Origin of the sequence: Paenibacillus sp. 32352 (assembly GCF_002042965.1) — a bacterium.
GTDB classification, from domain to species: Bacteria; Bacillota; Bacilli; order Paenibacillales; family NBRC-103111; genus Paenibacillus_S; species Paenibacillus_S vulneris.
The window spans coordinates 288,358-387,998 of record NZ_MZNT01000007.1; the positions used below are offsets into that span (position 1 = coordinate 288,358).

Below are 99,641 nucleotides of genomic sequence, written 5' to 3' on the forward strand. Positions count from 1 at the left end.
AAACCAAAAACAGCTCACTCTGACCAGAATGAGCTGTTGGGAATGGTTGTCACGCCGATCCGGTCATACCGGTTGAGCCTCTGGATTGTCTAGGTGACGGTTGTTCCGTAAATAATCTGTAATATCTGCATACCCCGTAGAACACAAGGGTTGAAGCCGCAGCAATAATGGCTAACACGATAAATGATTGATGGAAGCCGTATTTAGCAGCGTACACGCCTCCAAGCATACCGCCAATGATTTTGCCTACGCTTAGCTGTATCACGGAATTCAGCATTTGCCCCGTTGCCTTCAACTCCTTGATTACATGCCTGTTCACATATTCGGCTAGGCACATATAGAACATAATGTACGTTCCGCCGTGAAGCACCCAGCTAAGCAAATACGTAAAAGGCGTTAAGGCAAAGGAATACAGGCACCATCGGATGACATGAATGAACCCGGAAAACAACAAGATATTCCGAATGCCGAACCGGTCATACAGCTTTTGAAAAAATATCATAAACGGAAATTGCGTGAAAGAACCGATTGCGAGACCGATTCCGATCACTTCCATGCTGATCCCCTGCTCCTTGCTGTAAATCGCTTGAAACGCCCACAGGAAGCCCATGGTTGTAGAAAGCACGAGAGTAAAGCCATACAGTACCATCAGCGGCTTGCTGCGAAAAATTTCCGACAGCTTGACCTTCTTTTTGCCGCTTTGATGACCGGCTACCTTGGGAATGCCAAGAGATAGCAAGAAGCAGCCCAGCATGATGAACGAGGTTACCATGAAGATCGTATCAATATGCCGCGCGAACAGCCATCCGGCCGCTATCGAGATTACAGCGTACCCTACAGATCCGAACGTACGAATCGTCGAGAATCTCACAACCCCCTTCGAAGACAGCTCAAGCGTGATGGCATCGCTCAAAGGGTTGATGGCAATCTGGAATAGGCTGAACATGGCCATGCCGAATAGCAAGGGCCAGAACATAGTTCCCGCCCAAGGGATCAGCCATACCGCCAATCCGGATAGCAAGGTGCAAAGAATTAAGATCCGATTTTTGGTTCGGGATCTGTCACCCGCCAAGCCCCATATGGGCTGCGCAAACAACCCGACAACCGCTCCGATAGATGTAAGAACCCCGATATCGGTATGTCCTATCCCTTGTTCCGTGAAATAAACCCCTATGTAGGAAGAGAACGATCCCGTGCTCATATAAATGAAAGCATAAAAGACCGCAAGAATAACGACGCTTTTGTTCTGTATCATAAGGCAGCTTCTTTCTGTCGTTCATTGATTTTCTATTTCATTATAAACTACATTTTCCATATAGAATATATGTGAAAAGGAAAAACCGCAGCAGACACGAAAGTTACATGTCATACTGCGGTTTAAGCAGAAGGTGTTGTACACATTAACCATGTATTCACCTATTCCCGCCATTTTATACACGGAGCCGGCGAATTATTGATTGTTTTCCTGCTCATGGTCTGTGAACTCCTCCTCAATCTCATCCATCATTTCCTCCACGGCATCGCTGATTAGATCTGTCGCAGCAATATCGGATTGATACAGCGGCTGATTGATGCCGACCGGCATCTCTTGACTGTTTTCCCGCTTGCTCTTGGCTTCACTCATTACTCATCGAACCTCCTCGGACAACCGTTTTTCATATCGTATGTAAAAATGGAATTTCTATACAAGCATCAGGAGATGATGCAGTCGAACCTCCAGCACGAAGCACTATCTTTTCTTACCCACTCTTCACACAAGCAAATCCTAATCATGAAGAGTCATTGATTTACCTGCCGGACAGCTTGGCGTCCGAGGGCAGCAGAATCGCCAGAAGCCCAAGAAGCGGTAAAAACGCGCTGACTTTGATAACAATATCCAGACCCGCCGAGTCCGCCAAATAGCCTAGAAGCGCTGAACCGATTCCACCAAGTCCAAAAGCAAGACCGAAGAACAAGCCCGCAATTGTGCCTACTTTACCAGGCAGCAGCTCCTGGGCATACACGACGATAACCGAAAAGCCGGACAGAAGGATAAGACCAATGCATATGCACAAAACCATGGACCATACCGGGCCGGCAAATGGCAAGAGGATGGAGAACGGAGCCGTACCCAGGATCGAGAACCAGATCGTGTTGCGCCTTCCGAAACGATCCGCCAGCGGTCCTCCGGCCAAAGTCCCGAGCATTCCGGCAATGAGCAGAGCGAACAAATAGTATTGAGCGTCCTGCACGGTCATATGAAACCGTTCCATCAGGAAAAAAGCGTAATAGCCGGTCATGCTCGCCATATAGACGAATTTGGAAAACAGCAAAGAAACAAGTACCGCTAACGCGACGGCAACGGTTCCTTTAGACAGCCTTGCACCACGTTCGTTTGGATGGACTGCCGCATTCACCCTGCTATTGTTTTGCAAATGAGTGCCGTACCATCTCGACACATAGAGCTGTATGATAATGGCGGCTCCCGCAGCGAGCGTAAACCACAGAATGCTTTGCTGACCCAGAGGGATAAAAATAAGTGCGGCCATCACCGGAGCGAGGGCCTGACCGGTATTCCCCCCTACCTGAAATATCGATTGTGCGAGCCCTTTGCGATTCCCTCCGGCAAGATGAGCTACCCTGGAGGATTCCGGGTGCAGCACGGCTGAGCCTATCCCGATGAGAATCACGAATAGCAAGAGCATGATGAATGACGGAGCATAAGCAAGGCCTATCACGCCCGTAAGTGAGAATATCATTCCTATCGGCAGCAAATACGGCTTCGGCCGAGAGTCCGTGTACAATCCTATTACAGGCTGAATCACAGAGGCTGTCATGTTAAGCGTAAAGCCGATCCAGCCTATTTGGGCAAAGCTCAGTTTCAAGGAATCCCGTAAAATTGGAAACATAGCCGGAATGACGGACTGGATGGCATCATTCAAAAAATGCACGAAGCTGATGGCGAATAACACGGAAAAGATGGTGGTTGAGGGTTGACGCAATACCGCTTGTTGATTCATAACTGTCTCTCACTCCTATTCCTTCAAGCTTAAATTCTATTCCCTCTTCATACAGCATATCATCAGATGTTTAATCCCAAACTAATACATCTTATCATCTGATGTTTGATCTTAAAAAAATTAGCTTTTGATATGCTCCTCCAGCTCTGTCCTCGTCCCATCCAAATGCTGCATGCTGTACAGCTCCGCTGCCTGCACATCTTTATCACGGATTGCCTCGTATATTTTCTCATGCTGCTCCGTGTAATATTGATTATATTGCGGATGGTTAACGAGATTTTCCAGAGAATGACGGAGCACTTCCGAGAAGATACGGTACATATCCGCCAAAACGGCATTTTTGGTAGCGGCAGCCACAGCGATATGATAGGCTATATCCGCATCCAGATATTCCTTCACCCGGCCTGAGTCTATGGCGGCTTGGCGTTGATCGAGCAGCTCGCGCATCACTCGCAAATCCTCATCATCCCGTCTGTCGGCGGCCAAACGGGCAGCCTCGATCTCCATCATGCGGCGTACCTCGTAGACCTCCAAAATCTCTGCCCGCCGCAGCCTGTAATCGAGCGGCTCCTGAATAGGCTTTTGCTGGCATACAAACGTTCCATGACCCTGCCTTTTGTCCAGAAGGCCGGCAGATACAAGTACACGGACGGCTTCGCGAATGGTCGACCGGCCTACGCCAAACTGCTCCATCAGCTCCGGTTCGGTAGGAATCTGCATACCTGGAGACAGCTCTCCAAGTGAAATTTTGCGTTGAAGCTGCTCCACCACATCATCGACGATCTGCTTGCGCTTCACAGTTTGAAAAGATAACGAACCTTTATTCATCTGATCATCTCCTGTCGTTATCTTATTATGAATTGGTAATTGTAGCAATAAGAATGTATGTTCGTCATATTATTAATCTGACATTATGCCCTGGACCCTCGCCAATAACGTTATTTGGGGAAGGACACGTCTCGTCGATCTTTTCCTTCCACAATTCTACTATCTTTGACTCTTAGCCGCAAAAATAAAATAACCCCACAAAGTGAGGCCATGGCTTTACAAGCGGATTCAGATGCTTTACGGAGAGCTCCTGTTATAATGATAAAAAGTGCAGGCTGCTTCCAGCTGCACTTAATGGCGGGGACCGAATTCTATTAGACTATACAATGATACTGTAAATACCGACAATCAAAACGACCATAGATATCGAACAGCAAATATACGTATGCATGCCCCGTTTGCGCTGCTTCCATGCCAGCATGAGCTGCCGCACGGCAAAATACATCCCGGCAACGTTAACGGCAAGAAGCGCTACTGTGAACAGAATGGTTTGTACCGACAATGGCTCCCCCGCGCCATGATGATGCTCGTGCATCTCCATGGCCCCAAGCAAAATTGGAGCCATTAACCAGTGAATGAGATGAAGGATAAACACAAGAAATACGGAAAATCCGGATAGGATCGCATAATTCATCTCCGTCCCCAGAGCTTTTACTTTATGCAGCACTCTCCTATTCACTCCTTCAAGCCTGACATTCGAATGTAACGTTCCTTCTTCTCTTCAACTGTATGTTGCTGCCCTTGTACTTTATGATGATACGTCTTATTTAGGATCGAGCTGAACGGTCGCCAGCTTCCCGCTGAGCTGAATCCCCGTCTTTTTAGTTCCAAATGGCTTAAGGTCCTTGATCAGTGATTCGAGCAGCTCCTTGGCTTGTGCACCTTCCTTGCCCTGGATCTTTATGGTAAATACGACCGCATCGCCGGATGTCAAAATTCTTTCTGCCTGCAGCCTTTTCGTATCATAATCATGCTCTTCAATCTGAGGCGTAAGCCGGATTTCTTTAAGCTTGGGTATTTTATTTTCTTTTCTCTTGGCCTGCTGGGCTTCTTGCTTGGCGGTACCTGCACCTTCCAGCTTACACGGAGGAGGGCTGCTCATCAGAGAAGTACAGATCAGATCTACCTTCAGCTTCTTGGCCATCGCCAAAGCCTCCGATGTGGGGACAACACCCAAATCCTCCCCGTTAATACCTGTCAGTTGAACCTCTGACGCTTTTATTTTTTCATTCATGATCATTGTGATTCCACCTGAACTTTCGTTATAATGAAACCTATATTACCGATGATAAGGAGATTTTTCAATGAGCCGCAAAGAAATGGAAGAACAAATAATAAAAAATTATCAGCAGGACGAGCAAATGATGATTCTTGTTTTCGCCCAATGGTGTATTAATAATGATCTGGACCCTGCAGCACTGTATCTCCGTGCATACCCGGATCAGTCGGCCAACACTCTTCTCCTGCAAGCTATTGATCTGACTGTATCAAAGGAAGAAGCAGGTGAACTCCCGGATGAAACGGTTCTTGGTGTGTTATCTTTGTATGGGAATGAGGATTTAGCTTTCGTTGTGACCGAAGAAATAGCCAAACGGCCCAAAGCTGTCTAAGAATTTTAAAAGGTGAAGAAGCCCTTAAAGGCAGGACTTCGGCTTCGAAGCTTGAAATCAGCTGCTTGGCGGTCGGATTCGAATGATGTTGAAAAAGGGTGAGGGCTCCTTAGGGAACCTTCACCCTTTCTCACGTTGTAGCAGGCTGTGAAGTTGCAATTATAATGTAAACTCAGGGGATGCCCCTCCCTGGTTTTGCAGCTTTTCAATTGCTTGACATATTTCATGCTGCCAGGCAGTGTCCTTGACCATAGATGCAGCAAGAGACAGATTGTACAATCCCGCAAGCTTCCTCGCATAAATCGCATTGTAATGGAGGCAAGCGTTCACTTCGGACTCTTCTTCCTCTGTCAGTCCCCTTTGTTTTTGCAGTGTCCAGAGCTCTGCCAATCTCCAATGAACCGATAGCAAGATTCATTCCCCCTGTCCGTGTCTGTAATATCAACGACGTTACTATTATGGACAACGGGAATCCCGTTTAGACGCCTAGGGCCTGTCCTTGATGAATCCCTTTTTGCAACTTATTGATGATTCGAGCCGTCTGATAGGGTGTAATAAAAGAGAGACCTAACTCAAGGGAGAATCCATATGCCTAAATCATCCAGACATCTTCTAATCATAACCTTATCGGCCACCATGTTAGCCGCTGCACTGACCGCTTGCAGCTCTACAGAGAAGCCCGCTGCAGCTTCGCAGGAACCTAGTACCCAATCACCGGCTCCAGCACCAACACCAACGCCGTCACCCGATCCTGGCTCAACAGCTCCCCAAACATCGGGACAGGACGTCAAGGGGGCCGCTTCAGGCTCAACGAATGTCCAAAGCAGCGGGAAGCCGCCGCAGGTTAACGGGACTCAAGCTTACGTGCTGCAAATCATGGAACAGGCAAAGAAAGGGAAGGTACCCGGCTTCGATTACGCAGCACATAAGAGCCTGATCGATCAGGTAGAGGAAGATTGGGGGAAGCCGGATCAGAAGGATACAGCGGGGTCAGGTATCTATTCAACCTACGGCAAGCATAAAGCCGCCTTCGGTTTTAATAAAGGAAGCCTTATTTTCGATGTTCGATCCTATGATTCGAAGCTTCATGAACTGGGCTTCTCTCAGATCAAATCCGCCTTAGGACAACCTGACGATACGATCGCTAATAAAACCGAAACGATATATGTTTACCAGGCAAACGATCAATTTCAATTGAAATTTATTATTCCCTCCTCTACTGGCAAGGTGGATCACATCTCTGTCTTTAGTCCGCAGGATGCCAAAAATTTAATGGCAGGATAAATGAAAACCAGGCGGCTCCGCTTCATAGGAAGTGGGCCGCCTTTCCGGTTATTTTTTGGCTTCAAGCCATGCAGCGATGGCCGTAATTTCTTCTTCCTTCAGCTTGCTCTTGAAGCCCGGCATGCCGCCCCCGCCGTTCGTAATTTGATTAACCAGCTGTTCTTGATTCATTTTTGAACCGATCTTTTGAAGATTTTTCTTCTCGCTTCCTTTGCCATCCAGCGTATCGCCATGACAGGCAATACAATTTTGTTTGACAAGCGATTCCGCGTTAATGGCTGTGGCGGATGACGACTTGCTATCGCCGCCTGCCGCTGGGGTCGGCGATGGACTTGCAGGAGCAGCTGAGCCTTGCGGCTGCGTCACCTGATTCGAGCTTGAGGCAGCCGGCGGCGCTTGTCCTTCCGTCGCGGATTTAGCGCTGCATCCGGATAAGGCTAATGCTGCAGTAACGAGGGCTGCTATCGTTGCCATTTGTACCTTCATCAAGCCAACCTCCACTAAGAAATGGTATACTATATTTATGTAAAAAATTATTACACTACGGATTGTAGTGTATGCAAAGGGGCATTGTCAAGTATTAGCAATAATTCCGTGCAAGAGTGGGCTCGAGATTTCCCGGTCCGAATCCGTATAAATATCCAAAATCAGGCCGAGCTTACTTCTTCCTCAGGTAAGATATTTGCCGCCGCTTGCCCAGACCTGTAATTCTAATTCTTGCTTTATGCCCATTTCCATTCTCGCTCTTAATTGCATATACTTTTCCATCAACGGATGATCGTATCCCAAGAAAGTGCTGATTCTGCCTGTCAACGTATCATCCGTATGCTCGTTACCCCATTGAAACAGCTCCTGGAAAAGATCAATGACAGACTCTTGATTGTGCGGGGAAAACCTTACAGGATGCGGAACATCAGCCAGCTTCAATTCCAACAGGTCGTGCAAAACATAAAGCCAGTGTTCCATCGTTTGTTCATCAGGGATGTGGTCTGCATGCTTCTGAACAACAGGTATCCGGGCTTTGATATCCGAGATGAGCTCACTGAACGTTAGCTCGACCATTTGCATGGACATATAGCCCCACCAATGGCTCCCCGTTCCAATGCTGTACATTTCCCAAAACGGTTCCATTAATATAGATTTTATTTGCTTTTTCTGCGTACTGCCAAACATGGAAATGCCGAGAACCAGCCCCGCATTACAATCCGTCGAAGCCTGCTCACCCCATGCAACCAGCCTTGGTACGATTTTTTCATTAGTGAATTTAAAGCTCAAAGCGGGTAAAAATTCAGGGAAAAGCGGCTGCCCATATACCTTTTCCAGCTCACTCTCCAGCCGCTCCCGATGCGATTCACAAGGAAGGTGCAATAGCCCGAGACAAGCATTTGTGCACAGATGCCAATCGTTAGTACCGATGCAATCGACCATATAGTCGATATATTTCTCATACCCCATATACCCCATCACATGAAGAATGTCACCAGGCATTTCTTCCTTAAGCTGTCCATGTTCAAAGCAAAAACGGGCGATCTCCTCCGCCATGGCGAAGTCTCCGCATCTCATAACAGGGTCAAGCAGCAGCGCGTACCTGTAATCGGAAGGATGCTCTGTGAACATATGAAACAAAGCCGCTGCATCTTCCCGGTTTCCGTACTTAGCGGTTATACGGCAATAGGATTCAAGAACGGTTGCATCTATCTTTTGGCCGGATCTCAACAGTTGTATAAGCTTTTCTGTGTTTGGAATCATTGTTACACTCCTGTTTATATGTAGTCAGCATTTTTCGAGCCCTGTTTCCCAAAAACCAATAACATATCAATTCTTATATGATTAAAAAACACAGGTCCTAGAACCTGTGCCTTCTTACCACTTATACCTTACTGAGCATATATTTTTAAGGTCCTATCACTTTTTTAATTTGTGCGGTCACTTCATCCATAGGCCTTAATCCATCTACCGTTCTTAACGTTCCTTCTGAGTTATAAAACTCGCATAAACGTAAAGTCAATTCCTTATTCACGTTGAGACGCTCCCTTACCGTATCCTCGGAATCATCCTCCCGCTGAATCAAAGGATGCCAGCATGTACTGCAGAGTCCAGGTTGGGCCGGAGGGTTATTTATGATATGGTACGTCTCCCCGCATTTACTGCATACCCGTCTCCCGGTTAGCCGCTCTACCAGAACGTCTTCATTCACTTCAACGTAAATGACATGATCAACGCTTGACGATTTATTAATTAAATACTCCCTTAAGGATATGGCCTGTGCAATATTTCTTGGAAATCCGTCTAATAAAAAGCCATGTTCGCAATCTGCTTGTTCCAATCGGTTCAGTGCAATCCCAATCGTCACATCATCAGGCACAAGTCCGCCTTTACTCATATACTCTTTGGCCAAAATTCCAAGCTTAGTCTGATCCTGATACGCTTGTCTGAACAGATCGCCGGTTGAAATATGCGGAATACGTTGACTCTCGGCAATGAACTTGGCCTGTGTTCCTTTACCCGCTCCAGGCAGCCCTAACATTATCACATTCATACTCTGCCTCCCCCTTCACTTATCAATTGAGAATAGAGCTCTTCATAGTCATTCACATACAGATCCGCCCCGGGAGCGTGATTCTGAAATAAGCAGGTTCGGAGCCCGATGTGCCTTCCCGGTAGAATATCAATCTCCCGATCTCCAATAACCAAATCGAGCTTATACTTGTCATGCAAATACTTGTACGACTCCGGATTAGGCTTACTTGGATAGCCATCACCGCCAGCCACTATCTCTGCAAAATAATGCATCCAACCGTAATACTCCAATATAGGCAGTACCTCTATCCGCGGTTTATGTGTCATAATGACATTTACCTCTGCCAATTTCAAAATGGCTTCTACGAAAGGAAATGGCTTCATGTGGCTAGGATGCAGATCACGTTCCTTTGTAAAAATCCGGTTCAACTGCTGTTCTCCTAAACCGAATTGCTTAATAGTATGAGAGAATGAGAGCTTCAAATGGTTTAAAATCTCCTCTTTCGAAACCCTTTCCTCCATAACTTCATACATAATCTCAGTATAAACAGGATACGTGTCGAACAAAGTTCCGTCAAAGTCCCATAAAATATGCAAAGGATCCCTCCTTAATATAAAGCCGTAAGGAATATATAGGTAAATATATCATACTTTCAGAGAAAGAATGCGGTACCGATATAGTGAATCGATCTCTTAGGGATGATTCTTTATTTATCCCGTGTTGTGAAGTCAATTCCCCATATCGTTCATGGGGATCGTATCTGCTTGAGCAGCCGATGGCTGCGGGAAATGCAGCGTGACTGCAGTACCCCATCCCTTCCTGCTGAGAATCTTGATTCCGCTGGTTTCTCCGTACTGCAGCATAATACGTTTATTGGTATTGCTCAGCCCGATATGACGGCCGGAATCCTCGTCAGAATCAAGCACTGAACGGATTTGCGCAAGCTGCTGCTTCCCTATCCCGCCTCCGTTGTCAATTATAGTTACCTTAAGCGTACCGTGCTGTACGCGGAACTTGAACTTGACCAGCAGGCGGGACGTATGCTCCATCCCGTATTGGATGCTATTTTCAAGCAGCGGCTGCATGCTTAGCTTCACTACTTCGCAATCGGAGAAAGGCCCGATATCGTCCCAAATGACCTGAAACCGGTCTTTATAGCGGATTTGCTGAATTTCAACATAGCTGACAGTGTGTGCGATCTCCTCCTCTAACCGGACGACCTTCGCTGAGGAATCGAGAGTATATTGCAGGATGGCTGTCAACAGCTCAATCATGCGGCTTGGGGCATTCGTAGAGCCTGTCAATTGAAAGGTCTTCCAGTATATCGAATTCAGCGTATTATACAGAAAATGAGGATTGATTTGGGATTGCAGCGCTTTAAATTCCAGTGCCTGCATCCGGTATAACCGCTCGGAAAGCTGGATCTTCAAATATTTTTGCTCAAGGAAGCTTTCCAGGATATGGGTGATGATGAATGCATAGATATCATGCCCTTGGTTCGGATTGGCCTCCATCGTGTCCGGTGTGTCGGGAGCGTCCGCTGATTCGAGCAAGTGCAGAATCCCGTAGACTTGACGGTAATTTTTGCCTGTCAGCCATAAGGCGGCAAGTGCACATAATGCCAAGGCCGCAACTGACAGCAGACAAGTGATGACGATCAAGGTAAACGATAAGCTGTACAATGACTTGCGCGGGACGACTGAAATCAAATTCCAGTTTAACCTCGGTGCTTTTTTGACCGTGAGATGATAAATTCCGTTATCCTGCTGAAGCGTATCGAATTGTCCGGGCAGGCGCAGAGACGATAGCATTTGGTCATATGCAGTGCCCCCGGATTGCATGATAACCCGGTTATGATCATCGGTGATATAAAAGCTCCGGTTCGGATATTCGCTTAAAGACGGGAATGATTTGATAAAATAGTCGGGGGACAGGTTCAGAACGATAACCCCCTTCTTGCTGACATTGTTCCTGTCATTAATCAATTTGTAAATACTTACAACATCGGTCGGGGTGCTCTCGAAAGCATAGTTGTGCAGACTGCGAACCTCTGTCGTGAATCCCGCCGTATCCGCAAGGTTCAAGTAACTGTCATACCAGCTTTTATCCAGATAAGATTGCAGATTGACCAGTCCTTCACGCGAGCTTAGAAAACGCTGCTGGTCATTCGGATAGTAGACGTAGATAGAGTGAACATAAGGTCTGGAGTTGGCCGACACATCGATAATATGCTTGAGATAAAATAACGATTCCGCATCCTCGTAGGAATAGTTGGATTTCGAAAGAATATTGTAAAGCTTATCCGCAATTTTAGGATTGGTATTAAAGGACAGGCTGAGAGAATCGATCTCCGATGCAACAACCTGAAATAGCTCATTATATTGATTTAACAGCTTCTCCTGATTCTGCTCGGCATCAACACGCGTGTACCGCTGGGAGATGACGATGGATAAAGAGCCCAGCAGCAGAAGAGGAATTAAACACAGGGCCAAAATATTCCTCAAGTTGTTGACAAAAAATTTGATTTTTAATGATCTTCCGATATGCGGCTTATTCAGATTAACGCCCATTTTTGAACTGCCCCGGGGTTATGCCGTGATATTGCTTAAAAGCTCGGATAAAGTTTTTAGGATTAGCGTAGCCCACAGCTTCACTGACTTCAAACGCTTTCATATGTCCGTGCTTTAACAGCTCCGCAGCTTTCTCCATTCTCACCTTCAGGACATATTCCGAGAAATGCATCCCCGTTTTTTTCTTGAAATATACGCTTACATAGCTTGTATTCATTTCAACCGTTTCGGATGCCTGCTGCAGGGTAATGGTGCGGTAATCCTGGTTCACGCTTTTCACGATGCTGGAAATAACGGGATCCGTAAAGCCAGACAGTGGTTCGCTGTTCCCCATTCCCCCTGCTTCAAAACCTGATTTCGCCTCATCAAGAACTGTCTTGAGCTGTGTAAACACGTTGACGATGTCATCGTATTTAGCCGGCTTTAGCATATAGTGGGAAACTCCATAGGTCATCGCTTCCCTGGCATACTCGAAATCGCGATATGCGCTGAGCAGCACGATGCGAACCCCCAGTCTCCGCTCGTGAATCTGCTTGCATAGCTCCAGCCCGGACATCACCGGCATTCGAATATCGCACAGAAGCGCATCAACGGGATTCGATTCCAAATACGACAGCGCCTCCAGCCCATTGCTGACTTGCTGTACAACCGTAAAGCCAACCGACTCCCAAGGAAAGCAGTTGCATAGCGTATCCCGGGTATCCTCTTCATCATCAGCAGCCAAAAGCTTGTACATCCGACTCACCTCCGGTACCATTATAGCAGAAATTCGACAGTGTCATATCCAAAATTATGATACTTTTCCCCAACGATACAAAAAAATGAAAACGTAATCAATAGGAGGAGACCTTTTTTTGTCTTTGTTTTCGATGCTATGATGAAAGCGTAACCAATACTAAAGATTTGGGGGAGAATAAAAATTGAAGAAAACGCTCAAGGGAATTACCAGTCTCGTTATGTGTTCTGTCATGGGGATTACTTTGGCCGCTTGTGGAGGTAATTCAGCCAATGATTCTGCACAGAAAGGAAGTGCGGATGGCACGAAGCCCATCACGTTAAGATTCAGCTGGTGGGGCAACGACACCCGCCACCAGGCGACGCTGAAGGCCATCGATGCTTATACCAAGCTGCATCCAAATGTCAAAATCGAAGCGGAATATACGGGCTTCGACGGCTTTTACAACAAATTATTGACCCAATTCGCCGGAAGCACCGCACCCGACTTATTCCAGTTCACCTATGAATGGGATAACGACATGTATGATTTTTTGCTGGATTTAAAGCAGTCCAAATCGCTTGATACCAGCGGTTACGATCCCTCTGTTCTCAGCAACTTTGCGACTTACAAGGACAAGATGATTATGGCTCCGGCAGGTGCCACCGCTACATCCTTATTCTATAATCAAGCTTTCTTCCAGAAGTACGGAATTCCGGAAACAACGGAATGGACCTGGGACAGCCTGCTGGAAACCGGCAAGAAGGTGCATGCCCAAGATCCAAACGCTTACCTGCTGTCGGCCGATATCGACGTCATTTATAAATTGATCCTGCAGCCTTATGTAGCCCAAATGACCGGAAAGAACTGGATCAATGACGATTATACTCCTGCGTTCGATAACGCTGCCTTGACGAAGGGGCTTTCGTATCTTTCCGAATTGTACAAGAACGGGGTTCTGGAGCCGTTCGGGGACAGCTCCGCCTTCGTCGGTAAGATGGAACAGAATCCAAAATGGATTAAAGGACAAGTGGGCATGTTGTTCGACTATATTTCCGCCTTCGATAAATATAAGCAATCCGTGCCTGACGGCAAGCTGGGTGTAGCGGCTTACCCTATGGCTCCGAATGCGCTGCAATCCGGCAATCCAATCGCAGCGGGAACCGGATTCGCGGTAAACAAAACATCTCCGAACGCGGAAGAAGCGGTGAAATTTATCAATTGGATGGTTAATGATAAAGATGCGGCGCTTATCCTTGGCGCACAGCGCGGTATACCGGCGACGAGCACGGCTAGAAAAGCTTTGGAGGATGCGAAGCAGCTTGATCCGAACATTACTAAAGGTCTTGATCTTGCCTCCAAACAGAAGACCATTGCTCCTAACGTAATCAGTATCAATGCCGATCTCGCGCAAATTGCGAAAGACACGTTGCAGAAGCTGATTTATCAGAAGGAGACGCCGGAGCAAGCCGCAGACGAAATCCTGAAAGCGTATGGCTCGAAGCTTACCGCGTTAAAGAAATAGAAGTTATGTAAAACAAATGGTTCACTTGGTGAGAGAAGCTGTCTGGTTGGACGGCTTTCTCTCTCCTATCAGCTGACCGGCATGTTTGAATACAGAAGGGAGTTCAGTATATTGAAGCAGTCAATGCGATTCACGAATGCCGCTTGGGGACTGTTGTTCATTTCTCCGTGGATCATCGGATTTGCAGGGTTTCAGCTCTATCCTCTGCTGTTGTCGTTGTACTATTCGTTCACCGATTACTCCATCGTGAAAGCGACGCATTTTGTCGGCTTGCAAAATTATATGACGATGTTCAAGGAGGACAAGGACTTCTTCCCGTCTTTGCGCGTAACCCTCCTGTATACCTTGATGGCAGTGCCGCTTAAGCTGGCATTCGCTTTACTTGTGGCGATCATTCTGAATTCCAAAGGGAGATTCATTAACGTATATAGAACCATCTATTACTTGCCTTCCATTCTTGGCGGAAGCGTCGCTATCTCGATCCTTTGGCGCTTCTTGTTTATGCGCGAAGGCATCGTTAACCAGGTGCTGGCCTTTCTTCATATCCCTTCGGTCGATTGGCTGGGCAGCCCGAATGTGGCATTATGGACCATCAGCTTTTTGGTCGTCTGGCAATTCGGTTCTTCTATGGTCCTGTTTCTCGCCGGTCTAAAACAAATCCCTTCCGACTTATATGAAGCCGGTATGGTAGACGGCGCAAGCAGAGTGAGGATGTTCGTCTCCATTACCGTACCGCTGCTGACTCCGATCATCTTATTTAATCTGGTCATGCAAACCATCGGCGCCTTGCAGGAATTTACCGCCGCTTTCGTCGTCACGAACGGCGGGCCCATGAAATCGACGTACCTGATCGGGATGAAAATATATGACGACGCCTTCAAGCTGCTGCATATGGGCTATGCTTCCGCTTTATCCTGGGTACTGTTTGCTATCATTCTGATCCTTACCTTGATCATTTTTCGTTCATCCAGATCATGGGTGCATTATGAAGACGGAGGGAAAAATTAATGATGCTGCAATACGGGAAACAGCCTACGCTCGCAGGCAGGCTGGTCAAAAATATAATTCTGCTGGCCTTTGGTCTGCTCATGATTTATCCGCTGATCTGGTTGTTCTTCGGTTCGTTCAAAACCAACAGCGATTTATTCGGTTCTTTGGCACTGCTTCCAAAAACCTTCGTTTGGGACTCTTATAGCAAAGGCTGGCAAGGTACGGGGCAATTTACCTACGGCACCTTCTTCTTGAATACATTGATGCTTGTAGTGCCGACTGTCTTTTTTACCGTCTTGTCCAGTGCGGTGGTGGCTTACGGCTTTGCCCGCTTCCAATTTCCGCTCAAGAACACGCTGTTCGCGCTTATGATCTCAACGCTGATGCTTCCGCATGCGGTTATTATTATTCCCAGATACTTGATATTCCGCAATCTGGGGTGGCTTGACGGGTATTTGCCCTTTATCGTACCGGCAATTTTTGCATGTTATCCGTTTTTTATCTTTATGCTGATTCAGTTTTTCCGCGGTCTTCCTCGAGAGCTAGATGAATCGGCGGTTATGGACGGCTGCAACCCGGCAGCTATTTTGTTTCGGATCCTGCTTCCGCTCTGTAAGCCGGCACTCTTCTCTGCGGCTATCTTTCAATTCATATGGACGTGGAACGATTTTTTCAATTCGCTCATTTTCATCAACAGTGTCAAAAAATATACCGTCTCCCTGGCGCTGCGCATGACTATTGATTCGACTGGAGGGACGGTAGCCTGGAACCAAATTATGTCGATGTCCGTGTTGGCGATCCTGCCTCCCCTGCTAATCTTTTTCCTGTTCCAGCGCTATTTTGTGGAAGGCATTGCCACGACAGGGATCAAAGGGTAAACTTTTGTTCAGAACGTAAGCAGGAAATAAGCATAAGGAAAAGGGGCTCCCAACCATGCCGCAAAGGAAGCAACAACCGAATGTCATTGTATTTTTTACAGATCAGCAGCGATGGGATACGACCGGACTGCACGGCAATCCCTTAGGGCTTACTCCCCATTTTGACCGATGGGCTCTGGAAGGAACTCATTTGTACAATACCTTCACTTGCCAGCCTGTCTGCGGACCGGCGAGATCCTGCCTGCAAACCGGACGTTATGCAACGGCGACCGGATGTTACCGCAACGGGATTCCGCTCCCGGAGAACTCTCGTACGCTGGCTCACGAATTTCGTGATGCCGGATACCATACCGGATATATCGGCAAATGGCATTTGGCATCAACCAGAACGGAGCCCGTTCCGGAAACGCTTCGCGGCGGATACGAGTATTGGCTCGCAGCCGATTCTCTCGAGCATACCTCCGACGCTTACGATACGGTGCTGTACAACAATGCCAATGAACGGGTCAAGCTTCCGGGTTACCGGGTCGATGCATTGACGGACGCCGCCATTCGCTATGTGAATGATCATCAGAACGATCCGTTCTTCCTGTTCCTCTCCTTCCTGGAGCCACATCATCAGAACCGAAGAGACGATTACCCTGCGCCGTCAGGGTATGAAGACTCTTACATATCGGCTTGGACGCCTCCCGATTTGGCGGAGCTCGGGGGCACATCCCAGCGTCATCTGCCCGGTTATTATGGGATGGTCAAACGTCTGGATGAAGCGTTAGGCCGCTTAATGGATGCGTTGATCAGCCTTGATCTGGCTGACTCTACCATCGTTCTCTTTACTTCCGATCACGGAAGTCATTTCAAAACGCGCAATGGAGAGTACAAACGCTCTTGCCATGACAGCTCCATACGTATTCCGGGGGCGATATGGGGACCCGGCTTTCAAGGAGGCGGACGGATTCGTGAGCTCGTCAGCTTGATCGATCTGCCGCCGACCTTGCTCGATGCAGCCGGGCTTAAGGTACCCAGCGAGATGCAGGGGCGTTCCGTCCTGCCGCTCGTCAAGCGTCAGGAGGTCGAATGGCCGAGCGAGGTGTTCGTTCAGATCAGCGAGTCGCAGGTCGGCCGTGCCGTCCGTACCAAGCGATGGAAATACAGCGTAAGCGCGCCCCAGCGGGATGCTATACGAGATAGCTACAGCGATCTGTACGTAGAAGAATTTTTGTACGATTTGCAGGCAGATCCTTGGGAATTTCATAATCTTATCGAAAGCGAGGCTCACCGGGAGGTGAAGCAGGTGATGAGAGAAAGACTTCTGCGCCGCATGGCGGAAGCTGGAGAAGCGCCTACCCAAATTGAGGCCGCTCAGGAGCGGGCCTTTGGTCAGTTGAAAGTGCTGGAAAGTGAATACGGGCAGTAAAGCGTCATTTTTGAAAGCGATGATCTTCTAGACAATTTATAATGTTATTATGAGAAAAAGACCCCGGCGGGGTCTTTTCTTTTTATTAATAATTATAATTACTATGGAAGCCACACATAATACTTCGCTGCTTTCCAGCCCGCTATAGCCATACCCGCCGTATCATCCGTTATTATACCGCCCCGATTTTTGGCCATTCCAGTTCAACCCCATTAGCGGTAAGCAGTTCCTGCAGCTCTTTAAGCTTTTCTGCGCTTGCACGCACCTCGCTCGGGGTCAACCCTCGTTCCAAGCAAAATGCCGCCGTATATCCCGCAGATTCCCCGATATTCCACTCTACCGGGTGAAGCCTGTAGCAGCCGTTCGTAATATGGGTGGTCCCTATATTTTTGCATGCGGCCAGCAGATTGGTAACCCTTCTGGGAATTAGACTCCCAAGCGGAATTTGAAAAGGCACCGAGGAGATGTCAAGGAAATTTCTCCCCCGCATGCTTGGGTGCAGGTCGATTCTATAGCAACCTATTCCTACGCTGTCGGGGAACTCTTCTGCCCCGCATTCTTCTCGAACGGCAGCACTCACATGCTGCTCCAGAACCGTAAATTCAGCTTTGATTCTGCGGGATTCCCGGATATACGGTGCTTGGGCCATTCCATCCTCCGTCCCCACCACATCAGGGCGCAGCCGAAGTCCCGGGTAACCTGCACCGCCATCTGGGCGAGGGGCTTCCGTCTGCAGCCAGTAGAGCAAGGATAGACTCAGCTGTTTGGCTTGGTGCAGATGCTTCTTGGCTTCTTGCTCAGGCACATCGTAGATATTGCCCAGGAAGTAATCGTTTTGAGCCCAATTGACTAACGAAATATCCGATTCATACGTCCCCGGCAAGAAGTTGGCCCGGTCCACTATTCGGCGATAGATGAACAATGGGTATTTGTCCGTACCCGGGAAGAGCGTCTCTTCCGTCGGTTCCAGCGTCTTGGGGTCAGGGGATACCCAATTCAATTGCGGATTAGGCCAGAAAGGCGCTTGAAAGGAACGCCAAAATGAGTAATCCTTAGGTCGGTCAATGACATGATGTTCACCCTCCAAATAATCCATGGCGAAGCAGCAGGTGAAGGCCTGGATATCCTGAGGGTCAGCAGGACCGTCCAGTGCATGGGGCTCATGAGTCTCCTGTTTCGACTCCGCTCCCGTAACATATTCGACATGGGCAAGCGGTAATAAGTCCCCGCATTCCGTCGCGTCGAGAAAATAGGGGGCTTCGATGATCCGTCGCTCTCCATCGTCCTTTTTTACGGTTACTGCCAGGATGCGGTCTCCTTGCGTATGTGCTTTTATGATTTTACAGCGAGTAAGGATGGTCAGCTTGCCGCTGTTTATAAATGGCGCAAGCATCTGCTGCAAAACGGCATGCATCACTCGGGGCTCGGCACAGAGACGGCTCACTCCCCCATTACCAGGGTTCAAATAGTACGCCGCACGCCCATACTCCGATAGCGGGTAGTGACTGCGATAGTAGCCTCTGACCTGATCGCGGAATTTGCGATAGCTTCGCGTACAGCCGAACTGTTCAATCCATTTATGCTCATCCGGAGGCACCGCCTGACTCGTCAGCTGTCCCCCGATCCAATCGAATTCCTCCGTCATACATACTCTTTTTCCTAGGCTGCAGGCCGCCAATGCTGCGGCACATCCTCCTACACCTCCGCCAATGATCGCAATATCTGCACGTAGACTTTGCTCCATGCTGCCCATATCTCAATTCCCTCCTTCACCCATATTTGTTTTATTACCCCAATAATCTAGACGCAAACCAAGCTTTTTTGTTGCACGAGACACCAGCCTTCGAAACAGGAGAAACCAAAAATTTCCGTAACAGCATCCACTGCCGTCCAAAAAAAAGACCCTCTTCGCCTGCCAAGCGAACAGAGCCATCCAATCCTATTTCATTGCAGCTTGTAAATCGAATAACCATCCTTTACTTCCATCAAGGTATACTTTTCATCCAAATACTGCTTTAAGCTCCCGTCATCCCCGTCAATATGTCCTCTTAGCGGTACAAAATATTTGGCTCCCATACGGACAAAATAGCGAAGCTCCGCCTTCGTATCCTTAGGAATCGTATTACCTACTCTCCATCCATTACGTTGACTCGCATTGAGCAGCGACGGGTCATCCGTTCCGACAACGATCAAATCATGCTTGCCCGTTAACGCTTGAACCACCTCGGCTTGTCTCAGCAGAACGGTATGCTGGTTCGTAAGCAGCGGTGCAGTTATCCCATAAGTCTGCCAGCCCATCAAGGCAATGACGACAATCGCCATCAGCCGGCCGGTTAACCTGTTCCAGAAGGACATCAGCATAATGCCACTGAACAAAGCAACCAAGGGTCCGATCAATATTAAATAATAATCAAATTGAATCGTAGCCACGATGGTGATTAATTCCGCTATCATTGCGATTGCCCATACACCAACGGGAGATTCCTTTCTCCAATTCACTGTGATAAGCCCGGCCAGGAACAACACGATGCCATACCAGGTAAAAGCCTTCGGCAATTCCCTCGCGAAGAAATGAAGCGCCTCACCGGAAGCAAAGCTCGTGAACAAGCTGGGCAGGATATGCTTGGTTGCAATGCCGGAGATGAAAGGAAATTCCGCCACCGTGCCTAACCATTGAAAATATAAATAGGGCGGCAATAAGGACAAGCATGCAAACAGCCACAGCTCCCACTGCTGAAAGCAGCGCAGCCGATATTCCTTAACCGCCATCCAAACCATTGGAATTCCGACGAAAACAGCCGGTATTTTTTGTGAAATAGCTAATGCCGTGAAGCCGCACGCAAGCCCAAGCATCATCAAGCGCTTATCGTTCATCCATCGGGTAAAAAAATAAAAGGCCCCAAGCATAAAAAATAAAGCAGCCGACTCTGGCATGATAGCTCTTGAATATAACACGTTGATCGGCAGGATTCCGTATATCAGCATGGCCATTCGCGCCGTTGGGACGGAGTAATAATGCTTCGCAATGAGATACAAGAAGCAGGCTGAGCCTAGGAAGAAGCACAATGGAACTGCCCTGGCCAATGCATAGTGATGGCCGAACAGGTGATACAATATGGCAATTAGGGTTGTAGTTACTTGAAATTCCAGCTGCACGTAGTTAGGCAATGGGCCGTCGTAGCTCAGCTGCGGGTACAGCGGGTTCATGCGGTCTTCCAAGAAATGAATGGCAATCGACTCCGTATCCGACTGCCTCCACGAATCGTATTCGTAAGGGGAATTCCCCAAAGACGGAATGCGCAGCGCGGCAATGAACAGAAGCAGCAGCAGCGGGATCACCCAGGTACGGTATTGTTTCCTATCCACCTTCGCACCTTAACCTCCTGTTCTTTACTACCTATTTGTTAATCATCCACACGCCGGCAACAATAATAGCTATACCCATCAGCTTGTTCCAGGAAAAGGACTCGTCCAAAAGAAAGTAAGAAAGAATGACGACAATAATATAACCAATGCTGACCATCGGATAGGCATAGCTCAGCTCAGAGCGCGTCAATACCTTGATCCACAATAAAAAGCTTGTTCCAAACAAAAGCAGCCCGAGCACGATCTCCGGTGTCTTAAGAAGACGCAGCAGGACCGGAACCAGCGATGAGATCGAAAAAGAGATTGTCCCCAATTTATTGGAGCCAAGCTTCAAAATCACTTGGCCCAGCGATCCTAAAGCAACCGAAATAAGAATTAACCAAATGGTTTTCATAAGGCATGTTCCTTGCTCCATTTTTTGTTATATTTCACTTTTCTCAACAGTCTAAAATACCCTATCACCGTTCTCCAAATGTTCATTTTACTTTTGCTTTCCTTCAGATGATACTCGAGGATAAGCGGGTATTCACCTGCACGCACGCCCATTCGGCTGAACCTGGCCATAATTTCCGCCATACATTCGAAGCCGCTGCTCGTAATAAACCGGCCGTTGTAATAAGACATCGCTTTAATGAGAAAACCGACCCGGTAGCATCTGAAACCGCTTGAATAATCATTCACATTGGCGATGGGAAAAAACAGCTTAAAAAACCATCTCGCACCGCGGCTAAACAGCTTTCGATGCCAGGCCAAGCCAAGCTCTTGTCCTCCGTCCGCATATCGGGAGGCTATGACCATATCCAGCTCCTCCATCCTCAGCTTGGCGAACAAATCGGGAATAATGGACGGGCTATGCGTATTATCGGCATCTAACGTGATCAGAACATCTTCATAATCAAAATGAGTAACTACATAATCCAGCAGCGTACTCATGGCTTCCCCAAGTCCGCGATTATGTTTGTGAGTAAGCACTCTCATATTGGGTAAGACAGCTGCATGGTCCCTTAAAATAGCGGCTGTATCGTCCGTGCTCCCGTCATCTACCACAATGATATGAAGCTGTTCCTCTAAGCCGGCTCTCAGCGCCTCCAGCTTCATTAGCAGAATGGGCAGCACATTGCCTTCGTTGTACGCCGGCAGCCCCACAATCACATTTGATTTCATCCGACACCTCTCTTCCCAGCACGTTCCTATTACTCAATTTATTCCAGTTGTCTCCATTCAAGTACTTCCCTTTATGACATGACAAAAAGACCGGCCCTGGTGGACCGGTCTGAAAAGCATAAATTTGCTCGAATGATATGATACTGTTATTGTTAGTACTATAAACGCTGTGAGGAGAACACTTTCATGAGACTTGTCACCAAAACGAGAATCGACTATCTCCAAACCCTGCTGCTCTGTATTGATGATCAACAAAAGCAGAAGGAAGCTCTGCATATTCTGGAATCCCTGACAAGAGACATTAATGAAAACTACGCTGAGATTGAGAAGCCTATCCGTCTAAAGCCTTATGAATGATCGAGTACATTTTCACATCCTGGTACTCGCCTTTCACATACATATGTTTACGAAGTATGCCTTCAAATTGCATCCCCGATTTCTCCATGACTCTGGCAGAGCCAATATTATCGGGGTGGCACCTCGCTTCGATCCGTACCAGCTTCATTTCGTTAAAGCCAAAATCTACAATGCGCTTTACAATTTCCGTCATGTAACCCCTATTCCAAAATTCCCGGGATAACGCATACCCCAACTCCGCACGAGAATGAGCTGTATTCCAATTGACAAAGCCAGCCGTACCGATCATTTTCCGCGAATGCTTATCCTCAATAGCCCAAGAGGCTATTTTTTGCTCCTCATATGCATTCAGGACCGTCTCGATAAATCTCCTTGTCCCTTCCAGCGACTGATGCGGAGGCCATGTCGTATATCTCGATACTTCAGGATCTGAACCGTACAGAAACATGTCCTCCGCATCCTGGAACTGAAGCTTCCTAAGTATTGTCCGCTCCGTCTCCAGAACGGGAAGATTGCCAAATATAGCTTCAATGGTGATTGCCATCGAATCCACCGCCTTTATCATTTGCAACATTATACATGGAATCCTCTCGGTAATCAACCATAATATGGAAGCGTCTACTCTTTCCTTCGTCTCCCTGTTAAGCGAATGTAGATCAGCTTTGGCATCTGACTCTCTGATAAAAAAAGCAGCAAAGCCAAGGAAAGGCATCTTCCCTTGACTTCGCTGCTTATTCCAAAATTATTGAGTAAATTGAGCAACTAGACGCTTAGCATCTCCGTTGGCAGTTGTGTACATTTCAAATACCTTCAAGGTCAGCGGATAATCAAACTGCTGGGAAGTGCCTTTGAACACGATGTTGTTCTCGCCCGTAACCAACCGGTTAGGACCGATAAACGAGTTGACGCTGGTTCCAACCAACCGGCCCGCAGCATCATACAGCTCGAACTGCAGCTTCGAGAAGTTGGCATCAACTTGTACATTCGGCTCCCGTTCGATATCCATCAGGAACTTGCCCTTGTATGAATATTCGAACGTTTGCGAATTGAACTGGAAGGATATATCCCAATGCGATATATCGAACTTAAACGGATAGACGTTAAATTTCGTTTCATTCTCCTTATCCGTCTGAAGAGCTACACTGTACGTTCCGATGGTTGTTTTATAAGGAGCCGCAGTTTTGGCATCTTCCACCTTCAGCGCCAGCCCCTGTCCCGATTCCGATACAGGCAGCGAGTAGGAATAATTCACCGTAATCCCTGCGTTCGGCAGGATCGGAGATTCCGTAATGGTTTGACGCTTGCCGCTGTACTCGTAGCCTTCCGAGCTAATGAGCGATGTATCAAAGGAAGGAATCGCGATTGGACTGTCGCTCTTATTGTATAAGCTGAATTTAGCCGTTACTTTTTTATTGCCTTCCTCTTCATCGTCATACATGTGGAATTCGACCACCGAAACCTGGATATCCGGATGAATCAATTCGCTGCGCGAATCGAATTTCATCGGATTCCCCAAAGCATAGGCTTCATACTGATTGCCCAAGGTTTGGGTAGGCAGCAAAATACTCAATCGGCCCACGGTATAGCTCACTTGCGCAGGAGCAGCCCCGGCAGCTGCCTGACCTTGTGTAAAGCTCTCGCTTGTCAGCAGGTTCAGGCTCGATAATACCGTATCTTGGTCCGTAGGAATGGCAAAATGGATATATTTCTCTTCCTTGCTCTCCAATACTACGGTTCCCTCTTCTACCCGTTTACCGGAATACACTTTCGCTCCGGTTTTACCGTCGATAGTAAACTCCGGTACCGTCTCCCGCTTGTCCGTTGGATTATAAGCCAGCAGTTGCACGAGATAGACCGTGCCCTTCTCGGTCGTTTGCTTGGTGATGTTAACCGGCGTATATTGAATCGGCGAGACCAGTGATGGAATTTTGAAGGAATCAGACCATTTCTTCACCGCTGCAGCATCCGTAATCTGCATATCGCTTCCCTGCCATGGCTGTACCGTAATTGGAACAGCCAGGATCAGCGTCTGCTTCTTGGGATAGACATAATAGTCCACATCCGTCCAGTTGACTTCAGCCAGCGTGACATCGTCCGTACGATCGATTACGGCCATGTAGCTCAGCTCGGTATTAGCCTTGGACTGAATTGCCTTGGCGTTGGATGCGCTCGGCTGCAAAGTATATTCGATGCCCTCACTCGTTTTTACACGAAGCTCATAGTCTGGTACTCGGACAAAATCGGTATAGTTATTTTTCATCCGGACCACCACGCCGATGCGTGTACCTCCGGTTACATGTTCATTCAATATACTCTTCACTTCAACTTCCAGCTTGTCGGTCAAAGGATATACGGTTGCCGCTTGATTCTGGAAGGCAGTCGGAGTCGACTCTTCAGCAAAAGCCGAATATCCCGTACTCATAAGCGATGCTGAAATGATCATGACGGCTGCGGTTTTCTTCAACTTCTTGTTCAATTGCTTCTCCTCCTCTGGGTTATTCTTTATTTGGCCAACTGAACCTTTTCTTTATCCTTCAGCTGATGCTGTCCGGAAGTAACCAGCTGCTCTCCTTCTTTCAAACCGGAAAGCACTTCTTGATTCGTTTCGTTCAGCCGGCCCATCTCTACCTTGCGCTTCTCGACTTGATCTCCCGAGAGTACAAAGACGAAGGTGTCTCCGCCTTCACGAACTACGCTTAGCGTAGGAATTGCTACAACAACCTGGTCCTCATTCTCCGTCAGAAGCACTTGAGCCTTCATGCCCGGCTTCAGCTTACGGTCCGCATTAGGAACCTCCAGCTCAAGCGAGTAAGACTTGGACTGAGCACTCATGACATCAGCGAGGTAGACGACCTTGCCTTTGATCTTGTCGGTTGTCCCCGGCACGTAGAGCGTCAGCTCTTGCTTGCCGCGAATGAGATTGGCAGAGCTTTCTGTCAGCTCCGCTTTGACCTTGATAGGGTCCAGCTGCTGCAGCTGAGCCGCCTTGAAGCCTGCCGGCAGCGTCATGCCGATCTCAATAGGAAAATCGGTGAGAACGCCGCTTGCCGGCGCGGTAACCTCCATGTGCTGTAAGGTACGGTCTGCTTCCCGGATTGAGACATCCGCTGTTTGCAAGGCTTGATCCAGCTGTGCCAGGGAGTTCGTTGTCTCCAAGGTTTTCAGCTTGCTGCGGCTGTTCTCCAGATCAAGACGCTGGTTGTTCAGCTGGCTTTCCACCTGTTCAAGCTGAAACTTAGTTACAAGGCCCTGATCGTAGTCATTGCGCATCTTGCTGTAATTTTTCTCCGCATCCTGTAACGCAATTTCCTGCTTGGTGATTCCGTTCTTCAGCTCCTGCTTGGAATCCTCCAGCTCCTGCTTGGCTTTAGCCAGCTGCTGCTGGGTCCCGTTTAAAGCGATCTGCGCTTTTTCCTTGCTAATCTGAATGTCTGTCGGATCCAACCGGAAGAGCACTTCGCCCTTTTCTACTATGTCTCCGCGTTTTTTCAGCATTTCCAATACGTCTCCGCCGGCTTTGGTGACAACGTCCATCTGAAGCGACGAGACAACGTCCGCTACCTGCTCCAGCGGATCGGCGATTTTTTGCTTTTGTACTTTTTCAACCTTAACGGTTTTGACCTGCGGTTCTGTAGTTGCCGGAGCCGACGCTTCAGGTTTGGCTGTGCAGCCGGCAAAAAGCGCCGTACTGATGACGAGAGCTCCCACGATACTCAAGTTTCTTTTAACTGAGTTTGCCTTTGTCCGTTTCATAAGACTTTTCTCCTTTTCCCCTGTCGATCTATATAGTCTAGCTTTTATCGGATTAATGGGTAATGTTCGCAGCCTTGGAATTGGCCTTCACGCTACTTTTCCTATTAAATAAACGACTTACGCGAACCTTCATCGCATCAATAACCTCATAGACTACCGGAACGACGATCAGCGTCAGCACAGTGGACGTCGTCAAACCGCCAATTACTACCACGGCCAAGCCCTTGGAGATAAGCGATCCTTCCGATAAGCCGATTCCGAGAGGCAGCAAGGATATAACCGTCGCGCCCGCTGTCATAATGATAGGACGTAACCGTGTAAGACCCGCTTTCACTAAGGCGTCCCGTACCGGAATTCCTTCCTCCCGAAGCTGCTGCACCCGGTCGATAAGTACGATCGCATTCGTAACTACGACACCGATAAGCATGAGGAATCCGATCAAGGATGTAATGTTAATGGATTCCCCGGCAACAAACAGACCCAGGAATCCTCCGATTGCCGCCAGAGGCAAGGAGAATAAAATAACGAACGGCGCGCTCGCATTGCCGAAGGCAATAACCATAACAAGATAAACGATAAGAATAGCTGCAACCATCGCAACACCCATCTGGCCGAAGCTTTCCTGGATATCGTCACTGACACCCTGTACTTGAGCTCTGACGCCGTTAGGCAATTCAAGATTCTTGAGCTCTGCGGCCACTTTACTGCTTATGCCGCCCTTGTCTTTACTGTCGATTTTGGCGGTTATCTTCACGAATTGCTCCTGCATTTCACGGGAAATGGCTGCCGGAGCATCCACCTGCTTGACTTTGGCGACCTCGTTCAAATTCACGACCGTACCTGTAGGTGTCGTAATCTGGAATTGACCGATTTTATCCACCGAGTTTTTAAAGTCGTCCTGGATCATCATCTGGGTTTTGAAGGTTACGTTATCGAACTTCAATTCACCGATATCGACCTTGCCTAACCAGACACGGACCGTATCCAGAATTTGAGCGGAGGACAAGCCGTATGTTCTCGCCTTGTTCTGATCGACAGTGACTTCGACCTGCATCTTCTTCTCACTCAAATTATCCTTGATTTCCTGAAGCTCCGGGAACTCCTTCATCTTTGCCTTAACCAGCTCCGCGCCGGTCATCAATTGAGTTAGGTCATCCCCTTTCAACAGGTAAGCAAAGTCCTCACCCGAGCCGGACATCCCCGCTGACATCAGATTTCCTTCTACCTCAGAGCCTTTCGGAACCAAGTACAGCATCTTGTCCGCATAGACTTTGGCCATTTTCTTGGCATCCGAGGCTTTGGACAACGATCCGATAATCATCGCCTTGTAAGGAACCCGCTCACCGCTTGTATTGTTCTGGTCATAACCGACCATCGATTCAAAGTATTCGAAAGCAGGCTCTCCAATTGGGTCCTTCTCTTCCTTTAACATCGCCTCGATTTCCTTCACCTTGAGATCCATGGATTCAATCGAGGTCTCACGAGGCAGCTTGAGCGTAAACTGTACTTGCTTATCCGTTGCGCTGTCCGGCATGAACGCTGCAGGCAGGAAAGGAACGGTTCCTCCGAGGGAGATGATAAATACGAGGAAGGCAACAAGCAATGTTTTCTTAGGATTGCTGAGTGACCATTCCAAAAACTTCTTATACCGGTTCGAAAATGCGCCCAGCTTCTCTTCGTCGTGATGCTTGATTTTATCGCTTTTCAGCACCATCAGCTTTGCCAGCATCGGAATCACCGTAAGCGCAACGATCAGAGACGTCATCAAAGCAACGACCAGGGTGATTGCGAACGGACGGAAGATGTCTCCCAGAATCCCTCCGACGAAGGCAATCGGCAAAAATACGCCGGCTGTCGTAATCGTCGAGGAAGTAATCGCGGATGCGACCCTTGCGGTAGCCATCTTGATCACCGATTCATTGCGTTCGTGAGCTTTTTGCAGTTCGCTGAAAATATTCTCGATAACAACGATACTATCATCCACGACACGTCCGACGGCTATGGTCAAGCCGCCCAAGGTCATAATGTTCAGCGTTATGCCTAGTGGCGCCATAATGGAAAGCGTGGTAAGAATTGATAACGGTATAGAGACTAATACGATCAATGTCATACGAACGTTTCTTAAGAAGAGCAAAATCATGACCGAAGCGAGAATCGCACCCGAGATGCCCTCTTTTAACATCCCGTGGATGGATTTCTCTACATCATTCGCAGAGTTGTAGACGGTGGTGAAGTGGATATTAGGAAACTCCTTCTCCCATCCTGCGATCAGCTTCTTCACATTGTTCGAAAATTCAACCGTGTTGGCATCCTTGCTTTTGTACAGCGTAATCCCGATAGCTGTGTTCCCGTTCAACCGGTCGATAAATTCAGCCTCGGAGATAGCTTCAATTTTGGATACCTGCTTGAGCAGCACTATTTGTCCCGATGCGGTAGTCAGCTTCATGTTCTCCAGATTATAGATCGTGTTCAAGTCGCTTTGAATACGAACCATCTGCTCATTGCCGTTAAAATCCGCCGTTCCTGCAGGACTTGTCAGCAATGCGGCTTGTATGCTCTGCTGCACCTGCGTCGGGGTCATTCCGTAGTTGTTCAAGGCATTGATATCCAGCTTCAACTTGAGCGTAGCTTCCTGCTGCCCGACGGAATCGACGTGATCGATCCCTTTCATCGCGCTGAGCGTAGGCTCGATCGTATCCTTGTAAATCCGGTTAAGCTCCTCCTGGTTCATTCCGTTGTCCCCGTTAAGGGCCGCAAAGAAGACCGGAAAATCGTTGGTGCCGAACTTGGACACCTTCGGCTTTGACGCCGTGGCGGGAAGCTTCACATCGGCAATGGCGCTCTCTATATCTCTTTTTGCGTCATCCGGCTTCCGGCCGTTGACCAGCTCAACGGTAATCGCCGAGAAACCGTCGTTCGAGGTCGACGTTACTTTCTTCAAGCCTTCGATACCGACTATCCGCTTCTCCAGCTTCTTGGTGACGTCTTCCATCACATCTTTTGGCGGGGCCGGATAAACGGTGCTGACAAACACCATCGGCAGTGAAATATCCGGCATGCTTTCCTGCTTCAGCTGTGATGCCGAATATGCTCCCGCAATGAACAAGAGAATGCTGATAATGATAATGGCCGCAGCGTTTTTCAAGGAAAAATTCGTTAACTTGTTCATCTCTCTACTCCTCCATTCCTACTGCTCTTTTCTCTATGTATTTCCTAGCTGCTGCTTAATAACCTTCCATTTTTCCTCCAACTCTATTAATTGTGCCATGATAAGTTCGCTCAGCACCGAGAACGCTGTAAACCTTTCCTTCAGCATGGCATAAGTCTCTTGTTCGTGGGGTTCGACGTCCGTTATGACATCATAAGCTCTGAGAGCGGTGTTCACCGTCTGCTGGGTGTTTGCCAATCTCTCTTTAAAGGAACGAATAGACGACAGATCGATATCGTCGGATACGTAATAATAATTTTTCCGGTCATTGCTCGTCGCTATTTTGTAGCACAGCCCGATACGTTCCATTGAACGGATATGTACACTGACGGCGGCTCTGGTTACTTTGAGCTGCTCGGCTATCTCCTGCAGACTTATCGGCTCGGATGCGAACAGCAGCAAGGCCAGAATTCTTCCCACTAACGGACTATGCCCGTCATACTCTAGCTGCAGGGACATCTGATTGCTGACAAATTGTTTTAATTCTGAAAAGGTTCGCGGGGCATGCTGCATAGTCATCTCCTCTTCGTTTTCTGTTGATAAGACCCTTGTAGTAAGCATAACATCGTTAACAAAGACGTTAACACAAATTACTGACTGGTCATCCATAATGTACTATATACAAAAAAACCAATATTTACAATACTTTTTTGCTTGATTTATTTTTATCTAAACTAAAACTGACCGACTGGTCACAATCTTGACTAAAGATTCACCTGCGTATACAATTTTTACAACAACAATAATCGAATCAGGAAGTGATCCTCATTGAACGGTAAAAAACTGCAGATCGTTCAGTCTGCTATCAAGCTGTTTGGGGAAAGGGACTACCATACCACGTCCATACAAGATATAGCAAGCTTGGCTGGCGTATCCAAAGGAGCCTTCTATCTGCATTTTCATTCCAAGGAAGAGCTTCTTATTTCCATTTATCATTATTTTTTCGAGCTTATATTTCAAGGGCTTGATCAAGCGCTTTCAGACACGACAGCCTCTCCCGAAACGATACTTAGGCAGGTGCTGCTTCAGCAATTGAAAATTATTATTGGCAACAAAGAATTTCTTGCCATGATGCAAAATAACGGCGCGGCGTTTATACAAAACGAAACCGTAAAAAACATGATGTTCGAGACCAACCTTCAAATCCTATCCTGGTTTCAGAAACGAATCATCGAAGTCTACGGCAGCCCTATCGAGAAGTATTCCCTCGACTGTGCGATCATGCTGAACAGCCTCTTGAAGGATTACTTGTTTTACTGCCTCAGCTATCATATTGCTATGAAGCCTGAGGAGGTAGCCTCCTTCTTGTACGAGCGGCTGGACGATCTTGCCCAAGGCCTGATGAGAAAGAACCATGCCCCCATCTTTTCCTCGATCGAAATGATGCAGAAGCAAGGTCTTTGCGGAGATGGCAGCACCTGGCTGTTGAAGGTCGAGCAGTGCAAGCAATGGATCGAATCGAATATAGAGGATCAACGTACCTCGGATACCTTGATTCAATCAATCCACGCCGTGGTGAACGAGCTAAAGAAAGAAGAACCGAATGAGATTATCATTCAGGGCATGTACAATTATTTGCTGACCTTAAGCAAGGAGTATCCTCCGCTGCTTGAGCAATTGGAGCAGCTGCTGGCCTGGAGGCTCGGCAAATAAGAAGAATCGCTTTGTTCATCCAACAGTTTCCTTGCGTCGGGCATCTTAAAAAGCCGCAGTTCAGGATGTTTTCCTGATCTGCGGCTTTCTTATCATTTCGGACTCCCAGCATAACCCGGACCATCCTCGCAGTCGAGGCCCTATGTTGCGGGAGCATCTCATTCCAGCCTGCCCCTTACGCCGCTTGACCCCTAACCGTTTCGTCCTTAGGCAGCAAGACGGCCAATACGCCGAGCAGCGGCAGGTAGGCGCACAGCTTCATGATAAAAGCGATGCTTGTCGCATCTGCTATCGAACCAAGCACGGCGGAGCCAAGTCCTCCGAGCCCGAAGGCGAGTCCGAAGAACAGTCCGGACACAAGACCGACTTTGCCCGGCAGTAGCTCCTGAGCATAGACCACAATGATGGAGAAAGCGGACGACAGGACGAAGCCTGCGCACACGCACATAACTCCTGACCAGAACAGATTGGAATAAGGCAGCAAAATGGAAAATGGTGCAGTCCCCAATATAGAAAGCCAGATGATATTCCGTCTGCCGTAACGGTCCGCCAATGGACCGCCAAAAAAAGTGCCTGCAGCCGATGCAACAAGAAAAGCAAACAGGAACATTTGTGCGTGTTCAACGGTCAAGCCGTAGTCCTGAATCAGATAGAAGGAGTAAAAGCTTGTTATGCTTGACATATAGACATGCTTGGAAAATACAAGAAAGACCAGGATCACAATCGCAGCGGTGATCTGCTTCGAGGTGAGCAGGCTCTTGCGCCCATCAGCGGTCGTGGCCTTGGCGGAACGGCGCGGCTGAACCTTCTGCCTGCTGTACCATCCGGCTACATAATATTGAATAGCGATAGCGGCAATAGCGGCAAAGGTAAACCAAATGACGCCGAACTGTCCCAATGGCACGAAAATAAGCGCAGTCATAATCGGCCCGAGCGAGCTTCCTATGTTGCCGCCGACCTGGAATATCGACTGTGCCAGCCCTCTCTGTCCTCCTGCCGCCAAATAGGCGACCCGGGACGATTCCGGGTGAAAGACGGCGGAACCTATCCCCATCGCAATGACCGAAAGCAGGATGACGATGAAGTTCGGCGCTAACGCCAGCGTAACGACCCCCACCAAGGTAAAGCATACTCCGATAGGCAATATGTAAGGGCGCGGTCGAATATCCGAATATAGCCCTACGACCGGCTGAAGGAAGGAAGCCGTAATATTCATGGCAAAGGCAATAAGTCCGATTTGCGTATAAGTTAACTGCAGCGTATCCTTCAGGATCGGAAACAAGGCCGAGATCGTCGACTGCATGGAATCATTCAGCAGGTGGACGATACTGATCGCGAAAATAATCGGAAATACGGTTGAAGCAGCGGGTGCTGCGGTTGCAGCGGTTTTCTCCACAGTGATCTCTCTCCATTCTTTTTCTAGTTGTTAAGGACAAGCTCGACTCGCTTTTCGCTATTCAGCGATTATAGCACGGCTTTCGAGCATGTCAACCACTATTTTGAAAGGAATGGAGAAATTTCCGGCATTCTCTTTTACTCTTTGGATTGGAGCAATTTCACCATAAAAGCGGAGAAATCAGAAGCATGAAATGACTTGGCATCAGATGATACGAAGCCTCGCATCCGAAATCCGAATGACAACAGGACGAATAGATCTGCTGTCTTGTCCGCGTCTACCGACATCGGAATAACACCGTGCTCCTGTCCTGTCACAATCCATTTTTTCGACATTCCGAGCATATCCTCATAAAAGCGTCTAATTTCCTCTATCGCGGATTCATCGCTTTTTCCAAGCAAGTACATGAACACCTGGTTCGTAATATCCTGCGGGTTTTCCAAAACAGGTAGAAGGCTAATAATTTGATTGAGCGGTCCCGCCAGCTCCCGCTTCGAACGAAGCACCTCGTCGTAAAAGCGGTTGTCCATCTCTTCGAGCCGCTGCTGCAGCACCATGGCCAAAAGCTCGTCCTTGCTTTTCACATAATGGAAAATAGCGCCCTTAGATAGTCCGGAGCGCTCCATAATATCGCTAAAGGTCGTCTTCGTACAGCCCTTTTCCAATATCAGCTCTTTGGTAGTGTCTAAAAGCAGCTGCTGCGTCTGCTGCCGTTTCAATTCACGTTTCATAGTCCCCTCCGTATGGCCCGTTTAGCGGTACATTAATGATCTCATTTTACAAACCGACTAACGGTTTGTAAAGCAAGGAGCCGCTTGACGAACCCATCCCTCATTAGAACTAGCCGGTGGCTTTAAGAATACGATCAAGAAACTGCACAATCATCTGCCGCAAATCCACCTGGATTGAGCTCTGCTCGCGGTCTGTCGCGCTTCCGGCGGCAACGAATTGCCAGGCCAAATCCGTTGCTTTCAATTGTTCGATGAAGTCAGGCGACAATGCTAAGTCGGATTCTCCGGTAAGGGCTCCGTGAACAATAAGCAGGGGCGGCACATCGTTCCCTTGTTTTGGTCCCCCTTCTATTGGAAAGGCGTCGTATCCCTCGTGCGCGGTCGGGAGATTCCTTGCCATCATAGCTAAGGGAAAGCCTTGGTAAGCCGAATAGGACCAGGTAAGAAAATCTTCGATGCCGTACACATCGATTGCACAGCTGACTTCGGACGAATATTCCTGATATAATCCTCCCTGGTTCATGACGGCATGGTTGGCGGTAAAGGCAGTCAAAAGCGCAAGATGGCCGCCGATGACACCAATTCTCGCCGGATCGATGCGATAGGTATCCGCCCATTTCCGCGCATAACGAACCGCCGATTTGCACTCGTACAGGTTATTCGGCCAGCCCGGTACAACCAGCTCCTCGTTCCAGCCGGCAAGATTGCGCAAAGCGGCGGACGTTTCGGCAAGTAGGATGACATACCCGCGAGCCGCGAGGTATAAAGCCATGTCCGCTTCCAGTTCCCGGGATCTTCTGCGCTCCCTTCCGTCGGTATGATAAATAATAATACAGGGGTAAGCCTCTTCTTCTGCGGATCCCGGCAGGTAGACATCCATCCGTTCTTTCCTGTCAGGTCCTAGATAGTATAGATTCCTTACGATGGCACAGGGGCCGTTGTCCTCGAGCTGCATCTATTTTCCTCCGTATCGTCAATGGACTGGGATACCGCTTACCTAACAAGGAAACAAAAAGACCGCCTAACATTCGTTCAGCGGTCCATCCTCTCAGCAGATATGAAGTTGCATGTTACGGAAGCCAGCAGACGCAATCAATGCTTATCCAGCAAGGAGCTCATTGCTTCGATGGCCTCTTCCTCGTCAACGCCTTTGGTTTGAATTGTAATTCTCGTCCCCTGCCGAATCGGAAGCAGCATCATACCGAGAATACTTTTGGCGTCCAGCTGTATGTTTTCCTTCTCAAACTTGATTTTGATGTCCGAGCTGAAATAGCTGGCCTTTTGCGCGATCATTTGCAAGTATTGCGGTTGAAAATCGGTCGCAATGACCATTTCGTGCACCCTCATGACAACTCCTCCGATCCTGATGTAAGGTTCTTCCTGTGGTTCCAACACAAGTTGATGTCATTATACTATAAAATCTTTTATTAGGTAAGCGTTATCAACACAATAATTCATATTTTTCAATCTATGAAAATCCTCTATCTGGCCCTCAAAGAAAAAAGCCTGAACTCCCATGAACCATGCAGTTCCTGGCAGCTCAGGCAAAAGGACCGTCTTACGATTTGTACTTGTGAATCAAGTCCATTTTTAACTCGTAGGCTTTGGGGCTCAAGTGGACCGAAAACTCCGCCGGGTTCAGCTTCCGCAAATATTCCGGCCAGAATAACGTCAGCTGTTCTTGATGGTGCTTCCGGATTTGATCCAGGCTCGGCAGCTCGTATACCTGTTCGCCGTCAACGAAGATTGGCGTTAACAGCGGCTCCGTCTTGTAGTTCTCCACGTATCTGTAAATGTAAGGATGCACTTTATCGAATAGCTTCAGCTTTTCCCCTTGCAGTACATCCGTTTCTCCCGAGAGGGTGACATAGTCGGCTATCGCTTTGCCGGTTTCCTTATTGATAATGCGATAGGCCTCTTTCTTACCTGGAGTCGATACTTTCTCAGGATTCCCCGAGATTTTGATAACCGGCTCAAGCTCTCCGTCCTTCTCGCGGGCAACCAGCTTGTAAACCCCGCCTAATGCAGGCTGATCCGCCGCGGTTATCAACTGTGTTCCTACTCCCCAGCTGTCGATCTTGGCTCCCTGAGCCTTCAAGTTGAACATGATATTCTCATCCAGATCGTTCGAGGCAACGATAACAACGTAGGGCAACCCGGCATCATCCAGCATCTTGCGAGCCGTCTTCGACAAGTACGCCAAATCCCCGCTATCCAGACGGATACCGCCCATTTTTTTACCCTGCCGCTCCATTTCCTTGGCGATTTTGATCGCGTTAGGAACACCGCTTCTCAGCGTATCGTAAGTATCTACCAGCAAGGTAACTTGATCGGGCAAAGCCGACGCGTAACGCTCGAAGGCCTCTTTCTCCGTATCATGCGCCTGGACCCAAGCGTGAGCGTGTGTTCCCTTGCTTGGAATGCCGAAAAGCATGCCCGCCCTCATGTTCGACGTCGCGTCGAAGCCGGCAATATAGGCTGCACGGGCGCCCCAGATAGCGGCATCCGCCTCCTGCGCTCTTCTGGTTCCAAACTCCATCAGCACATCGTCGGGTGCAACTTGCCGTATCCGCGCCGCTTTAGTCGCAATAAGTGTCTGGAAATTCATGAAGTTCAGCATAGCGGTTTCCAGAAGCTGCGCCTCGAAAATCGTCGCCTCTACGCGAATAAGCGGTTCGTTCGGGAACACAACGGTCCCTTCCTTCACACTGCTGATCGTTCCGGTGAAGCGGAACTGACGCAGCTTCTCCAGAAATGCGGGATCATACTGTTCCTCCTGCTCCTTCAGGTATCTTATGACCTCATCGTCGAAATTCAGGCTTTTCACATATTCTACAATCCGTTCCAATCCCGCAAACACCGCAAAACCGTTGCCGAACGGAAGCTTGCGAAAAAATATTTCAAACACCGCTTTTTGATTCAAGGTTCCATGAATCCAATGGGCGTACATCATATTGATTTGGTATTTGTCTGTATGCAATGTTAAATTCTCGTAATTCATGTTGATCCTCTCCATCCAACCGACTATTTTCATTAGCTATTGTTTCCATACCTGCTCTATTAAAACTTACACGATCGCGGCGCCAAGCGTCTGTTCAAAATGGCCAAGCGCCCATTGATGACCCGCATCGTTAAAGCTTGCCACTGCATTCTGGTGAATGACAATCTGAAAGCCTTTATTATAGGCGTCCACCGCCGTATGAAGTACGCATATGTCAGTACAAACCCCTACAAGGTGAATCTCTTCGATACGGCGCGCCCGCAGCTGTAGCTCCAGATCCGTTCCGCAAAATGCGCTGTATCTCGTCTTATCCATCCAATAGATGTGCTCGCGATTCGTTTCATATGCCCCGCGAAGCTTGCCGTACAGCTCCCTCCCCTCCGTACCGCGAAGATTATGAGGAGGGAACAGCTTGTGTTCGGGATGATAAGGATCTGTGTCGTCGTGCAAGTCGACGGCCATAACGACGAAATCTCCGTTTTGCACAAAGGCTTCCGTCAATCCGACGATTTGGTCTTCAATATCTATGGCAGGCTGTCCGCAGGGCAGCTTTCCTGTCACAAAATCCACAGTATAATCAATCACTATAAGAGCTTTCATATCGCACACCATCCTTTTCCTAATTGAATTGATGATTAGCCGTATATGGATAACGGAGGAACATAACCGGTAAACCCGTACAGCTGGGCGGCACGCTGCGAATATTTGTTAGACAGCACCGGTCTGCCTTCGGCATCCCTGATCTCCTCAATGATTCCCTTCCGGCTTTGTGTCGAAGTAATTTTGCGAATAAAATTTTTCTCCTCAAAATCAGGACAAACCGTCTGAATAACCTGATACAGCTCGCTGATGGTGAATTGCTCCGGCAAAAATTCCTTCGCGATGGTCGTCGTCAGCATTTTTTCCCGGATTTTGTTCAAGGCATCCTGCAAAATGATCCGATGATCAAACGCAAGGTCCATCTCGAGGGCTTCCTCCACCCGGAACAGCCTGACATCCGATGCATCATCCGCCGCACGGCGCTTCTCCAATAATTGCTCGTTTACAAGGGCGAAGAAAGCATGGGAGATGATCCAACCCCTCGGATCCCGCTTAGGCGTACTGTATACGTTGAAGTATTCGATATGAACGCCGTCCACCCCCGTCTCTTCCTTCAACTCCCGCCGCGCACTCTCCTCGATCGTTTCCGTCTCTTGAGAGAATCCGCCGGGCAGCGCCCATTGTCCTGCAAAAGGCCATTGCTTGCGCTGGATAAGCAGCACTTGCAGCTCCCTTACCGGCAGTGATTTCTTGACTCCCTGACGCTCGGTTGAAGTGATGGTAAAAATAACAATGTCCGCAGGCGCCCCATCCGGTGTTCGATATTTACTGGCACTATAATTCGTTTCGTTGTCTACGGAGTTCATGGTATCACCTGACCGCTTTTTAATATTATCGATTTGATATTATCATTATGACATATTTATTTGATTTGTCAACCCTTTTTTTGCCTTTCTTCATCGTTAACAAATCCTGGGGAAATGATACTAAATACAGGCTGTCCATCCTAAGGCATTCAATGATAGAATGAATGTATTACTTTGCCGAAGGAGGAGCCTCGATTGCCGGACATTTTCGGACCCAAATACTATATCGAGAATGACTCTTTTTCCATCCAGTACATGTATCGTAAAGGGTTTTCGACGATGTCGACGCCGCACTTCCACCCGTTCTTCGAAATTTATTATTTGCTGCAGGGCGAGCGTACCTATTTCATTAACGGAAATATATACACAGCCCGCAGAGGCGATATGATTCTCGTGAATCCCTATGACGTGCACCGGACAACCAGCTCGGACGTACAAGAATTCGAACGGATCTTGATTAACTTTTCCGAGCAATTCATTCCCGCCAACAGCGTTCCTACCGGACCTCAGTTTTTACCGTTCGTTCAAGGCTCGCGCCTGATCCGTTTTTCCATGAAGGAGCAGCCGGCTATCGAGCATATGATCCGGGAAATGCTGTCAGAGTGCGAGAATCAGGCAGATGGCTATGTTGACTATGTCAAGTCGCTGCTTCATCAGCTGCTCATCAAGGTATACCGGCACAGCACCGACGGCAAGCAGGAGCCATTGCAGTTCGCTCATCCCATGCACCAGAAGATTTCGGAGATTGCCACGCATCTTAATGATCATTTTCAAGAAAACATCACACTCGAACAAATTGCCAAGCAATTTTACATAAGCACATCCTATCTGAGCCGAGTGTTCAAGAAAATTACCGGCTTTCACTTTCGGGAGTATCTTCAGCTGATTCGGGTCAAGGAAGCCCAGCGGTTGTTGAGAGAGACCCATGAGAAGGTGCTGACCATTGCTGAGAAAACAGGCTTCGAGCATGTCGCCCACTTCAACACTACCTTCAAGAAAGTGACCGGAATGACACCGCTTCGCTACCGGAAGCAGAACAAGATCGCGGATAGCGATTCGATCGAGCAGGAACGTGATTATTCCATGTAAGCCTGCAAGGGGCTAATAAAAAGCCGGAAGAATAAGGGAATGTCCCTTTTCTCCGGCTTTTGTCCGTTTGTATTCTCATATTATCATATGACATAGAACCCTCCTAAGGGAAATCGTTATTTCCCAGGCAACCGCAAAATTCGCGGGCAACGGATGTTTTTTGGCGAACCTTGGAAAACATACTTTGTCTGATCATAGAGGCTTGTACATTTGGATGGATACTCCCCTGTTCGCACCCAGCATCATAATCTTCATATCAACAGGCTTGAACCCGTACTTATGATAGAACGACAATCCCCGTGTATTCGTGTTGTGGCACCATAGAAAAGCCTTCTGAACCTTCAGACTGTCTTTAGCCTTTTGCAGCAAATGATCAAATAAAAATTCCGCTGCTCCTTTGCCACGGTATTCCGGCGATATAATGACGTTTCCTACCCAACAGGAGCATTCAGCAGGGTCAAGATCATATAAATTGGCATATCCTGCCACTTCCTGAGTCTTAACATCCATAACGACACTCGGTTCGTATCGGTTTTGCAATAATTGCACTATCTGCTCCGGGGTTAACGGATATTGAGACCGCGGACTCATGTACAGCAATTCTTCTTCACTTTGAGGAAATTGGCAAATCGTTTCCAGATCTCCCTCGTTCAGGCTTCTAAAGGCGTACATAGACTCCCTCCTCAGCGTCACCAGCCATGGCTTTCGAACCACATGTGTTCATGGTTTCTTTCAATCGCTTTCTTGATGTAGGGAATGATTTTGTCCGGCAATTCCTTGATATGGAACCACCTTAATTCTTCGCATTTATGCGGCTCCACGTTCGTAATCGTGCCTGACCAGGAATCAACCAGCAGGTAAAAATCAACCCATTCCGAGCTTGTGTTCTTTCGGTGCATGACGCCAACTACTCTAAGCTGGGAGGGTTCGATCGTGATTCCCGCTTCCTCCCGTGCCTCCCGGATTGCCGCCGATACAACCTCCTCATTTCCGTCGATTCTTCCTGCGACGACACTCCACCAGCCGTCCATAAACCCTGTGTTTTTCCGTTTAAGAAGAAGCACCTCCTCCTGACGGTAAAACAATAAATGAACAGACCCATAAAACAGCGGCTCTCCCATATTCCCCTCCTGATGTCCTGCTTGTTAGCCCGATTCCTCGCGCCTTATTCACGATCCTTATGAGTTCTCTTTTACAAGAGCAGCTCCAGCCATTCTTCTATCGTTACTGCGCCAAAATAATAAGTAAGGTCCACAGAATCCAGCAGCTGCTGAAGGGCCTCGGTATCGTATTTCACTCCGATCAGCTTGGCGGCAAACTCTCCGGCATCCCCGACCCCGAAGAAATCTCCGTAAATGACGGCGCCGCGGATAACCCCCTCTTTCACATCCAATCTCACATCAAACGTACCGGCCGGAAGACGCTTCATGGAATGGACGTTGAACTCCGGGGATTGACCGTAATTCCAGTCCCAGCTCCGATACCGCTCATCCGCAAGCCTGCGAACCGCTGCCCAGTCCTCTTCTGTCAGCTTATACTCCGTCGGAGCGGCTCCCTCGAAAATAAAATTCAACAAATATTGTCTGAACTCCGTAATGGTCATCGGCTCACGAAGAAATTCGGAAATATTGGCGACGCGGCTCCGAACCGACTTAAAGCCTTTGGACTGAATCTTCAACGGATTCACGTTTAAAGCCGATACGACATTCTCAATCTGGGAATTCAGCATCAAGGTTCCATGAGTGAACATGCGTCCTCTGGTCGAAAACTGGGCATTCCCCGACACCTTCCGTTCTCCTACTTGAATATCATTACGGCCCGAAAGCTCCGCTTCTACACCCAATTGATGCAGGGCTTGGACTACGGGCTCGGTAAATTTGCGGTAGTTACTGAAGGACTTGCCGTCATCCCTTGTAATAAAGCTGAAATTCAGATTCCCAAGGTCATGGTACACCGCACCGCCTCCGGATAGACGCCGAACGACATGGACCCCATTAGCCTCTACATATTCGCGGTTCACTTCCTCCGCCGTATTTTGGTTTTTCCCGATAATAATAGAAGGCTCATTGATGTAGAACAGCAAATAGTCATTTTCTATAGGCAGGTTTCTAAGCGCATATTCCTCCAGCGCCAGATTAAGCGCCGGGTCTGTCATGTTCTGATTATCAATAAACAGCATGGTCCTTATCCTCTCCTTACTCCCAGCGGAGCATCTTTATGTATTATAAGCATATCACAGCGCGGCCAAATTTTCTTGCTCCTTTATGATTCGACAAAGGGGGAAATCCTAAGAGAATACGGAATCATTTTGAGAAAGAGCCGTTGCCCTACAAAGTGGAGTTTGGCTAAAAAGCCGAATCAGGCGGTTCTTCACGGGAGAGCGTCGGTCAAAAGAAAAAGGCATCCCAAAGGATGCCCCCAACCTGCCATTCAGATCATCTATTCTTCTTTTATGAACCATCATGTCGTTTTATTGTCTTTCACCGTTATTTTCCCATAATACATGTACATTCCGCAGTAATACTCGTATGCTCCAGGCTTCAAAGAATCTAAGGTTATAAGGTTGTCCCCTTTATTCAAAGGAATATCCATCCCGAAATCCTTGGAAATCATATTTTTGATGCAAGTAAATCCAGTCGATTTTTTAAAGTTTATTTTGGCTGGAACACCCGGCTGTAATTCAATATGGTCCGGCACGAAGCCGTCGGCTGTTACGGTTATGGTAGCGACCTGATATCCCGCCGCTTGCTCCGCAATAAGAGGATCTACAGGATCCGGTTTACTTTGAACATACAACCATATGGCACATAGTCCAAGCAGACCCAGCCCGGCTAGTAGAGTGACTGCTTTTGTCATCCGTTTCATGGCTTCCACCCTCCCCGCATATTCTTGATCGTACCTTCAAAGGGTATACCCTAAGTATATCGGATGGAACAGTTCATGGAGCGATTCAAATATGGCGTAATCAGCACAATCCCTAGAGAACGAAGGTCCACTGCAAATATTGGCATAAAGAAAAAAGAAACAGCGGTCCGCTGTCTCTTTTTCCCCAAAAGGATTCGATTATCTCACTACGTCGTAACGGAACCAATCCACATCAGCGGCAATACGTCTGCCGGAGCCGCCACTGCTGGCATAAAAACCGACCATCGTCCCCGTAAATGCCTTCTTCTCCATGGTTCCTTCATCGCTAAGAAATTGAGCATCCGGGATAACCCCGAGAAGCTCCCAGGAGGATCCGTCCGTACAGTAATAGAAGCTTCTAGCCTCGCGTTGTACTGTAACTTTCAAATACAGTTCCTTCTGAACCTCCAGCTCTGCCGAAGTGAGAACCCGGGTACTGGAAGCCCGCCGTTCAATCAGCTTGATCTTCAGTCCCTCGTCATAGATCAGACAAAGCTTTACAAAGCATCGCGTATCATAATAGCATATAAGCCCGGCCTGCTCTCCGTTAACCTCCGGATGAAACTCCAATTTCATCGCAGCTTCGTATTCATGATGCTGCTCTCTTCGAACAAGCACATTCTTCGCTTCAATCGAATCAATATCCGCATCCCCGGTCCACAGTCTTACATAACCTGGTCTTTCCTGAAGGGACCACCCGGGCGGATCCGGATTTCTCACGAACTGCCAATGCAGCGGAAGCTTCTCATCATCAAAATCATCAAACCCGGTAATTGGATAAGGATGCTCCTCTAATTGAGGTGCAGCCTGAACATTGCTGGGGCCATAGCCCCCATTCACCAGGAACCATCCATCCTCTGTCCATTGAACAGGCTCCAGGCAGGTTTCTCTTCCAAGCACGCAATAGTTCCCGCCGATTGGCCTGCCCGCCAGATGAACCATCCACCAGTCGCCATGCTGGGTTTGTACCAGCTTGCCGTGACCCGCGCGCTGAATGGCCGCCGTCGGATCCGTCTGTGTATGGACGGGATTATGCGGACAGGCTTCATAAGGACCTGTCAACGTTCGGGAACGTGCTGCCGTTACGCAGTGTCCATATTCGGTACCGCCTTCGGCAAGGATGATGTAATAATACCCGTCCTTCTTCAGTATATGAGGCCCTTCCGGCGAAGCTTTCCCCGTACCCGGCCACAAGAAGATCGGCTCTCCTACGGCGGCGGTCATTTCGTCATTCAGCCTCAGCAGCTTGGCGCCTCCTCCTCCATAGACCATATAGCGGCTGCCGTCGTCGTCTATGAATAACGAAGGATCTAGTCCTTCTTCATTGATAATGACAGGCTTGGAGTACGGCCCCTCCGGCTTGTCCGATGTCATAAGAATATTGTGGCGGCCGGACGCATGCAGCCGCAGGGTGGCCATAATCGTGAACACTCCGTTGTGATAAGAGATATCAGGAGCCCAGATGCCGTAGGAATCCGGCAAATCCGCCAACGGAATATCCTCACTCTTGGTGATGGCGTGTCCAATATATTCCCAATTCACAAGATCCCTGGAATGGGAAATAATAATGGCAGGGAAATACTGAAAGGTCGAATTGACCATGTAATAATCCTCGCCCACACGTACGATTGAAGGGTCTGGGTGGAATCCCGGTCGAATAGGATTCGAATAGGTTCTGACAGTCACTGTTCATCGAACTCCTTTTATGCTCCGTGAACTTGAATGGTTTGCAAAAACGTCTCCGTTACCTGATCAATCGGCTTGTGCTCGATGCCGGCCAGCTTATGGCAAAACTCGCGAATTAATAAAGCCTGCGTACCGGCGTTCATATCGCCCTCAATCCGCCCTTTTCCGATCGGGACGGCCGCCGGCATATAGGGATAAAACTCCCCTTCCTTCACCTGCGCAACGTTGGGAGCTGGCGGCGATTGATGAATTTCTCTGGAGAAGCCTCCATCCTCCCGCAGCAGCTTGCGCATATTAGCTATGGTGATCCGGATAATCTCCGCCAATTCCTCCTGCGGAATGGTCAGCACATGCCCGAACGTACCGAGCAAATCAATCGGATTGCGGATCCAGCACATATCTCTGGCCTCGTCCTCCCGCAGGCATTGCAGGATCGTCTGATAAATACGGTCAACATTAGGCAGAGGAATGCCGAATTGCGTATAAAACGCGCTCAGCTTAAACGTCCCGGATATGCGAATATACCGGTTGCCTTCGCCCCATAAGCCTGTTTCCGGGTCTTGAATGGAGGCAAAATAGGCTTTGCCCGCTTCAATAAACCGATTCCGCTCCTCCTCTTCCATCTTAGCTATATGATGGTTCGGTGTCCCCATGAAATCGCAGCCTCTCCAGCTGTTGCGCAAATCCACTTTCTTAAGCCACGCAACGTACGTTTCCGGGGTACTTAAATGCTCTGGACGGGTGATCATTTGATGCGGAAGCGGATGCAGCGGCGCCGACCCGAGTCTGCGAAGAGAGTTGCTGCTGTAACCAAGCGCTCTCATGACCATGACCTCGTCCTTACGCATGTTCTCGTCTGCATCAAAGAAATAGCCTGTTGCAGGATCCTGCTTCTTCTGGAAAAAAGCAGCGATGCTTTGCTTCATCGATTCGGGCAGCCGATCCAGCAGCTCGGAGCGTGCCAGAATAGTGAGCGCTTGAGCCGTCGATTCAATATCCGGAATGAAGTTCTCCATTTCAAACGAGCTCCGCGCGTAATAGAAACCGCCTGAAGCCGGGTCATATTGGCCTCCGAGCCAACAATAAAAATTCGTGAATAACGCATCCATCTCAATTAACAGCTCTTGAATTTGTTGTTGTCCTGTTGTCATGGCGATGTCCCCTTTTAATCCTCGATCGGAAGGTATTCAAACCAATCGAAGTCTGCGTAGTTCGTGCTTGCTTCCCCTTCACTGCTTGCATATAAGCCCATATAGGCTCCGATAAAGCCTCCGGCAACATCAGAGCTGAGCAGGGTTCCATCCACATCCTCCGCCAAAGCAATCCACTGCTCGTAAGAGGTTGCATAATAGAAATGATAAGCCTGCCCGATGGCCTCTACCTTAAGGTAAAGCTTGCCCGCATCTACCGAATGGGCTCCTAATATGATTTCTTCTCCCGCCTTGCGCTGGATCAGCCTGATTACAGGACCGGATTCTCCCAGAGCGTACTCCAATCGGAAATGATAATCCTGGTTTTGCAGCAAAACGAGTCCGGCGGCTTCATGCTTCGCCTTGGGAACGAACTCCATCACCGTACGCGCGGCAAAGCTCATATGCTGCTGGCGCCGCCCGACAAAGCTCGGATTCGCACATTCCGACAGCCGCTCCGGCTTCAGCTTTAAACGAAGATAGCCCGGACGTTCTGTAAGGGACCAGAATTCTCCTCTAGGGGTCCGGATAAAATTCCACTGCATCCCCAGTGTACCGCTTTCAAATGGATCACAGGCAGCAGCTGACGGCCATCTTGTTTCCGGTAGGTTAGGGCGCGGCATTTCGATTTCGACAATCCCTTTGCCCGGGTTTACGACAGGCCAGTCTTTTTCCCAAATGAACGGAACAAGGAACGTTTCTCTGCCCAAATTCCTGTACTCGCCGCCGTACGGACGCGATGCAAGGCATACCATCCACCATTCCCCGTTCCGCGTCTCTACGATATCCGCATGTCCGACGTTGACGATAGGGTAGCTTCTGCCCAGATGACGATGAGTTAAGATCGGATTGGACTTGCAGTTCTCATACGGTCCGGTTATCGACTCACTCCTCGCTATCGTGACTGAATGGGTATATCCGGTCCCTCCTTCCGCAATAAGCAAGTAATAATAACCGTTGATTTTATATAAATGAGGACCTTCTTGGGCATGAATTTGCTTCAGAGCGCCGTCCCACAGGCTAAATTTGGGCCCGATCAGCTGCTTGGTTTCCAAGTCGAGCTCCTGCAGCCAAATTTCCATATGCTTAGGGTACTGCTGTCCGGAAGGCGGCTGACGGTTGGCCATGACATATACTTTGTCATCGTCATCGAAGAACAAGGACGGATCGATGCCCGGAGCATCAGGCAGCCAATACGGGTCTGACCAAGGCCCTGCCGGATCCTCGGCGGTTACGAAGAAGTTTCTTCGCGCCCCCGTTGCGCTCACAACAAAGGTTGTGATCATATAGAAGATCCCTTTATGATAGCGAATAGTCGCCGCATAGATTCCTTTGGAGGTCGGCGTGCCGTCCAGATCGAGCTGGGAAGGACGGTCAAGAACATGTCCGATCTGTCTCCAGTTCACCAGATCCTTACTATGGAAAATAGGCACGCCCGGATAATACTCAAAAGAAGAGGTCACTAAATAATAATCTTCTCCTGCTCTGCAAATGGACGGATCGGGATAAAAACCGGGTATAACGGGATTGCGAAATGTCGTCGAGTTCATCTAGCACGGTCTCCTTTTGAACAATGTCCTTTATAAGCACAAAATAAAATGTCTATTCTTGTCTTCATTCTAGTACAATGATTCATACGATTCTATACAAATTGATGTTTAAACATCCGTAAAGTTTCGTTTTTTTGTCTTCCACAATATTCCTTTTTATTCCTGGGAGGAGCATCCAAAGCCGGCTTTTTCCTGTTAAATGACAACGGAAGATCATTGGTTTTGATCTCTATTGCGAAAGAAATGACCTGCTTAATGTTTCAAAGAAACAAAACAAAAGTTTGAAAGAAATCATAAATAAATACGAAAAAAACAAGCTGTACTTCATGCAAATCGAAAAGCAAGCTTCTGGCGAATACAAAATAAAATAGCAAAAAGACCAAAAGCAATCCGTCCTCAAGAACGGAATCTGATGGTCTAATGCTGCTGGTGTTCACCAAATTCTAATTCACAGCACGCACATTATTTGATTTCGTGATAAGTCCCGCTCCGCATTTCGTAGAACAGGCCCTTGTCCCGCCGATAGGCCCGGATTAGCAGATGGATTACGAACATCACATCCATACATGCTACCGCTAATAAAAGAGGCAAGAAATAGAGGGGCTGCAGCTGCTGGACTGCGGCAAAAGCAACACAACCGTTTGCACCGCCGATAACAAAATATAACAGTCCGTAGCGTATCAGCAGCTCATTGAACTTGATGTCCTCCCCCCGGCCGCGAAGACGGATGCGAACGAAATATTTACCCGCAGTAAAGCCGTTCGTCAGGTAAGGAAGCACAATAAAATAGCCAAAGATCAGAGCGGCAAAATAGACCGGTTCTCCGATATATAATAAATACATTGCAAATGGGACAAGGAGTACCCAATCGGTCTGAAATGCGATAAACCGCCGCACGAATCCGACCCGCATAGCCTTCAAGTCCACGTCGTCATCCAGCTGATCCAGCGATGGCAAGAGTCTCGACATCAGTACGGCAATAGCGCCGCCTATGGCCCCTCCGGCTGTATTCAGCATCAGATCGTCCACATCAAACAGACGGTACGGACAATCATAGATGCCGTATAATCCCGTCCACTGCGTCCATTCGAAAAATAGCGATAATCCGAACGCCGCGGCGCATGTAAACACCCATTTGAATCGAAAGTAATACCGGATCACAAACCCGAAAGGCACCAGCAGCAAGATGTTAAAAACGACCTGCCAGAATGCCCTCTCCCTGATGACTCCGATATAGGTCGCCGGTTCATCCAGACGGATACGCGTTTCCTTCAAGAAGTCCTGCACGAATCGAAACGGTGTCCACTGCGTATAGGTATCCCCGGACCCTGTACACGTATGTATGGTATCGGGTAGCGGCAAAATGACCAAGTAATACGCCGTTAACAGGTAAAGCAGGAAGGAATACAGCACGACACCGCGGAAGCGATGGACATAGCCATATACCCGGTACTGTATAATCAAAAACGGCAGAGTGAAAAAAAAGGCGACAACCGGAAAGGTTAACAGCGCATAACGGATGGGAAACAAGTAGGATTCGATCATAAAAAGTCAACACCTGATGATTAGATTCGCTACGAAATAAGCTTCCCCTAGTTTACGTTGTTATGCCAAAACTATGAACCGTCCTCAGCCCGGTATCATCCTCGACTTAAGTCCTGTATAACGCAGCTAAAATGTCGGACCGATCCGCCAAATACCGAAATCGTGCTGCTTCAAAATTTCCGATTTGGTCAGCTTGCCGGAGCAAACCTCAATAATTTCTTCAAAGATCCGGTCGCCGACCGATTCAATCGTCTCCGTTCCTTCAATAATCGTTCCGGCATTCAAATCGATATTATCATTCATTTTTTCATAGATGGATGTGTTCGTTGAAATCTTGATTACCGGCGCTATCGGTGAGCCTGTAGGAGTCCCCCTTCCTGTGGTAAACAATACGATCTGTGCGCCGCCTGCAACCATACCTGTCAATTGCTCAATATCATGGCCCGGCGTGTCCATCCATACTAATCCCTTCCGGCTCGGTCTCTCGGCATAATCGATGAGCTCCTGCAAAGGTCTTGTCCCCGATTTGTTGGAGGCACCGAGCGACTTCTCTTCCAAAGAGCTTAGCCCGCCCTTGATGTTGCCCGGACTTGGATTGCCGGTGCGAATGTCCACATTCATCGAGAACGCCCTCTTCTCCATTGCTTCGATAACCTGATATACTCTTTTGGCTACGTGATCGTCAACGGCCCGTCTGGCTAACAAATGCTCTGCGCCGATGAGCTCCGTCGTCTCTGCGAGAATAGAGGTCCCCCCGTGATCGACTATTTTGTCGCTGCACACGCCGACAGCCGGATTAGCGGATAGTCCGGAGCAAGCATCCGAGCCCCCGCATTCGGTGCCGACAATCAATTCCCCGAAGTCACATTCTACTCTTCGTTCCCTTGATGCCTCCTGCACCATTCTAGCTGCCGCTCTTGCCGCCTCGGCTACCGTGAACAAAGTGCCTCCGTGGTCCTGAATGGAAACCACCTCGACAGGCTTACCGGTCTTGCGTACCTCGGAAGCAACGCTTCGGGCCTGATGCGTTTCACAGCCTAGCCCCAATACGATGACACCGTATACATTAGGATTTGCAGCCATTCCTACATACGTGCGGAACGTTTGCTCATAATCGATGCCGACTTGAGCACAGCCGTGCTGATGAATGAACGTAACGGTTCCCTGAACCAGTTCCGTTACTCTTTGTGCGGTCTGGGTCGCACATACGATCGTCGGTAAAATCAATACATGATTGCGGACGCCAACCCGTCCGTCTGGGCGCCTATACCCCAAAAAGCTTCGGGAGCTTGTATTAGATTGCGGCATGCTGATCCCCTCTTCCCCTTTTTCCTTCCAGATTATGTACATGCACATGCTCACCGGCTTGAATATCTCTTGTAGCGGCTCCAATGACTTCACCGTACTTGAGTATGTCTCCTCCGGCTTCAATAGGTGTGACCGCAAACTTGTGGCCAAATTCTATCGGCTCCAGCAGCAGCACCGGAAAGGTTCGATCCTGACAGGTTACGGTCAACTCCGCCCCCTTAGGAATATTCGACAGAGCGACAGCAACGTTATCACTTGGCTTCATCATCACCGTATGGTACGACAATGGACATTCCCCCTTGATCAAATTATAAAGTGATTGCGCTTGCATATTACATTCGAGACGGGTACATCCTATTCCTACCACATGGAATAAATTCCTTTTTCAACCTTTTTTCAGCGCAAAAAAAAGCAGCCGGACTTGTTCGTCCAACCGCTTCTATTTACCCTACTCTCCAATGGGAATACACATATTCCATGTTTTTGTCGCCTTTTGGAAACCGCCAGGGCCATTGGCTACGGCTGCAAACAAATGGGTCGGCTTGCCGTCCTGGAACAGCAGGAACGGCCGCTCCAGACTGCCCATCGTTTGGACGGTACCGTCCTCCCATGTGATCGTTCGGGAATAAGCTTTAGGCCGTTCGCAGAACGCCCACTGCTTGCCATCTTTGGAGAACGCATGTACGCCGCCGTGCTTCTCACCGCCGATATTTCCATCCATATCTTTGGCAATGAGCTCATAGCCCGATTCCGTCTTCCAAATGAACGGATCCTCAATATGGAACTTCTCTGGAGAGAACAACGGCTCATCCAGACTCCGTTCGTAAGGGCCGCTGAAATGATCGGCATAAGCCACGCCAATCGTCATTTTGCCATGTACATTTCCTTCATAGCGTCTCGCTTTATAGACCAGCAAAACGGACCCATCCTTATGGACGCACGGCGCAGGGTTTGACGTCAGGAAGCTGTCGAACCTGCCGGGGCGAGTCGGAAGCAACGGGGCATCCGAACGCTCCCATGGGCCGAACACGCTTTTGGATACGGCCAGTCCCACTCGCTTATTCGCACGGCCAACGATACAACGAGGATCGTCAAGGCCTATGGTTTCACCCGGAACCGGCTCCGGCAGCGGATGGGTGGAGCCCATATAATACAGCAAATACGTATCTCCGCATTTGGTAATATGAGGATTATGCGTACTGCGTCCGTCCCAATACTGGGCTCCCCTTGCAGGCAAGACCACCTCCTGGAACTCGTACGGTCCTTCCGGTGTGTCCGAAACCGCGCGCACAACCTCAGAGCCCATAATCCAGCCAGGGTGCATAGGCAGCGTCTGCGGCCAGCGGGATGCGAACATATGGAAGCGGCCGTCCTCTCCTTTCACCACGGAACCGCACCATACCCAATAACCGTCCATACGGAAACCGCCGTTGAGCGGGGCCGGCTTCAGTTTTTCGCTTAAATTCTCAAATGTTAAGGACATTGATTTCTCTCCTTTATCTATCTGTTTTTTGTTCACTGGGACTCTTGCATCATCTAAGTAACTCCTGCTATTTTCATTTAAGCATATAGGACCCTCTAAGCCTATAGAAAATCCCGATCCGTTTAAGCACAAAATCAGTGTTAAGTTTGGCTACGTTACATTCAATTTATATTGATTTTATTGATTTCTTATGGATACAATATGGGGACATACGTATTATTATACGCTTTCAATTCTGTTGTGCAGGTGATAACTATGGACTGCTTGGAACTGCGGATACCGCCGATGCCCCATCTAATGACGGTCGGCTTCTCGAAGCCAGTGAAGGGCACGGTTCACTACGAAAGAAGCTTCCCCTTATATGACATCATTTTGGTAAAAAAAGGCGCGTTTTATATGACGGAAGAACATATCGAGTACGAAATCCCGGAGAATGGCATGCTGATATTGGAGCCTAACCGCAGACATTGGGGACATCAGCCCAGCCCGGAGGGAACCGAGGTGTATTATTTGCATTTAATGCATGAGCCTCCGCTGCGTACCGTTGCAGCCAATGAGGTTCAATGGACCGCCGTCTCTCCTTCTCCCACCTTCCGGGATTTGGAGCCCGGCATTCAGATGATGTATCTGCCCAAATTCGGACCAATAGAGACGGGTGAGTTGTTTCCATTGCTGGATCAAATGCTGATGCTGAAAAATCGCTTTTCATTGGAAAATCAGCTGCCGCTTCAAGCGCTGCTCGGGCAATTTTTCGTCGCTCTGCAAAAAAGCCTGAGAACCCAAACCATCTCAAGAAGCCAGAAGCTTAGCGAGCAGATCATTAACTACCTCTATATGACCAGCGATAGGCCGTTCCGGCTGGATGACCTGTCGGGACATTTCAATTTTCACATCGATTACCTGTCCAAATGCTTGAAGAAGCATACCGGCTTGACGCCGCTGCAATATGCGAACCGAATCAAGATCGAGCGGGCCAAGTTATTGCTTCACAATACGGATTTGCCGCTTAAGGAGATCGTTACGCAGGTCGGGTTCACCGATTACAATTATTTTTTGCGCATGTTCAGGCAGCATACGGGCATCTCGCCGGCAAAATATCGTTCAGGCTATTTGCACAGCCTTTCTTAACAAGTTCAAGCCCTTTTCAAAAACAAAATACCAAAAAAAGCGCACTCCTGATCCATCAGATCAGATAGTGCGCTTTAGCTATTTATCCAAGGACGACACGGTCGTCTACAAATTTTTCTCCGCGAATGCGCTCGAATTCCCTGAGCAGCCGTTCTACGGTCAGGCCCTTCTTCTCTTCCTCCGGCACATCCAGAATGATTTTGCCTTTGTCCATCATAATCAACCGGTTGCCGAGACGGATAGCCTGCTCCATGTTATGAGTCACCATAAGAGTCGTTAAGTGCATTTCCTGCACGATCTGCTGTGTTAATCTCGTGATCAGTTCGGCACGGGACGGGTCCAATGCGGCCGTATGCTCATCGAGCAGCAAAATGCGCGGCTCCGTGAAGGTTGCCATCAGCAAGCTCAGCGCTTGCCGCTCACCGCCTGAGAGCAGGCCCACCTTCGCATTCATCCGGTTTTCCAGATTCAGGCCCAGTCGGCTCAGCTGCTCCGCGAACATCGCCTTTTTCTTGGAGGTGACGCCGAAGCCAAGCCCTCTTGTTTTGTTCCTTGCATAAGCAATCGCCATGTTCTCCTGAATCGTCATGGTCGGAGCCGTTCCCGCCATCGGATCCTGAAAGACCCGTCCTATCCATTTGGCCCGTTTGTGCTCTGGTACGTTTTCTACGGCTTGGCCGGCGATCTTGACCGTGCCTTTGTCCGGTATCATAACACCGGAAATGATGTTCATTAACGTCGACTTTCCGGCGCCATTGCTCCCAATGACGGTAACGAAGTCGCCTTCCTTCATATTCAGCTGAATATTGGACAGAGCCACCTTCTCATCCGGGGTTCCGGGATTAAACAGCTTTGACACTTTTTCCAGATTAAGCATGATGTCACTCTCCCTCCAGCTGGCTGGTCCGCTTCCGAATGAGCGCCTTTTGTTTAAATCGTTTACGGACCATAGGCAGTGCCAACGCAACAATAACGATAAGTGCCGTCATCAGCTTCATGTCCGTAGCTTCCAGTCCGACCCGAAGCGCCAATGCGACGATCAAGCGGTACAGCACCGCACCCAGAACTACCGATAAAGTCGCCCATATGACCGTACGGGCACCGAACAACGCTTCCCCGATAATGACGGATGCCAAGCCGATCACGATCATCCCTACGCCCATCGTAATTTCAGCAAAGGCCGAATATTGAGCGACCAAAGCACCGGATAAGGCGACAAGTCCGTTCGATAAGCTGACACCAACAATGATCGTGGAGTCTGTGTTGACCCCAAAGCTTCGGATCATTCGCTGATTATCGCCGGTAGCCCTGAGCGAAAGCCCGAGATCCGTATGAAGGAACCAATCCAGCGCGAGCTTCACGATGATAACGACAAACGGCATGACGTACAGTACATGGACTCCCGTAAGGAGCGTGTCCTCACCAAGCAGAGGAATGTTGGATTTCCCCATAATGCGGAGATTGATAGAGTACAAGGCGATCATCATCAATATCCCTGCGAGCAAGGAGTTGATCTTCGCTTTGGTATGCAGCAAGCCGGTACAGGCACCGGCAAGGACGCCTCCGACAAAAGCCAGGACCGTCGCCAAGAGCGGCGATGATCCCCCTGCGATCATGACCGAAGCAATCGCGCCGCCGGTAGTGAAGCTGCCGTCTACCGTCAGATCGGGAAAGTCCAGTATCCGGAATGTAATATATACTCCCAGAGCCATGATAGCATAAATTAAACCGAGTTCGACCGAACTCCAGAAAGCATCCATGTTTCCAGCCTCCAATAAAGAATGAAAAGCGACCTTGCAATGAAACAGCGAAGGTCACTCTAAAGCGTTATTATTTCGCAGTACCGTTCAACAGATTGTTTTTATCTAGCATTTTATTTTTGATAGCGTCTGTAATTTCTACCCCTTGCTGCTTGGCTGCAGCCTGGTTGATGATCAGGTCGAGCTTATCAGGGAAAGTGACCTTCATATCGCCTGGTTTTGCACCGTTCTTCAATATCTCTACAGCCATTTTACCAGCTTGGTAGCCGTGATCGTAGTATTTGAAGCCGTAGGTGGCCACTGCTCCTTTTTCCACCGTATCGCGGTCAGCAGAGAACAAAGGAATTTTTTTGTCATTAGCCACTTTAATAATGGACTCAACGGCGCTGATGACTGTGTTATCCAATGTAGTATAGAATGCGTCAACCCGGCCTGCCAAAGACTCGGCAGCTTGCTTGACCTCAGAGCTGTTGGCTACAGCAGCTTTGATCACCTTAATATTATGCTTGGCAAGCTGAGCTTCTGCCGTTTTCAGCATGACGACTGCATTCGGCTCACCTTCGTTGATAACGACGCCGACTGTTTTTACTTTAGGGAAGTCGGATGCGATCAGATCCATCAGCTTGGTGATCGATTCAGGGTTCGTGTCCGCGGCACCGGTTATATTACCGCCCGGCTGATCCAACGATTTCACCAGCTTAGCCCCCACGGGGTCGGTTATAGCGGCGAATAATACCGGAGCATCCTTCACGTTCTGAACAACCGCTTGAGCGGAAGGCGTTGCAATAGCAAGCACGAGATCCTTTTTATCCGCGGCAAATTTTTGAGCAATGGTTAAATTGGTAGTCGGATCGCCCTGCGCATTTTGATAATCGAGCTGCATCGTATCTTTGTCAACATACCCCGCTTCCTTCAACGCGGCCAGAAAGCCTTCACGCGTCGCGTTCAACGAAGGATGCTCGACGATTTGGGAAATTCCGATTTTCACTACTTTTTTACTAGGTGTTGATGCTCCTCCGGCGTTGTCATTGGCTGGCGCAGCGGGTTTGGACCCACATCCCGCCGCAAAAATCAACGGTACGGCAACGAGCAAGGAAAGAAGCTTGGCTGATTTCATTATTAGACCCTCCTATGTATAGGTAGAAAGCTTTAAAGCGTTAATGCTATCTTATTACGGTAGGACGGGTCCGTCAATGATTTCTCATTCATTTACATTTATTTACTTTTCGTTCACAGGCATCCTACTCTGCGTAATGAATGCCGATGAACTTCATTTCCGTCATTTCTTCCAAGGCATATCGTATGCCTTCCTTGCCGGTTCCGCTCAGCTTGACGCCGCCATAAGGCTGATTATCCTGACGGTAGGTCGAGATTTCATTAATCCAGACGCCTCCGGTATCCAGCTGATCGGCTATCCGCAAGGCGCGGCTGATATTCCTTGTGAATACTCCCGCCTGCAAGCCATAGTCAGAGTCATTGGCTAAGCGTATGCCCTCTTCTTCCGTATCAAACGGAAGCACCGATACAATAGGAGCAAAGACCTCCTGGCACATAACCTTCATGTCATGGGTGACTCCGGTAAGAACCGTCGGCTGCAGCATGGTTCCCTTACGCTTCCCTCCTGTCAGGACCGTTGCTCCTTGGGACTCCGCTTCTCTGATCCATTGCTCCGCACGAAGGGCCGCCTCTTCAGTAATCATAGGTCCGAGGTCGGTTACCTCCTGCAGCGGATCACCAGAAACAAGCTGCTCCACCATCGGAATATAGCGCTCCAAAAATGACGGATAAACGGCACGCTGAACATAAATGCGCTGAGCGGAGATGCAAACTTGGCCGGCGAAGGCAAATGCTCCTTTTACGAGGCTGCGCGCCGCTTTATCCAGGTCTCCGTCCTCGAAAATAAGGTTCGGGGAATTGGAGCCGAGCTCCAGCGTCACTTTCTTTAAGCCAGCCATCTGTTTAATGCTTAAGCCGACCTGTGAGCTTCCGGTAAAAGTAACCTTTTGGACCAGCGGGTTCGTAACAAGTGTTGGCACCAGCTCTGCTCCGGCCCCCTGAATCACATTCAATGCTCCAGAGGGAAGCCCGGCTTCCTCAAAGAGCTTGGCGAGCATAACCGCAGAGAACGGAGTCTTCTCCGAGGGCTTCAGCACGACTGTGTTGCCCGCCGCGATAGCCGGCGCCAGCTTATGCAAGACAAGGTTCAACGGAAAGTTGAACGGAGTAATTGCCGCCACGACACCGATCGGATATCGGCGTACCATCCCCAGCCGCTGTTCCCCGCCGATGGCGGCATCCATTGGAACAAGCTCGCCATGCATCGTCTTGGCCTCGTCGGAAGCGAACCGAAGCAGCTGTACCGCGCGGCCGACTTCTGCTCGCCCGTCACGGATCGGCTTGCCCGCTTCCTTGGCCAGCATAATGGCATATGCTTCCGTCCGAGCCTCCAGGAGATCTGATGCCTTCCGTAATATTTCAGCCCGGCGGTAGGCGGGCATGGTTTTCATCACAGAGTGAAATACTTGGTGCGCCGTAGCAACAGCCGCCTCGACGTCCTCCTTCGATGCATATTCGATGGTTCCGATAGCTTCACCTGTATACGGATTTTTCACGTTATGAACGCTGCTATCCTTTCCGATGACCTCTTTTCCATTAATGATAGAACCTGCACGCAGCATAGAACTCACAACCGGCACTCTCCTTTTTTCAACTGGTCATGTATAAAAGCCCTCCTTCCGAAGAACAAGCTATCGGACGAAGAGCTTTCGGGCTACTATCAAGATTTCAGGAACGGAGATTTTATCCCCGCGGCAAGCTTTTCCAGCGACTTTTGAACCCGGCTGACACGGGTCTCCTCCCGCTTCGCATCCGTAATCCAACGAACATATTCTTTACGGTGCGTGAAGGATAATCCGTCAAAAAAAGCTTTGATCTCCGGTTTACTCTCCAGCTCTGCTTGGAAATCCTCCGGAATTTCCAGTACCCGGGACTTTGGTTCAGCCGTTGTTGCCGTTTGCCGGCTTCTCTGCTCCCTGCGCGGACTTGTGCTCTGAACCAGCTCTGCCGGACGAAACCTCATAGCGGACCAAGTATCGTCAATTGATATCAAGGCAATGCCTTCGAAGCCGGCTCCGTGAATCGTTTCCCAGCCGGAGTCCCGGCTAAGATCCGTTTTGATTTTAGAGCTTTTCTTGGGATATGAAATCCAGAAAAGCCCGTCCTGTTTGACGGCTTTGGCCGCTTCAGGACCTAGGGCATTCAGCTCGTCCACATTGCTTGCGAACAGATGTACGAAATCATATTCTCCAGACGGCTGTAAATCCAGGCTCGTATCGTCCGGAAGGGGGGATATTCTTTCCAGATAACCGTCCGGAGCGTTCATAATCAGGATTCGTTCAGCGTTCTGCAGCTTTAATTTTTTGACTAGATCGGCTTCCATGTTTATGCTGACTCCTTTTACAAGACAATTGGATACCCTTAGTATAGCACAGAGCTGCTTATCCCCCTATCTTAACCAAACAATCACGTCTGCGCCAAAGAACCGTCTCTTCTTCTTATTTAAAATAAATATCGGCCCAAAGCATCCATCAGCACCCGGTCAGCAGTTGTTTGGATCCGAAGCTAGCATTCCCGCTGCACGGTTAAGCAAGTCATCTGCCAATTTCTTATTGCTCTCCAGATACATATAAGATTGCGGCGGGGTAAAGCCATACTTGTCCCGCAGCTCCTGTAAGGCGAGGGGGTGAATTTCGCAAATAGACCTTATGGGTATGGCGTAGCCCTTGTCCAGCCCCTTCAAATAAGAGGTTATCCCCTGCCCCCATCCGGGGTGTTCCCGTTCAGCAATAGCAGCTATACGAGCTGCCGAATCGATGATCGGGGTTCCGAATTCTATAATTCCACGAAGCTCCTTGACCGGCGAGCTCACATAGATAAAAGCGGTTACGGCTTCCTTGAGAAATGCTCTGCGATATTCGAACTTTTTGATTCCCTTCAGAATCTCATTGTAAGGCTTCGGTTGCAGGCTCAGAATGATTCTTCGCTTGTTCCGATCATCATGGGCGTTCACTCAAGCTGCTCCTTTCCCGGTACAAAAATATGGATATTGACATCAACTTCCTCCTATTATATCGGATTATGAAAATTATGGTAAATGGAAAGCGAAAAGCGAACGAAGCCAGGAACCTACTTGTCCGCCTATCGTATGGTAATAAACCTATGCTTAACTTTCCATATCAGCATGTTACTCTGCTGCGGTTTTAACTGCCTGTCTGCAATATGCAGCAACTTCGTTAGGCAAAAAGGCCGTCCCGTCATATTTTAACAGGGAGCTGACACCTGAAGTCCTGCCGGTATGCAGACGAATTAGTGATGCCAACTGTCCGGTAGCGTTGTGCTCCACAATAACGACCTTAGCAGCCTTCATAAGATAAGGACGAAGCGCCTCCGTCGGGAACGGATGCAGCAGCCTGATCGTGATGCGATTCGTTCGAATCCCTTCTGTGTCCAGCTTCCTTCTGGCCTCATCCATGACGCCTATCGTCGAACCCATCCCAATGATAAGCAAATCCGGCTCCAGATACGGCGCATCAGCAGTCAGAGGGCACCGGATCGCAATATGCTTCATCTTTTGCATCCGTTTGTCCATCATTTTCTTCCGGTTATCAGCGCTCTCTGACGCACGGCCGTGCTCGTCATGTTCGACCCCGGTTACATGGTGGATTCCCCGCTTCGCACCTGGCATGGCTCTCGGAGATATCCCATCCGGGGTGATTTCATACCTGCGGAATGAACTGGACTCTTCCTTTTGTCCCGAGGCTCCCCTTGCTTCTTCCAGCTTCGTTTCGTCCATCCAAACTCCACGATCAACCTGGAGCCGCGAATAATCGAAACACTCCGCCGTTTGCTTGCCCATGGAAAGCTGGAGATCCGTCAGCACGATGACCGGAGATTGATACCGTTCAGCCAGATTGAACGCATCGACTGTATCATAGAAGCATTCCTCAATGGTGCTTGGAGCAAGCACAATTTTGGGGACTTCCCCATGCGTTCCATGAATCATCGCCAAAACATCGCTTTGCTCTTGCTTGGTAGGAAGTCCGGTGCTGGGGCCTCCCCGCTGCGTATCTATGATAACCACCGGTGTTTCCGTCATTCCCGCAAGACCGATTCCCTCCATCATCAGAGATAATCCAGGCCCGGCAGAAGCGGTACAGGCTCTGACCCCGCCATAATTCGCCCCAATGGCCATTGTCACGGCGGCAATCTCATCTTCCGTTTGAATCACCGCGCCGCCAAAGGACGGCAAGTGCTTCATTAAGTACTCCATGATCTCGGTAGCAGGAGTAATCGGATAAGCGGGCATAAAACGGCAGCCTGCAGCAAGGGCCCCAAGCCCTATAGCATCGTTGCCGATGAGAAACAGCTTCTCCTTCCCGTCTGCCGGTGCCAGCCGGAATGCCTCTAGCGGGCCTCCGGTAAGAGCCAAAGCACATTCCGCTCCTTTTTTCGCAGCCTCGATATTTTTCTGTACCACGGCTTCCCCCTTAACGGCAAATTGCCGGGCTATTGCGCCATAGAATAATGACATCGGGAGTCCAAGAAGCGCCCATGACGCGCCGGATGCAGCCATATTTTTAAACAGCGCGGATCCGGCCTCCTGGGCAATCCGGGTGATCGGTATTGGCAGCAAGCTGGCTTCCACTCCGCTAGGAAGAACGGGCTTCCATAACTCGTCCGCAATCACGATCCCTCCTCGCACTAACTCCCTTGCATTCCAGTCTATCGTCTCCTGATCCAACGCAACGAGAATGTCCAAATCATCGGCGACGGACCGGATAGGCTTGGTACTAATCCGAATATTGTTGTTGGCATGACCACCCAAGATTCGCGATGAAAAATGGCGATAGCTGTACAAATAATACCCTAGCCGCGCCAAAGCGCTCGAAAACACCTTATCCGTGCTCTCCATCCCTTGTCCTTGCTGCCCTCCGACTTTCCAAGCCAGCTGTTCCCTCATGCATGCGCACTCCTTTTGGGTTCATATGGATTACACTTCCATTTTATGGAGTGGATGACAAAAGAAACAGAATCCGTTTTCGCTAATTTTGATCTAATTTTGATATTGATATCTTTAATTTCAATCTATTATTGTTATAGTTAATTCAAAAACCCGCTTCTTTCCGAACAAAAATAAAAACGCCAAGAGCTACCTCCTGGCGTTGGGTTTATCGAACCACCAATAGCATTTTCCGATGCACTTCCATTCCATTCTCTCTACTCATGCATCGAGGTTTTCACATATTGAATGTAAAAGACGGCCTCCTCCACGGGATCATCTGCTCCATGAAGATCATCAAAATCCAAAGGGGAATCCATATTCGGCTCCTTCCTGTAGGCCCCTGTTCGAAGCACAAGACGTTCTACCGTCAAAACGGGAGCGAAGAAGCCGAACGTCTTGCGAAAGTCTCCTATGATCAGCTCATACTTTTGCCTGACCGTATCAATATCCAATCTTATCTCATACCAGGTATCCGGACAGTAAGCCATGACTTTATGCAAGCCCCCGTGCTGTGCCTTGATCCAGCCGTCCGCATCCAGAATCAGGCGAAGCGGAAATGTTCCCTTGTAATCACACACTTCGATTTGTAGTGACCCGTTAGCGGACTGAGCAGCGAGCAGCTTGAATTGGATGCATACCTTTCGGCTTTCGGGAAACACACGAACCGCCTTGCAGTAATCGTAGGGGTCCATGTTATGCAGCCTTAGGCTCTTATTGTCTGCCGAAGGGAAGGGCTCTATCGTAACCTGCGCCCATTGGCAGCTGTAGATGTTCCAGCCTTCGACATAGCCGCCTGCAGGCAAATCATCAAAGGTATCCTGAACCGGTTGTTCCACAAGAAGCTTTACAGGAACGGGTACGCGGCTTACCCATATGTCTTCTTTATTCACGCTATAAGTTAACCACATATCACGGCCTGTCGGAGTCCGATTGCCCGCCTCGATCCCCCGGATATACTGCGGACCGTAATCTTTGTAGTGGCCGGAGTAACGCATCGGAGATACCTCGCCATGAATAGCCGCCATCTGATCGAATCTCACTCCGTCCTCACTTGTGACAATGGCTAACGGCCAGCGGTATTTGCCGGTAGGCGTCGGGTTGTACACGAGCGCATACTTGCCGTCTCCCGTTTGCTGTCCCCAGACCTTGGCACCGGCCATGATGAAAGAAGGAACATCCTGCAGCTTCGACCATGTCTTCCCTTCATCTTCGGTCACAGCAGCCTTGGACGATTTGAATAACGCGATAACTCTCCCGTCCGGAAGCCGGTAAGTGGAGGGGGCTTTGCCCCCTGCGATCCTATAAAACCCATCCGGGCTTCGATCTTCCTCCCACCACTGCATAGTGACCAGCCTATCGGAGAGCAATGCTTCACAAGCTTCAATGAATGCCGGATCTTCAGACATCCTGTAGTACGGGAATCCGGTATTCGTCTCGTTCCAGCCTGCGTGAAGATTATATCGCAAGAAATAAACCGGCCCCCAATTCCCTTCCCGATCGATTTCTCTAACCACACGGCCCATCCCGTTGCCATCGTTCGGATGGACGCGGTACGTTGGACAAATGCCATAAAATCCAAGCACTAGAAGCTTGCCGTTCGGCGCTTCATAAAAGCCCATCCGTTGATGCATCACCGCGTAACTGTCAGGAGGAAGCTCGGGGGCACTCGGGTTCTGGTAGACGCCGGCCGGAATCGGTATAGCCGGAAATACAACCTTCGGCTTTGCCCAACGAACGCCGTCTTCCGAAGTGGTCAGCAGCGTATGTCCGGGCGGAACATGCTCCGATTTCGGATTGCTTAGATAGATCAAATGAAATTTGCCGTTCCAGTGAGCCAGCATGGGAGCATGATTATATGTCCAGCCCCAATCGTCGGCTAGCTCCGGCCGGGTACGATTGGCCCGAAGGATCTGATAATTATGCGTACCGACAACCGGTCTCAGCTGACCGTCATGATAATCCGTGTTGGCTGCCTGCCCGCCGACGTAGCGGATGAGTTCGTTTGGCTCCATCATATCGCTCCCTCGTTCTAATGGTTAGGTTACAACTGCAACGCATTAATTTTTATTTTTTTGTATGGATTGATTGGCCAGCTCCTCCGCTTTACGGACCATCGTATTTATGTCCAGCTTTTTATTCACCAGCTCTCTCAATGCTACCTTGTCTATTCCATCCTCGATAACATATTCATCGTATTTGGTGGTCGGGCCTGACGGAGCGAACGGGTTATAATAAATGGCCTTCAAGTTTTTATCCTTATCCGCCGTTTCCTGTCCGATCACATTTTGAATGTCAGGATTGTTAAGGGCCGTCAGGAACCCTTGCTTGGACAACTCCATCTGGAATTCGTCCGAAGTTAAATATTGAATGATCTTCATCGATTCGTCTTTATGCTTGCTGAACGCAGGAATCCCTAAATACGTATACATGATCTGCGGCCCGACACGCGGAGCATCGCTGAAGCTGGGAACGGAGACCATATCCCACTTCATGTCTCTCATTTCCTTAACGCCTTGATGCATATCCGAGTCCGTTAAGTACATCGCCACGTCCTTGTTTTTATAAAATACATCCGAGCCCGGCCACTGGGCGCCGAACTTCCCTTCCATTCCTTCGATCGCGCTGAATCTTTCGAATACGGTTTCGATGGTCTTTTTCCACTTGTCGTTATCGATCAGCGCCTTTTCCGTCTCCATATCGACAAATGGCAGGGAGTATTGATTTTTACGCAAATAGCTTTTGGTTTTAAGCCAGTATCCGTAATATGGCTTATCGTCTACGCGGGTCAGCCTTTTGGCCAGCTCATAGGTTTCTTCCCAGGTCATCCCATCCTTCGGATAAGGAACGCCGAAGCGATCGAAAATTTCTTTATTGTAATACAGAACCATGCCGCTTCCGTAGACGGGAAGGCCATACAATCCGCCTGCTGACCGCATTTGCTCCAAACCGTTCTTGTCAAAACGGCTCAGGTCGATTTGATGCTTTTTCGCAAGATCCGTCATATCCATTTCGAGCTTGGCTCCGAGCAAATCTCTCGCATAGGTTCGCGCACTCTCCACGTAAATATCGAACGTTTGATTGCTGGCGATCATTTCAGGAAAGCTGAAGCCCGTCCCCTTCTGAATATACTTGATGGTATACTCCGGAAACTTCTTTCTTACCGCTTCGACGAACAAAGGCTCCTTGCCCGAGCTATAGAACGCGATCTCCACAGGAGCTTTCGCAATCCCTTCAGCCTCCTTGGGAGACTCCTCCGGTTCGGATATTCCTTGGCTCTTGGTACATGCGGAGGCGGACAACAAGACAGCGATCATCACCGTGGGCAACAGCGCTTTTTTCAACAACATAGGAATCCCCCTAATCATGAATATCGTCCGGTGACTCATTTTGACACCGATATTTTCTGGTTAGCAATTTCCTCTGCCTTTCTCAAACCGGAATTGAGATCTGTCAGTCCTTTCACCATATCCCTGAGCTGGGTTTTCTCGAGCCCGTCCTCCACTACAAATTCATCGTAGGCGGTAATAGGCGCAGTCGGAGCGAATTTGTTGTAAAATACGGCCTGCATGTTCAGCTTCTTATCCTTAAAAGGAGTATTGGTCGCATAAGCCTGCTGCACCGCCGGACTTTTGAGTGAGGTCATAACGCCCAGCCTGGACATTTCCATCTGATAATCCTCGGAAGTCAACTGCCGGATCACCTCCATCGCCTGATCTTTTTTCTGGCTCATGGAAGTGACTCCCATATAGGTATAAGCTGCCTGCACCCCTACTTTCGGCTTGTCTTTAAAGGTCGGCATAGACACCATGTCAAAATTCATTTTGCCGAGCGATTCTTGGGCGGCCATCAGCCAGCTGGACTGCATCACATACATGGCTAATTCCTGAGTAACGTTGAATGCATCGTGGCTTGGCCATGCCTTTATCGCTCTTTCCCTGAAGGCGGTAATGTCCGAGAACTTTTTAAAAATCGTATCAAAAAGCCGGTACCATTCCTCGCTGGTTATGGACGCCTTCTCCGTTTTGGGGTCCACTAACGCAAGAGACAATTGATTCGTCCTTAAGTAATGCTTGGGTGAGATCCAAAACCCGAGGTATTGCTTTTCACCGCTATTCGCCGTCAGCTTTTTGGCCAATTCGTATGTTTCTTCCCAGGTCATGCCGTCTACGGGATAGGGAACCCCCAATTTATCAAAAATATCCTTATTGTAATACATTACCATCGTATAATTGGATATCGGCAGACCGTATAAGCCTCCGGCCCCTTCCGGCGAAGTCATCTGGTTGATTCCTTCAGGCTCAAAAGCACTGAGATCGATTTGATGCGATTTCACCAGATTCGACATGTCCAACGCTACATTGGAGGATATGTACTGCTGCTTTACAGAGCGGGCATTCGCTATATATAAATCAATATGGGTGCCGGAGCTTAACAAATGCTCCAGCCGGGAGCTTTCCGTTTGCGAGATGTGAGTGATTTTATACTGGGGCAGCTTCCTCTTCAGATATTCCCCGTACTTCTGGTTCCAGCCGTCCGGACTTTCCAGTGAAAAAACGGTCAGCTCCGTCGGTTCTTCCAGCTTCTTGCGCAGCTCATTACCGGAATCTTTCGGTTCTTCCGCGGCTCTATTGTCTTCACTGCATGCCGATGTTGCAGCTAGGACCGATACTGCAGAAAGGAGAATTGCACACTTTTTCCATAAAATCACTGCTCTATCCACCCCTTTGAATGAAAATAAGTGACCTGACTGAAAATCATTCCTATCGGAAAGCAGATGGGCACCATTTGGTTGTAAGCGTCTTCAAAAATGAAGTCCGGCAGGGCGCAGGCCCTCTGTCTAGCTTTGTTTGCTTTTGATGTAACCATTCGTTTAAAATCAACAAATCTAAACATTTTGATAACAACTTACAAAAATCCATCATTTAAACTAAACTTTTTAGTTACCATCTCTTTCCCAAACACATCGTATCATCACTAAATTCAAGTGTCAACGCACTTTTTGTGCAAATTTCCACCTCATTTTACTAAATATGATGTATAACAATAAAATAGAAGCAAGATTGGATGAATTATTAACTAAACTTTGTGAGTTAATCCTTCTAAACTATCAACAAAAAAAGCTTTCCATAACCGCCCTTTCGGGTGATTACTGAAAGCTCAAGTCTGCTTTGAAACATCTAACGTATTCCGCTTAAAATTTGTCAGGAAACTGTTTGACGATACCTTCTGTCAGGATATCCGCCAAATGAATCATATGGATCTCGTTTTTATCGGTAGCTGCAATATCCGCTTTCCAATCCCCTTTAAGACAATCAAGGACTATTTCTGTAATCAACTGCAGATGCGTATACAGCATATCCTGCAGCGTTTTAAACTGCCAGTTCGGATTCGCTGCGCTTAAAAATTTGGCGATATCGTCGGCATTTCGATGCCAATCTGCTTCCAGCTTTTTCACATCCGCCTGATTACCCGCTTTGGCAGCCTCTACAATTTTCACTGCAATCTGTATATGCTCTCTCAGAAGGTCAGCCAGCTTATTGCCCGCGCCTTCCCCATAATAAGGCTTGATTACGTTGCCAATATCCTGCTGGTTCCGCAACAGCCGGTCCAATACGTCCTTCTGATCCGGACGATTGGAGATGGCGCTGACAATATAGCTTCTCGTCCAAATCGTATGATCGATCCAAACCTTCTGCATATCGGTTTTCAGCTGCACCATACTGGGACTTAGGCAAACCGAACTCTTCTCCTCGGCCATTTTCGCTTGTACGGATTCTACGAACGGTGTCACACTAAACACGATCGCCAAGGTTATCAGAAACGCCGGCATCCATTTGTTTTTCACATTCATCTGCTCCTCTGTACCTTTGGAATAAGACAGGCTTTTTTATTATGCTTGTAATATCCAATTTTATACAAAGGATCATGCGGCAGAATCCGTCAGTCCAGGGACAGATCAAACGACATCAAGTCTCGTCCTACAGTGATCGGACCGTTATAAATGTCATTCATTCCCCGGATATATTCCTGCTCAGCCGGTTCATTCTGCTCCGGCGCCGGAATATGATGGGTCAGCACAAGATGCTTGACCCCGGCTTGCCTGGCGATATCGGCGGCTTCCAGTGTCGTCGTATGATATTTGGCCGGATTGGAGAGAGCTTTCTCGTAATCCGGATAACGCCGGATCAACTCGTCCAGCCACTCTTTGTTGTACGCTTCGTGGATAAGCAGGTCAGCCCCCTGGCTGTGTTGAACCATGCTGGGGACGGGAATCGTGTCGCCCGAGATAACTACCGATTTGCCGTTATATTCGAACTTATAAGCGATGGCTGGATAAACCGGACGGTGATCCACCTCAAAGGCCGTAATCCTGATGCCGTCCCGGTCATAGACGACGCCTTCGTTGCATTCCGTATATTCGATCCGCGATCCGGCTTCGTCCGACAGATTGTAGCTCACTCGAAGCTTCACATCGAACTCGAACGATTCTCTCATTTTGCCGATGATATCCCGGGTCGACTCGGGTCCGTACACATGCATCGGGGTTGAACGGCCCTCGAATACTCTCTCCGCCGTAATATGGGTTCTCCAGCTGGTAATAAACAGATCGAAGAACCCGCCATTATGGTCATAATGGTGGTGAGTGAGCAGGAGGTCGGATACCCGCTGGGGCATGACGCCGGCCTTGATCAGTTGGTCCACAACGGCGCCGCCGCAGTCGACCACGAATGTCTTATGTCCGGCAAGCACGGCCACTCCCGATTTGGCTCTGCCGTAAAAAGCACGCGGCGAGCCGGTGCCGAGCAGGATAACCTTCATATGCTCATGAAAATCTGGCTGCAGATTTAGCTGCGGTTGAATGTACATTTATATTTCCTCCTGTGACAGTAATGAAGATGGTACGGCAGTTAAGCTACACACGCGTTAGAAAAGCTTCAGGCTCTTGAATCCGAATGCGCTTTTTCCCGTAATGGACAATACCTTGCTCATTCCACCGGTTTAACGTTTCCGTAACGGTTTGCCGGCTGCATCCGACAATGAACGATATTTCTTCGTGACTTAACGGCAGGCTGACATGAAGCTCATTCCCTTGCCGCTCTCCCAAGCGGAGAAGAAAATGCGCCAGTCTCCAGGGCACAGGCTTGGAAATCAGCATTTCCGTATGCCGCTGGGTATGCAGCAGTCGCCTCGCGTTGGAAACGGTCACTGCATACATAATTTCCGGGCGGCTTACCATCAGGCTTCGAAATTCGTTGGCGGGCACATATAGCACCTCGCTGTCCAGAATACACCGGGCAAACCGCTGCCGCCGCTGGCCGGTCAATACTTCAGCCGCTCCGAACATTTCACCCTCAAACCGCAGAAACAAGGTGATACCTTGCCCTTCCTTGGCCGATTGCGAAATTTTGACGAGCCCGCTTCGAACCCAATAGATGTCACGGCTTTCCTCGTCTTCGCGGAAAATGAGCTCGTTTTTCCTGTAATGCCGGGCGGTTCCATACTGTGCGAACAGACCGGTCAATACTTCCTCCTCTTCCTTCATGCCTTCTCTCTTCACCTGGTCGGTAAGCTCGCTGTCATTCCATGAAGCCATCCTGTATTCACCTCGAAGCCGGTTAATTCATAGTTTTCCTATTTGCATTATAGTTAAATTAGTCACAATAAAACAGTCGGCTGCCCGACAAAATTCAAACTTTTTTTGCCATATAACGCAAAGATGACTTCTGCCCGTCCGGGAGAAGCCATCCAGCGCACTACAGCACATTATCCCAAAAAGGGAATAGTGAATGAATCCGCCTGCTGTTCTAGAGTGAAGAAAAAGCTCTCCTTCAAGCTTCGTCATCATCAGGAGAGCCATTGGTTCTAGTTTACTTGGATTTGCTTTTCGCGTATAATTCGTTCATTTCTTTGATATAGTCGTCGCCGCCGTTCTTTTTCCACAGCTCCATTTCAGCTTTGAAGCCCGCTTCGTCGATTTTGCCGACGATGAATTTGGTGCGCGCGTCGTCGACAATTTGGTCGAGCTGCGTGCCTTTTTGCGTGTAAGTCGGTGTCGTGAACGGCTCGCCGGGGTTATGAACCGCGATTTTCTCGTTCTCCTTCATCACTTCAAGCGCCTTGGCACGAAGCGGCGTATTCGGCTTGAACAATTCCGGAGTCAAGTACGGGATCGATGTCAGCAGCTGGGTGACGTTCTTGTTGTTAATGTCCGGCGTCATCGGATCTGTGGCGAGCAGCAGGGGAACCAGCTTACCGTCCTCTACTTTATAGTGAACGCCTTCAATGCCTTGGCTGATCAGAATTTGCATTTCCTTATCGTTGGTTTTATCCAGGAAGGCGAGTACCTTCTTCAGCTCAGCCTCTGTTTTGACGGCGGTTTTCGAGATCAGGAACATCCCGTTGTGCCCGGCTGTCGGCAGGTTGTGAAGACCTGTCGGGCCGCTGACGGCGCCGATCAAATCGATGTAGCCCTTGGAATTGTTCTGCTTCATCTTCTCGTCGATCTGATAGGAGCGCTCCGCTACGTCGATCGCCACACCCGCTTGCCCGTTAATGATCGGATCATTCCACTTGGCCGAATCGTACACGGCGAAGTCCTGATTGACCAGCTTCTCATCATACAGCTTTTTGAAAAACTTTAATGCTTCCATGTACTCCGGGGTCAAATGTGCCGGAACCAGCTTGCCGTCCTTCTCCCCCCATTTGTTCGGAACGCCGAACCAGGTTTGCATAATATCCCAAGGTCCGCCGTAACGGGTAACAACCATGCCGTAGGTGTCGTCCTTTCCGTTTTTATCCGGATCGTTACTCGCAAAAGCCTTCAGCATATTGTAAAATTCGTCGATGGTTTTCGGTTCCTTCATGCCTAGGTTATCCAGCCAATCCTTGCGGTAGCTGATTGCCATCCGGCCGATTGGACGAGTGACATAAAGCCCGTAGTATTTGCCGTTGACCGACGTATTGTTCAGAATGGTTTGATTGGCTTTGCTCAGGTTCGGATAGTCCTTCAAATATGGGCCGATTTCCCAAAATGCGCCGCCGTTGATCGCGTTCGCCACTGCAGATACTTTAGCGTTGTTCACAAATACAAGCGAAGGCAGGGTACCGGAGGCTAGCGTAATATTCAGCTTGTCCCCATAGTTGGCATCGGGTGTAAACTGCAGATCCAGCTTGACGTTCGTATACTCCTCAATCTTTTTCCATACCTTGCTTTCCGCCGTTGCCGAATCGTTGTAGTAGCCCTTCAGCATTACCGAAATCGGGAATGGCGCCTCTTTCCCGTCCCCCGCTTTGGAAGCTTCCGGCTTTGCATCGTTGCCGCATCCGGCGATAGCCGCAACAGCTACAGCGGTGACAGTCGTGACCGCCCACGTTTTTTTCCAATTCATTTCGTTTCCTCCCTTTATATGGACCCTTATTGTTTTTTTATGATGAAGCAGTATCCTGCGTCAGGCGGAGGAACCCATTCTCATAGAAGGATGCGCTCCTCACATTCCTGTGCCGATACCGCAACCATCTTTGGACGCTGAGCGATTATCCCTTCACGGCACCGAGCAGTACGCCTTTGGCGAAATGCTTCTGCAGAAACGGATATACAAGCAAAATTGGCAAGGTGCCTACGACGATGACAGCCATTTTGATCGACTGATCCGGCGGCTTCACGTAGGTCGGGTCCTGAACCGAATTGTCCAGTGCCCCTGTAGCCAATAGCACGATTTGTCTCAGCAGCACCTGCATCGGCCACTTTTTGGCATCGGTCAAGTAGATGAGAGCATTGAAGAAATCGTTCCAGTGCGCGACGGCGTAGAACAGCGCGAAGGTCGCAATAACCGGCTTCGACAGCGGCAGCACGATGCGCCATAGCACCCCTATATCGGTGCTCCCGTCGATGCGGGCCGATTCAATAAGCTCGTTCGGAATTTCCTCGAAAAACGATTTCACGACAATCAGGTTGAACGCATTGATCGCCGTAGGCAGCATAACGGCCCAATAAGAATTCAGCAGTCCCAAATTTTTTACGACCAAAAAAGTGGGAATGATCCCTCCGCTGAACATCATCGTGAACACGACCATTTTGACAAAAAAGCTTCGACCGATCATGTTCCGTCTGGATAAGGCGTAGGCCATCGTAAAGGTAAAGAACAGGTTAACCAGCGTACCTCCCACTGTTACAAATACGGAGACGAGCAGGCTTCGCGGCAGCGCGTTATCTTTAAATACGTATTTGTAAGCATTGATCGTCACATCGTGCGGGATCAGAAAGAAGGACCTTGACCCGATTTCAAGGTCGCTCGCAAATGATCCGGCTACAATATACAGAAGCGGCAGGAGCATAGCTAGAGCGATTATGGCAAGTACGATATGATTGGCGACTCCGAAGAGCCTCTCGCCGAATGACATATGACGCGTGTGCATGGACAGCTTCTCCTCCCCGGTTAGAATATGCCGGAATGGCCGGCTCTTTTGGCCAAATAGTTGGATGTAAACACCAGGGTCACCCCGATGACGGCTTTGAACAACCCGACGGCGGTGCTGTAGCTGAATGCGCCTTGCGTAATCCCCACCGTATACACGTACGTATCGAATACGTCGGCGACCGGACGGTTCAACGCATTGGACATAAGCAAGATCTGCTCGAAGCCCCGGTCGAGGAAATTCCCCATCCGCAGAATGAGCAGCACGATAATGGTGCCTTGAATGGCCGGCAGCGTTATGTGCCACAACTGGCGAAACCGGCTCGCCCCGTCGACGGTTGCCGCTTCGTACTGCTCTTGATCAACCCCGGCGAGCGCAGCGAGGAAGATGATCGTCCCCCAGCCCATTTCCTTCCATATACTCTGAATGATGATCATCGGGCGGAACGTGGATTCACTCGTCAGAAATTCGATTTTCTTCCCGATCACCTTCACCAGCAGCTCGTTGATGACTCCGCCCTCCGTGGTCAACAGAAGATACGTGATGCTGGCGACGATAACCATGGAGATAAAATGAGGCATATAGATGATCGACTGAATAAACCGTTTATAGAAGGCAACACGCACCTCATTTAACATAAGAGCCAGAATAATCGGCGCCGGAAAGAAAAATACCATATCGTACAAGCCAAGCAGCAAGGTGTTACGGATAAGGTGAAAGAAGACCGGATCGGCGAAAAACCGCTTGAAATGGTCGAAGCCTACCCATTCGCTGTCCATAAATCCGATGAATGGCTGATAGTTTTTGAAAGCCAGCAGCACCCCCCACATCGGAACATATTTGAAAACAATAAAGTAGAGCAGACCCGGGAGAAGCAGCAGCATCAAATGCTTGTCTCTCACTACCCGGGTCAGCCATGTTTTTCGCTTGCGCGGGGTGATGACGGAAGCACTTGCCGCAGCTGGTTCGGTACCCCATGCTTGATTCATGTTCTCACTCCTTCTCGAACGGATTAGTATCGGATTGCGAAGCCATAGCAACACTGTATACGGGCCGTACGTTTCCTACAATTAGACTTTTACAACTGCGTATTCAAGCCGTATTTGCACTTTTCGTACAGGATAGGATTTTGTTAATAACACGCGCAAAAAAGGACAACCCTGCCGCTGACAGCAGCATGTTGTCCTTTGAACCGCAGGCGAATTCCCTGCTTAACATGGTTTTAGCCGGTTTATTTGTTCCGGCTTCTCTCCCGGTATTCTCCCGGAGTGATGCCCTCCTGCTTTTTGAAAATGCGATTAAAATAACTGTGCTGGTAGCCGACCCGAAGCGCCACATCATTGATTTTGAGATCGGTTTCCCGGAGCAGCTCCCTGGCTTTATCCATGCGGAGCTCCGTCAAATAGTCGATGAAGTTTTTGCCTGTAACCTGTTTAATCGACCGGCTCAGCACCACCGGATTCATGCCCGCATGGTCGGCGCAGCTGTCCAGAGAGATCTCGTTCATGTAATTGTCTTGCAAATAGATCAGTGCGGTTTCCACGATTCTCTTGGTTTGTACGTCGGCCCGCGCTTCCAGCTCCTGCATATACGGTTGAATCACCTTATGGTGGAACCATTTCATCATCTTCTGCGAGTCCCGTATTTGGGCCAGCTGTTCATACAAATTGCTCGATTTGAACACTCGCACCGGGTCCATCCCGGAATGCCGAATCGTGTGCAGAATGCTGCCGAGCAGCTGGAGCATGCTTTGCTGAACATCGATTTCCTTGGCTCCCCTCTCGAGCAGCTCATTCAGGAACGCTTCGATTAAGTGCTGCGTTTCCTGCTGCTGTCCGGTGCGGATCAGCTGTAATAATTCCCGTTCCAACGCGAACGGATAGCGAAGCTCATTAGAGTGAGGCTCCGCCTCAAGCGACTCCAGATTGATGATCTGATTCTCGCTTACAAAATTACGGTAAATCAGTGCCTCCCTCACTTCTTCATAATGAGCGGCAATATCCGTGATGGAGGTTGACGGTCTGCCGATCGTAATGGATACCTGCAATTTGAGGATATGATCGATTGCCTGCATCATATCTCCGCACAGCGCATGAAGCTCCTCGGTGTAAGGCTGGCCGGAAGGGAATATTACCAGCAATCCGATCGACAAATCATGGAAATTGATCATATTGACCTGCTCGAACCGGCTTTCGGCCAATTCCTCAATAATGTTCGCCGCAGCGAAAGTAACCAGACCCTCGTCCCCTTGGGAGAACCGTCCCTCCAAATGCTCGAAGCCGGTTAATTGGATATGCAGGACGATGAACTGCCGGCCATCCACCTCCCAGCCGTAGTTTCTCATGCGCTCAAGCAGCTCCTCTTCCGAGTAAGAGTACAGAAAGCCTTGCACTAATTGCAGCAGGAAGCCCTCCTTGACATGCGGCAGCTGCTGCTCCAGCTTGGTTTGAAGTGCCGCACTTTCCCGGGTCAGATGCAGCCACTGCTTTTCAATCAGATTGAATTCATCATGATGATCCGCTTGGCTTTTCGAGAACAGCCGGTCCGCTCCTAGCAGTCGTACGAGACGGTCGATCGGCGTATAAATTTTGTAGGAAGCAAGCCACGACAAAATGACGACGAGCAGAAGCGAAGCGCAGCTGACGGATAAAATAATCTTCGAAATAAAGACGACCGGCTTCGTTATGACGCTGATCGGTGAAGCGGACACATAGGTCCATTCGGTGCCAATCCGCACAAAGCTGCCGAACGACACCGTATAGGTGTTTTTGTCCCATTTGTACAAAAACGACCCTGCTTTCAAGCCCTTGGAGAGCACTTCTTGCTTTAAAGCCGTTTCGAAGGGGGAGGCTTCGGCCGTCCCCGCACTTGACAGCAGCATCTCCCCGTTCCCCTGCATGATGAACGTTTCTCCGACATTGTATGGCGTTAACGTTTTCAACATCCCGGTTGCCTTGTCCTTATCCAGTCGGATCAATAACGCCCCGAAAGGATACGGCTCCATCGCAGGTATTTTATGGACCAAGGTTAAATCCATCCTGCCCGGACGATTCGCATTTTCCGGCAGCCATGTCCAATAGACCCATTTGGGGTTGGCGAGCAGCTCATTATAGCTGTCCAGCGCGTTGGTCTCTGTCAGTACGTCGTATTCCCGATTGAACAAGTATGGTCGCGCAGCGTTCAAATACAGCTCGACATTTTTCGCAAAAGGGCTGGATCCCTTCATGACGCCGAGTGTTTTGATAATGTCACGGGTCGTTTCGAATTCCCTGCCCAAATCGGTTTTCTTAAGATTCAAATTGAATTTCGGATCGAACGCCCAATGGGAAATCGACGCTTCCAGATAGGCGAACTGATCGTCCAGATTAGCCGCTCTTTGCGTAATTTGCTCCTCATGCAGCCGCAGGATATCATTTGCCAGAGGCCCCCCAGCGATCCAGTAAAATACCCCGCTCACAATAAGCCCCGGAATACTGGAGATAATCAGAATCAGGATCAGACTTCTTCGGAAAAATCGGCTTTTAACCATATGCCATCAACACCCTTTTGTCTAAATCTTCCTAGAGATATATAACATTCGCGCAAGGGTGCATAATCCCTTCTGCTTAGGCTTCAGCTTCATCGTATTCTCCAACTTCTTTTAAGCACAAAAAAAGCATACGTTACCGTATACCTTAATGCTCTCCATTCTCTTGAACCCGTTTGAGCTGTTTATATCGATTCTATCTATTCGGCTTCTTAAACAAAGTTTACTTTAACTCTTTTAACAGACTCTCGAATTTTTTGGGACTCAATATTTCATGCGTGATAAATGTTCCATTATAAAATATGCTAAATGTTGTCCATGCTGATGGAGCCTTCTGAGCTTCTTCTCTCGCTTGGAAACAGTAGGTATTGAAATCAAATCCCCCGTTCCTTGCAACCTCCCTTAGTTCCTCTAATACTCCAACCGCAAAAGGGCACTGAGCTGTATAATAGATCTGGATACCCTTGGCATCTGGAACAGATGAGACGTTGAACGAAGGGATAGCGGCAGCATCATTCCATCTCAGCACCATTAACTCAAAGTAAGGCCCAGATTCATCCACTGCTTTAAAACCCACGTGTTCGAAGTATTTCTTATCGCTCAAATAAGGCAGCTTCTTCTTCCCAACAATATGAACAATACCATCCATACCAAGCGCCATTGCGTCTTCCTTGCATCTATTTAGCAATTGTTTTCCATATCCTTTATCCTTGTATCTCCCAGAAACCCATAAACAATTAATATACATATAGTTAGGTGCTTGAATCGGTATCCACGCTTTTTCTGCCGGAAGGTACTCTATAAACACCTTTGCTCGTTCGTTCAGACGGACAAAAGTCAGCCCCTCTTCCATCCGGTCCTTAAGCCATTGTTTCTTTTCAAGCACGGCCTGCTCGTACTGTTTGGCACCTAATGCGCAGCAAATATGTTCTTGGTCAATATTTTGTTTCGTGATTTCAATGAGATTCATTCTAAGCCATCCTTTCTTAGACGATTTTACATGCTTTCATTCTGTGACATCGAGGTGCTCTGATACTCTGGATGTAAGAATCTCAATAAGCTCTTCATCCATATACACAAAAAGAATGTTAATTTTATCCACCATCCACTTTACTCATGAATACTAAAATCATAATTTTCAACTTTTAGCAGCTTTCTTGATGCCGCCTCTCTCTCATAAGCGCAAGGTATGCTGTCATGAAGAAATTCCAATATGGAATCATCTATATTCAGCATTTTTCCCACTGAGATGACTTGAAAGTTATCAGGGTCCGTATTGAAATCATCCTGTTCATACCCGCTGAAGAAAACCCATCCCAAGTCGCTCTCATCATAGGGTTCAAATCTCAGCATAAAGTTAAACTCATTCCTTGCTAATACGTCATTACTCACGGTAACCTTATTTTCAAAATAAAAGTCCATCTCTTTGGAATGCGGATCATCTAATTGGGTGTTGCATATATGGATGGAACTAAAATGAATAATGTCTCCATACTGTAAAGAATCGAGGTAAAAAGGCTGATTGACCAACTTCCCCTTGAAGTCGTTCCCAGCTCTCTCCATAATTTCTACCCACATCCGTTCTCCTTCATAGCCATTTTCAAGCACCGTTTCAGACATAAAAATCAGCTTAACCTTATCCCCCGCTTGAAGCTGTTGTACAATCTGCTCACTTGGAAGATAAAAAGTGTACGGGGATTCTTTATGTAGTTCAACTGCATTATCAAGCTTCCATGTCATAACTTTCCCACTCTCCTTGCATCGAAAATAATACCCAACGGAATCGAAGGGTCCGATTACCGTTTGATAGGCGGCGAAAGGACGTATACATTTTACCACAAAATCCGGGTTCATCTCTCGTGTATCCAGGTACGCCCTCTCTCCTCTCACTCTTTTCCCTTCCACCCTGTTTCATGACAAAGAACAGCAACGCTTTCCTCATAGAAACGCCGGTTCTTTTCCAGTCCCCTCTGTTTACACCACCCTACGGAGCTGAAGGAATCATAAAACGAATAAAAAGGCAGCACCAAATCGAGATCCAGTATGGGACGAACACTGGTATATCCTTGAAGATATGCATTTTTCATCGATGGCCGATCCTGCCACAGATAGCGGTCCATTTTCGTAAAATCGCACTCGGACGAGCCTCCCCGGGAACTCTCAAAGTCTATAACCCCGGCCAGACGTGATTCGTTCACCAACAAATTACCAGGCCTGAAGTCCATATGAATCACACACGGGCCATCCGGCGCAGGCAGCTTCGTGAAGACGGAATCAAAATGAGACAGGCATGCATCGTATAACCCCTGAGGAAGAAGCTCCCGGCAAGGAGCTTTGAATGAGTCAAATTGTCTCCGAATATAACTTCTCCAGTCTTGCTGCTCGATATATCGAAATCCGTCCTGCCCGTCATAGCCGTATCCCGGCATCGGCACGGAATGAAGCTCGGCATGCAGCGCACCGATCGAATAGGCAAGGTTCACATCATCCGTATTCTGGAGCGGGCTCCCTTCTATCGCCATTAAGAGCAGCGCCCCGTTGGTTTGTTCATCCCCTTCCCATATATCAAGTACTCGGGGAACCGGAAGACGATACTCGTATAGTCGGTTCAACATGCTATATTCCCGATACAGCTTGGTTCGATTGTAAGGAATTTTGATATAGACCGATCCCCCCTGCTGCAATACGATTTGTACAACTTCGGAACTGAATGAATCCGATACCGGTCGTATCTCATGCGCGGAAAGACCAAATGCCTCAATGGCTCTAAGGATACAGCTGTTCATCTCATCTCCTGCTTTCTTATTGGATTCAGCCATACTGGTACCATTGCGCCTGTTCCCGGTAAAAGGAAGCATATTTACCGTTATGCAGCATGAGCTGTTCATGGGTACCATCCTCTATCAGCTTTCCTTGGTCCATGACAAGAATCCGGTCCGCAAACCTCGCCCAGCCCAGGCGGTGCGAGACGAAGATGGCTGTCTTGCCTTCACACAACCGGCGAAACTGCTCGAATAGCTCCAATTCGCTGGCAGGGTCGATCGCCGCCGTCGGCTCATCGAGTATGACCAATTCCCCTTGTCTGAACATGGCCCTGGCCATTGCGAGTCTTTGCCATTGTCCTCCGGACAGCCCCACTCCGTCTTCATCCAAACGGCCGAGCCAAGTGTCCAAGCCCTTCTCCGCAAACTTGTGAATTCCGCTGGCCTCCAGCGCAGATTCTATCTCTTTGTCCTCATGTGCCCGTGCAGGGCTGCCGAGCGTGACATTATCGCGCAAGGTAAAGGCGTATCTCTCGTGATCCTGGAATACCGAGCTGATACGTTCCCATAGAGCCTTGCGATTCGTTCCCATTGCCGACAGGTTCGCCCCGTTCCAGCTGACCTGCCCCTCACCAGGATCATACAATCCGAGCAGCAGCTTCAAAAAAGTGGACTTTCCCGATCCGTTATCTCCAACCAAAGCAATGATTTCCCCTGCCCGAATCGTCACATTCAAGTCTTTGAGAACGGGCTTATTTGAATTAGGGTATGTATAGCCAACGTTAGTAAACGAAATCTCCTTCAGCGGTCCCATCTCTGCCAGCGATGCCTCTTCATGAACCTGTGCCCTGTTTTCATTCAAAAAGGCAAAAAGATCCGCCGCTTTGCCAGCTTGCATAACCAGCTTGCTCAAGGGCCAGGTAAGTCTTATTGCAGTTCCTTGCGATTGGAGTACCGTTTGAAAAACAATGGCAGCCAACCCGGGAGTCAATCCATCCCGTCCCACCAGGAGGATCAAGACGGCAACGGAGCCGAAAGCTCCCGTAATATGTACAAGCGATACCCAGAACCCGAACTTGTTTTCCCTTGCGGCTCATAGCAAACCTGCCGGAACGCTGGTTCAGCGTACTTGTGCTCCACAGTCGGATGAAGTAGCCGGTCGAATCGAATAGCTTGGTTTCTTTCAAGGTTCCGGGATCGGACAGCTGCTTCATCCAATACTGGGACAGCCGGCCATCCGTCGTTGCTTGTTTGTCCCATTTTCTCTTGGCTATTTCAATTTTTAATCGAAAATACAAGGACAGCCCGTTCATGGCCAGCAGAATGCACCCAAGCAACCAATGGCCCTGCGATACAACAATCACCATGGCCGCAAGCGCTGCCAGTCTTTGCACGGAATCGATTCCGTTGCGGAGCATGCCGATCAAATCTTGGCCTGCGGCTTGATGAGCCTGGTGCAGCCGGTCATAAAACTCGGAGTGCTCGAATCGTTCTAAAGGAACCGTCGTCGATATGGTAAAAATCTCGGCCTGAATGTATGCGGCAGCGCGGTGATTCATCGTCTCGTCAACGATCTTTCTTAGCGATTCCGCAATTACTTGCACGGTTATGGTTCCGCCAAAAAGAAACAAAACCGGAAGCATTTCATCTATGGTGGAGGTCCCCCATGCAAGCCCGGTAACAGCCTTATCGATCATCTGCTTTTGAGACAGCATGAGGGGGATCACCAGCATCCCGATACCAATCGGAACGAACAGCCATACGCATGTAAGCAGGGGCATCCGCTTTCCTATATGATATAACAGCAGAAGCATGCCGCTTAAGGTTCTGCGCCCTCCAAGAGCCTTATTCATTGTTCCATCACCTCACTACCCCTTCCTGGTACCAGGAAGCCTGCATACGATACAGTCTTTCGTATTCCCCGCATGCCGTCATAAGCTGATCATGCGTCCCCTGCTCTATCAGACGGCCGTTTTGCAATACCAGAATGCGATCCGCCATGCGGGCCGCCCCCAACCGATGGGTCACCAGGAAGGCTGTCCTTTTTCCTGCAATGCGCAAAAAATCTGTTATTGCCGCCTTCTCGGCCAGTGGGTCTAACGCTGATGTCGGTTCATCGAAGAACAGGATGCTCCCCTCTCTAATGTAAGCCCTGCCCGCAGCTAAGGACTGCCACTGCCCTCCGGACAGTTCCCTTCCTCCGAACTCCGGGCCGATCCGCTCATCTAATCCGAGCCCCCAAGTATGAGCGTTCGCTTGCCTTAGGGCTGCTAAGAGAGCCGGATCGTCGTGAAGACGGCCTATGCTGCCAATGGCGATTTGTTCCCGAACGGACAGATTCATTTTGGTGAAATCCTGCAGGACAGCCGTGAAGCAACCGGATGCTTCTGTCGCGGACAAAAGTGTCCCAGCCTGAGAGTAATACTCGACGCTGCCGGATTGAGGCAGATATAGACCCATAAGCAGCTTGACCAGGGTGGATTTGCCGGATCCGTTCTCCCCTACGATAGCCATTTTCTCGCCGGCAGCTGCCTGAAAGGTTATATCTTCAAGAGCAGGGGTATCTCTTCCTTCATAGGTGAAGGTCAACCATTCTACCTTCAATGCTGCCGCTGTCGCTGCGGACCGCTGGGAGCCAGCCCTAGCCTCGCTTATGCCGCCGCTTGGGTACGAAGGAACATGTACTTTATCCTCCTCCAGCTGAAGGTACTGCTGCAGCTCATCCCACCGCAGGCTTTGCTGCTTCAAGCTTGCATGCAAATCCAGCAGTCCGGGCCATAATCCGCCAAGGGTTATGGCGATTTGAAGGAGTAACGCCACCTCGCCGGCTGTATTGCCGCGCTGGACGGCAACCAGCACTACGATAGCTGCCATGGCTGCACGGACCAAGGCGACCGCCAGCTCCGACGGAAGCTGCAGCAGCTGCTCTTTTATTCGTTGTCTCACCGTTTCCTTAGAGGATTTAGTGTGCAAGCGCATCCAGGAGGCCTGAAAATAGCTGCCTAGGTCAAGCAGGCGAATTTCTTTAGCAGGAATTCTCGAAGTCATAAGCTGCGCGAGATAATGAGCCCTTCTCCGCTCGGGAATTTGCTGGTGCTGAAGCCGCTCCGCTTTCCGTGCAGCATAGGATCGCAGGGGAAGCTGAATCGGGAGAGCAATTAGAAAGAAAAGAACGATTGCCCACTGACCGAAGTAAGCAAGGATGGAAAGCAATAGGACGCTTTGAATGAGTTGTTGGATGTAGCTATAGCCATTCATAAAAAGGATTTCGGGCGAGGCGCGAAGAGCGCGGGTACGAAGATTTTGTATCGATGGTGATTCCAGTAGAGACAGGTTCAGCCTGGCGTTTTTCTCAAGAACTGCCCGCTCCACTTCATATTGGCCAATCTCATTTAACCGGTTGTGGGATAAGAGGGATGTACGGCCTATAAGGGCTTGAACCAACATGACTGCAGCAAGCCAGCCCGATGCGATAATAAGGTCTTGCTGAACCGTTCCGCCGTTCCATGCGGATAGTCCGTCTATGACCCACTTAAGCAGAAGAAGCTGAGCCGGCAGGAGAAGCAAATTGACAAAGTCGGCGGCCGGCTTAATTATGACCGGATTGGCATCGGCAGATGACAAAAAAGTGCTTACTGCCCTTATTCGCTGCCATAAAGGGTATAAAATAGAGTTCACCTCGCGTCAGGATGAATTTTCCAGAGAATATCTATATTAGCATTATTTCAAAAAAGATCAATACTATTTTGTACATTCAGAAATTTATTTCCTCTAAAAAACGGACAAAAAAATGCCCCTATTCCGGGGCGTTCTTCCTTTTTATAAATTTAGTTCAAAAAAGGGGAGCATCGTTCGGACATGTACCGGATAAAGGACTGTGTCAAGACAATTCGTTCTTCGGCCGCGTACGGGGAAAGGATCTCCTGCCCCTCTCTAATCCTCAAAGCTTCCTTGACAATGGGATACCAGCTGTCCGGCAGTCTGGTGAGCATCATTTCTCCTCCTCTCTCCTTCGTCACCATCTCCCCTGTCTCTAAGGTAATATACATGCGACATAAGGACAGCACGCCGAATTCCACAGCCTCATCCACATGGGCGGGATCGATTGTCTCAGGCTTCCGATTAGCCTGCTTCGCCCAGTAACCTTCAAGATTTCGTCTCGTTATATCCCGTAGATCCTTCCAATCGGCCTCAATCGCAAGTGCGGACACGTCCGGCCCCCATACGGTCATTCCGTGATGCTTTAGCTGGTACCAGGTGATATGATTATCCATATCCTCCCATTCAAACATACCCATTGACGTATACCGGTACCACTTCTGCCGACGTTCTTTTGGTATATGACTTAACAGGGAGTATTCCCCTTCCAGCTTATTGGCAAGGTCATTCTCCATAAGCAGTCGCTCATGAACCGCTTGTATACGCGGAAGCGTATGCTGATTCAAGCTGTACAGCACAGTAAAAAAATCGATGTCGCTTCGTCTGGGATTATGATGTCCCAGTGCGGTTGATCCATATAAATAAACGCCGTACACTTGGCCAGGCAGCTCATCGGTTAATACACGGCAATAGCTGTCCATCACACGTTTTACTGTTTCACTCATGGCTTTCACCCGTCCGCCCCCATCCCGTCAAATCAGCTATGGAAGCATTATACCATGCAGGAAATAAAAGGGGACCTTTTCAAACTGATTACACACTAATAAATCCGGCATGTCCTGGGATCATATCTCTATCGCATTCTAAATAAACTGCACATCAGCTCAACTGCTGCCTGGGAGGTGCGGTTACGAAGATCCAGTGCAGGATTGACTTCAACGAAATCCGCACTAATCAGCGTTCCGGATTCTCCAATAAGCTCCATGGCCGTCTTGGCTTCCTGGAGACGGATTCCCCCTGACACAGGCGTACCGACTCCAGGAGCGGCGGATGGGTCCAGACCATCCATATCAAAGCTTACATGAACGCCGTCCGTATGCCCGGATACCGCAGCCAGAGCACGCTGAACGACCTCCTCCATCCCCATCCGCTTGACATCCCTGGCAGAATAGAGCTGTATCCCCATTCGCCGGATCAGCTCCTCCTCTCCTGGATCCAGGGAGCGTGTACCGATAAGAACGACGTGTTCCGGCCGTATCTTTGGCTGATTCCCTCCCAATCGGGTCAGGGCATGATGACCGCAGCCGAGCGAAGCCGCCAACGACATGCCGTGAACGTTGCCCGACGGACTTGTTTGTATGGTATTCAGATCGCCGTGCGCATCGAACCAAATGACCCCAATCCGCTTCCATTGTCCCGCCCCGGCAATACTTCCAACCGCAATGCTGTGATCCCCGCCAAGAATGAGCGGCAATCTTCCGTTTTGGATTGAGGCGACGACGGTACGGTACAATCTCCGGTTCACCTTTACGATTTCCCGTAAATATTTGGCCTTCGCGCTCCCTATGACAGGCTCGGATGAAGCGGGTGGTACCATAATATCCCCTGTATCTTTCACTTCCCTGCCTTCCGATCGCAGACGCTGTATCAGCTCCGCACATCGTATTGCATCAGGGCCCATTCGGCAGCCTCTGCTGCCCGCACCCAGATCAAACGGGACGCCAATGATATCGATCGGTTTATGCTTCGTTATCATGCTGCCCACTCCCCCCGTTACTTGCGCAGTAATCCCTTCAGGACAAAGAACATGTTGGCCGGTCTCTCTGCGATACGTCGGGTGAAATACGGATACCACTGTTTACCGAAAGGGGTATAGATTCTTACTCGGAACCCGCGTTGAACCAGCTGCAGCTGGAGCTGAGGGGCTATGCCGTACAGCATTTGAAACTCAAACTGATTTCGCGGAATCTCGTGCTGCTCCGCATAAGCGATCACCGTATCAATGATGTTCGCATCATGTGTAGCAACTGCCGTATAATAGCCTCCATCGAGATGGGCTTTCACTAACGCCACATACTGATTATCTACATCGGATTTATTGGGGTAGGCTATGTTCGCCTCTTCTTTATACGCTCCTTTAACAATTCTTACGTTTGCCGCATACTGCTCCAATCGGATTAAATCATCGGGAGAGCGGTATAAATAAGCTTGCAGCACCGTTCCGATATGACCTGCTCCGAAACGCTTTACCAGCTTTTCGAACAGCTCCAGCGTCATTTCAGTTAATGTGGAATCTTCCATATCTACCCGTACAAAATTCCTATAATATTTGGCGGCTCCAGCAATCCGCTCCATATGCCGGGTACAGATTCCCGGGTCTATAGTGCATCCCAGCTGACTAAGCTTTACGGAGACATGCGCATCCAGCTGCTTCTCATGAATAACCCGAAGCATTTCCATAATCTGGGCGGCCGCCTCGTCAGCCATAGAAGGGTCTTCTACGCTTTCTCCCAAATAATCCAGTGTCACGGCAAGACCTTGACTATTCAGCTCTCTTACCTTTTTCAGCACTCCTTCTAACGACTCGGCAGCTACAAATCGTTGAACCCCCATACGCATTCCGTATTTACGGAACATCGACTTCACCATCTCCTGCTCCGCCAAAAAAAGCACTGCACGACGAAACCAGGAATCCATCGGCATGTCATGTCCTCCCCCTCTTCAAAGAAGCTCCGAAACCACTTTGGGCTGGGTAAATAAGAACAAATAGTCCGGGCCTCCGGCTTTGGAATCGGTTCCCGACATATTAAATCCGCCGAAAGGATGCACGCCTACTACGGCTCCGGTGCATTTACGATTGATATACAAATTGCCGACATGAAACCGCTCCTTGGCCTTGGCAATATGCTCCCGGTTCCGGGTATATACCGAACCCGTCAAGCCATATTCGGTATTGTTGGCAATGTCCAACCCATGATCAAAATCGGTACAAGGTGTAAAGGCAACAACCGGCCCGAAAATTTCTTCCTGCATGATCCGCGAATCCGGTGCAGCATCTGCAATAATGGTGGGTGCAATAAAATATCCCGGCAAAGGAAGCGCATGCCCGCCTGCTGCAATGCGGCCTTCTTCCTTGGCGATTTCAATATACTCCATAATTTTCTTGAAAGAGGCTTCATCAATGACCGGACCGGTATCGTTGGCCGCATCCGTTACGTCTCCGACTTTCAGCGCTTTGGTTAAGGCGATGCATCGGTTCAACACTTGATCGTAGACATCCTGGTGAATGATTGCCCGGGAGCATGCGGAGCATTTTTGCCCCGAATAGCCAAAGGCGGATACGACAATCCCTTTGGCTGCTGCTTCCAGGTCGGCGTCCCGGTCAACCAGAATGGAATCCTTGCCGCCAAGCTCCCCGATGAACCGTTTCAGCCAGATTTGCTTTGGATTCACCTTAGCAGCCAGCTCCTGTATATGAACTCCGACATCACGCGAGCCGGTGAAGGAAACAAACCGTGTAAGCGGATGCTCTACGAGCACATCACCGATTTCGCTCCCGCTCCCCGGTACGAAGTTAACCACACCGTCAGGCAAGCCGCAATCGAACAGCAGCTCTACGAACTTGGCCGCTATGACCGGCGTCTGACTCGACGGCTTCAGCACAACCGTATTCCCACATACGATAGCTGCCGTTGTCATACCTGCCATAATAGCCAACGGAAAGTTCCATGGCGGAATAATGATGCCCACGCCCAATGGAATATAAGTGAGCTCATTGCGCTCTTGCGCAATGGATATCAGCTCCTTGCGGCCGCGATCCGATAACTCTATCATTTGGCGCGCATAATATTCCAGAAAGTCGATAGCCTCCGCCGTATCGGCATCCGCCTCCACCCTGCTTTTCCCGGCCTCGAGCATAAGCCAGGCATTGAATTCATGCTTGCGTCTGCGCAAGGCCGCGGCTGCCTTCCATAGCAAGCCCGCCCGGTCAGCCGCACGGACCTGGGACCAGGATTGGAAAGCAGACGCTGCAGAGCGTATAGCCTCTTCGGCCAGTGAACGGTCCGCTTTATATACCTTCCCTATGATTTCACTAGGGTTTGATGGATTGACAGATTCGATGACACCATCCGCTGTCAGCTCCTTTGCACCGATGCGTATTGGATAGCTGCGGCCTAGCTGCCCTTTCACGGCGGCTAATGCTTCCGATAATATACGGCTTTCCGCCGGATTCGTGAAATCCGTTAACGGTTCCGGACGATAAGGTATCATAACGATCTCTCCTCCCTTGAGATCAATTCAAAACCGCTTTGATCTTCTCTACTGCCCAGTCTATCTGTTGCTTGGTGATGATGAGGGGCGGCGCTAATCGGATTGTAAAATGGTGTGTTTCCTTGGCCAGCATGCCTAAGTTCATCAGTCTTTCACAATAAGGACGTGCCGCAACAGACAGCTCGATGCCGATGAACAGCCCCCTGCCCCGGATATCTTTGACCCTGGATGAGTGAAGCTCTTGCCTCAGCCTCTTGAGGAAATAGTCGCCGAGCTCTCTGGAACGCTGAATAAGCTGCTCCTCCTGAAGCACCTTAAGCGAAGCTATCGCTACGGCGCAAGCCAGCGGATTTCCTCCGAAAGTTGATCCGTGTGAGCCTGGGTCAAATACATCCATCAGATCACGGTTCGCGGCAACCCCGGATACGGGAAGGACGCCCCCGCCTAACGCTTTCCCTAATATATACACGTCGGGAACGACAGCCTCCCAATCGGCCGCAAACCATTGCCCCGAACGGCCCAGGCCCGATTGAATCTCATCCGCTATAAACAACACCTGATGCTTGGCGCATTGATCGGCCGCACTCCGCAAAAAGCCGTCACGGGGAATGCGGATTCCCGCTTCACCTTGGATCGGTTCTATCAAAAAAGCAGCCGTCCTGGGGCTTATCGCCTGCTCCAAAGCCTCGGTATCGTCAAATGGAATTACCCGGATGCCCGGAGTAAAGGGGCCGAAATGCTGCCGATATTCCGATGTGCTGGAGCATGATGTCGTCGTCACCGTTCTGCCGTGAAAATTGTTCTCGCAAACGATGATTTCCGCCTCGTCGTCCGGGACCTGCTTCACCCGGTATGCCCACCTGCGGGCCAGCTTGATCGCCGTTTCTACTGCTTCGGCTCCGGTATTCATCGGCAGGAACGCATCCTTGCCGGTAATACCGGACAGCAGCTCCAGCAGGTCTCCCATCCGCTCATTGTAGAACGCTCTCGAGGTCAGCGTCACTTTATCGGCTTGATCCTTGAGCGCTTGAATAATTCTCGGATGGCGGTGCCCCTGGTTTAAAGCTGAATAGCCGCTCAGCATATCCATATATCGTTTGCCCGCCACATCCCGGACCCACACGCCTTCGGCCTGCGCGATAACAATAGGAAGCGGATGATAATTATGGGCTCCGAACCTTTCCGATTTTCGTATCATTTCCTGAGTTCTTCTCATTGGACAAGTTTCACCTCACTTCGCGGATCCTCTTGATGGTATGAACCGGCATGCAATCCGTTTTCCAGCTTCGCTTACTTCGAGGCTCAGGATAAATATTTGAATTTTCTGATAATATTAAGCAGACAACGTTTGTATATCTATCTTATGATTAGCCTATGCATTTGGGTTGGGCGCATGCTCCGTTTTGTACAAATAGAACATTTGTTCTGCATTTGATTGATTCATAGCATCCAATAGCTCCCCTTGCAAAAAGCAGGCCCCCGGATATCCCGGAAAGCCTGCTCCTGTAAGAAATCAATATGGGGCTTGATAGCACCTCCCTGATCTCTGTGATGGGTTGAATTGGTTTAAATAGAGTCCACCTGCTCTTCCATCCCGAAAAGCTTGAACGATACATAAGGATAATGACCGTATCGAATGGCTAATTCTCTTTCGAATAACGTCATTCGCTCGATCGTCCGGTTATTGCTCAGCTTCCCGCCGTCCAGTATTCGAAAGGGAATGCCGTGAAGCAGCCGCATGATGGTTTCCTTGGCTTGCTGATCGTCCCCGGTTACGTACACATCGCTCCGTTCGTTATGGTGGATCGGTTGTTCCAATACTTTGAAGAAGGTGTTTTTGAAGGCTCCGACAACATAGCATTGCGGTATGACCCGCTGAAGCTCTTCTGCTGCCGATGTTCCCCAGTCAGTCGTGAAATCGCTGAAATCGTCCGTGAAGGGATTGCACAGATCGACCAGGATTTTGCCCGATAGACAGTCCCTATGCTTTACTGCCCAGGGAATCACATCCCTGAACCAGAGGCTGTGGAAGATGATATCGGACTGAAGTGCTTCCTCATATGAAGCGGCTTTGACGCCCAGAGCTTCATAGCCTCCCTCTTCCATCAGTCTGCTGACCTTTTCCTTCGATCGCGAGGCCCACAATAGATCCGGTATAACCGGAGAGAGCACCTTAGCCAGCCCTTGTCCCATACGGCCTGTTCCGATAATACTTGCCTTCATGCCATCATCTCCTTCATCTGTCGTAAGGACAGAATAAACGAAGATAGGCTGCCTGTGAATTTCCGATTGGTTGCACTGATGTTACCAAAAGTTTCAGCCTGCGAACATGGTCTCTTCTGAAGCTGCAGACGGTACCGGATCCGTAACGATTATCGTTCACCTTTAGATCCAAATGGCAGCTTGGCAGCCTTCGACCTCTCTGGTATGCTGAAGATCATACCCGCTAGAAATCAGGTGATGCCTTGAATATCGAATATATAAGAAGCTTTCTGGAGACTGCAAGATGGAACAGCATTTCCAAAGCAAGCGAGAAGCTTCATCTGACCCACCCGGCACTCAGCAAACAGCTGCGAGCCATGGAAGCCTATTATGGAGTCGCTCTCTTTCACAGGTCAAACACCGGTGTTGAGTTAACGGAGGCAGGCAAGCATCTTCTGGAGCGTCTACAGCCTCTCTATCAAGAGCTGTCTGCCATTCGTTCCGAAATGGGCCAATGGAACCAGCAAAGCATCCGTCAACTTACGCTCGGCACCCTGCCTACCTTAGCCTCCGGCTATATGCCAGAGAAGGTATATGCTATGGAAGCCGCACAGCTGCAGCTCGATCTCCGTGTGATGAATACATCATCCGAGCTATATAGCCGGCTCCAGGCAGGGGAACTCGATGCCATTGTATGTGAACGACTCCCGGAAGGAGTCTCTTCAACCTGGGAGCACACGTTATTCTCGGAGCCTTATGTTGCAATAGTCTATAAGGAACATCCTTTCTCACAACGAACTTCGGTCTCCCTTGCCGAATTAAGTAAGGAGCCATTCATTTTGCATACACCGGAATGCAGGATCCGACAGACACTTACAGAGCGAATGGAGCAATCTGGCTTTGGTCTCTCTGTCAAAACCGAGGTCGGCTTTAACGAGTTCATCCTTGGCTATGTGGCTACAGGAGCCGGTATTACCATCTTACCCGAAATGGCTGCACGCAATCTCGCTTCCGCTTCCCTGGCGGCCGTTCCAATTGCGGATGAGGGAATGGTACGGGTGATTGCATTGACTACGGCCCGCACTGCGGCAGACAAAGGACGTTTGCTGGCGGCTTACCTCAAGCCTTAACTGGATAAGGATCACGGTCCGATTGTTCTAGATTACTAGGCTCCCTTACTTGCCGTATACCCTTATCACGTAGTATCATAACTAGCATCAGAAGCAAAAGGAGCTTGTACTTATGAGCGTACACGAAGCAATAACCGCACACACCCGCAAAATGCATTCCCATCTTGAACAATTTCAAGTATTGGACGAGCAGCGAGAAGCTGCTATCGATCGCGCCCTGAACCTTTGTGCATCCGGTCAGCCGTTTACCGTTGACGAGATTAATGCCTTTACGACTCGAATTAATGAGCATGCGAAGCATGGCATCTCCCCCACACGGCCCTATGTTACCGTGGATATGGTCAGAGACTTCGTCAAGCGGTCAGGACGCTAGACACTATCGCTTATGAGCAAAAAAAGCTTTGGCACCGGCATAAAAAGCGATTTTTATCCGGTACAAAGCTTTTTTTATTATATCATGGTCTCGATGGTATCCATTACCATTGTGAAATAGTCTTTCCCATGCGGAACAAAGTCCCCTGCATCAAACGTGCGCTCGACTTCCCTTAACAGGCCGTTACTGTCAGGCTCCATTCCATTTGCACAAATTGGAGCATCCAGCTGGCCATGGGACAACCTCCTCACATCCGACAGACGAACCCGATATAACCCGGTAACTTCGTCCTCTTGAAGCCGATAGGCATGAAGCGGTCTATCATCCTTCAGTACGAATACGTGGCAAAACTCCCTATCAGTCTTTCCTCCGTCGAGCAACTGTTCCTCTTGATAGATTCCGCAGGAATGGAGCTCCTTAAATTCTACCTGAACCCCAAGCTCTTCCTCTAATTCCCTAACGCCGTCTTTCACCTGTTCCCCGGCTAGCAAATGTCCGGCACATGAGATGTCGAGCAGGCTGGGGAACGTATCCTTATCCGGATGCCTCATTTGAAATAACAGAAACCACTCATCCTCCTGCTTAGACAGGATCCAGCATTGAAATGTTTGGTGCCATAAGCCTTGCTCATGAACCTGCCGCCGGGTGGCCGTGCCAATAAGCTTCATTTCCCTATCCAAGATGTCAAATGTCTCCAAATCCTGCTTCATTCGTATCCTGCCCCTTGTCTCCAATGTTTACATCTTAGTTTACCAGAAATCAGGAGTACGGGGTAAGCGTCACATAATCTGACAGCTCCATCTTCATATCTTTAATGGCTTGAGAGACCAGCCTTGCTACAGCTTGTGCACCCTTCTCGTTAAAATGAGTGCAGTCTGTCCCGTTATGGGAGATCATAAACAAATCCTTGGCCTTCTCATATCCGAGGTCGGTGAAATACTTAAGGCTCAATGTCATCAGATCAAGTACAGGTACCTGCTCTTCTTCTGCTAATTGCTTCATGGCTGTGCAATAATCTTCAAAGTCATTCAGAAATCGTCCTTGCTCATAATGCAGCCTTCCTACCGGGGTGATAAGCAGAGGGATTGCTTGCCGTTCTCTGGCGCCTGCGATATACATGCCCAAATAATGCTTATATTCTGTGAACGGTTCCGTGTATCTCTCCGGTTTGCTAACCGTGGCATCGTTATGACCCATCTGAATGAACAAGTAATCGTCAGGCTGAATTTCTTCCTCTATCGCGGCTAGTCTCCCTTCCGCAACGAAAGATTTTGAGCTCCTCCCGCCTATGGCTTTATTCACAAAGCGGACGTCCTCGCTGAAATATTCTGCGATATATTGTCCCCAGCCTGCTTGGGGGGCTGAGCTTTCATTATAGGTTTGTACCGTGGAATCACCGGCTAAATAAATAGTGACTTGCTTTTTCACTGCTTCTGCTGTCATTGTCCTGATCCTCCATATTGTCTTATGCTTCTCTCAGCTATTACTTGCGGTCATCCTGGCACGAACCCTGATAAAATATAGGATGCCAGCGATCATCTCAAAGCAGCCGAAGGCGAACCTTTGCCATCATCCTTCCATCCAGCCACCCAGGAGCAAGCCGATTGCAGAATGATATTATTTTAATGAATGACGGGAGCTGTTTCCTATCGCTTTTCTTTTATAGATTAAGGTTTTATAATAGACATAACAAGCTTAATTTTTTGAACTTATATCAATTTTTGAAACCTACTGGGGGTCAAGTATGAATAAATTCGTGCTTCCAATTATCACCTCCGAGAAACAGTTTCCTTTTTATGTATATTCTGTTGGGGGCATGGTCAATCAAACTCCGATCCGGCGGCTGCATGGTTATCCTCATTATGTTTGGCTTCATACGATTCGAGGAGCCGGTAGGCTTCTTTTGAATGGAGTCGAGCATTCCCTGACGGAGCAATCAGGCTTGCTTCTCTATCCCGAGAGCTCGTATGTCTACTCAGCAGTAGAGGAGCCGTGGGAAACCCATTGGGTTGCCTTTTCAGGGCATGCAGTCGGCAGCTTTCTTCAGCAGACCGGACTTCACAGCTCTCAAGTGTTCAAACATATAAATCTGCAGCTTCTTGATAGATTGATAAATGATATTTACGTATCAGCGTTATCTAACCATCCCGACAGCGGGCTTCTCTCCTCGGGAAAGCTTTACAGCTTTTTAATTGAGCTTAGCCGCAGCGTCAATCAGGAGCATTATGAGACTAGCAGCTCGACCTATCATCGTCTGCAGCCTGTACTTTCCCATATTGAAGCTCATTTATCCGAGGATATTTCCCTAGACCAATTGGCCGAGATCATCCGCGTATCACCGCAATATTTATGCCGTTTGTTCAAGCAGTCATTACAAATGAGCCCGGTCATGTATTTAATTCGTTTACGATTGCAAAAGGCAAAGGAACTGCTTCTCGATCAGGAAGAGCTCTCCGTAGCGGACATCGGCTCGAGAGTCGGATTTCAGGCTCCCAGCTATTTTTGCGCCGTGTTTAAGCAGCATGAAGGCATGACACCGTTGGAGTACAGGAAATATTACAAATAGCCGCTTTGAGGCCCAAATACAAGAACCTGTCCGGTATCCGCCGGACAGGTCCTCTTAATAATAATTCCTATTTATGCATTTGGCGTCACCATTTGCTCCGGCCGCACATATTCATCGAATTGCTCCCCTGTCAAGAAGCCGCTTCGGACGGCAGCTTCTTTTAGCGTGAGCTTCTCATGGTGCGCCGTCTTGGCGATTATAGCCGCTTTCTCGTAGCCGATATGCGGATTGAGCGCAGTGACAAGCATGAGGGATTCCCTTACATATTTATCAATAACATCACGGTTAGGCTCAATACCCACCGCACAATGGTCATTAAAGGATAGCATCGTATCTGACAGCAGCTGAGCGGATTGAAGAAAATTGTGAATTATCACCGGCTTAAAAACGTTGAGCTCAAAATTCCCTTGACTAGCCGCAAAGCCTATGACCGCATCGTTGCCCATCACCTGACATGCCACCATCGTCATCGCTTCGCTCTGAGTCGGATTCACTTTACCCGGCATAATCGAGCTGCCCGGCTCATTCTCCGGAATAGTGATTTCTCCGATTCCGCAGCGCGGACCGCTGGCAAGCCAACGAACATCATTGGCGATTTTCATCAAATCGGCCGCCAATGCTTTCATGGCTCCATGAACGTAGACGACCTGATCATGACTCGTCAAAGCATGAAATTTGTTAGGGGCGGATACGAATTCCTTGCCCGTCTCCTTACTAATTTCCTCCGCTACCTTCTCCCCGAACTGCGGATGAGCGTTAAGCCCGGTTCCTACCGCCGTTCCTCCTATCGCAAGCTCCTTCATCGTATGGACGCTTTCTCGAATCATTCGCTCCGTCTTCTCCAGCATGGCCCACCAGCCGCTGATCTCTTGCCCCAATGTCAAGGGAGTGGCATCCTGCAAATGGGTCCGGCCGATTTTAATAATATCAGCGAATGCTTCCATCTTGCCTCGAAGCGTTTCTTTCAGCGTCTTGAGCGCTGGCAGCAGCTGGTTCTCAACCGCCAATACCCCCGCGATATGCAATGCCGTCGGAAACGTATCGTTCGAGCTTTGCGATTTGTTTACGTCATCGTTTGGATGAACCTTAGCCGGTTTCCCCGCCGCTTCAAGCAGCTGGTTCGCCCTGTGGGCTATAACTTCATTGACGTTCATATTGGACTGCGTTCCGCTGCCCGTTTGCCATACGACAAGAGGAAATTGGTCATCCCATTTCCCTGCCAGGATTTCATCAGCCGCGGTGACGATCGCTTCCGCCTTCTCCTTGTCCAGCTTTCCCAGCTGAAGATTCACCCGTGCCGCCGCTTTCTTCAAGATGGCGAACGCCTGAATCACCCTCAGCGGCATTCGCTCCGAACCGATTTTAAAATTTTCGCTGCTGCGTTGGGTTTGTGCTCCCCATAATTTATCTATCGGGACTTGAATCTCACCCATCGTATCTCTTTCCACTCTATATTTCATAACGAAATGCACCTCCTGTTTCTACCATGGTATTTTACCCATTTTCAGGGATATTCTAACCATTATAGAATATGAACTTCGTTCCTCATAGAGCTTAGAGCAGCTTTTTGATTTCATCCTTCAACTGATCGGATTGCGTGCCAAATATGATCTGAACAGCGCCTTGGCCAAGCCGCATAACACCGGAAGCGCCAAGTCCCTTAAGCTCCTTGTCATCGACAAGGTTATCATCTGTGAGCACGAGCCTCAACCGGGTAATACACGCATCCACCCCGCCGACATTCCCGGCTCCGCCAATGGCTGCCAGTACGCGCTGTGCCTTATCCCGCGTACGCTGCCTCGGAGACATATTGCCAGCAGCAGCGGAAAGAAGCTCCTCTTCCTCTCGTCCGGGCGTTTTCAGGTTAAATTTCAAAATAAGCACTCGAAATAAGACATAATATACGACACTGAAGCCTAAACCGATCGGAATGATCAGCAATGGATGCGTCGCCAGCGGATAATTCAGCACATAATCAATAAGACCTGCCGAGAAGCCGAACCCGAGCTTGATCCCCATAAATTCAACTATTGCTCCTGATAAGCCGGTCATAATAGCGTGGATCACATACAATCCGGGCGCAGCAAACATGAAAGCGAATTCAAGCGGCTCCGTGATGCCTGTCAGAACAGACGTCAAGGTGATTCCGATAAATGCAGAAGAAATCAGCTTTCTTTTGTCCGGCTTCGCACAATGAATAATGGCCAGAGCTCCCGCCGGCAGCGCGAACATCATAATAGGGAAAAAGCCTGTCATGAATTGACCAGCCGTCCGGTCTCCGCTGAAAAACCGGTACAGATCCCCATGGACGATTTGACCTGACGCATTCGTATAATCCCCGATTTGGAACCAGGCGATGGAATTGATTACATGATGCAAACCGAATGGAATCAGCAGACGGTTCGCCGTCCCAAAAATAAACGCCCCAACGCTTCCCAAATCGGTAAACCACCGTCCGAACGAATCAAGCCCGTGCTGTACAGGTCCCCATATCAAGCCAAGGATAATGCCGACAAGAACCATCGTAAGCGATGTGATGATCGGTACAAATCGTTTCCCGCCAAAAAAGCCAAGCCATTCGGGGAGCTTGATCGCATGGTATTTTTTAAATAAATAGGATGCAATGACCCCGGCAATAATCCCTCCGATAACGCCCATATCCAGCTTTTCATCTTTTCCAATGAACTCGGGAAATGCTACCGGCATCTTGCTGAGGACCGTTACCAGTACCTGATAAGCAATTACTGCCGCCAATGTTGCCGCAGCGTCGCCGATTAAACCGATCGTAATGCCCACTGCAAACAGCAGAGGCAAATAATCAAAGATGGCTGAGCCTCCGGCTTGAAGGAATGGGGCAACATACTGGTTCAAAAACCCGCCGATGTTATCTCCCAGGTGAAAATCATGGATATAATCAATTGCACCGAACCTTCGCAGCAAAGCCGCAGCAGGGAGTGTTGCAACCGGCAGCATGAGCGCCTTTCCGATTTTTTGTAAAGAAGCGAGCATTCAAGTCAACCCCTTTTTCTCTAAACACATCTGCCTATGAAATCGTGCTCTGCCATACTACACGCATCATGTAAGGCTCGCCAGCATGGACCTCTTTATATGAGCAGGAGACCTCAGCTGAAAGCATATCGTTTACAATCACTATGGGTGTAATGGGCTCATAGCCGGCTTCCCTCAAATAGCTCAAATCAAATGTAATCAATGGTTGTCCGGCCAAGACCGTTTCGCCGTTGGATATAAGCGATTGGAACCCTTCTCCTTTTAGAGCTACTGTATTCATTCCGATATGGATCAGCAGCTGCAGCCCCGATTCATGTTCCAATATGAGAGCATGCTTGGATTGGATCAGATAAGCCACCACGCCGTCAAAAGGGGCAACAAGGACCCCTTCCGCAGGAACAATAGCTAGGCCTTCTCCCATCTGTTTACTGGCAAAAGCTTTATCAGGAACCCTATCAAGGGGAACCGATTTCCCGGTTAATGGTGAGTTGATGTCCAAAGCCTGGTACTTCGTCTTGTTGGTAAGCCAGTGAGTAAACATGCGGATCCCCCTTGTTGTTTTAGACCTGCCTCATGATGTATAAACCTGAAATAACCGATTCAAATGCATGACCAAGAAGCCTACCTCATCCTCTGGAATTTCCGTCTGAAGATGATCCTTCATCACCTCTGCCAGCTCCAGGGCTAATCGATATTCCTCTTTATACTGCTTTTTCATTTGCTTAAGGAACGGATTGCTGACCACTTTCTTCTGGGTCACACGCTCTAGCGAAAACCTCAGATGAGTAACAAGCCTTACATAGTCCATGCTTTCTTTTGGGATGCGAATGGACCTGAAATGTTCAATCGTTTCCACCATTTCATTGATCAGGCTGGAGAACTTGACCAGCTGTCCTACCGGAACATTCGTTACAGCCGAATGCACGTGATAAGTGAGGAAGCCGACTTCATCATCCGGGATGTTAATCTGAAATTGCTTGCTGATAAGCTCCGCGGCTTGCTGGGCAATCTTATATTCCATAGGAAAAAACATTTTCGTTTCATACAAAAAAGGATTCACGATATCCATTCCATTGCGTAGGCGGTGTATGGCAAATTGAATATGACTCGGCAAGGCGAAATACACCTTATGGTTCACCGGGGTTGAAAAATGGGTCTCGATCTGTGCAATAATCGTTTCCGAAATACCTATCACCTCCGGATCAATCCCTTCCAGAAAGGAATGGTATTGCGTCAACTGATCTCTATCATCCAACCGGTACCTTTTTTCAATTCTTGGATCCTTGGCGTCAATGAACTCAGAAGCTTTAGTACCAAAGCCGATTCCTTTACCCAGCCATACATACTCTCTGTCTGTACCCAGCTCCTTGACCAAAATCACATTATTTCCGATTACTCTCTCGATGCGATGGTTATTCTCTGGCTTCACTGACGAATCACCGCCTATTTTGTCCATATGGATACTATATACAATAAAAGAAAAAAGAGCCAAGAAAAGTTTTTCTATTTGCATAGAAAACTCTCCTCGGCTCATGCCCTTTTCGCAAGGTAACACGCCTCATTTATTCACTTAATGTAATCTTATAATAAAGAAAGCGCTGCAGTCAATCAAAAATGTCTTTCATTTCCTTTGCAAAAGTAAGAAAATTATGTTATCATTATCAAATGTATCATTGCAAGGTAACCTCGAAACGTTAAATCTCCGTTAGTTTTTCGTTGTACCTCCACCCATTCAACATCTCAAATTCCAATTAACCCTAAAGAATTTGTTGTTGTGTTACTGATTCACACTGGCGCGGTCTTCGGAGCCGCAAGGATGAAAGAGAGGTAGGGCTTTCATTGTTTTAGGGCACCACGTATATGTTATGGCAACAGAAACAGGTTGCTGGTTTAATGATACATTTTCGGAAGAGCTCCCATCCATACTAGGCGTCGATACTGGCGATAACCTTCTTGCTTACGGAATCAAGCGCGTTTAACTCATCCGAGTTCAGCTCGATGTCTACAGCATCAATATTTTCTTTCATATGGGCGATGCTTTGAGAACCGACGATAGCCGTAGTCAAGCCTTCTTGATGCAGCAGCCAGCTAATGGCAATTTGCGAAATGGCTTTCCCTCTCGAGTCGGCAATCTCCTTTAACAGCTGTATGAGCTCTTCCTCTTTTTTCAAATGCTCGGGCAAAAATAACCGCCGCGTACTGCGGAAATCGTTTGCATCCAGCTTTTTCTTCCCCGAATGAAATGCTCCTGTCAGTATACCTTTGGCAATCGAGCTGTAGCTCATAATAGCAATGCTGTTTGCCTTGCAATAAGGTATAAGGTCCTGCTCTATCGACCGGTGCAGCAGGCTGTACTCTGGCTGTATGACATCGATTTGCGCGTAGCGGGACGCTTCCTCCAATTGCTCCAAAGAAAAGTTCGATACACCGATGGCGCGGATCAAGCCTTCTTCCTTCAACTTGTTGAACTCCCCTAAGGTCTCGGAAACCGGAATGTCAAAGCTCGGCCAATGGATATAATAAATATCGATGTAGTCGGTTTTCAATCGCTGCAGACTGGCTTCTGCGGAACGGCGAACATCGGCTGGCGCCAGATTAGCGCGGCTGACTTTGGTGGAAAGGACGCATTGCTCTCTGATCCCAAGAAGAGCGCTGCCCACAATTTCCTCCGAGTGACCGGAGCCGTAGCCTTCCGCAGTATCAAAGGTGGTTATCCCCATTTCAAAAGCAGCCTGAAGCGCTTTGATATTATTTTCGTCGCTTGTAAACTCCCATGGCCCTCCACCCAGCTCCCAGCAGCCGAACGTGACTCTTGATACTTCCAAACCGCTTTTGCCTAATGGTAAAAATTTCAATTGAATTCCTCCTCCAAAAGTTGTACATACCCAGTCATACCATGATTCGTCGACAGGATCAAGTGTTGCTTGAATAAGCTGTCAGCCTCATAGAATGATCATTCGAGCATTTCAATGATTTCGGGAGCGTCATATTGACCTCCGTGCCCGCATTAATCTGGCTCTCAATTTGAATGGTCCCTTGATGAGTCTCAATAATTTTGTAGCACATCATAAGCCCAAGTCCGGTGCCTTTCTCCTTTGTTGTATAGAACGGTTCACCGAGGAACGCCAGACGTTCCTGAGGAATGCCATGGCCGTTATCTACAATACGGATATGAACTTCGTGCTCATCATGACGGATCTCCATCTGAATTTCGCCGCCGTTTGGCATGGCTTCAATGGCATTTTTTAATAAATTGATAAACACTTGCTTGATCTGAAATTCCGAACAGCATATCATAATCGGATCCTTCTTAGGCATCTGTACCGATATTTGCACATTGTTCATGGTGGCCTCGGGCTCGATCAACTGAATCACCGTTTGAATGATCTGCTTCAGTGATTTCATATTAAACTCGATCACCTGCGGCTTGGCTATAATCAGAAATTCGCTGACTATAAAATTGATCCGATTCAGCTCGCTGCTCATAATATCGTAATAACGCTGCTGATTCGGCCCTTTCTCATACATCAGCTGCAAAAAGCCTTTTAACGAAGTCAGCGGGTTACGGATTTCGTGTGCGAGTCCCGCAGCCAGCTGCCCTACGACAGCAAGCCTATCTGATTTTCTTAATAGCTCTTCCGTCTTTTTGCGCTCGGTAATGTCTCTGGATATCCCTGCTATCGCGATTGTGATCCCATCCGCATCCTTGATCGGCGATATGGTTAGACTAACCTGAAGTACCGTTCCGTCTTTATGCAGACGAATCGTTTCGTAGTCCGTAATCTCTTTGCCGGATAACAGCTGATTCACTATGTCATATAATTCGTCTACACGTTCTTCTGGAATCAGCGGCAGCTTCTCGCCTATAATCTCCTCGCAAGTCCAGCCATAAATTTTTTCGAAAGCATTGTTAATTTGCAAAACATGGCCATCCAAGTCTATAACTTCAATCGCATCCGATGTGTTTGAAATAAAAGATTCCAGCATCTCCTTGGTCGCCCGCAAATCCTCCTCGGTTTGCTTGCGTTCGGTAATATCGATACAGGAAGCAATAACCTCGACTACTTGTCCATCCCGCTTGATGGGTCTAAGTGAAGCCAAGTAGGGAATCTGGTTCAGCATTCCCTCATATAGGACATGCTCCTCCCCTTCCCAAGCGCGTTTATAATATTCCTCCTTATTTAAGGCAATCTCCAGCGGTAAGATATCTTTCAGCTCACAGCCTACAATATGCTCAGGTTTGAAGCCGAGACGATAGACCAGTTCTCCGTCGCACAAGGTGTGAATGAACTTGCCATCGATCATTTTGAATTTGAACGTCATTCCCTGCTGCTTCTTTACGACATCCTGTAAGTCCTGCTGCACCAACCGCAGCGATTCTTTGGTTTTCTTATGCTCCGTAATATCCCTGGCGATGATGTAAAACCCGACGATCCGCCCGTCCACAATGATAGGAACATCCTTTGCCCCTAAATATACTTGATGGCCTTGCTTATGCGTCAGTGTGATTTCATGATTGTATTGATCGTTTTCCAGCACGTTTTGCAATATGAGGAGATGCTCCTCTTCCTCTGCGATCAGCGATTTGAACGAGGTATGCAGCAGCTCTTGTGCTTCGTATCCGATTATTTTTTCCATCGCCGGATTGATCCCATCGATCTTACCGTCTAGGTCCAATGAAAATATGCCAGCTGGATTATATTCAATAAGGGAACGATATTTCTGCTCCAGCTGCTTCCGCGGACTGATATCCTGAATTTGTGAAATCGTATACATAGGTTCACCTTCAGGGTCGCGGACTAGAGAGACATGAAGCAAAATCCAGATTACTCTTCCTGTTTTATGTAAAAAACGCTTCTCTATTTGAAAGCTTTCCCGTTCTCCGGAAAGCAAACGAGTCATGTAGTCGATGTTGACTTCCAGATCTTCCGGATGTGTCAGGCTTTGATAGTCCGTCGAAAGCAGCTCTTGTTCAGAATAGCCTGTAATTCCACATAATGCTTTATTGACCTTATGCCATTTCCCACTTAGATCGTTTAAGGCCATTCCCGTTGCAGCATAATCAAAAGCAACACGGAATAATGCGTCATTCACATGCAAGGATGTTTCCAACCAATTATGATTCCCAGCTCTATTTCGTACTTTCTGCTGCGATTCGCACATGGCAATGTACCTCATATCCGATTATTTTTTCGACAGTATTACTAATGTTCTTCAAATAATGAGCTTTTCCTTCTTATATCCTCATATTTAATTCTATAATCGCTCGACAACTATCGCACAATCCATCGGATGGACCTGCCCAAAAAACAAGCTTCAAGTATATTTAACCCATTCTGTGACACATTAAAAAGGCAATTGGTCCAGTCCAAAAAGAAAGGTTGTCAGTTTATGGAGAGTAAATCGGCTTCCACGCAGAATAAACAAAGTCAGTCCCAAGCTTCCCGCTTGGAAGGGCAAGAAATAACTCAAGAGCAGCTAAGTGATGTATATAATGCCGGGACAAGCGACGGAAACGTTCAGCTGGAGAGCGGAACTATGCATTTGCAAAGCGGCAACAGCAATAAACAGTAGTCTTCTTTCAAAGAAGACAATTACATTTTATTCCTCGTGCTAATGCATGTCCTCATGACATTGGTGGAATACTATGGATGATAAAAGCGAGGAGGTGATCCCTGTGGCTGAAAACAACAATAATGCCATTCAGCATGGTATTAATGCAGCTCAAGCTAATGCAGAAAATGAACAAGAGCAGCAGCAAGTCCAAGAGCTTTCTTCTTTGCTTCAAAGCAATACGGAGAATGCAAATGCGGCCTCCTCTGCGGTAAATGAGGAAGAGTCTGATACCAGTGAATATTAAGAAACGCAAAGAAACCTGTGAGGAATCATTCCAATCACAGGTTTCTTTATATAGAGGTTATTATGCCAGGTACAAACAGTTAAATGGCGTGCCCTGAGAGATTCGAACTCCCGACCTTTTGATTCGTAGTCAAACGCTCTATCCAGCTGAGCTAAGGGCACATAAAAATGCAGTCGAGAGGACTCGAACCTCCACGGGGGGTTAGCCCACACGGACCTGAACCGTGCGCGTCTGCCAATTCCGCCACGACTGCAAAGTAATATGGTGCGGTTGAGAGGACTCGAACCTCCACGAGCTTACGCCCACTACCCCCTCAAGATAGCGTGTCTGCCATTCCACCACAACCGCATATTCTATTTCAAGATGGCTTGCACCTTGAAAACTAGATACGAAATGCATGCGTAAAGTTTGTGAATTAGTTTCCCGTTTTTTCCGGGCCCCGAGAAAGTACTAGGAATAAGCTTCAACGCTTCTCTTCACTTTCTTGGGTTATGGATAAGCCCTCGACCGATTAGTATTCGTCAGCTCCACACGTTGCCGTGCTTCCACCCCGAACCTATCTACCTCGTCGTC

93 protein-coding genes, 3 tRNA genes and 1 rRNA gene (1 of these 97 running past the window's edge) are annotated in these 99,641 nt (G+C 48.7%); 16 read left to right on the plus strand and 81 right to left on the minus strand.

Annotation, left to right across the window (positions count from 1 at the left end; all coding sequences use genetic code 11):
- On the plus strand, nucleotides 1-23 hold the 3' end of the coding sequence (locus B1728_RS18385; RefSeq protein ID WP_179136075.1) for a GerAB/ArcD/ProY family transporter. 1,072 nt of this gene lie to the left of the window's left edge; the window shows 23 of its 1,095 coding nt (coding positions 1,073-1,095); its start codon lies beyond the left edge, outside the window; its stop codon occupies nucleotides 21-23.
- 26 nt (nucleotides 24-49) lie between these two features.
- Here the strand turns inward: B1728_RS18385 and B1728_RS18390 are convergent, their stop codons facing one another.
- The 6 genes from B1728_RS18390 to infC form a co-directional block, all read right to left on the minus strand.
- Nucleotides 50-1,255 (minus strand): MFS transporter, encoded by a 1,206-nt coding sequence (locus B1728_RS18390; protein WP_079911808.1) that lies wholly within the window; start codon nucleotides 1,253-1,255, stop codon nucleotides 50-52.
- Nucleotides 1,256-1,450: 195 nt separating this feature from the next.
- Complete coding sequence (locus B1728_RS36320; protein ID WP_179136076.1) at nucleotides 1,451-1,624, minus strand: hypothetical protein; 174 nt, start codon at nucleotides 1,622-1,624, stop codon at nucleotides 1,451-1,453.
- A gap of 163 nt (nucleotides 1,625-1,787) precedes the next feature.
- Nucleotides 1,788-2,999 carry an MFS transporter gene (locus B1728_RS18395; protein ID WP_079911810.1) on the minus strand — a complete coding sequence of 404 codons (1,212 nt, stop codon included), beginning with the start codon at nucleotides 2,997-2,999 and terminating at the stop codon, nucleotides 1,788-1,790.
- A gap of 120 nt (nucleotides 3,000-3,119) precedes the next feature.
- Nucleotides 3,120-3,827 (minus strand): FadR/GntR family transcriptional regulator, encoded by a 708-nt coding sequence (locus B1728_RS18400; RefSeq protein WP_079911812.1) that lies wholly within the window; start codon nucleotides 3,825-3,827, stop codon nucleotides 3,120-3,122.
- A 319-nt stretch (nucleotides 3,828-4,146) separates the two neighbouring features.
- Entirely contained in the window at nucleotides 4,147-4,494 is a 348-nt protein-coding gene (locus tag B1728_RS18405) for a hypothetical protein (protein ID WP_079911813.1), read from the minus strand.
- A 96-nt stretch (nucleotides 4,495-4,590) separates the two neighbouring features.
- Nucleotides 4,591-5,067, minus strand: a complete 477-nt coding sequence (gene infC, locus B1728_RS18410) for a translation initiation factor IF-3 (RefSeq protein ID WP_079911815.1) — start codon at nucleotides 5,065-5,067, stop codon at nucleotides 4,591-4,593.
- A 64-nt stretch (nucleotides 5,068-5,131) separates the two neighbouring features.
- Between infC and B1728_RS18415 the strand changes: the two genes are divergently transcribed.
- On the plus strand, nucleotides 5,132-5,437 hold the full coding sequence (locus B1728_RS18415) for a hypothetical protein (protein WP_079911816.1): 306 nt from the start codon (nucleotides 5,132-5,134) through the stop codon (nucleotides 5,435-5,437).
- Nucleotides 5,438-5,596: 159 nt separating this feature from the next.
- Here the strand turns inward: B1728_RS18415 and B1728_RS18420 are convergent, their stop codons facing one another.
- Nucleotides 5,597-5,848: a DUF7667 family protein gene (locus B1728_RS18420; RefSeq protein WP_079911817.1), complete on the minus strand. Its 252-nt coding sequence runs from the start codon at nucleotides 5,846-5,848 to the stop codon at nucleotides 5,597-5,599.
- 177 nt (nucleotides 5,849-6,025) lie between these two features.
- Between B1728_RS18420 and B1728_RS18425 the strand changes: the two genes are divergently transcribed.
- Entirely contained in the window at nucleotides 6,026-6,721 is a 696-nt protein-coding gene (locus B1728_RS18425; protein ID WP_079911818.1) for a YjgB family protein, read from the plus strand.
- Between the two features lie 48 nt (nucleotides 6,722-6,769).
- On the opposite strand, the gene B1728_RS18430 is transcribed toward B1728_RS18425, so the two are convergent.
- The 6 genes from B1728_RS18430 to B1728_RS18455 all read right to left on the minus strand — a co-directional run bounded on the left by B1728_RS18430 (nucleotide 6,770) and on the right by B1728_RS18455 (nucleotide 12,548).
- Nucleotides 6,770-7,207, minus strand: coding sequence for a c-type cytochrome (locus tag B1728_RS18430; protein ID WP_256865411.1), 438 nt, complete (start codon nucleotides 7,205-7,207; stop codon nucleotides 6,770-6,772).
- Between the two features lie 183 nt (nucleotides 7,208-7,390).
- Entirely contained in the window at nucleotides 7,391-8,470 is a 1,080-nt protein-coding gene (locus B1728_RS18435; RefSeq protein ID WP_079911820.1) for a hypothetical protein, read from the minus strand.
- 145 nt (nucleotides 8,471-8,615) lie between these two features.
- Nucleotides 8,616-9,260 (minus strand): adenylate kinase, encoded by a 645-nt coding sequence (locus B1728_RS18440; protein ID WP_079911822.1) that lies wholly within the window; start codon nucleotides 9,258-9,260, stop codon nucleotides 8,616-8,618.
- Nucleotides 9,257-9,838, minus strand: a complete 582-nt coding sequence (locus tag B1728_RS18445) for an HAD-IA family hydrolase (RefSeq protein WP_079911823.1) — start codon at nucleotides 9,836-9,838, stop codon at nucleotides 9,257-9,259. The genes B1728_RS18440 and B1728_RS18445 overlap by 4 nt, the downstream gene beginning before the upstream one ends.
- Before the next feature lie 132 nt (nucleotides 9,839-9,970).
- Nucleotides 9,971-11,812, minus strand: coding sequence for a sensor histidine kinase (locus B1728_RS18450; RefSeq protein WP_079911824.1), 1,842 nt, complete (start codon nucleotides 11,810-11,812; stop codon nucleotides 9,971-9,973).
- Nucleotides 11,802-12,548, minus strand: a complete 747-nt coding sequence (locus tag B1728_RS18455; RefSeq protein WP_079911825.1) for a response regulator transcription factor — start codon at nucleotides 12,546-12,548, stop codon at nucleotides 11,802-11,804. The genes B1728_RS18450 and B1728_RS18455 overlap by 11 nt, the downstream gene beginning before the upstream one ends.
- Before the next feature lie 184 nt (nucleotides 12,549-12,732).
- Between B1728_RS18455 and B1728_RS18460 the strand changes: the two genes are divergently transcribed.
- The 4 genes from B1728_RS18460 to B1728_RS18475 all read left to right on the plus strand — a co-directional run bounded on the left by B1728_RS18460 (nucleotide 12,733) and on the right by B1728_RS18475 (nucleotide 17,334).
- On the plus strand, nucleotides 12,733-14,052 hold the full coding sequence (locus B1728_RS18460) for an ABC transporter substrate-binding protein (protein ID WP_079911827.1): 1,320 nt from the start codon (nucleotides 12,733-12,735) through the stop codon (nucleotides 14,050-14,052).
- A 111-nt stretch (nucleotides 14,053-14,163) separates the two neighbouring features.
- Entirely contained in the window at nucleotides 14,164-15,060 is an 897-nt protein-coding gene (locus B1728_RS18465; RefSeq protein ID WP_256865412.1) for a carbohydrate ABC transporter permease, read from the plus strand.
- Complete coding sequence (locus B1728_RS18470; RefSeq protein ID WP_079911830.1) at nucleotides 15,060-15,920, plus strand: carbohydrate ABC transporter permease; 861 nt, start codon at nucleotides 15,060-15,062, stop codon at nucleotides 15,918-15,920. The genes B1728_RS18465 and B1728_RS18470 overlap by 1 nt, the downstream gene beginning before the upstream one ends.
- A 55-nt stretch (nucleotides 15,921-15,975) precedes the next feature.
- Nucleotides 15,976-17,334 carry a sulfatase family protein gene (locus B1728_RS18475; RefSeq protein WP_144027911.1) on the plus strand — a complete coding sequence of 453 codons (1,359 nt, stop codon included), beginning with the start codon at nucleotides 15,976-15,978 and terminating at the stop codon, nucleotides 17,332-17,334.
- A gap of 172 nt (nucleotides 17,335-17,506) precedes the next feature.
- Here the strand turns inward: B1728_RS18475 and B1728_RS18480 are convergent, their stop codons facing one another.
- From B1728_RS18480 to B1728_RS18495, 4 genes are all read right to left on the minus strand, one after another.
- A complete protein-coding gene (locus B1728_RS18480) occupies nucleotides 17,507-19,078 on the minus strand; it encodes an FAD-dependent oxidoreductase (RefSeq protein ID WP_079911937.1) in 1,572 nt (523 codons plus the stop codon).
- Between the two features lie 200 nt (nucleotides 19,079-19,278).
- On the minus strand, nucleotides 19,279-20,700 hold the full coding sequence (locus B1728_RS18485) for an ArnT family glycosyltransferase (protein ID WP_079911832.1): 1,422 nt from the start codon (nucleotides 20,698-20,700) through the stop codon (nucleotides 19,279-19,281).
- A gap of 31 nt (nucleotides 20,701-20,731) precedes the next feature.
- A complete protein-coding gene (locus B1728_RS18490) occupies nucleotides 20,732-21,094 on the minus strand; it encodes an EamA family transporter (RefSeq protein WP_079911834.1) in 363 nt (120 codons plus the stop codon).
- Entirely contained in the window at nucleotides 21,091-21,864 is a 774-nt protein-coding gene (locus tag B1728_RS18495) for a glycosyltransferase (protein ID WP_079911836.1), read from the minus strand. Before B1728_RS18495 ends, B1728_RS18490 begins: the two co-directional genes overlap by 4 nt.
- Nucleotides 21,865-22,050: 186 nt before the next feature.
- On the opposite strand from B1728_RS18495, the gene B1728_RS36325 reads away from it, so the two are divergent.
- Nucleotides 22,051-22,221, plus strand: a complete 171-nt coding sequence (locus B1728_RS36325) for a hypothetical protein (protein ID WP_179136077.1) — start codon at nucleotides 22,051-22,053, stop codon at nucleotides 22,219-22,221.
- On the opposite strand, the gene B1728_RS18500 is transcribed toward B1728_RS36325, so the two are convergent.
- The 5 genes from B1728_RS18500 to B1728_RS18520 form a co-directional block, all read right to left on the minus strand.
- Complete coding sequence (locus B1728_RS18500; RefSeq protein WP_079911938.1) at nucleotides 22,196-22,765, minus strand: GNAT family N-acetyltransferase; 570 nt, start codon at nucleotides 22,763-22,765, stop codon at nucleotides 22,196-22,198. The genes B1728_RS36325 and B1728_RS18500 overlap by 26 nt on opposite strands.
- Nucleotides 22,766-22,963: 198 nt before the next feature.
- A complete protein-coding gene (locus B1728_RS18505; protein ID WP_079911837.1) occupies nucleotides 22,964-24,697 on the minus strand; it encodes a hypothetical protein in 1,734 nt (577 codons plus the stop codon).
- A 26-nt stretch (nucleotides 24,698-24,723) separates the two neighbouring features.
- Nucleotides 24,724-25,974 carry an efflux RND transporter periplasmic adaptor subunit gene (locus B1728_RS18510; RefSeq protein ID WP_079911839.1) on the minus strand — a complete coding sequence of 417 codons (1,251 nt, stop codon included), beginning with the start codon at nucleotides 25,972-25,974 and terminating at the stop codon, nucleotides 24,724-24,726.
- A gap of 52 nt (nucleotides 25,975-26,026) precedes the next feature.
- Complete coding sequence (locus tag B1728_RS18515; RefSeq protein WP_079911840.1) at nucleotides 26,027-29,143, minus strand: efflux RND transporter permease subunit; 3,117 nt, start codon at nucleotides 29,141-29,143, stop codon at nucleotides 26,027-26,029.
- A gap of 33 nt (nucleotides 29,144-29,176) precedes the next feature.
- Nucleotides 29,177-29,695, minus strand: coding sequence for a GbsR/MarR family transcriptional regulator (locus B1728_RS18520; protein ID WP_179136078.1), 519 nt, complete (start codon nucleotides 29,693-29,695; stop codon nucleotides 29,177-29,179).
- Nucleotides 29,696-29,950: 255 nt separating this feature from the next.
- On the opposite strand from B1728_RS18520, the gene B1728_RS18525 reads away from it, so the two are divergent.
- Nucleotides 29,951-30,835, plus strand: coding sequence for a TetR/AcrR family transcriptional regulator (locus B1728_RS18525; RefSeq protein WP_079911844.1), 885 nt, complete (start codon nucleotides 29,951-29,953; stop codon nucleotides 30,833-30,835).
- A gap of 175 nt (nucleotides 30,836-31,010) precedes the next feature.
- On the opposite strand, the gene B1728_RS18530 is transcribed toward B1728_RS18525, so the two are convergent.
- From B1728_RS18530 to B1728_RS18560, 7 genes are all read right to left on the minus strand, one after another.
- Entirely contained in the window at nucleotides 31,011-32,231 is a 1,221-nt protein-coding gene (locus B1728_RS18530; protein WP_079911845.1) for an MFS transporter, read from the minus strand.
- Between the two features lie 137 nt (nucleotides 32,232-32,368).
- Nucleotides 32,369-32,962, minus strand: a complete 594-nt coding sequence (locus tag B1728_RS18535; protein ID WP_079911847.1) for a TetR/AcrR family transcriptional regulator — start codon at nucleotides 32,960-32,962, stop codon at nucleotides 32,369-32,371.
- A gap of 109 nt (nucleotides 32,963-33,071) precedes the next feature.
- Nucleotides 33,072-33,917 (minus strand): alpha/beta hydrolase, encoded by an 846-nt coding sequence (locus B1728_RS18540; RefSeq protein WP_079911848.1) that lies wholly within the window; start codon nucleotides 33,915-33,917, stop codon nucleotides 33,072-33,074.
- 137 nt (nucleotides 33,918-34,054) lie between these two features.
- Complete coding sequence (locus tag B1728_RS18545) at nucleotides 34,055-34,309, minus strand: HPr family phosphocarrier protein (RefSeq protein ID WP_079911849.1); 255 nt, start codon at nucleotides 34,307-34,309, stop codon at nucleotides 34,055-34,057.
- Between the two features lie 211 nt (nucleotides 34,310-34,520).
- Nucleotides 34,521-35,963 carry a nicotinate phosphoribosyltransferase gene (locus B1728_RS18550; RefSeq protein WP_079911850.1) on the minus strand — a complete coding sequence of 481 codons (1,443 nt, stop codon included), beginning with the start codon at nucleotides 35,961-35,963 and terminating at the stop codon, nucleotides 34,521-34,523.
- A gap of 66 nt (nucleotides 35,964-36,029) precedes the next feature.
- Complete coding sequence (locus B1728_RS18555; RefSeq protein ID WP_079911851.1) at nucleotides 36,030-36,563, minus strand: cysteine hydrolase family protein; 534 nt, start codon at nucleotides 36,561-36,563, stop codon at nucleotides 36,030-36,032.
- A 35-nt stretch (nucleotides 36,564-36,598) separates the two neighbouring features.
- Nucleotides 36,599-37,369 carry an NUDIX domain-containing protein gene (locus tag B1728_RS18560; RefSeq protein ID WP_079911852.1) on the minus strand — a complete coding sequence of 257 codons (771 nt, stop codon included), beginning with the start codon at nucleotides 37,367-37,369 and terminating at the stop codon, nucleotides 36,599-36,601.
- Between the two features lie 195 nt (nucleotides 37,370-37,564).
- On the opposite strand from B1728_RS18560, the gene B1728_RS18565 reads away from it, so the two are divergent.
- Complete coding sequence (locus B1728_RS18565; RefSeq protein ID WP_483310984.1) at nucleotides 37,565-38,458, plus strand: helix-turn-helix transcriptional regulator; 894 nt, start codon at nucleotides 37,565-37,567, stop codon at nucleotides 38,456-38,458.
- A gap of 192 nt (nucleotides 38,459-38,650) precedes the next feature.
- Here B1728_RS18565 and B1728_RS18570 read toward each other — a convergent pair whose 3' ends face one another.
- From B1728_RS18570 to B1728_RS18620, 11 genes are all read right to left on the minus strand, one after another.
- Nucleotides 38,651-39,130, minus strand: a complete 480-nt coding sequence (locus B1728_RS18570; protein WP_079911853.1) for a GNAT family N-acetyltransferase — start codon at nucleotides 39,128-39,130, stop codon at nucleotides 38,651-38,653.
- Between the two features lie 17 nt (nucleotides 39,131-39,147).
- Entirely contained in the window at nucleotides 39,148-39,579 is a 432-nt protein-coding gene (locus B1728_RS18575) for an NUDIX hydrolase (protein ID WP_079911854.1), read from the minus strand.
- Nucleotides 39,580-39,650: 71 nt separating this feature from the next.
- Nucleotides 39,651-40,637, minus strand: coding sequence for a lipoate--protein ligase (gene lplA / locus B1728_RS18580; protein WP_079911855.1), 987 nt, complete (start codon nucleotides 40,635-40,637; stop codon nucleotides 39,651-39,653).
- Between the two features lie 281 nt (nucleotides 40,638-40,918).
- The gene (locus tag B1728_RS18585) at nucleotides 40,919-41,323 is read right to left on the minus strand and encodes a cupredoxin domain-containing protein (protein WP_079911856.1); all 405 of its coding nucleotides are present in this window, start codon (nucleotides 41,321-41,323) and stop codon (nucleotides 40,919-40,921) included.
- A gap of 198 nt (nucleotides 41,324-41,521) precedes the next feature.
- Complete coding sequence (locus tag B1728_RS18590; RefSeq protein WP_079911857.1) at nucleotides 41,522-43,048, minus strand: glycoside hydrolase family 43 protein; 1,527 nt, start codon at nucleotides 43,046-43,048, stop codon at nucleotides 41,522-41,524.
- Nucleotides 43,049-43,065: 17 nt separating this feature from the next.
- A complete protein-coding gene (locus B1728_RS18595; RefSeq protein WP_079911858.1) occupies nucleotides 43,066-44,199 on the minus strand; it encodes a hypothetical protein in 1,134 nt (377 codons plus the stop codon).
- Nucleotides 44,200-44,213: 14 nt separating this feature from the next.
- A complete protein-coding gene (locus tag B1728_RS18600; RefSeq protein WP_079911859.1) occupies nucleotides 44,214-45,788 on the minus strand; it encodes a glycoside hydrolase family 43 protein in 1,575 nt (524 codons plus the stop codon).
- Between the two features lie 462 nt (nucleotides 45,789-46,250).
- Nucleotides 46,251-47,333 carry a VanZ family protein gene (locus B1728_RS18605; protein WP_079911860.1) on the minus strand — a complete coding sequence of 361 codons (1,083 nt, stop codon included), beginning with the start codon at nucleotides 47,331-47,333 and terminating at the stop codon, nucleotides 46,251-46,253.
- Between the two features lie 126 nt (nucleotides 47,334-47,459).
- Entirely contained in the window at nucleotides 47,460-48,641 is a 1,182-nt protein-coding gene (locus B1728_RS18610; RefSeq protein WP_079911861.1) for a UxaA family hydrolase, read from the minus strand.
- Entirely contained in the window at nucleotides 48,628-48,909 is a 282-nt protein-coding gene (locus B1728_RS18615; protein WP_225948168.1) for a UxaA family hydrolase, read from the minus strand. Before B1728_RS18615 ends, B1728_RS18610 begins: the two co-directional genes overlap by 14 nt.
- A gap of 180 nt (nucleotides 48,910-49,089) precedes the next feature.
- On the minus strand, nucleotides 49,090-50,124 hold the full coding sequence (locus B1728_RS18620) for a glycoside hydrolase family protein (protein ID WP_079911863.1): 1,035 nt from the start codon (nucleotides 50,122-50,124) through the stop codon (nucleotides 49,090-49,092).
- A 255-nt stretch (nucleotides 50,125-50,379) separates the two neighbouring features.
- Here B1728_RS18620 and B1728_RS18625 point away from each other — a divergent pair, with 255 nt between their 5' ends.
- Nucleotides 50,380-51,252: a helix-turn-helix domain-containing protein gene (locus B1728_RS18625; protein WP_179136079.1), complete on the plus strand. Its 873-nt coding sequence runs from the start codon at nucleotides 50,380-50,382 to the stop codon at nucleotides 51,250-51,252.
- A gap of 82 nt (nucleotides 51,253-51,334) precedes the next feature.
- Here B1728_RS18625 and B1728_RS18630 read toward each other — a convergent pair whose 3' ends face one another.
- From B1728_RS18630 to B1728_RS18770, 29 genes are all read right to left on the minus strand, one after another.
- Nucleotides 51,335-52,129 carry an ABC transporter ATP-binding protein gene (locus tag B1728_RS18630; RefSeq protein WP_079911865.1) on the minus strand — a complete coding sequence of 265 codons (795 nt, stop codon included), beginning with the start codon at nucleotides 52,127-52,129 and terminating at the stop codon, nucleotides 51,335-51,337.
- A gap of 4 nt (nucleotides 52,130-52,133) precedes the next feature.
- Complete coding sequence (locus B1728_RS18635; RefSeq protein ID WP_079911866.1) at nucleotides 52,134-53,012, minus strand: ABC transporter permease; 879 nt, start codon at nucleotides 53,010-53,012, stop codon at nucleotides 52,134-52,136.
- Nucleotides 53,013-53,082: 70 nt separating this feature from the next.
- The gene (locus tag B1728_RS18640; protein ID WP_079911867.1) at nucleotides 53,083-54,129 is read right to left on the minus strand and encodes an ABC transporter substrate-binding protein; all 1,047 of its coding nucleotides are present in this window, start codon (nucleotides 54,127-54,129) and stop codon (nucleotides 53,083-53,085) included.
- A gap of 124 nt (nucleotides 54,130-54,253) precedes the next feature.
- A complete protein-coding gene (locus B1728_RS18645; RefSeq protein ID WP_079911940.1) occupies nucleotides 54,254-55,690 on the minus strand; it encodes an aldehyde dehydrogenase family protein in 1,437 nt (478 codons plus the stop codon).
- Nucleotides 55,691-55,788: 98 nt separating this feature from the next.
- Entirely contained in the window at nucleotides 55,789-56,451 is a 663-nt protein-coding gene (locus tag B1728_RS18650; RefSeq protein ID WP_079911868.1) for a YdeI/OmpD-associated family protein, read from the minus strand.
- Nucleotides 56,452-56,610: 159 nt separating this feature from the next.
- Nucleotides 56,611-57,081, minus strand: coding sequence for a hypothetical protein (locus B1728_RS18655; protein ID WP_079911869.1), 471 nt, complete (start codon nucleotides 57,079-57,081; stop codon nucleotides 56,611-56,613).
- A 174-nt stretch (nucleotides 57,082-57,255) separates the two neighbouring features.
- On the minus strand, nucleotides 57,256-59,031 hold the full coding sequence (locus tag B1728_RS18660) for a 2-oxoacid:acceptor oxidoreductase subunit alpha (RefSeq protein WP_079911870.1): 1,776 nt from the start codon (nucleotides 59,029-59,031) through the stop codon (nucleotides 57,256-57,258).
- A gap of 257 nt (nucleotides 59,032-59,288) precedes the next feature.
- Nucleotides 59,289-61,088, minus strand: coding sequence for an exo-alpha-sialidase (locus B1728_RS18665; RefSeq protein ID WP_079911871.1), 1,800 nt, complete (start codon nucleotides 61,086-61,088; stop codon nucleotides 59,289-59,291).
- Nucleotides 61,089-61,130: 42 nt separating this feature from the next.
- Nucleotides 61,131-62,420: an ABC transporter substrate-binding protein gene (locus B1728_RS18670; RefSeq protein WP_179136080.1), complete on the minus strand. Its 1,290-nt coding sequence runs from the start codon at nucleotides 62,418-62,420 to the stop codon at nucleotides 61,131-61,133.
- Nucleotides 62,421-62,455: 35 nt separating this feature from the next.
- Nucleotides 62,456-63,781, minus strand: a complete 1,326-nt coding sequence (locus tag B1728_RS18675; protein WP_179136081.1) for an ABC transporter substrate-binding protein — start codon at nucleotides 63,779-63,781, stop codon at nucleotides 62,456-62,458.
- Nucleotides 63,782-64,264: 483 nt separating this feature from the next.
- Nucleotides 64,265-64,918: a glycosyltransferase gene (locus B1728_RS18680; protein WP_179136082.1), complete on the minus strand. Its 654-nt coding sequence runs from the start codon at nucleotides 64,916-64,918 to the stop codon at nucleotides 64,265-64,267.
- A gap of 95 nt (nucleotides 64,919-65,013) precedes the next feature.
- Nucleotides 65,014-65,940, minus strand: a complete 927-nt coding sequence (locus B1728_RS18685) for an MBL fold metallo-hydrolase (protein WP_079911875.1) — start codon at nucleotides 65,938-65,940, stop codon at nucleotides 65,014-65,016.
- A 46-nt stretch (nucleotides 65,941-65,986) separates the two neighbouring features.
- Nucleotides 65,987-66,667, minus strand: a complete 681-nt coding sequence (locus B1728_RS18690) for a Crp/Fnr family transcriptional regulator (protein ID WP_079911876.1) — start codon at nucleotides 66,665-66,667, stop codon at nucleotides 65,987-65,989.
- 274 nt (nucleotides 66,668-66,941) lie between these two features.
- The gene (locus B1728_RS18695; RefSeq protein ID WP_144027912.1) at nucleotides 66,942-68,462 is read right to left on the minus strand and encodes an extracellular solute-binding protein; all 1,521 of its coding nucleotides are present in this window, start codon (nucleotides 68,460-68,462) and stop codon (nucleotides 66,942-66,944) included.
- A gap of 145 nt (nucleotides 68,463-68,607) precedes the next feature.
- Nucleotides 68,608-69,489 (minus strand): carbohydrate ABC transporter permease, encoded by an 882-nt coding sequence (locus B1728_RS18700; protein ID WP_079911878.1) that lies wholly within the window; start codon nucleotides 69,487-69,489, stop codon nucleotides 68,608-68,610.
- 20 nt (nucleotides 69,490-69,509) lie between these two features.
- On the minus strand, nucleotides 69,510-70,478 hold the full coding sequence (locus B1728_RS18705) for an ABC transporter permease (RefSeq protein WP_079911879.1): 969 nt from the start codon (nucleotides 70,476-70,478) through the stop codon (nucleotides 69,510-69,512).
- A 242-nt stretch (nucleotides 70,479-70,720) separates the two neighbouring features.
- Complete coding sequence (locus tag B1728_RS18710; RefSeq protein WP_079911880.1) at nucleotides 70,721-73,018, minus strand: helix-turn-helix domain-containing protein; 2,298 nt, start codon at nucleotides 73,016-73,018, stop codon at nucleotides 70,721-70,723.
- Between the two features lie 220 nt (nucleotides 73,019-73,238).
- Nucleotides 73,239-73,985 (minus strand): N-acetyltransferase, encoded by a 747-nt coding sequence (locus B1728_RS18715; RefSeq protein ID WP_079911881.1) that lies wholly within the window; start codon nucleotides 73,983-73,985, stop codon nucleotides 73,239-73,241.
- A gap of 140 nt (nucleotides 73,986-74,125) precedes the next feature.
- Nucleotides 74,126-74,755, minus strand: a complete 630-nt coding sequence (locus B1728_RS18720) for an immunity protein Imm33 domain-containing protein (protein WP_079911942.1) — start codon at nucleotides 74,753-74,755, stop codon at nucleotides 74,126-74,128.
- Nucleotides 74,756-74,901: 146 nt separating this feature from the next.
- On the minus strand, nucleotides 74,902-75,801 hold the full coding sequence (locus B1728_RS18725) for a phosphotransferase family protein (protein WP_079911943.1): 900 nt from the start codon (nucleotides 75,799-75,801) through the stop codon (nucleotides 74,902-74,904).
- Nucleotides 75,802-75,826: 25 nt separating this feature from the next.
- Complete coding sequence (locus tag B1728_RS18730) at nucleotides 75,827-76,675, minus strand: ABC transporter ATP-binding protein (protein ID WP_079911882.1); 849 nt, start codon at nucleotides 76,673-76,675, stop codon at nucleotides 75,827-75,829.
- Nucleotides 76,632-77,630, minus strand: coding sequence for a hypothetical protein (locus tag B1728_RS18735; RefSeq protein WP_079911883.1), 999 nt, complete (start codon nucleotides 77,628-77,630; stop codon nucleotides 76,632-76,634). The genes B1728_RS18730 and B1728_RS18735 overlap by 44 nt, the downstream gene beginning before the upstream one ends.
- Before the next feature lie 7 nt (nucleotides 77,631-77,637).
- Nucleotides 77,638-79,401 (minus strand): ATP-binding cassette domain-containing protein, encoded by a 1,764-nt coding sequence (locus tag B1728_RS18740; RefSeq protein WP_079911884.1) that lies wholly within the window; start codon nucleotides 79,399-79,401, stop codon nucleotides 77,638-77,640.
- Between the two features lie 203 nt (nucleotides 79,402-79,604).
- Nucleotides 79,605-80,381: an aminoglycoside adenylyltransferase domain-containing protein gene (locus tag B1728_RS18745; protein ID WP_144027913.1), complete on the minus strand. Its 777-nt coding sequence runs from the start codon at nucleotides 80,379-80,381 to the stop codon at nucleotides 79,605-79,607.
- A 128-nt stretch (nucleotides 80,382-80,509) separates the two neighbouring features.
- Nucleotides 80,510-81,412, minus strand: coding sequence for an arginase (rocF, locus tag B1728_RS18750; RefSeq protein WP_079911886.1), 903 nt, complete (start codon nucleotides 81,410-81,412; stop codon nucleotides 80,510-80,512).
- A gap of 17 nt (nucleotides 81,413-81,429) precedes the next feature.
- Nucleotides 81,430-82,359 carry a proline dehydrogenase family protein gene (locus tag B1728_RS18755; protein WP_079911888.1) on the minus strand — a complete coding sequence of 310 codons (930 nt, stop codon included), beginning with the start codon at nucleotides 82,357-82,359 and terminating at the stop codon, nucleotides 81,430-81,432.
- 18 nt (nucleotides 82,360-82,377) lie between these two features.
- The gene (gene pruA, locus B1728_RS18760; RefSeq protein ID WP_079911889.1) at nucleotides 82,378-83,928 is read right to left on the minus strand and encodes an L-glutamate gamma-semialdehyde dehydrogenase; all 1,551 of its coding nucleotides are present in this window, start codon (nucleotides 83,926-83,928) and stop codon (nucleotides 82,378-82,380) included.
- A 22-nt stretch (nucleotides 83,929-83,950) separates the two neighbouring features.
- A complete protein-coding gene (locus B1728_RS18765) occupies nucleotides 83,951-85,144 on the minus strand; it encodes an ornithine--oxo-acid transaminase (protein ID WP_079911890.1) in 1,194 nt (397 codons plus the stop codon).
- A 350-nt stretch (nucleotides 85,145-85,494) separates the two neighbouring features.
- Nucleotides 85,495-86,151, minus strand: a complete 657-nt coding sequence (locus tag B1728_RS18770) for an NADPH-dependent F420 reductase (protein WP_079911891.1) — start codon at nucleotides 86,149-86,151, stop codon at nucleotides 85,495-85,497.
- Between the two features lie 242 nt (nucleotides 86,152-86,393).
- Between B1728_RS18770 and B1728_RS18775 the strand changes: the two genes are divergently transcribed.
- Both B1728_RS18775 and B1728_RS18780 read left to right on the plus strand, forming a co-directional pair.
- Entirely contained in the window at nucleotides 86,394-87,260 is an 867-nt protein-coding gene (locus tag B1728_RS18775) for a LysR family transcriptional regulator (RefSeq protein ID WP_079911893.1), read from the plus strand.
- A 112-nt stretch (nucleotides 87,261-87,372) separates the two neighbouring features.
- Nucleotides 87,373-87,633 carry a YpbS family protein gene (locus B1728_RS18780; RefSeq protein WP_079911894.1) on the plus strand — a complete coding sequence of 87 codons (261 nt, stop codon included), beginning with the start codon at nucleotides 87,373-87,375 and terminating at the stop codon, nucleotides 87,631-87,633.
- A 77-nt stretch (nucleotides 87,634-87,710) separates the two neighbouring features.
- On the opposite strand, the gene B1728_RS18785 is transcribed toward B1728_RS18780, so the two are convergent.
- Both B1728_RS18785 and B1728_RS18790 read right to left on the minus strand, forming a co-directional pair.
- On the minus strand, nucleotides 87,711-88,343 hold the full coding sequence (locus B1728_RS18785) for an NUDIX hydrolase (protein ID WP_079911895.1): 633 nt from the start codon (nucleotides 88,341-88,343) through the stop codon (nucleotides 87,711-87,713).
- Between the two features lie 49 nt (nucleotides 88,344-88,392).
- Nucleotides 88,393-89,076, minus strand: coding sequence for a rhamnogalacturonan acetylesterase (locus B1728_RS18790; RefSeq protein WP_079911896.1), 684 nt, complete (start codon nucleotides 89,074-89,076; stop codon nucleotides 88,393-88,395).
- Between the two features lie 301 nt (nucleotides 89,077-89,377).
- Between B1728_RS18790 and B1728_RS18795 the strand changes: the two genes are divergently transcribed.
- The gene (locus tag B1728_RS18795) at nucleotides 89,378-90,199 is read left to right on the plus strand and encodes an AraC family transcriptional regulator (RefSeq protein ID WP_079911897.1); all 822 of its coding nucleotides are present in this window, start codon (nucleotides 89,378-89,380) and stop codon (nucleotides 90,197-90,199) included.
- A 71-nt stretch (nucleotides 90,200-90,270) separates the two neighbouring features.
- Here B1728_RS18795 and fumC read toward each other — a convergent pair whose 3' ends face one another.
- The 6 genes from fumC to B1728_RS18825 form a co-directional block, all read right to left on the minus strand.
- The gene (gene fumC, locus B1728_RS18800) at nucleotides 90,271-91,659 is read right to left on the minus strand and encodes a class II fumarate hydratase (RefSeq protein ID WP_079911898.1); all 1,389 of its coding nucleotides are present in this window, start codon (nucleotides 91,657-91,659) and stop codon (nucleotides 90,271-90,273) included.
- Between the two features lie 94 nt (nucleotides 91,660-91,753).
- Nucleotides 91,754-93,208 carry a PTS transporter subunit EIIC gene (locus tag B1728_RS18805; protein WP_079911899.1) on the minus strand — a complete coding sequence of 485 codons (1,455 nt, stop codon included), beginning with the start codon at nucleotides 93,206-93,208 and terminating at the stop codon, nucleotides 91,754-91,756.
- A gap of 34 nt (nucleotides 93,209-93,242) precedes the next feature.
- Nucleotides 93,243-93,749 carry a PTS sugar transporter subunit IIA gene (locus tag B1728_RS18810; RefSeq protein ID WP_079911900.1) on the minus strand — a complete coding sequence of 169 codons (507 nt, stop codon included), beginning with the start codon at nucleotides 93,747-93,749 and terminating at the stop codon, nucleotides 93,243-93,245.
- A gap of 30 nt (nucleotides 93,750-93,779) precedes the next feature.
- Nucleotides 93,780-94,637, minus strand: a complete 858-nt coding sequence (locus tag B1728_RS18815; protein WP_256865413.1) for a PRD domain-containing protein — start codon at nucleotides 94,635-94,637, stop codon at nucleotides 93,780-93,782.
- A 496-nt stretch (nucleotides 94,638-95,133) separates the two neighbouring features.
- A complete protein-coding gene (locus B1728_RS18820) occupies nucleotides 95,134-96,063 on the minus strand; it encodes an aldo/keto reductase (RefSeq protein WP_079911901.1) in 930 nt (309 codons plus the stop codon).
- 58 nt (nucleotides 96,064-96,121) lie between these two features.
- Complete coding sequence (locus B1728_RS18825) at nucleotides 96,122-98,320, minus strand: PAS domain S-box protein (RefSeq protein ID WP_179136083.1); 2,199 nt, start codon at nucleotides 98,318-98,320, stop codon at nucleotides 96,122-96,124.
- 279 nt (nucleotides 98,321-98,599) lie between these two features.
- On the opposite strand from B1728_RS18825, the gene B1728_RS18830 reads away from it, so the two are divergent.
- Entirely contained in the window at nucleotides 98,600-98,782 is a 183-nt protein-coding gene (locus tag B1728_RS18830; protein ID WP_079911903.1) for a hypothetical protein, read from the plus strand.
- 73 nt (nucleotides 98,783-98,855) lie between these two features.
- The gene (locus B1728_RS18835) at nucleotides 98,856-99,068 is read left to right on the plus strand and encodes a hypothetical protein (protein ID WP_079911905.1); all 213 of its coding nucleotides are present in this window, start codon (nucleotides 98,856-98,858) and stop codon (nucleotides 99,066-99,068) included.
- 84 nt (nucleotides 99,069-99,152) lie between these two features.
- On the opposite strand, the gene B1728_RS18840 is transcribed toward B1728_RS18835, so the two are convergent.
- From B1728_RS18840 to B1728_RS18855, 4 genes are all read right to left on the minus strand, one after another.
- Nucleotides 99,153-99,229, minus strand: a tRNA-Arg gene (locus tag B1728_RS18840).
- A 7-nt stretch (nucleotides 99,230-99,236) separates the two neighbouring features.
- Nucleotides 99,237-99,321 (minus strand) — tRNA-Leu (locus B1728_RS18845).
- A gap of 9 nt (nucleotides 99,322-99,330) precedes the next feature.
- Nucleotides 99,331-99,416: transfer RNA gene (locus tag B1728_RS18850), tRNA-Leu, on the minus strand.
- 143 nt (nucleotides 99,417-99,559) lie between these two features.
- Nucleotides 99,560-99,641: ribosomal RNA gene (locus B1728_RS18855) — 23S ribosomal RNA — on the minus strand; the annotation flags it as partial.

Coding starts and splice junctions, on each gene's coding strand:
- B1728_RS18390 (WP_079911808.1), bottom strand. CDS start 1,255: ATGATACAGAACAAAAGCGTCGTTATTCTTGCGGTCTTTTATGCTTTC.
- B1728_RS36320 (WP_179136076.1), bottom strand. CDS start 1,624: ATGAGTGAAGCCAAGAGCAAGCGGGAAAACAGTCAAGAGATGCCGGTC.
- B1728_RS18395 (WP_079911810.1), bottom strand. CDS start 2,999: ATGAATCAACAAGCGGTATTGCGTCAACCCTCAACCACCATCTTTTCC.
- B1728_RS18400 (WP_079911812.1), bottom strand. CDS start 3,827: ATGAATAAAGGTTCGTTATCTTTTCAAACTGTGAAGCGCAAGCAGATC.
- infC (WP_079911815.1), bottom strand. CDS start 5,067: ATGATCATGAATGAAAAAATAAAAGCGTCAGAGGTTCAACTGACAGGT.
- B1728_RS18415 (WP_079911816.1), top strand. CDS start 5,132: ATGAGCCGCAAAGAAATGGAAGAACAAATAATAAAAAATTATCAGCAG.
- B1728_RS18425 (WP_079911818.1), top strand. CDS start 6,026: ATGCCTAAATCATCCAGACATCTTCTAATCATAACCTTATCGGCCACC.
- B1728_RS18430 (WP_256865411.1), bottom strand. CDS start 7,207: ATGAAGGTACAAATGGCAACGATAGCAGCCCTCGTTACTGCAGCATTA.
- B1728_RS18435 (WP_079911820.1), bottom strand. CDS start 8,470: ATGATTCCAAACACAGAAAAGCTTATACAACTGTTGAGATCCGGCCAA.
- B1728_RS18440 (WP_079911822.1), bottom strand. CDS start 9,260: ATGAATGTGATAATGTTAGGGCTGCCTGGAGCGGGTAAAGGAACACAG.
- B1728_RS18450 (WP_079911824.1), bottom strand. CDS start 11,812: ATGGGCGTTAATCTGAATAAGCCGCATATCGGAAGATCATTAAAAATC.
- B1728_RS18455 (WP_079911825.1), bottom strand. CDS start 12,548: ATGTACAAGCTTTTGGCTGCTGATGATGAAGAGGATACCCGGGATACG.
- B1728_RS18470 (WP_079911830.1), top strand. CDS start 15,060: ATGATGCTGCAATACGGGAAACAGCCTACGCTCGCAGGCAGGCTGGTC.
- B1728_RS18475 (WP_144027911.1), top strand. CDS start 15,976: ATGCCGCAAAGGAAGCAACAACCGAATGTCATTGTATTTTTTACAGAT.
- B1728_RS18480 (WP_079911937.1), bottom strand. CDS start 19,078: ATGGAGCAAAGTCTACGTGCAGATATTGCGATCATTGGCGGAGGTGTA.
- B1728_RS18490 (WP_079911834.1), bottom strand. CDS start 21,094: ATGAAAACCATTTGGTTAATTCTTATTTCGGTTGCTTTAGGATCGCTG.
- B1728_RS18495 (WP_079911836.1), bottom strand. CDS start 21,864: ATGAAATCAAATGTGATTGTGGGGCTGCCGGCGTACAACGAAGGCAAT.
- B1728_RS36325 (WP_179136077.1), top strand. CDS start 22,051: ATGAGACTTGTCACCAAAACGAGAATCGACTATCTCCAAACCCTGCTG.
- B1728_RS18500 (WP_079911938.1), bottom strand. CDS start 22,765: ATGGCAATCACCATTGAAGCTATATTTGGCAATCTTCCCGTTCTGGAG.
- B1728_RS18510 (WP_079911839.1), bottom strand. CDS start 25,974: ATGAAACGGACAAAGGCAAACTCAGTTAAAAGAAACTTGAGTATCGTG.
- B1728_RS18515 (WP_079911840.1), bottom strand. CDS start 29,143: ATGAACAAGTTAACGAATTTTTCCTTGAAAAACGCTGCGGCCATTATC.
- B1728_RS18520 (WP_179136078.1), bottom strand. CDS start 29,695: ATGCAGCATGCCCCGCGAACCTTTTCAGAATTAAAACAATTTGTCAGC.
- B1728_RS18535 (WP_079911847.1), bottom strand. CDS start 32,962: ATGAAACGTGAATTGAAACGGCAGCAGACGCAGCAGCTGCTTTTAGAC.
- B1728_RS18540 (WP_079911848.1), bottom strand. CDS start 33,917: ATGCAGCTCGAGGACAACGGCCCCTGTGCCATCGTAAGGAATCTATAC.
- B1728_RS18545 (WP_079911849.1), bottom strand. CDS start 34,309: ATGAGGGTGCACGAAATGGTCATTGCGACCGATTTTCAACCGCAATAC.
- B1728_RS18550 (WP_079911850.1), bottom strand. CDS start 35,963: ATGAATTACGAGAATTTAACATTGCATACAGACAAATACCAAATCAAT.
- B1728_RS18555 (WP_079911851.1), bottom strand. CDS start 36,563: ATGAAAGCTCTTATAGTGATTGATTATACTGTGGATTTTGTGACAGGA.
- B1728_RS18560 (WP_079911852.1), bottom strand. CDS start 37,369: ATGAACTCCGTAGACAACGAAACGAATTATAGTGCCAGTAAATATCGA.
- B1728_RS18570 (WP_079911853.1), bottom strand. CDS start 39,130: ATGTACGCCTTTAGAAGCCTGAACGAGGGAGATCTGGAAACGATTTGC.
- B1728_RS18575 (WP_079911854.1), bottom strand. CDS start 39,579: ATGGGAGAGCCGCTGTTTTATGGGTCTGTTCATTTATTGTTTTACCGT.
- lplA (WP_079911855.1), bottom strand. CDS start 40,637: ATGCTGTTTATTGATAATCAGAACATGACAGACCCGGCGCTTAATCTG.
- B1728_RS18585 (WP_079911856.1), bottom strand. CDS start 41,323: ATGAAACGGATGACAAAAGCAGTCACTCTACTAGCCGGGCTGGGTCTG.
- B1728_RS18595 (WP_079911858.1), bottom strand. CDS start 44,199: ATGACAACAGGACAACAACAAATTCAAGAGCTGTTAATTGAGATGGAT.
- B1728_RS18600 (WP_079911859.1), bottom strand. CDS start 45,788: ATGAACTCGACGACATTTCGCAATCCCGTTATACCCGGTTTTTATCCC.
- B1728_RS18605 (WP_079911860.1), bottom strand. CDS start 47,333: ATGATCGAATCCTACTTGTTTCCCATCCGTTATGCGCTGTTAACCTTT.
- B1728_RS18610 (WP_079911861.1), bottom strand. CDS start 48,641: ATGCCGCAATCTAATACAAGCTCCCGAAGCTTTTTGGGGTATAGGCGC.
- B1728_RS18615 (WP_225948168.1), bottom strand. CDS start 48,909: ATGATGAAGCCAAGTGATAACGTTGCTGTCGCTCTGTCGAATATTCCT.
- B1728_RS18620 (WP_079911863.1), bottom strand. CDS start 50,124: ATGTCCTTAACATTTGAGAATTTAAGCGAAAAACTGAAGCCGGCCCCG.
- B1728_RS18625 (WP_179136079.1), top strand. CDS start 50,380: ATGGACTGCTTGGAACTGCGGATACCGCCGATGCCCCATCTAATGACG.
- B1728_RS18630 (WP_079911865.1), bottom strand. CDS start 52,129: ATGCTTAATCTGGAAAAAGTGTCAAAGCTGTTTAATCCCGGAACCCCG.
- B1728_RS18635 (WP_079911866.1), bottom strand. CDS start 53,012: ATGGATGCTTTCTGGAGTTCGGTCGAACTCGGTTTAATTTATGCTATC.
- B1728_RS18640 (WP_079911867.1), bottom strand. CDS start 54,129: ATGAAATCAGCCAAGCTTCTTTCCTTGCTCGTTGCCGTACCGTTGATT.
- B1728_RS18645 (WP_079911940.1), bottom strand. CDS start 55,690: ATGCTGCGTGCAGGTTCTATCATTAATGGAAAAGAGGTCATCGGAAAG.
- B1728_RS18650 (WP_079911868.1), bottom strand. CDS start 56,451: ATGGAAGCCGATCTAGTCAAAAAATTAAAGCTGCAGAACGCTGAACGA.
- B1728_RS18660 (WP_079911870.1), bottom strand. CDS start 59,031: ATGAGGGAACAGCTGGCTTGGAAAGTCGGAGGGCAGCAAGGACAAGGG.
- B1728_RS18665 (WP_079911871.1), bottom strand. CDS start 61,088: ATGATGGAGCCAAACGAACTCATCCGCTACGTCGGCGGGCAGGCAGCC.
- B1728_RS18670 (WP_179136080.1), bottom strand. CDS start 62,420: ATGTTGTTGAAAAAAGCGCTGTTGCCCACGGTGATGATCGCTGTCTTG.
- B1728_RS18685 (WP_079911875.1), bottom strand. CDS start 65,940: ATGTACATTCAACCGCAGCTAAATCTGCAGCCAGATTTTCATGAGCAT.
- B1728_RS18690 (WP_079911876.1), bottom strand. CDS start 66,667: ATGGCTTCATGGAATGACAGCGAGCTTACCGACCAGGTGAAGAGAGAA.
- B1728_RS18695 (WP_144027912.1), bottom strand. CDS start 68,462: ATGAATTGGAAAAAAACGTGGGCGGTCACGACTGTCACCGCTGTAGCT.
- B1728_RS18700 (WP_079911878.1), bottom strand. CDS start 69,489: ATGCACACGCGTCATATGTCATTCGGCGAGAGGCTCTTCGGAGTCGCC.
- B1728_RS18705 (WP_079911879.1), bottom strand. CDS start 70,478: ATGAATCAAGCATGGGGTACCGAACCAGCTGCGGCAAGTGCTTCCGTC.
- B1728_RS18710 (WP_079911880.1), bottom strand. CDS start 73,018: ATGGTTAAAAGCCGATTTTTCCGAAGAAGTCTGATCCTGATTCTGATT.
- B1728_RS18715 (WP_079911881.1), bottom strand. CDS start 73,985: ATGAATCTCATTGAAATCACGAAACAAAATATTGACCAAGAACATATT.
- B1728_RS18720 (WP_079911942.1), bottom strand. CDS start 74,755: ATGACATGGAAGCTTGATAATGCAGTTGAACTACATAAAGAATCCCCG.
- B1728_RS18725 (WP_079911943.1), bottom strand. CDS start 75,801: ATGAACAGCTGTATCCTTAGAGCCATTGAGGCATTTGGTCTTTCCGCG.
- B1728_RS18730 (WP_079911882.1), bottom strand. CDS start 76,675: ATGCAAGCTGGCAAAGCGGCGGATCTTTTTGCCTTTTTGAATGAAAAC.
- B1728_RS18735 (WP_079911883.1), bottom strand. CDS start 77,630: ATGAATAAGGCTCTTGGAGGGCGCAGAACCTTAAGCGGCATGCTTCTG.
- B1728_RS18745 (WP_144027913.1), bottom strand. CDS start 80,381: ATGAGTGAAACAGTAAAACGTGTGATGGACAGCTATTGCCGTGTATTA.
- rocF (WP_079911886.1), bottom strand. CDS start 81,412: ATGATAACGAAGCATAAACCGATCGATATCATTGGCGTCCCGTTTGAT.
- B1728_RS18755 (WP_079911888.1), bottom strand. CDS start 82,359: ATGCCGATGGATTCCTGGTTTCGTCGTGCAGTGCTTTTTTTGGCGGAG.
- pruA (WP_079911889.1), bottom strand. CDS start 83,928: ATGATACCTTATCGTCCGGAACCGTTAACGGATTTCACGAATCCGGCG.
- B1728_RS18765 (WP_079911890.1), bottom strand. CDS start 85,144: ATGAGAAGAACTCAGGAAATGATACGAAAATCGGAAAGGTTCGGAGCC.
- B1728_RS18770 (WP_079911891.1), bottom strand. CDS start 86,151: ATGAAGGCAAGTATTATCGGAACAGGCCGTATGGGACAAGGGCTGGCT.
- B1728_RS18780 (WP_079911894.1), top strand. CDS start 87,373: ATGAGCGTACACGAAGCAATAACCGCACACACCCGCAAAATGCATTCC.
- B1728_RS18785 (WP_079911895.1), bottom strand. CDS start 88,343: ATGAAGCAGGATTTGGAGACATTTGACATCTTGGATAGGGAAATGAAG.
- B1728_RS18790 (WP_079911896.1), bottom strand. CDS start 89,076: ATGACAGCAGAAGCAGTGAAAAAGCAAGTCACTATTTATTTAGCCGGT.
- B1728_RS18795 (WP_079911897.1), top strand. CDS start 89,378: ATGAATAAATTCGTGCTTCCAATTATCACCTCCGAGAAACAGTTTCCT.
- fumC (WP_079911898.1), bottom strand. CDS start 91,659: ATGAAATATAGAGTGGAAAGAGATACGATGGGTGAGATTCAAGTCCCG.
- B1728_RS18805 (WP_079911899.1), bottom strand. CDS start 93,208: ATGCTCGCTTCTTTACAAAAAATCGGAAAGGCGCTCATGCTGCCGGTT.
- B1728_RS18810 (WP_079911900.1), bottom strand. CDS start 93,749: ATGTTTACTCACTGGCTTACCAACAAGACGAAGTACCAGGCTTTGGAC.
- B1728_RS18830 (WP_079911903.1), top strand. CDS start 98,600: ATGGAGAGTAAATCGGCTTCCACGCAGAATAAACAAAGTCAGTCCCAA.
- B1728_RS18835 (WP_079911905.1), top strand. CDS start 98,856: ATGGATGATAAAAGCGAGGAGGTGATCCCTGTGGCTGAAAACAACAAT.